The sequence below is a fragment of the Lysinibacillus alkalisoli genome (assembly GCF_014643595.1).
In the GTDB taxonomy this organism is placed as follows: domain Bacteria; phylum Bacillota; class Bacilli; order Bacillales_A; family Planococcaceae; genus Metalysinibacillus; species Metalysinibacillus alkalisoli.
In genome coordinates this window covers 1-115,343 of sequence record NZ_BMJT01000008.1, presented here as the reverse complement: position 1 = coordinate 115,343, position 115,343 = coordinate 1, and the positions used below count along the sequence as shown (strand labels likewise).

The window sequence follows — 115,343 nt, the reverse complement described above, 5'->3', positions numbered from 1 at the left end:
GTAACTAGAGCTTTTTTAGAACCAGGAACATTACCTTTAACTAGTAGTAAGTTACGATCTGCATCAACTTTAACGATCTCTAAGTTTTGGATTGTAACGACTTTACCACCCATTTGACCAGGTAATTTCTTTTGTTTGAATACACGGTTCGGAGCTACAGGGCCCATTGAACCAGGACGACGGTGGTAACGAGAACCGTGAGACATAGGTCCGCGAGATTGTCCGTGGCGTTTAATAACACCTTGGAAACCTTTACCTTTAGTAACACCTGTTACATCGATTACATCGCCTTCTGCGAAAATTTCTACTTTGACTTCTTGACCAACCTCGTACTCATCAACGTTTACATTGCGGAACTCGCGAATGAAGCGCTTAGGAGCCGTGTTTGCTTTAGCTACGTGGCCTTTAGATGGTTTGTTAGCAAGCTTTTCGCGCTTGTCTTCAAAACCTAGTTGTACCGCTGTGTAGCCATCTGTTTCTTCAGTTTTCTTTTGAAGTACTACGTTTGGCGTAGCTTCAATAACTGTTACAGGGATTAAATCGCCGTTTTCAGCAAATACTTGCGTCATGCCGATTTTTCTTCCTAAGATTCCTTTGGTCATGTTGTCACACCTCCTGATTAGTTTAAATAGTTGTTTTATATTTGTTTACCATTAAAGTTTGATTTCAATATCAACGCCAGATGGTAAGTCTAGTTTCATTAACGCATCAACAGTTTGTGGTGTTGGGTTAACGATATCGATTAAACGTTTGTGTGTACGCATTTCGAATTGTTCACGAGAGTCTTTGTACTTATGTACAGCTCGTAAAATTGTGTATACCGATTTTTCCGTCGGAAGTGGAATCGGACCTGACACGCTAGCACCAGAACGTTTTGCAGTTTCCACGATTTTTTCAGCTGATTGATCTAAAATACGGTGATCATAAGCTTTTAAACGGATACGAATTTTTTGTTTTGCCATTATTTTCCCTCCTTCTCGCCTATTTTCTAGACATTCTCCACGAAAATTCTCCAACACAGCGCCATGGCAAAGCGGCCGGGTGTGTCGGCAACCTCTCGCTTCATCGCAGTCAAAGACCAACATTCAACATTATATACAATAAAAAAAGAATAAGCAATACTTTTTGCTAAATTCTTTTCCATGTTGACTACTTTACTTTTAAATAAAATTACCGTTTATTATTTTATAAAATCTCAAGTGAAAAAGCAACTATTTTGCATTGTAAATAAAAAAAAGATACCCCATCACAATGTAATAGAGTATCTTCCTTATTATAATATAAAGGTTACAGCCAACCAACCAAATACAATGAGTGGAATGTTAATAAAAATAAAGGTAGGCACACATGTATCCCAAATATGATTGTGTTGGCCATCTACATTTAAACCAGATGTTGGTCCTAATGTTGTATCAGATGCTGGTGAACCTGCATCACCTAATGCACCCGCTGTGCCTATTAAACAAATAATAGCTAGGGGACTAAGCCCTAACGCTAATGACATAGGAACAAACAAGGTAGCTATAATTGGAATTGTTGCAAATGATGAGCCAATCCCCATTGTAACAATCAAACCTACAATTAACATACCGAATACAGCTAAGCCCACATTGCCATCTACAATCGCTAATGCACTCTCAACTAGGCCATCAACATGCCCTGTCTCTTTAATAACATTTGCAAAACCTGCTGCTGCAATCATTACAAAACCAATAAACGACATCATGCGCATACCGTCTGTTAAAATATGATCTGCTTCACGCCACTTGAGTGCACCTGTAATATACATAGCAAGAATACCAACCATAGCACCTAAAATCATGGATTCTGTCATAATTTGTGCCACTAAAGCTGCTACTAAGGACAATATCGTTGCAACCATTAGCCAGGGCGATACTTTAGCAATCGCTACGTTATCTGCATTGTCACTTGTATCATATGTTCTTGGTTTACGATAAATAAACATGGCTACAAACATGCCCAACACCATACCAACAATAGGTATCAGCATTGCTTTTGGCACATCTTTTAACGCAGCTACCATGCCTGCATTATTGATTTGTTGCGTAATAATATCTTGAAAGATAAAACCAAAGCCGAACGGGATAAAACTATATGTGCCCACTAATCCCACAGCAATAATAATAGCAATAATTCTACGATCTACCTGCAATAAATTCAAAATCTGCAAAATAGGCGGAATAAGGAGTGGGATAAAAGCAATATGGATTGGAATTAAATTTTGCGAAAAGATTGCCATTAAAAAGATGCTAAAGAAAATTAACGCTTTAATAAGTCCTGTCTTTTTACTATCCTCTTTATTGCTTAACAGTTGCGATACTTTTAGGATTAAAACATCTGTAATTCCTGTCTTAGAAATTGCTACCGCAAAGCCACCTAACATAGCGTAGCTTAACGCTATTACCGCACCACCACCAAGTCCTTCTGTAAAAGCTACAGTGATTTCTTGCAGTGTTAATTCGCTAACTAATCCACCTGCAAATGCACCTATGACTAAAGACAACACAACATTTACACGCAATAAACTTAAAATAAGCATTACAGCTACAGCTATAATAACGGCATTCATCTCAAAACCACACTTTCACTCACTAATGTACTAATATGTTAAAATATCTATTTTCATTTGTCAATCATGAGAAATCAATTGATCAAAAAAAGTGGCAAAGAGCGTATATTTTCTCCTTGCCACCTTACAGATGCTAACACATTCCCTTTATCATTGCGAACTTGTATGGTTTATTTTCGCACCTCTTTGATTATAAGCTTTGTTTAATCACTCGCCTGTAATACTGAATTGTGAGCCCTGCAAACAAAATATACAACACTGTGTAAACTGTAATCGTAATAAGTAAAGGTGCGACTAGCTCCGTCCCAAAGAAAAACCAACCAGATTTAACTGCAAAAAAGCTGTGCAATAAACCAATCAACAAGGGAACACCAAAGTTATACAATTGTTTAAGATAAATACCTTTCATCATATCTGTTGTATCAAAACCAATTTTACGAAGTGTGGTATACATCGTTTTTTCATCTTCAGCTTCTGCCATTTGTTTAAAATACAAAATGCTGCCTGTTGTAATCAATAAGGCTAATCCCAGAAAGGCTGTAATGAAAATAATAATACCAAACTCGCCAATTCTCTGCGTAATGATTTGGTGCTGAGATTGTATTTTCAACGTTCGTTTATTATTCTCTCCTACATAATACTCTCGACCTGTTGTAATTGTAGCAAATAAACGTTCAGCCACTGGCTCATCCGTATCATTAATAAGTGTAATGCCTTGCTGTACATGTGCAAGGGGCACATCAAGCTTTTCAAATAATTGGTCTGGTACGACAAGTATAGGCGACTGTGCGACTAACGATTGGCTAATAGCAAAATCATCATTTACTTCTGTAATCGTTAAGGTTGTATTCGCTAACTGAAAAGGAGTGTGCTCATTTACAGTAAGCGCACCTTGTAAAAAGTTTGACATACCAATAAGCATAGATTCATTTGAGGCTAGCTGCTTTTTTGGAGCAAATTGTTGATAGTCGCTTAATGGCAACACGTAAGTACTTGTTGCATCCTCATTCTCTATAACAGAAGTAAGGTCAACATCTACTAGTTTTACATGATACTTGTCATTGCGATATGGTATATTTTGTTTTTCTAACTGCTGTAAAAATATCGTATCATCATTCATCAAAGTATAAGGATAAGGTGATGTATTTTTAGCATTTACCTCTGCTGAGTAATAAGAAATATACGATAAACTTAAAATCCCTACTGATAAACCTGTTAATGTTGTAATGATTGTTAATGACCTTGCATTCTCTTTCATACGGTGCATAACGGGTGTAACAGCCATAACATCTTTTATCGTAAGAAAACCTTTTTTATGTTTGCGTAACATATTCATCACAAGCGATACAGAATAACGAAAGACCAAATACGTACCACCAATTGTTGTAGCTAAAATCACTACCATATTCCTAAATAATGTATCACCTGATTGAGTCCCACTAAATAGGACTGTAGACTTTTGATAGCCATAACCAATTAATAACACACCTACGATACCTAACAACATATGACTTATTTTAAAAGATGTGATTTTCTCATCTGCTTGCTTTGTAGCAGTGAATAAGTGGAGTAATGTTGATCGATAAATAATCCATGCTGTTTGTACAATGACAATCATGAGTAACAACATAAACATTACTAAAGTTTGTTTTAATGCCTCGCCTGAGAAGGTCAATTGTACAACAACGGTTTCTTTCACAATAAACAATAAAATCATGCCAAACAAACGCGATACAAGAAAACCTAAAGCGATGCCTATACTAACAGCGCCTGCAAATAATAAACTGTTTTCAACTGCTATAATACGTACTACTAGTGATTTATGCATACCAATGAGCTGATAAAGCCCTAACTCTTGTGTACGTCTTTTCATAAATAAATGATTAGCATACAACACAAAACAAGTAATAATAAAATATAAAATAACTGTGGCTACTTTAAATCCTGTCACTGCTAAAACACCTGTTAATACACTTTGTGTAGCCTCATTATATTGCATAGTAATAAAAGAAAAGCTCAAGGTCACACTAAAAATCAAAGCAAAGAAATAAAGATAATATTGTGTAATATTCTTCTTCATACTTTTTAAGACAAGTCGATTAAGATTCATAAAGATCACCACTTAACACAGCCTGTGTGTGCATAATATGTTGGAAAAACTGTTGTCTTTCTTGATCTCCACGATATAATTCTGTAAACAACTCGCCATCTTTTAAAAACAATACCCTTGAACAGAAACTAGCAGCTACTGCATCGTGCGTTACCATCATAATTGTCACTTGTTCCTGTTCATTAATTTTCGCTAACTTGCTCAACAAAGCAGTCGCTGTTTTAGAATCTAACGCACCTGTTGGCTCATCTGCAAAGATTAAAGCAGGTTGCGTAATAAGCGCTCGTGCCGCTGATGTACGTTGTTTTTGACCTCCTGATATTTCATTAGGATATTTGTCTACAATATTTGTAATATCAAGTTGCTTCACAATCATTTGAAATCTGTCTTCGATGATGCGCTTATCCATCTTTCGAATGGAGAGTGGTAGTAGAATATTCTCTTTCACTGTTAACGTATCAAGTAAATTATAATCTTGAAAAATAAATCCCAATGTATCTTTTCTAAAGTGTGCTAAGGCACGGTCATTCATCGTATGTAATGCTTGTCCATTAATTTCAATAACACCATCTGTTGGCTTATCAATCGAGCATAATACATTAAGCAAAGTTGTCTTCCCTGAGCCAGAAGCGCCCATGATACCTACAAACTCACCTTTTACAACTTCTATATCAATACCTTTTAATACTTGCTGTATATTGGTTCTTTTTCCGTACGTTTTTTTTATATTGCGTGCTACTAATAATGACATATTTCTTCAACCTCCTCCCTTACTATATTACCGTTTTATCAATGTATCATCCCTCTCTTCACATGACATTATAGCGTCTTATGTGACATTGTTGTCACTAAAAAAAACAATCTCACTATGTAGAAGTGTGAGATTGTTTTTTTATAAGATGATAGTCATTTTCTTGTGGAAATGTAATATAAAATACTGTTCCCTCATTAACAATAGATGTGACATGTAATGTAATACCTAGTTGGTGCGCCGCTTTATTTGCTAAATATAACCCCATGCCCGTAGCTTGCTTTGACTCTCTACCTGTAGTGCCCGTATATGACTTTTGAAAAATACGAGGTAAATCTATACTACTGATACCGATTCCTTCATCTTTGATCGTTAATAGTTGCCCTTGCATATTAATATAAATCTGACTACCATTATGGCTATATTTCACTGCATTTGATAATATTTGCCTAATAATGAATGCAAACCATTTAGCATCTGTAACTTGATCAGGATATTCCCCCTCTAATTCAAATCCAATGTCTTTTTCAAGACACCAAGCTCGTAATGCCTTTATTTCCTGAGAAATGATAGGTTGGATGGCTGTAGGTTTCATTAGACTATCCTTTTCTATCGTATATAATCTTGTTTGATGCAGTTGTTGGTCTAATAATAAATGCATACGCAACCATTCTTTTTCTAACCTATGATTTCCCTCAATCATAATGTGCATGGCCGTCATAGGAGATTTCATTTCATGCACCCATGCTAAAAGACTGTCTTCGATTTCCTTACGTTGTAACTTCTCTTCCTGTAGTACAATTTCTTGTTTATTCAACAATGTGTGAAACATACGTATGTATTGCTGCTCATACCCTGTTGTTTCTTTGATCTCCATAGTATGGTGATATTTGATATAATCTTTTATACACATAATAACTATTGTAACAATGATTATTGATCCCATGATACAATTCACATACCAGATTGACACAGCCAACATGCCCACATCTACAATCATTAAAACATTCATCACTATAAGTAACACTAAATAACTGCTCAACCACATATAATGTTGAATGAAAAATAACTTAAGAAAGTGCCACATAACCTAATCCTTTCTTCGTTTGTATAACGTCATATAAGCCAATCTCCTCTAGCTTTTTACGTAAACGATTTACATTAACTGTTAACGTGTTATCATTAACAAAACGCTCATCATCCCATAACTTCTGCATCAGGGCTTCTCTTGTTATAATTTCATCGACTTGTTCTACTAGTACACGTAAAATAAATAATTCATTTTTCGTGAGTATGGTAGTTTGTTGGTTAAATGTAATAGTAGCTTTCGAATAATGAATAACAGCTTTTTGCCAAACAGCATGATCCATTTGCGTTTCGCCATAATCATATGTTCTTCTCAACAATGCTTGCACTTTAGCTAAAAGTACATCCATATGAAATGGTTTTTGTATAAAATCATCTGCGCCTAATTGCATGGCCATAACCATATCTAGAGGGTGATCTCTAGAAGATAAGAAAATAATAGGCACTTTCGAAATATGTCTAATTTCTCGACACCAATGAAAACCATCATATGCTGGCAACTGAATATCAATAAGCACTAGTTCTGGCTGCCATTGTATAAACTGAGTTAATACATTATGAAAATCCTTCGGCTCCTCAACTTGTAAATCCCATGTAGTAAATCGTTCTCTTACTACCTCTACTATTGATTTGTCATCTTCAATTAATAAAATTTTCATAGTCTATTCACCCTTCTATACCATAGTAAAAAAACCAACTCACAGGCGTCCCTATGAGTTGGTTGAAAGTTAAAAGCTAAAATTATTTAGTGATTGTAGCTACAACGCCAGCGCCTACAGTACGGCCACCCTCACGGATAGAGAATTTAGTACCTTCTTCGATAGCGATTGGAGAAATAAGTTCTACAGTCATTTCGATGTTATCACCAGGCATAACCATTTCTACGCCTTCTGGTAAGTTGATAACGCCAGTTACGTCAGTTGTACGGAAGTAGAACTGTGGACGGTAGTTAGAGAAGAACGGCGTATGACGGCCACCCTCTTCTTTTGATAATACATAAACTTCTGCTTTGAAAGAAGTATGTGGAGTGATTGAACCTGGTTTAGCTAATACTTGACCACGTTGGATATCTTCACGTGAAACACCACGTAATAAAGCACCAATGTTGTCACCAGCTTCAGCATAGTCTAATAATTTACGGAACATCTCAACACCTGTTACAGTTGTTTGTTGAGCTTCTTCAGTAATACCTACGATTTCAACTACGTCTCCAACTTTAACTTGACCACGTTCAACACGGCCAGTTGCTACTGTACCACGACCAGTGATAGAGAATACGTCCTCTACTGGCATCATGAATGGTTTGTCAGTTTGACGTTCTGGAGTTGGGATGTATGAATCTACAGCATCCATTAATTCGATGATTTTTTCTTCCCATTCTGCTTCGCCTTCAAGAGCTTTAAGAGCAGAACCTTTAATTACAGGAATATCGTCACCTGGGAAGTCATATTCAGATAGTAGGTCACGGATTTCCATTTCTACTAATTCTAATAATTCTTCGTCATCAACCATATCACATTTGTTCATGAATACTACTAAGTAAGGAACACCTACTTGACGTGATAAAAGGATGTGCTCACGAGTTTGTGGCATTGGACCATCAGCAGCAGATACTACTAAGATACCGCCGTCCATTTGTGCAGCACCAGTGATCATGTTTTTAACATAGTCAGCGTGTCCTGGGCAGTCTACGTGTGCGTAGTGACGAGTGTCAGTTTCATATTCAACGTGTGAAGTATTGATTGTAATACCACGTTCTTTTTCTTCTGGAGCGTTATCTACGTCAGCGTATGATTTAGCTTCGCCACCCATTTTTTTAGAAAGAACAGTAGCGATAGCAGCTGTTAAAGTAGTTTTACCATGGTCAACGTGTCCGATTGTACCAATGTTAGCATGCGTTTTCGAGCGATCAAATTTTTCTTTAGCCATTAGAGATTGCCTCCTCAAAATTATGTGTTTATATTTTAGTTTAATTTATTGTTATGTCGCGTTGGTAACAAGAGGGCCCTTCTTGTTACCTTTGCAATCATAGCTTACAAATTAGTTATACTTTATGCAAGATGAAATTTCAATTATTCACCTTTATTTTTTTTGATGATATCATCAGAGATCGATTTTGGAACTTCTTCATAGTGATCAAACACCATAGAGAATGTACCGCGACCTTGAGTTGAAGAACGTAATGTAGTTGCGTAACCGAACATTTCAGAAAGTGGAACCATTGCGCGAACTACTTGTGCGTTACCACGAGCTTCCATACCTTCTACGCGACCACGGCGAGAAGTGATGTTACCCATAACGTCACCTAAATATTCTTCAGGCATAACTACTTCTACTTTCATTACAGGTTCTAATAACACAGGGTTACATTTTGAAACTGCATTTTTAAGTGCCATAGAAGCAGCGATTTTGAATGCCATCTCGTTAGAGTCAACATCATGGTATGAACCATCATATAGTTTAGCTTTAACGTCGATTAATGGGTAACCTGCTAATACACCATTGTCAAGCGCGTCACGAAGACCTGCTTCAACAGCTGGAATGTATTCACGAGGAACTACACCACCAACGATAGCGTTTTCGAATTCAAAACCTTTACCTTCTTCGTTTGGTGTAAACTCAATCCAAACGTGACCGAATTGACCACGACCACCTGATTGGCGTACGAATTTACCTTCAACTTGTGCAGAGCTACGGAAAGTCTCACGGTAAGAAACCTGTGGAGCACCTACGTTAGCATCTACTTTAAATTCACGGCGCATACGGTCAACTAAGATATCAAGGTGAAGCTCACCCATACCTGAGATGATTGTTTGACCAGTTTCTTGGTCTGTATGTGCACGGAAAGTTGGGTCTTCTTCTTGTAGTTTAGCTAATGCTTGACCCATTTTATCTTGGTCAGCTTTAGATTTTGGTTCTACAGAAAGTGAGATAACAGGCTCTGGGAATTCCATAGACTCTAAGATTACTAAATCTTTTTCATCACATAGTGTATCACCAGTACTTGTATCTTTAAGACCTACTGCTGCAGCAATATCCCCTGCGAATACTTCTGCAATTTCTTCACGAGAGTTAGCGTGCATTTGTAGGATACGACCTACACGTTCACGTTTACCTTTTGAAGAGTTTTGTACGTATGAACCTGATTGTAAAATACCAGAGTACACACGGAAGAATGTTAACTTACCAACGAATGGGTCTGTCATTACTTTAAACGCAAGAGCTGAGAATGGCTCATCGTCTGAAGAATGGCGAACAACCTCTTCATCAGAATCAGGACGAATACCTTGGATAGCAGGTACATCAGTTGGTGCTGGTAGATAAGCTACTGCCGCATCTAACATTTTACGTACACCTTTATGTTTAAACGCTGTACCACACATTACTGGGTAGAATTCTACTGCAATTGTAGCTTTACGGATAGCCGCTTTAAGCTCATCTGTAGTAATTTCTTCACCAGAGAAGTATTTTTCCATGATTTCTTCGTTTACATCAGCAATACCTTCGATTAATTTCTCGCGGTATTCTTCAGCTTGTGCTTGATATTCTTCAGGAATTTCACCTTCAGTAACTTCTGTACCTAGGTCATTACCGTAGAAAGTAGCATTCATTTCAACTAAGTCAATGATACCGTGGAACTCGTCCTCAGCACCCATTGGTAATTGAATTGGGTGTGCATTTGCTTCTAAACGGTCATGTAGTGTACCTACAGAGTATAAGAAGTTAGCGCCCATTTTATCCATTTTATTAATGAATACGATACGTGGAACGCCATAAGTTGTAGCTTGACGCCAAACTGTTTCAGTTTGTGGCTCAACACCTGATTGAGCATCAAGTACTGTTACAGCACCATCAAGTACACGTAATGAACGTTCAACTTCTACAGTGAAGTCTACGTGTCCAGGAGTATCGATGATGTTAATACGGTGGTTGTCCCATTGAGCTGTTGTCGCAGCAGACGTGATTGTGATACCACGTTCTTGCTCTTGCTCCATCCAGTCCATTTGTGCGCCGCCATCGTGAGTTTCACCGATTTTATGAATTTTACCAGTGTAATAAAGGATACGCTCTGTTGTTGTTGTTTTACCAGCATCAATATGAGCCATGATCCCAATATTACGTGTTTTCTCTAGAGAGAATTCGCGTTTCATAGGATATTTCTCCTTCCGAATAAGTTGGCTTACGCCGATTTAGGATTACCAGCGGTAGTGAGCGAATGCTCTGTTAGCTTCCGCCATTTTGTGCATTTCTTCACGTTTCTTAACAGAAGCACCAGTGTTGTTTGATGCATCGATAATTTCGTTAGCTAAACGCTCTTCCATTGTTTTTTCTCCACGTAGGCGTGAATAGTTAACAATGTAGCGTAAACCTAAAGTTGTACGGCGTTCTGGACGAACTTCAACCGGTACTTGGTAGTTAGAACCACCAACACGACGAGCACGTACTTCTAGAACTGGCATTACATTTTCTAATGCAGCTTCGAATACTTCGATTGGATTTTCACCTGTGCGTTCTTGAACTAATTCAAATGCACCGTATAAAATCTTTTGAGAAGTACCTTTTTTACCGTCAACCATCATTTTATTAATTAAACGAGTAACCAATTTCGAATTATAAATCGGATCTGGTAACACGTCACGTTTGGAAACAGAACCTTTACGAGGCATGTGTTTTCCTCCTTTCAACATGTAGTGAAACTATAGTATGATTATTTTTTTTCTTTTGGCTTTTTAGCACCGTAGTGAGAACGTGATTGCATACGTCCTTGTACAGCTGCTGTATCAAGCGCACCACGTACGATATGGTAACGTACACCAGGTAAGTCTTTTACACGACCGCCACGAATAAGAACAACACTGTGCTCTTGTAAGTTATGGCCTTCACCAGGAATATACGCGTTAACTTCGATTTGGTTAGTTAAACGTACACGTGCATACTTACGTAACGCTGAGTTAGGTTTTTTAGGTGTCATTGTACCAACACGAGTACAAACACCACGTTTTTGTGGAGAGTTTACAGTTGTTGGCGCTTTTTTGAAGCTATTGTAACCTCGGTTTAACGCTGGTGATTTTGATTTCGTGCTTTGTGATTTACGAGGCTTACGTACTAATTGGTTAATTGTAGGCATCGATAGGGCCTCCCTTCCTAAACTTAATACCACACATCCAGGTGGTTCATTTTTGGGTAAAAACAAAGTTTTTGTGATTTATACACAAAAACTACTTTGCAACGAGTGCAATTTTTGCAGTTTAAACAGTTATCCAAAATGTAGGATCAAGCTTTGTACTTAATGAGAATAATAAGTATATCGAATGCTTTCGCGAAAGTAATGGCCATATCAATCACTCATCCATCTACACCAAGCATTTTAAGCTTATTGATTTTACAAATTTGTATTGTTTACTGCTTGCTTTGTACCTATGATAGCTGAATTACACAAATAACTTGCATTAAACTAACTATCAACCTTGAACATTTTATCATTGTAATTATGATATGTCAACTATTTATCTATAGAAAAGGCTTGCTCAAATACTTGAGCAAGCCTTTATTTTACACAGTTATTCTACTGTCAATACTTCCTCTGATGTTACAATGTCTTGTTCGATCTCAATCTGACGATAACGTTGCATACCTGTACCAGCTGGTACTAATTTACCGATAATAACGTTTTCTTTAAGACCTAACAATTCATCACGCTTACCTTTAATTGCTGCATCTGTTAATACACGTGTTGTTTCTTGGAATGAAGCAGCAGATAAGAATGATTCTGTTTCAAGAGAAGCTTTTGTGATACCTAAAATAACAGGGCGACAAGTTGCAGGATTTTTACCCGTCATAATAATTTCTGCATTAGCCTCTGCAAATTGGTGGATATCTAGCAACGAACCTGGTAATAAGTCTGTATCTCCAGCTTCGATCACACGTACTTTGCGCAACATTTGACGCACCATTACCTCAACGTGTTTATCGCCGATTTCTACCCCTTGCATACGGTATACTTTTTGTACTTCTTTTAATAAGTAATCTTGAACAGATGCGACATCTTTAACTTTTAATAATTGTTTAGGATCAATGGAACCTTCTGTTAGGCTTTGGCCACGCTCTACCGTATCACCTACTTGCACTTTTAAACGTGCATTATATGGTGCTTGGTATTTACGCGTTTCAACATCGCCTGTAATCGTTAATTCTTTTAGCCCCTCACGGATTTCATCGATCTCTGTAACAGCACCTGCAATTTCAGAGATGACAGCTTGACCTTTAGGGTTACGTGCTTCAAAGATTTCTTGGATACGAGGAAGACCTTGAGTAATATCGTCTCCGGCTACCCCACCTGTATGGAATGTACGCATGGTTAACTGTGTACCTGGCTCACCAATAGATTGTGCTGCGATAATACCTACCGCCTCGCCGACTTCTACATTTTCGCCTGTTGCTAAGTTAATACCATAACATTTTTTACATACACCATGTTTTGTATTACATGTAAATGCTGAGCGAATCGCCACTTGTTCAATGCCTGCCTCAACAATTTTACGTGCAACATCTTGGGTAATTAAGCCATCTGTTTCTAAAATAACTTCTTCCGTTTCTGGATGGAAGATTGTTTTCTTAGTATGACGTCCCACAATACGTTCTTCTAACGTTTCAATCACTTCTGTGCCTTCCATCAGCGCACCAATTGTTAGGCTGCGGTCTGTGCCACAGTCATCTTCTCGTACAATAACATCTTGAGCCACATCAACAAGACGACGAGTTAGGTAACCTGAATCGGCTGTTTTAAGTGCTGTATCGGCAAGACCTTTACGCGCACCATGGGTAGAAATAAAGTACTCTAATACTGTTAAACCTTCACGGAATGAAGATTTGATTGGTAATTCAATAATTCGACCAGCCGGGTTGGCCATAAGACCACGCATACCTGCTAATTGTGTAAAGTTAGATGCGTTACCACGAGCACCAGAGTCACTCATCATGAAGATTGGATTTGTTTTTTCTAAAGAGTCCATCAGTTTAGCTTGAATCTCGTCTTTAGCTTTACTCCAGCTTGCAATAACACGTTCGTAACGCTCATCTTCCGTAATTAAACCACGGCGGAATTGCATTTGAACTTTATCTACTTTTTCTTGTGCTTCTTGTAAAATCTCACCTTTATCAGGTAATACCACGATGTCTGATACACCTACAGTAATACCTGCTCGCGTCGAATATTTAAAGCCTAAATCTTTCATGCGGTCAAGCATGCGAGATGTTTCAGTAATGTGGAAGCGTTTAAACACTTCAGCAATAATATTTCCTAAAAACTTCTTACGGAATGGGGCTACTGCTGGCACTTCAGCAAAGTATTTTTTAACAATTGCTTGGCGCTGTGCTGTAATTTGTTCTTGCTCTGATAAAGCTTTGTAGTCAGCATCCGCCTCTAACGCTTGTAACATTTCGTCTGTAACTGTTAGATTAACAAAGTATTGTCCTGGCGTTTCGACTTCTAAATTATGATTTGTTGGCTCGTTAATATATGGGAATGTTTCTGGTAAAATTTCATTAAAGATTACTTTACCTACAGAAGTTAATAAGAATTTACTATTTTGTTCTTCTGTAAACGTTTGATTATTTAACGAGTTAGCTTGTAATGCAATACGTGTATGCAAGTGAACATGCCCATTTTGATAAGCAATTAATACTTCATCTGGATCATGGAAAATGCTACCCTCACCACGAGCACCTTCACGTTCTAAAGTTAGGTAGTAGTTACCTAATACCATATCTTGAGATGGTGTTACAACTGGTTTACCATCTTTAGGGTTTAGAATGTTTTGTGCAGCTAGCATTAACAAACGTGCTTCTGCTTGTGCTTCTGCTGATAAAGGCACATGGACAGCCATTTGGTCACCATCAAAGTCAGCATTATATGCTGTACATACTAATGGATGCAAACGAATAGCACGGCCTTCTACTAGAGTTGGCTCAAATGCTTGAATACCTAAACGGTGAAGCGTAGGTGCACGGTTTAATAATACAGGGTGCTCACGAATGACTTCTTCAAGTACATCCCATACATCATTGTGCAAACGTTCAATTTTACGTTTAGCAGATTTAATATTATGTGCTAAACCACGTTCTACTAATTCTTTCATTACAAACGGTTTAAATAATTCAATAGCCATTTCTTTTGGTAAACCACATTGGTACATTTTCAAGTTAGGTCCTACTACGATAACCGAACGACCAGAATAGTCAACACGTTTACCAAGTAAGTTTTGACGGAAACGACCTTGTTTACCTTTTAACATATGTGATAATGATTTTAATGGTCGATTACCTGGTCCAGTTACTGGACGACCACGACGACCGTTGTCAATTAACGCATCTACAGCTTCTTGTAACATACGTTTTTCGTTTTGTACGATAATACTTGGTGCGCCTAAGTCTAATAAACGTTTTAAACGATTATTACGGTTAATCACACGGCGATATAAATCGTTCAAATCACTTGTTGCAAAACGTCCACCGTCTAATTGCACCATTGGGCGTAATTCTGGTGGGATAACAGGTAATACATCTAAAATCATCCACTCAGGCATATTTCCTGAATGACGGAAAGATTCTACTACTTCTAAACGTTTAATAGCACGTGTACGGCGTTGCCCTTGCGCTGTTTTTAACTCTTCCTTCAACACGCGCGTTTCTTCTTCTAAGTCAATTTTGCTTAAAAGCTTTTTAATTGCTTCTGCACCCATACCTGCTTCAAAATCCGAACCGAATTTTTCACGATAAATACGGTATTCTTTTTCAGATAACAATTGTTTATAATCTAAGCCTGTCTTACCTGCATCTGTCACGACATAGGAAGCAAAGTAAATTACTTCTTCTAGTGTACGAGGTGACATGTCTAAAATTAATCCCATACGGCTAGGAATACCTTTAAAGTACCAAATATGTGAAACTGGTGCTGCTAATTCAATATGCCCCATGCGCTCACGACGCACTTTTGCACGTGTTACTTCAACACCACAACGATCACATACTACACCTTTATATCGAACACGTTTATATTTACCACAATGACATTCCCAGTCCTTCGTTGGACCGAAAATACGCTCACAGAATAAACCGTCTTTCTCAGGCTTTAATGTACGATAGTTAATCGTTTCAGGTTTTTTAACTTCACCATATGACCACGAACGGATTTTATCTGGTGATGCTAAACCAATTTTCATATACTCAAATTCATTAACGTCTATCAAGGAGCCTACCTCCCTCTAGTCTAGTCTCATGACTTTTTTTCGTAGCTCAACCATTGTTATATCACATAAAGTGGAGCGTGCCTTACACACGCTCACCTTTTTATTCTACTTCTACAGTTTCTTCTTGCGGTAAGTTCAAGGAATGTGTGGATTGTAAATCTTCTTCCTCATCTAAGTCACGAAGTTCTACTTCTTCATCATTGATCGTTAGCATTTTTACATCCATACCTAAACTTTGCAATTCTTTAATTAATACTTTAAACGATTCAGGAACACCTGGCTCTGGCACACTTTCACCTTTAACAATAGCTTCATATGTTTTAACACGTCCTACAACGTCATCTGATTTCACTGTTAAGATTTCTTGTAATGTGTACGCTGCACCATATGCTTCAAGTGCCCAAACCTCCATCTCACCAAAACGTTGTCCACCAAATTGCGCTTTACCACCTAGTGGTTGTTGCGTAACTAATGAGTATGGTCCTGTTGAACGAGCATGAAGTTTATCGTCAACCATGTGGGCTAACTTGATCATATACATGATCCCAACAGAAACACGACTATCAAATGGCTCACCTGAGCGTCCATCATATAAAATCGTTTTACCGTCACGGTTCATGCCTGCTTCTTCCATTGTTTCCCAAACATCTTCTTCATTTGCACCATCAAATACTGGCGTTGCCATATGAACACCTAAGTAACGTGCTGCCATACCTAAATGCAACTCTAATACTTGACCAATGTTCATACGTGAAGGTACACCAAGTGGGTTTAACATGATGTCTACAGGTGTGCCATCTGGCATAAATGGCATATCTTCTTCTGGTAAAATACGTGAGATAACACCTTTGTTACCATGACGACCAGCCATTTTATCCCCAACACGGATTTTACGTTTTTGTACAATATATACACGTACAAGTTGATTTACGCCTGGTGGTAACTCATCTCCATCTTCACGATTAAAGACTTTAACATCTAAAACTATACCACCTGCACCATGTGGTACTCGCAATGAAGTATCACGCACTTCACGTGCTTTCTCTCCAAAGATGGCATGTAATAAACGTTCTTCAGCTGTTAACTCGGTTACACCTTTAGGCGTTACTTTACCAACAAGAATATCGCCATCACGCACTTCAGCACCGATACGAATAATACCTCGCTCATCTAAATTGCGTAAGGCATCTTCCCCAACGTTTGGAATATCGCGTGTAATTTCTTCTGGCCCTAATTTTGTATCACGTGATTCTGATTCATATTCTTCAATATGAACAGATGTGTATACATCATCTTTTACTAGACGCTCACTCATAATGATGGCATCTTCATAGTTAAAGCCATCCCATGTCATGAAAGCAACGAGTACATTTCGTCCAAGTGCTAATTCACCAAGTTCCATTGATGGCCCATCCGCTAAAATATCAAGCGGTTTTACACGATCCCCAATTTGAACGATTGGACGTTGGTTATAAGATGTACCTTGGTTAGAACGAATAAATTTCTGCAACTTATATGTTGTTAAATCGCCCTTAACTTCTTTGCCATCAATTGTCTCAATACGACGGACTTGAATTTTTCGAGCTTCAACATGTTCTACAATACCATCATATTTTGCAACGACCGCAGCACCTGAATCTCGAGCATCAACATGCTCCATACCTGTACCAACAAATGGTGACTCTGGATTTAATAATGGAACTGCTTGACGTTGCATGTTCGCACCCATTAAAGCACGGTTTGAGTCATCGTTTTCTAAGAACGGAATACACGCTGTTGCCGCTGAAACAACTTGTTTTGGCGATACATCCATGTAATCAATTTGTTCTTTTTTAAATACTGTATTATCGCCTCGGAAACGACCTACTACTTCATCATTAGCAAATGTACCATCTGCATTTAACTCGGAGTTAGCTTGAGCTACATAGTAGTTATCTTCTTCATCAGCTGTTAAATAATCAATTTGTGTTGTCACTTGACCTGTTTCATGGTCAATACGACGATATGGTGTTTCAATAAAGCCAAATTTATTCACTTTAGCAAATGAGGATAATGAGTTAATTAACCCAATGTTTGGTCCCTCAGGTGTTTCAATAGGACACATGCGACCATAGTGAGAATAATGCACGTCACGAACCTCAAAGCCTGCACGCTCACGCGTTAAACCACCAGGCCCTAAAGCAGATAAACGACGTTTATGTGTTAACTCTGCAAGCGGGTTAGTTTGATCCATGAATTGCGATAATTGCGAACTACCAAAGAATTCTTTAATAGATGCAATAACTGGACGAATATTAATTAATTGTTGTGGCACGATAGAAGCGGTATCGTTAATTGACATACGCTCTTTAACTACACGCTCCATACGAGATAAACCAATACGGAATTGATTTTGTAGTAACTCACCTACTGAACGTAGACGACGATTACCTAAGTGATCAATATCATCTGTTGAGCCTACTTTATATAATAAGTTAAAGAAATAACTAATAGATGAAATAATATCAGAAGGCGTAATATTTTTTACTTCTTCTTCTACATAAGCATTGCTAATAATATTAATTTCTTTTTGCACATCATCTTTAGGCGCAAGAATTTTAATCGATTGCACTGTAATATCATCTTCTAAAACGCCGCCAACTTGCTTGATTGTACGAATACCAATGCCTTTTTCAGTATCTTCAAGGAATGGTAAAATACGATCTAACGTACGACGGTCTAGTAATGTGCCTGCTTCTACTAAAATTTCACCCGTTTCAGGATCAACTAATGTTTCAGCAATCGTTTGGTTAAACAAACGATTTTTGATGTGTAATTTTTTATTCATTTTGTAACGCCCAACGTTTGCTAAATCATAACGTTTTGCATCAAAGAAGCGTGAATATAATAAACTTTTAGCACTTTCAACTGTAGGTGGCTCACCTGGACGTAAGCGCTCATAAATTTCTAATAGCGCCTTTTCAGTGCTTTCTGTACTATCTTTTTCTAATGTGTTACGCAAGTACTCATTGTCACCAATAACATCTGTGATTTCTTGGTCGGAGCCTAAACCTAACGCACGTAATAAAACAGTGACTGGCAATTTACGTGTACGATCAATACGTACATATACAACGTCTTTAGCATCTGTTTCGTACTCTAACCATGCACCACGGTTTGGAATAACAGTTGCACCAAACCCACGTTTACCATTTTTATCTGTTTTATCGTGGAAATATACACTTGGTGAACGTACTAATTGAGAAACGATAACACGTTCAGCACCATTAATAATAAATGTGCCTGTTTCTGTCATTAGCGGGAAGTCACCCATGAATACATCTTGTTCTTTCACTTCGTCTGTTTCGCGATTATGAAGTCGAACTTTAACGCGAAGTGGTGCTGCATAAGTTACGTCGCGCTCTTTACTTTCATCAACATCATATTTAGGCTCACCTAATTTGTAGTCAATGAATTCTAATGATAAATTGCCTGTAAAATCTTCGATTGGTGAAATGTCTCTAAACATTTCACGTAAACCTTCTTCAAGGAACCACTCATAAGATGCGGTTTGAATTTCGATTAAATTCGGAAGTTCAAGCACCTCTTTAATACGCGCAAAGCTTCTACGCTGGCGGTGTTGTCCGTATTGAACTAGTTGACCTGTCAACTTATTCACCCCTCAATAAAGCGATAATGGGTCTTTTCAAAACCAGTGATATAGTATATGATTCTGAAAGACAAAAAGAAAACGAGCCTCAATATGAAGACCGCATTTTCGGTTTACTAAACTATGTTACTTGTCGTGCCAATTATAAAAATGGGCATACGACCTCAAAATAATAATTTTGCATTTTATTATGTTATCATATCTAGTTTGTCAAGTCAATAATAACGAAAAAATGTTATTTTTTAGCCTTGACAATCCAGTAACCTTTTTTCTTCGTTACTACTGTCACTTCTTCAAACATTTCCTCTAAATATACAACTGTCGAAGGAGCACCTTGCTTTTTTTGAATAACTATCCAAAGCTCGCCTGATGGCTGTAATACCTCATAAGCACCTTTGTAAAAAGAAAATATTGTCGCCTTCCCTGCTCGAATTGGCGGATTAGTTAACACAGCTGCAATTTTTGCATCATGCGTAACAGCAGTTAGCCCATCACTCTCAAAAATATGCACATTTTGAATTCCGTTTTTCTCTGCATTTAACTGACTCAAGTGAATAGCCCGTTCATTAATATCCATCATTTGTATTGTGCGTTCTGGATGCGTTTTAGCAATGGATAAACCAATCGGTCCATAACCACATCCCACATCTAACACATCACCTGCTAAAGATGGCATCTCAAATGCGTCAATGAGCACGCGGGATCCAAAATCTACTTCGCTTTTACTAAATACACCAGCATCTGTTTCAAACATAAACGAATGTCCTAACAAATTAAACGTGAAACGTTGAGGACGACTTTCCGTTTGTGGTTTGTTTGTGTAGTAATGTTCGGACATCGCTTTACACTCCTTAAGGTAAAAAATGAAGAAAAGCTCGCCAAAAGTTGACGAGCTTTCTGATATCGTAAATTCGTTAGAAATTACTTAAGTTCAGCAGATGCGCCTACTTCTTCAAGTTTAGCTTTCATTTCTTCTGCTTCTTCTTTAGCAATGCCTTCTTTAAGAGCTTTTGGAGCATTGTCTACTAATTCTTTAGCTTCTTTTAAGCCTAAACCAGTGATTTCACGAACCACTTTGATTACTTTAATTTTTTGGTCGCCTGCTGAAGCAAGAACTAAATCGAATTCTGTTTTTTCAGCTGCAGCGTCGCCGCCACCAGCGCCACCCATAACTGCTACAGGTGCAGCAGCTGTTACGCCGAATTCTTCTTCGATTGCTTTTACTAAGTCGTTTAACTCAAGAACTGTCATAGCTTTGATAGCTTCTAAGATTTGATCTTTGTTCATTATAATTTCCTCCTATTTTATATACGGTTTACGTTATATTGCAGTATTATACTGCTTGTTGTATGTCGAAGTTAGACTTATGCGCCTTGTTCTTCTTTTTGTTCTGCAACAGCTTTTGTTGCAAGAGCGAAGTTGCGTACTGGAGCTTGTAGTACAGATAAAAGCATAGATAGTAGACCTTCGCGTGATGGAAGTTCTGCAAGAGCTTTAATATCTTCAGCTGTTGATACGTTACCTTCGATAATACCTGCTTTAATTTCTAATTTGTCGTTTGCTTTAGCAAAATCATTAATGATTTTAGCTGGTGCTACAACGTCTTCATTAGAAAAAGCGATTGCATTAGGGCCTGTTAAGTACTCGTTTAAACCTTCAAGACCTTCAGCTTCTGTAGCGCGGCGAACTAAAGTATTTTTATAAACTTTATATTCAATACCAGCTTCACGAAGTTGTTTACGTAATTCTGTAACTTGAGCTACAGTTAAACCACGGTAATCAACAACTACTACAGATGCAGCGTTTTTGAATTTTTCAGCGATTTCTTGAACTTGACCTTTTTTTGTTTCAATTGCTTGGCTCATCTTGATGACACCTCCTAGTTAGAATGGGTCATTTATACCGAAAAAAGCCTCTATAGTCCATGCAGACATAGAGGCAGAAAGTCATCATCTTAAAAAGAATCTGAATTCCGTTGTCCTCGGTAGGAAATTAAGTGTTATACACACCTACTGTCTACGGTACAAATGGATGATTCACAACAGCGTTAATATTAACAAAAACATTAATGCCTGTCAATCAATTTTATATTATTTAGAAACAACGTTTGCTGCATCGATTTTCACTGCAGGTCCCATTGTAGAAGTTACGTTTACAGATTTCATATAAGTACCTTTAGCAGAAGCTGGCTTCGCTTTTTGTACTACATCAAATACAGTTAAGAAGTTTTCAGCTAATTTTTCTGCATCAAATGATACTTTACCAATCGGTGCATGGATGATACCTGCTTTTTCAGCACGGTATTCAACTTTACCAGCTTTAATTTCTTCGATAGCTTTAGCTACATCAAATGTAACTGTACCTGTTTTAGGGTTTGGCATTAAACCTTTTGGTCCTAATACACGACCTAATTTACCAACTTCACCCATCATGTCTGGAGTCGCAACGATTACGTCGAAATCGAACCAGCCACCTTGGATTTTTTGGATATATTCTGCATCGCCTACGTAGTCAGCACCTGCTGCTTCAGCTTCTTTAAGTTTTTCACCTTTAGCGAATACTAAAACTTTTTGTGTTTTACCAGTACCGTTTGGTAGCACTACTGCACCACGGATTTGTTGGTCGTTTTTACGAGTATCGATCCCTAAACGGAAAGCAACTTCTACTGTAGCATCAAAGTTTACTGTGCTTGTTTTTTTCACTAATTCCATTGCTTCTTCAACAGAATATAGTGCATTACGGTCGATTAATTTAGCTGCATCTTGCAACTTTTTACCTTTTTTAGCCATTTAATATTTCCTCCTTGATTGTGGTTTTAGCGGAATTTTACCTCCCACGAATAAAGGTTGCGCGTTCTCAAGAGAACAATCCGCAACCTCCAAAAAAACAATTACTTCATCAAGTGAATGAGTAAAGATTAGTCTTCAATCGTAATACCCATGCTTCGCGCAGTACCTTCAACCATTAACATTGCTGCTTCAACTGAAGCTGCGTTAAGGTCAGGCATTTTCGTTTCAGCGATTTCGCGAACTTTATCACGTTTAACCGTTGCCACTTTATTACGGTTTGGTTCACCAGATCCTTTTTGGATACCAGCTGCTACTTTAAGTAGAACCGCTGCAGGTGGAGTTTTTGTAATGAAAGTAAATGAACGGTCTTCATATACAGAGATTTCAACCGGAATTACTAAACCAGCTTGGTCAGCAGTACGCGCGTTGAACTCCTTACAGAATCCCATGATGTTAACACCTGCTTGACCTAATGCAGGACCAACCGGTGGAGCTGGATTAGCTTTCCCAGCAGGGATTTGAAGTTTTACAACCTTAGTAACTTTTTTAGCCACGAGACACACCTCCTTAAGTCCGTGATGTGGTAATTGGGTTGCCCCTCCCACTCAAATATCTGTCTGTCAGCTATTGACTGATAACATTAAAATTCTAACATAATCCTACACGAAAAAAAAGTCGTGTCTGACCTATGAAATGATACCACTTTTAATTCCGCTTAGCAAGTCGAAATTACATTAAATTTTGCGAACTTGTGAGAAGTCAAGCTCCATATTTGTTTCGCGTCCAAACATATCTACACTTACAGTGAGCGTATTGTTCTCTGCATCTAGCGTTACGATACGTCCTTGGAAATGTGCAAATGGTCCTTCTAAAATTTCCACTGCCTCATCAATTGATAAGTCAATTTCTACATTTTGTTCGTTCATACCCATTTGATTTAATAAATGTTCAACTTCTTCGGGTAATAACGGCGTTGGTTTAGCACCGCCACCTGATGAACCAATGAAGCCTGTAACTCCTGGTGTATTACGTACAACATACCAAGAATCATCTGTCATGATTAATTCCACTAAAACATACCCTGGGAATACTTTTCTCATATATGTTTTCTTTTTGCCATCTTTTAATTCTGTCTCTTCACGTTCTGGCACAATGACACGGAAAATTTTATCCGTCATTCCCATTGTTTCAACACGTTTCTCCAAATTTTGCTTCACTCGATTTTCATAACCTGAATATGTGTGAACGACGTACCAATTTTTCTCCATATTGTAATAGGACTGCGCGTCCGTCCCTCCTTTATTTTGTTAAACAAACGAAAAAACCCGTGCAGTATAACGGGCTATTTCGTTTAACGATATCCATTTAAAGTAGTGCTAACGCTTATTATTTCAGCGTATAGAACCAATTCATAAATTGTGAAATACCAAAGTCAACAGCCGCAAAGAATAGCGCCATAAAGACTACTGTAGTAATAACGACAACTGTATATTTTGATAGCTCTTTACCCTTAGGCCAGCTTGTTTTACGCATTTCTGAGCCGACTTCACGGAAAAACTGTGTAATTTTACTCATGCTTGCTTACCCTCCGAACAGCTAAATCTTGAAATTTTATATTAAACGGTTTGTTTATGCAATGTGTGTTCATTACAATGCGCACAAAATTTTTTCAACACTAAACGCGATGCATCTGGCTTTTGAGGCATTGTATAATTACGTGAGCCACACTTCTCACAACTGAGAGCGACTTTTTTTGCCATATTTTCACCCAATCTCGGCACTTTGTCTTTTAAAGACTAACACCTTACTTTATTGCTGTCAATAAAGTGTAAAATTGAACTAAAAGATTTCCCTGACCTCAATATGTTGTTCGAGTTTACGTTTCACTCGCTGTAATGCATTATCAATTGACTTCACATGCCGGTCCAATTCTTCTGAGATTTCATGATAACTTTGCCCATCTAAATATAAACTGAGTACACGCTGCTCCAAATCGCTTAACACTTGTTGAATTTTATCGTCAATATAAATCTCTGCTTCTTGTTGTAACATCAGCGACTCTGGCTCATCTTTAGTTGGGCTAACAATGGTTTCTAACAACGTTCTCTCTTTATCCTCATCAAAGATTGGCTTATCTAAAGATACATAAGAGTTTAATGGCATATGCTTTTGTCTTGTTGCTGTTTTAATGGCTGTAATCATTTGCCTTGTAATACATAGCTCAGCAAACACTCTAAACGAAGCTTTTTTATCAGGCTGATAATCTCGTATAGCTTTGTATAAGCCAATCATACCTTCTTGAATTAAGTCTTCTCGGTCACCGCCAATTAAAAAATAAGATTTAGACTTAGCAAGTACGACAATGCGGTATTTTTTGATTAAAAAATCGAGTGCTTCACGATTGCCAGCTTGAATTTGTGTCAACACTTCTTCATCTGTTTGTTGCTCAAATTGTGTAAGTAGTTTTGTTTCCTCTACCAACGACCTCACCTCAGTCACGTTTATTATGTGGCCATTATGAAAGTCCTCGACGCATACGTTCTAATTTTTCCATTACTTCTGGTGATGCTGAAATGCGAGAAAAACGAGAAGTTTCATTTGTGTCTTTCACTTGTTGATCAATCGTACTTTTAGCAATACCCACTTCTATTTCCAATTCTCTAGCAGACTTTCGTAAAGCACCATTGCCAAAAATCACATTTTGTTCTGTCATATCTGATGTCGCTACGTGAATTTGCACATGGCGACCTTTCAGTTCATTAGTTAAACGTTCAATATGTTCATCTGCCGTTTCATTTTTTGCGGTATATATTACTTCTACCCCACTCTTACGATATCGACTCGCATTACCTTGTACAAGATACGCATCAAATACAATAATTACACGATACCCTTCAGCTGCTTGATATTCAGCCATAAGTTCCACTAATTGATCTCTAGCACTTTCAAAGTCTGTATCGCGTAATTGGCGTAAGGCTTGCCAAGCACCAATCATATTGTAGCCGTCAACTAAAAGTATATGTTTCATCTCGCACTACTTTTCTTGACGTTTTCGATACACTTCATACATGAGTAAGGCAGCCGCAACAGAAGCATTTAATGATGTTACATGTCCTACCATAGGCAGATGATAGAGAAAATCACATTTTTCTTTTAAAATACGACTCATACCTTTACCTTCACTACCAATAATAACAGCTAATGGTAAAGTTGCATCCATATGACGATAGTCTATAGATTTTTTAGCATCTGTCCCTGCAATCCAGACACCTCGTTCTTTTAATACATCAACTGTTTGTGATAAATTATTTACGCGAACAACAGGGACATGTTCTATAGCGCCTGTAGATGCTTTTGCTACTACGGCTGTCAATCCAACCGCTCTTCGCTTAGGAATAATAATCCCGTGCACACCACTAGCATCAGCTGTTCTCATAATAGAGCCGAGATTATGTGGGTCTTCTAATTCATCTAAAATTAAAAAGAAAGGATCCTCTGCTTTTTGTTTAGCAACTGCAAACAAATCTTCTAACTCTGCATAATCATAAGCTGCTACACCAGCTACTATTCCTTGATGACTGCTGTTATTAGCAAGTTGGTCCACCTTTTTTTTAGGTACAAACTGAACTAAAACGCCTCGCTCTCTGGCTAAGTCTAGCAACTCATTCACACCTGTCTTTTTTACGCCTTCAGCTATCCAAATTTTATTGATTTCACGTTCAGAGCGAAGTGCTTCCAACACTGGATTCTTGCCACAAATCATTTCACTTTCTTGTGTACTCATTTCCCTTCCCCCTTCAGTTCTTCACAAATATGAATGGCATACGTAATAATTTCATCGACACGTTCATATTGTTCTTGTAAAAACAAACTACCTAGCACTGCCTCATATCCTGAGCTATTACGATACGTTTGCACATCTGTATTTTTTGGCACTGAACCCGATTTTGCATTCCGCCCTCGCTTAAATGTCGCAACTTCTGAGTCTGTTAAATAGTTTTCTTCAAGTAAACGATGTATCACTTTTGCTTGTGCCTTTGCTGACACATAGTAAATAGCTTCTTTTTGTAAAGTATTAGGGCGCGCTTTACCACTATGCAATAAATGTGCACGCACTCGTTGTTCTAAAACAGCATCACCCATATAGGCAAGTGCTAACGCATTTAACTGTTTAACATCACCTGGTTGGAGTTTACTCACTTATCGTACCTCGCTTCCAGCGTGTACCTTGGCGAGTATCCTCTAAAATAATACCTTTATTTTGTAATAGGTCTCTAATCTCATCTGAACGCGCAAAGTTTTTAGATTGGCGTGCTTCAATACGTTCTTGGATTAATTGTTCCACTTCCTCATCCAAAAGTGCTGTATCTTTAATAGTAATGCCTAATACATCTAGTAGATTCTCAAACGTTGTTAAGAACTTTTGTAATACTTGTTGGCTAGTATTCGCTTGAGTTAAGTAAACATTTGCCAAACGTGCTAATTCAAATAATACTGAAATAGCATTTGCAGTATTAAAATCGTCATCCATCGCTACTTCAAACGCTTTAATTTGGTCATCAATTTGAAGTAGCCATGTTTTATCTTCAGTTAAGTCTGTAGTCGTTTGTAAACGGTGCGAAATATTATTATAAGCTGTTTTAATTCGTTCTAAACTTGCTGCTGCTGACTCTACTAATTCTTTGGCAAAATTAATAGGATGACGATAATGAACAGATAACATAAAGAATCGCAATACTTGTGGATCGATTTGCTGTCTTATGTCGTTTACTAATACAAAGTTCCCTAATGACTTCGACATTTTTTCATTATCAATATTAACATAACCGTTATGCATCCAATAACGCGCAAAAGTTTTATCATTGTGTGCTTCTGACTGAGCAATTTCATTCTCATGATGTGGGAATGTTAAATCTTGTCCACCTGCATGAATATCAATCGTATCGCCTAAATGTTCACGTACCATTACTGAACACTCAATATGCCAGCCCGGACGACCTTTCCCCCAGGGGCTATCCCACGAAATCTCTCCGACCTTTGCTGCCTTCCATAAAGCGAAATCTAGCGCATCTTCCTTCTTCTCACCAGCTTCAATACGAGCACCAACTTTTAAATCATCTACAGATTGATGCGACAACTTACCATAACCATCAAATTTACGTGTGCGGTAATACACATCACCTTCTGATTCATAAGCATAACCCTTATCCATTAATACTGCGATAAAAGCAATAATATCATCCATATGCTCCATAACTCGTGGGTGTGCATCCGCTTTTTTGCATCCTAATGCGGTAACATCTTCAAAATAGGCGTGAATAAAACGCTCTGTCAATGTGGAGACATCTTCACCTAATTCATTGGCAGCTTTGATAATTTTATCGTCTACATCTGTGAAATTTGATATAAAAGTTACATCATACCCTTTAAATTGTAAGTAACGACGTACAGTATCATATACAATAACAGGTCGTGCATTCCCAATATGGATGTAGTTATATACGGTTGGACCACACACGTACATTTTAACCTTACCCTCTTCCATAGGAACAAATGGCTCTTTTTCACGTGTTAATGTATTGAAAATTTGAATAGACATATGAACTCTCTCCTTGTATTTATCGTTTTATAATTTACATTTTACTGAACCGTCTACCGTTTTGTCTTCCTGTTACTCCCATAAAAAAAGTCTCTATCACCGCATTGGTGACAGAGACGTGATAAACGTGGTTCCACTCTGATTTAGAGACGCTATGGTCTCTACTCATTTATGTCATGTAACGATGACAAGTCGCTAAAGCCTACTTGATGTTTCAGCTTAGTGCTCAAAGGTGCATTTCCATAATAGGTTCACTCGATTTGCTTTCAGCCTTTGGCAAATCTCTCTTTTAGAGGGCATATTATGTACTTCTCCTCATCAATGCATGATCTTATTGGTAAATTTAGTTTACATTGATTGTTTTAAAAGTCAATGCTATTTTTTATTGTGCGTACTTTGCTACACGCGCCACTGCTTTATCTTTACCTAACAATGTAATAGCATCTGGCAACTCAGGACCATGTGTTTGACCTGTTGTTACCACTCGAATTGGCATGAATAAATTTTTACCTTTATGCCCTGTTTCTTTCTGTACAGCTTTGATTGCTGCTTTAATCGCTACTGGTGTGAATGCTTCTAATTGCTCCAACTGTTGTTGGAATGCTGCCATCACTTCAGGTACTTGCTCGCCTGCTAAAACTTCTTGTGCAGCCTCATCGTAGTGAATCTCGTCTGTGAAGAATAATGATGATAATGTTACAATCTCTGCACCAAAGCTCATTTGTTCATGATAAAGTGCCACTAGCTGTGTCGCCCATTGCTGTTGCTCTTTCGTCATTTCTAATGGTAAAAGCTCTGCTTTTTGTAAGTGTGGGATAGCTAAATCAGCTACCTCATCTAAAGTTAGTTTTTTAATATATTGATTGTTCATCCATGTTAATTTTGTTTTATCAAACATAGATGGTGATTTTGACAGACGTTTTTCATCAAAGATACGAATTAACTCTTCGCGTGAGAAGATTTCTTCCTCACCTTCTGGAGACCAACCTAATAAGGCAAAGAAGTTAAACATCGCCTCAGGTAAATAGCCTAAATCTTTATACTGTGTAACAAATTGAATGATAGATTCATCTCTTTTCGATAACTTTTTGCGATCCTCATTCACAATCAATGTCATATGACCGAACTTAGGGTGTTCCCAACCGAATGCATCAAAAATCATCATTTGCTTTGGTGTATTGGATAAATGTTCTTCTCCACGGAAAATATGAGTCATGTCCATAAAATGATCATCTAACACAACAGCAAAATTATATGTTGGTATGCCATTTGCTTTAACAATAACCCAATCCCCAATATCTTTTGACTCAAAGGTCACATGGCCGCGCACAAGATCATCAATCTCATAAGTTGTATTCTCAGGCACACGCATACGAATTGTATATGTTTCGCCTGCTGCTTCTTTTGCTTTGATCTCTTCATCCGTCAAATGACGACATGTACCATCATACGTTGGTGCAGCAATTCCGTTAGCTTTTTGCTCTTCACGTGATTGCTCCAATTTTTCTGAAGAACAAAAACACTTATAAGCTAATCCTTTGTCTAAAAGCTCTTGAGCGTGTTTTTCATAGATATCTAAACGCTCCGTTTGACGATAAGGGGCATAAGGGCCACCGATATCCACTGATTCATCATATTCAATGCCTAACCAGCGTAAATTATCAAGCTGTGACTCTACACCGCCCTCTACGTTACGTTCGATATCTGTATCCTCGATACGTACAATAAATTTTCCGTTATGGTGTTTTGCATATAAATAGTTGAACAGTGCTGTACGAGCGCCACCAATATGTAAATAGCCTGTTGGGCTTGGTGCATAACGTACACGAACTTCTTTCGTCATGAATAATTGCCTCCTAAAATTTAAAATGAGCTTGTGTATGATGTATATTTTAACACTGCTATTGGGTAATGAAAAGGTTAGCCATTTATGCTTTGATTAATAAGATCGTTGCCATAGTAGCTATGCCTTCTTGTCGCCCAACAAATCCTAATTTCTCAGTTGTTGTGGCTTTCACATTTACTTGAGAAGGCTCAGCATGTAATAACTCCGCAATACGCGTACGCATCGCATGAATATGAGGCGCCATTTTAGGTTGTTGTGCCATAATTGTGCAATCAATATTGCCTAATTTATAACCTCTTTCTTCTACAATACGCCAAATATAGGATAGTAATTTTGCCGAGTCGGCATCTTTAAATTCAGGGTCTGTATCTGGAAAATGACGGCCAATATCACCCTCACCAATTGCACCTAAAGCGGCATCTGTTACAGTATGTAATAACACATCCGCATCAGAATGTCCGATTAGCCCTTTTTCATGCGGGATCGTAATGCCCCCTATAATTAATGGGCGCCCTTCTGCAAATTCATGTACATCAAAACCTTGTCCGATACGAAACATTTTATTGTCCTCCTTGTTGACGTTGGCGAATAATAGCCTCACCAAATACTAAATCTTCTTGTGTTGTCATTTTAACATTTTCATAGGTGCTCTCTACTATAAAAACTTCATGCCCTAATCGCTCAACAAGCATCGCTTCATCTGTACCTAAGAAACCAATCTTCTCAGCTACATCTTCCGCTTCTGCTAGTAAATCAAAACGAAATGCTTGTGGCGTTTGTACCATCCATAAACTATCTCGTTCAATCGTTTCTTTGACGACACCTTGCACTACTTTTTTCATGGTATCCTTAGCACGTACGCCTGCTATAGCTGCACCATTTTCATGCGCCACATTCACTAACTGCTCAATAATCGTATGTGTAATAAAAGGGCGAGCAGCATCATGTACTAACACAATGGAAACATGATTCATTGCCTTAATACAAGCATGAACAGAATGTTGCCGTTCAGCCCCTCCATCTGGCATGCCGCTCACTTTTGTAATGTTATGTTCTTTTAATAAGGTTCTAATAAAATTTCGTTCATCTGGTCGCACAGCTAACCAAATACCCGTACAATTGGGATCTGTTTCAAAAACCTTTAATGTATGAATTAATATAGGTTCATTTTGCAATTGTAAGAACAATTTATTCTTACCTGCGCCCATACGTTTACCACTGCCAGCTGCTGGCAATACTACTTCATAATGCACAATCTCCACGTCCTAATCTTCTGATGGTTTTGCAAATATCATTCGACCAGCTGACGTTTGCAAAACACTTGTTACGGTAACTGTGATGGCTTGACCAATAAAAGCATGACCATCTTCAACTACAATCATTGTGCCATCCTCTAAATAAGCAATTCCTTGATTTTGCTCTTTGCCATCCTTTATCACAACTACTTTCATGTCCTCACCAGGTATCACAACTGGCTTTACAGCATTAGCTAAGTCATTGATATTTAATACCTCTACTTGGTGTAAATCACATACCTTATTTAAATTAAAATCATTCGTTACGACTTGTGCGTTAAACTTTTTAGCATAGCGCACTAATTTCAAATCAACTTCTTGTACCTCTTCAAAGTCTTCTTCGGAAATGACAACATGTGAATTTTTCTCATCTTGTAGACGTTTTAAAATATCTAAACCTCTGCGCCCTCTTGTACGTTTTAAAGTATCAGATGAGTCTGCAATATGTTGAAGCTCTGTTAATACAAATTGTGGTACGACAAGCTCTCCTTCTAAAAAGCCTGTTTCAGCAATATCTGCGATACGGCCATCAATAATCACACTGGTATCTAATACTTTTTGTTGAGCCGATTTTTCATTGCTCTCCGTTTTATTTCGTTTTGCAACTGCTCTACCCGAGAATAATTGTAAAATCTCCTCACGTTGAGTCGCAAACACTCTAAAACCTAAATAACCTAGTGTTAAGGTAAGTAAAATACGTAATACTTGCTGTACTGGTGGAAAGGGGATACTGTCAATTGTAAAGCTTAATAAAAACGCTACTAATAACCCTAGTATCAAGCCAATTGTACCAAATAATAAATCTGCTGGAGGTAGTTTAATCAAGCGTTCCTCAAGCCAATTTAGTAGTTTAACAAAGTAGTCCGAGAACATAAACGATAAAATGAAAAGTAGGCCTGCTCCAATTAGCACAGATACAAAAGCATTATCTAGAAATGGAATACCTGATACATTCATCATTTTGTATAGTGATGGAAGGAATATATAACCTAAAGCCCCACCGATTAATAAAAACATAATTTGTATTGTACGCTTTAACACTTGCATCACACCTCCTAAATACTTATCATTATACCCGTTTTCTTAGGTTTAAGCTGTTATTTCATAGTTGAGGGAAAGCAATACGTAAAGCTTCCGCTATTGTTTCCACACCTTGAATATCAATACCTTTAGGGTACTCCCATCCCCCCATATTAGACTTAGGTACAATCGCTCGTGTAAAACCTAATTTCACAGCTTCTTGTACACGTTGCTCAATACGTGATACCCTGCGAACCTCTCCCGTTAAGCCTACTTCACCAATAAAACAATCTGTAGGTTTTACTGCCTCATCTTTAAAACTCGATACTATACTTGTTAGGACGGCCAAATCAATTGCAGGTTCATCTAACTTTACACCGCCAGCTACTTTAATATAGGCATCTTGTGATTGCAGCATGAAGCCCATGCGTTTTTCTAAGACAGCCATCAGTAATTGCACTCTATTCTGCTCTACACCTGTAGCCATACGTTTAGGATAATTAAAGCTCGTTGGTGTTACTAATGATTGTATCTCAACTAAAATAGGACGCGTTCCTTCCATAGAGGCCACAATACTAGAGCCCGCTGCTCCTTGTGAACGTTCTTGTAAGAACATCTCTGATGGATTTAATACTTCATTTAAACCATTTTGCAACATCTCAAATATCGCAATTTCATTAGTGGAGCCAAAGCGATTTTTTTGGCTGCGCAAAATACGATACGTATGATGGCGCTCACCTTCAAAATACAGTACAGTGTCTACCATATGTTCTAATAGACGAGGCCCTGCTATTTGCCCCTCTTTTGTCACATGACCTACAAGGAAAATGGCAATATTTTTTGTTTTGGCAATACGCATTAACTCTGCTGTGCATTCTCTCACTTGTGATACACTACCTGGGGCACTTGTCACTTCTGGGTGATGTACGGTTTGAATCGAGTCTACAATAACGAACTTTGGATTCACTTCTTCAATTGTCTGATTTAAAAACTCTAAGTTTGTTTCAGCATAAATATAAAGTTCCTTCGAAGTGACACCTAAACGTTCTGCTCGTAACTTTGTTTGACGAATTGACTCTTCACCAGAAATATAAAGAACACGATGACCAGCATTGGACAAAATAGCTGACACTTGAAGAAGTAAGGTCGACTTCCCAATACCAGGGTCACCTCCAATTAACACTAATGACCCCGGTACGATCCCGCCTCCTAAAACACGATTAAACTCATGTAATGTAGTTGGTACCCTTGGCTCTTGCTCTGTTTTTATATCAACAATTGGGGTTGCTTTAGCTGATGTAGAGCTCGAATGTTTGAAAGCACCACGTGGTCCTTTAGCAACCATTTCTACTTCTTCAACCATCGTATTCCAAGCGCCACAACCTGGACATCGCCCCATCCACTTAGCAGACTCATATCCACAACTATTACATACAAATTTTGTCTTTTTCTTCGCCATAATTGCCTCCTTACTTTTACTTTCATTATAACAAAGACTACACAATAACGTTGTCCATAAAATCATTCAAATAGCACTCGTTACTAGACATTTACTGTCTACCTCTTCACCTAAAATAAGAAGTAATATAAGAGAGGATGATTTTATGGAAAATCATAATAATTTACATAACAGAGCTTTTTGGAAACGCATGTTATGGTTTGGATTGCTCAATATAGCCGTTATCACAACTTTATTAGTTTTGACCCAAGGCAACGCCATTAGCATTTTACCTTTTTTACTATTGTACTCATGTACAATGCCATTTATTAGTTTATACTTTTCTATCTTTTTTATTAAAAGAGCTTATCATTTAGAAGTGCTTGAACAAGATGTAATCTATGACGATGAAGTTATCGAATGGTATCGCCAAACGACATATCATTTAGCTCAAAAAGCCAATTTGTCTGTCATGCCTCAAGTTGCCATTTACGACTCATATGACCCAAATGCTTTTGCAACAGGACGCTCTAAAAATCATAGCCTTGTGGCTGTATCTACAGCGCTTTTGTACGAAATGACACCTGATGCGGTAGAAGCTGTCATTGCACACGAAATTGCCCATATCGTGAATGGTGATATGGTCACTCAAACATTATTACAGTCCTTTTTAAATATTATAGTTAGTACGGTTTTATTGCCTATTACTTTGTTCAAATGGTTTGCTTTCTTTTTTGTAGATGCCAAAAGTGCTTGGATTTACTGGCTTGTATGGTTTACTGAATGGTTAGCCTCGCTCTTGTTATTATTTATTGCAGGCTTGGTTTTAAAAAAATATTCGCGTCAGCGTGAATTTGCTGCTGATCACCTAGCTTCTCAATTAACGCATCCCGAGCAAATGATTAGTGCTCTTCAACAATTAGAAGGAGGAGCTATACTAGAGCCACAACAAAAGAAATATGCTGCCCTACAATTCAATGGGCAAAGTCGATTCGCTGATGTATTCTCCACACACCCTTCTATCTATAGACGAGTGAATTATTTGCAACAGACATTTCAGTTATAATGAATAAAAAAATGCATCATTTCCCTACTGAGAAAATGATGCATTTATTCTATTAATTTTACTTCTCTAATGCTATATCTGCATTTTTGACAACAAAGTCACCATCCACATAATCAAAAATTACCGTCTCACCTTTTTTCACAGTGCCTTTTAATAGTTCTTCAGATAAACGGTCTTCAACATGTTTTTGTAACGATCTTCTTAAAGGACGTGCCCCGTATTCTGGGTCATACCCTTCATCTGCAATCTTTTCTAATGCCGCATCTGTCATCTCTAATACAATATCTTGTTCTGCTAAACGGTTTGTTAATGACTTAGCCATTAATTGGACGATTTCTTTCAGATGTTCTTTTTCTAATGAGTGGAATACAATCATTTCATCAATACGGTTTAAAAACTCTGGACGGAATGCCTTTTTCAATTCTTCTAACATGACAGACTTCATATCTTGATGATCTTTTTCAGCACGATCCCCCACGTTAAAGCCAACATTTTTACGGAATTTCAATGCATCCGCTCCTACGTTTGATGTCATAATGACAACGGTATTGCGGAAGTCTACCACACGGCCTTTAGAATCTGTTAGTCGTCCATCATCTAGCACTTGTAATAAGATATTGAACACATCTGGATGCGCCTTCTCGATTTCATCAAGTAATACAACGGAATATGGTTTGCGACGTACTTTTTCTGTTAATTGCCCACCCTCTTCAAAGCCTACATAACCTGGAGGTGAACCGACTAAACGAGAGGTAGAGTGTTTCTCCATATATTCAGACATATCGACACGAATCATCGCATCCTCATCACCAAACATAACTTCTGCTAACGCGCGGGCTAACTCTGTTTTACCTACGCCTGTTGGACCTAAGAAGATAAATGAACCAATTGGACGTTTTGGATCTTTTAATCCTGCTCTTGCACGGCGAATCGCACGTGAAATAGCCTCTACAGCTTCACCTTGCCCTACTACTCGTTTATGCAACTCTTCTTCTAAGTGCAATAACTTGATTGACTCTTCCTCTGCAATCTTCGCTACAGGAATACCTGTCCACATCGCTACAACTTGTGCGATATCATTAACCGTCACTTCAAGTTCAGCTTTATCTTGCTCTTCTTTCCACTTCTTCTTCATTTCATCCACTTGCTTTGTAATTTGCTTCTCACGGTCTCTAAAATTCGCTGCTTTCTCAAACTCTTGCCCTTGAACCGCCGCGTTTTTTTCTGCACGGATATTTTCCAATTCTTCTTCTAACTCTTTTAAATTTGGTGGTAAAACGTAAGAGCGCAAACGCACCTTAGAACCTGCTTCATCAATTAAATCAATTGCTTTGTCTGGTAAGAAGCGATCTGAGATATAACGGTCCCCCATTTGTGCCGCTGCTTCTACAGCTTCATCTGTAATTTTCACACAGTGGTGTGCCTCGTAACGGTCACGTAAACCATAAATGATTTGAATCGCCTCTTCTACAGAAGGCTCATCTACTTGAATCGGTTGGAAACGACGCTCTAAAGCAGCATCTTTTTCAATATATTTACGATACTCATCAAGGGTTGTTGCGCCGATACATTGCAACTCACCTCTTGCAAGTGATGGCTTTAAAATATTTGATGCGTCAATGGCACCTTCTGCACCACCTGCTCCAATTAATGTGTGTAACTCGTCAATAAATAAAATAATATTGCCTGCCTGACGAATTTCTTCCATTACTTTTTTCAAGCGGTCTTCAAACTCACCACGATACTTCGTGCCAGCAACGACTGTGCCCATGTCTAATGTCATAACACGTTTATGCCGTAAAATTTCTGGTACTTCATTGTTTATAATTTGTTGCGCTAATCCTTCTGCTATAGCCGTTTTACCTACACCCGGCTCCCCAATTAGTACAGGGTTATTTTTGGTGCGACGTGATAATACTTCAATCACACGTGTAATCTCTTTACTACGCCCAATAACAGGGTCTAATGTACCTTCACGTGCTACTTGTGTTAAGTCTCTTGCTAGGCTGTCCAGTGTTGGTGTGTTCGCTGCTTGAGACATAGTATTTGGACTTGCATTATTTGGCTGTGTATTTTCACTATTACCTAATAACAATAATACTTGTTGACGTGTTTTGTTTAAACCTACGCCTACATTGTTTAACACTCGTGCTGCTACGCCCTCTTCTTCACGGATTAAACCTAATAAAATATGTTCTGTGCCAATGTAGCTATGATTTAATTTACGTGCCTCATCTGCTGCTAATTCTAAAACGCGTTTTGCACGTGGTGTATGTTGTACAACAGCACTTACCTCTTCTGTACCTCTGCCAACTAATTGTTCAATACCACGTTCAATCATCTCAGGTGTTACATTTGCCGCAGCTAATGCTTTAGCTGCAATGCCCTCACCCTCACGTACAAGCCCTAACAATAAATGCTCTGTGCCAATTTTTGAAGATTTAAAGCGTCTTGCTTCATCTTGTGCATAATTTAAAACTTGATTTGCTCGTTCTGTAAATCGATTAAACATATGGTGTATCCCCCTTTAGTTATATTGCTTGTTGTAGTGTTTCACGCACTAATTTAGCACGTAAAATATCACGATCATTTGCTGGTAACGTTTGGCCATCATAATATTGTAAGAACCCCGGTTGCATGCAACTAATACATTGATTAACAGCTTTAATAGGTAAATCAATTAATTTCATATCGATACCTAAACGCAACCTCGATAAGTTAGTCGCTGCCTCATCACTCGTTAAAATACGTGCATGAGTTAGCACACCCAATGCGCGATAAACTTGGTCTTCCATCATTAATGCAGAATTTTTCACTAAAGCTTGTCGTGCTTGTAATTCGGATTCTATTACTTTCTCTACAACTTCTTGTAATTCCGTTAAGATCGTTACTTCTGACTTACCTAATGTCACTTGGTTAGAAACTTGATAGATATTACCTAAACTGTTACTACCTTCTCCATATATACCTCGCACTACAATGCCTAAACGCAACATAGTCTGTGCAATAATATTCATACGATTAGTCATCGTTAACGCTGGTAGATGTAACATAACAGAAGCTCTCAGCCCCGTCCCTACATTAGTAGGACAACTCGTTAAATAACCTAATTTTTCGTCAAACGCATACGTTACTTGTTGCTCAAGGACTTGATCTACCTTACTTGCACGTTCATATGTTTCTTGTAACTGTAATCCTGTAGCTAGACATTGAATGCGCAGGTGGTCTTCCTCATTCACCATAATACTCATCGTCTCATCTTCTGATACTAATAAATCTCCTGATTTTTGTTTCATAAAATGAGGGCTAATTAAATGTTTTTCTACAAGTACATGCCTTGCTAGAGGCGCAATATCAGAAAGCGCAAAATGATTTAACTCCTGATAGGTGTCCATTAATGCATGACGTACTTGCCTTTCAATCTCTAGTTCTTCTTGTTCTGTTAGCCATTTAGGAAAACGATAATCTGCAACGTTACGCGCTAATCGAATACGTGTACTCATAGCAATACTGTTTGGTGTTGTATCTGCAAGTGTGATATCACGGTCACGTGTGCGTTGCAAAAATTCTTCAATTGACGACATTAGTAGTCACCCCCTAACTGTGACTCTAATTCCCTAGCCTCATCTCGTAATGTAGCTGCATCTTCAAATCTTTCCTCTTGAACAGCGGTTTGCATTTTATTGCGTAATTCTTCTATTTTTTTCTTTATCGAATATTCATTTTTCATAGCGCTTGGCATATGCCCAACATGCTGTAAGTCAGCTTGAATTGGCCGTAATATTTTAGGGAGTTGAGAGGCAAACGTCGCGTAACATTTTGGGCAACCAAAACGCCCGGTATGGGTAAACTGCGCGTATGTCATGCCACATGTTTCACATGTTTTAGGTGATGTACGCTCCTTAGGTGCTTGCCAATTGGTTAACAATTGTTGAATGGAAATGGGCTCTTTTTTTATTTGTGCGGTAAAAGGATATAATTGATTAGCACAAATCTCACAGTAGTGGTGGTCTTGTCCACTTTGATATTTTTGAGAAATTGTAATAACTGCCTCTCTTTGCTGACAGTGTTCACATAACATATTAGTCACCTTCCTTCTCATACTTAATGGTCATTAATATGGCACGCAAAATACGTGCTCTTAATTCATCACGAAGCGGTAAAGGTACGTTTAATGTTGTTCGATTGATGGCGGCTAATACCATCTTAGCTTCCCTCTTTGTCATTACAGCTTCATCAATTAAACGATAAATAAAATCCTCAGCACGTGTTTGAGTAAGTTGATCGGTAGTTTGTTCAATCATGGCTTGTATTAAATCAAATTGAGAATGAGGTTGTACTCTTACAATTCGAATATAGCCACCACCGCCACGTTTGCTTTCTACCATGTAACCACGTTCTTCAGTAAAGCGGGTATTAATAACATAATTAATTTGTGATGGTACACATTTAAATTTATCCGCTATTTCACTACGCTTAATTTCCACATGCCCCTGACCCTCAGCTTCTAAGATGCGCTTTAAGTAGTTTTCAATAATGTCTGAGACATTTCGCATCATATTCACCTCTTTACAACGTTACTGACTTTGACTATCTTTGACTTTATTATAAAAAATGTCATTATATAATGCAAAATAAAAGCATTAGTCATATAAAAAAAGTTAACGAGAACGCGTCTCGCTAACTTTTGTCTCATTAAATAAAGCTACCTACAATTGGATAGCGCCAAGGTTCATTTTGAAGGGCGCGTACAATACCAATAATAGGGGTAATAACGTACATAAGACCAAATACGATTAAGAATGGAATACCAACTAATATGAACGAGAAAATCCCAGAAATCGTGAGTAATATACCCATGATAATTTGGAATAAAACTGCCTGCACAGCTAGTCGCTTCACCTCGTCATCTGGTGAAATAAAGAAAATAATTATCGGCAACGCGAACGGTAAATAATAAGCACTCGAATGTAATAAAACTTTTGTCATTGTATTATCCATAAATATCATCCTTTCTGTTTTCAAATCCTTTATACTTATTTATACGAACGTACCATTCATGAGGTTTCATAAACGAAGGGGGATTTTTCATGGAGTTTGATAAAAATTTAAGCGCTGAGTATGAAAAGGGGATTCGACGTACTTTGCCAAGTTATGATGCTATGTTGCGACTTACAACCGCATTTATGCAGATGCATCTACCTCAAAAAGCCTCACTATTATCTATTGGTGTAGGTAGTGGTAATGAATTAATTCATTTAGCTAATGCTAATAACCAGTGGCATTTTACGGCGCTCGACCCGTCGCAAGCTATGCTAGACATAACTTCACAAAAACTTAATACAGCCAGTTTGGACAAACGTGTAATATTAAAAGAAGGCACAATATTGAATACAACGATGGCTAAACATTTTGATGGTGCTACTTGTTTACTTGTCCTACACTTTATAAAACCTGAGGAACAGTTAGCCACTTTACAAAAGATTGCAGCTTCTCTAACAAAAGGTGCACCTTTTGTTTTAGCCTGTAAATGTGGGCAACAAGGCACTGAGCAAACCGAAGAACAATTTGCATTATGGCGTGCTTATTGGCAACAAAATACGCGATTAACTTATGAACAAATCAATGATATGGAAACAAGCATACGCGCGTTACATTTTCTATCCGAAACAGACGTTATACACTTACTAGAAGAAGCTGGTTTTACAAGGATTTCGCGCTTTTTCTCCACTACATTATTTAGTGGTTGGACTTGTTATAAGTGTTAAGGAGTGATGAGTAGTGTTACACATTGTAGGTTATACAAAAGAAGATACTTTTCTTAAAAAACTTACGATTGATGAATTACAACAGGAACAAATGGCATGGTTTTGGGTAGATTTTGACCAACCTACACCAGAAGAAGAAAAATTACTTGAACAATACTTTCATTTTCACCCATTAGCTATTGAAGACTGCCTCATGCGTTTACAGCGCCCTAAAATGGACAGCTACGACGATTATTACTTTTTCGTTACCCATCGGATCAATAAAGAAACATTAGAACCTGAAGAAGTAAATATTTTTGTCTCTGAACAATTTGTTGTCACATTTCACAAGCAGCACGTACCTGAAATTGAAATCGTACGGCATCGTTTAAATCATATTCCAAAAAAGTGGGACAACACACCGTACTATATTACATATCAAACCATTGATAAGATGGTTGATAGTTACTTTCCGCTCGTTTATCAAATCGAGGACCAATTAAATCATTTAGAAGATGAAATGACCTATCATAATAGCGTGAAGACGATGCAATATGTATTTGATTTTCGAAGTGACTTATTACATTTAAGACGTATTGTTCTTCCTATGAGAGATTTATTATATCGCGTACTGAGTTCTTATCGTTTACCTCTCAAAAAGAGTGAGAGAGCTTATTTTGCTGATATCCATGACCATCTTGTTAAACTGACGGAGATGGTAGAATCTAATCGGGAGTTAACGGCTGATATGCGAGACAGTTACATGGCAATGAATTCAAATCGTATGAATGGTATTATGATGATTTTAACTATTGTCTCCACTATCTTTATCCCATTAACTTTTATTGCAGGCATTTACGGCATGAACTTTGTTAACATGCCTGAATTATCGGGCAAATATAGTTATTTTGTCGTTTTAGGTGTAATGATTTTTATCGCTGTAGCCATGTTAGGCATCTTTAAATTAAAAGGATGGTTTACATTATTTAAATCATAAATAAACGTACACAAAAGAGTGATACAAGGAAAACAACATTTCCCTGTATCACTCTTTTATCTTAGGTGTAAAGATGCACCTGTTATTATGTTTTCATCACTAGCCCTTTTACTATGGGAGCGTTCTACAATTAATCGAGGCTAAGACAGTAATAATTATTGTCCTAGTCTCTTTTCTTTATGCTAAAGTTCATATTACTCTCTTGTATTATCGCGTTTTTTAAAAAACGGGAGTTCTGTTCGATCTGGCCAATAATCATTACGATTCTTTTCACTTGCTTGTGGGAATAAGAAGTAAGAGATGACACCTGCCACAACAGTTGCGCCAATCACAATATATGTTTTGTCTGACTTTGGTACTAATGGATGGAATTCGTTCAACATATACACAGAAGAAACCGCTACAATTACCATCATTGGAATGACGAACTTAAATCTTTGCCAATGCATGTTAAGCTGTACCCCCTCTCATAGATTACTGTTATAGTAGCACATTTTCTTTTAATAAATCAGGGTCCACGTTACAATTATGTGCCAATTATCAATTTCCCCTCTCTTCTTGTTATGTTTTATATTATAATTTAAATGATATGGCGTAACGGTTCTTTCCTTTTTTACATTATAATCTTGCTATTATCAAATGACGATACATAATCATAACTACCTATTTTCTCTATTTTAATACATATTACTATTTTATTTCTTTTATTTAATACAATGATACATATTATTGGATGACCGCAAATTTTTATTAATTCACTATTTTATTTTAAAGGAGAATTTTCATGAATTGGTTCAAATCAAAAACACCACCGACCTACGAGCTTGACCCTTCATCTTATATGGATGATGTTGCCATTAATTTAACGCATTACCCAAATATCCAGCGTCAATTACAGTTACTAGAATTAACCATTGAAGACTTAGCTATTATTAAACAATTGCAACCTGAGTTAACAGAAGTTGTACCTATAATGGTTGATCGCTTTTATGATGGGGTTAGTCAAAATATTGATTTAGTAAATATCATTCAACAACATTCTAAAATTGAGCGTTTAAAAGTAACATTACGCAAACATATTAATGGCATTTTTGATGCCATGATTGATGAAGCATATATTAAAGATCGCCAACGCATTGCCTCTGCCCATGTGCGCATTGGTTTAGAGTCAAAATGGTATTTAGGCTCATTCCAATCGCTGATTACTACATTTATTGACTTAATTGATGAGTTGAATTTATCAAAGGAAGATAGTAATCGTGCCATCAAAGCATTTACTAAAATCATTAATTTAGAACAACAACTTGTTATTGAAGCTTATGAAGAGCAAGAGATTGCAGCTCGCGAACGTGTGAACGAAATTAAGCTCGGTATTGTTTCAACTATTCAAAGCACTGCACAAGAATTAAATGCGATTAGCCAAGAGACAACTGCAGCATTACATGAGATCTCTTCAGACGCTAATGATATCGCGGGCGCTACTCAACAAGGCTTAGAGCTTGTTGATGAGACAGAACAAAAATCACAACACGGACGTGAAGACTTACAACAACAAAATGAATTAATGCAAGTTATCTTAACAAGCGTGAACGACTTAGATGTTACGATGGAAAAGTTACGAGACTCCTCCAATAAAATATCCGAGATCGTTGGTTTAGTAACAAGTATCGCTGACCAAACTAACTTATTAGCATTAAATGCTTCCATTGAAGCAGCTCGTGCTGGCGAACATGGTAAAGGTTTTGCCGTCGTAGCTGATGAGGTACGCAAATTAGCTGAAGAAACAAAGAAGGCTGTGCAAAATGTGTCACACTTAATTACGGATACAGAAATCAATATTGTGTCAATGGCTAAATCGGTCACAACTGTGGATGAACAAATTCATGTCAGCGTAGATACACAACAAAAATTATCGGCTTCATTTAGCGCTATTGCAGAAGCTGTCTCTGGAATCCAAGCCCAATACATTTCAACGTCTGAAGATATTTCTAAAATTTCACATCTCATTCAAGACCTTTCACAAGGCGCTTCTCTCGTATCAACCTCATCTGATGCATTAATTGAGGTCGTAAGTCAACTCGATAAAGACCAATAAAAAAGCACGATTTTACATAAACTTATGTAAAGTCGTGCTTTTATGTTAATGTGCAATCATTCTTTTTTGTTTACGATGCTCACGACGAGCAGGTCCTGTGTTAAATAGACGCTTTTCCCCTTCTGTTTCAGGGTATACACTAGGCACTTCTACAGGCTTCCCTTCCTCATCAACTGCTACCATTGTTACAAAGGACTCTGTTGTTAACTTTTCTTCACCTGTCATAAGATTGCGCGAGACAACACGCACATATACTTCCATAGACGACCGACCTGTCGATGATACAACACTTTCTAATTCAATAATATCACCTTCACGTGCTGGCGATAAAAAATCCACTGAATCAATTGATGCTGTGACTACCTCACTTTTTGCATGTTTCATTGAAGTAATTGCGGCGATTTCATCAATATATGCCAATACTTTACCACCAAAAATAGTTTTATGATGATTGGTATCTGGTGGCAAGATTAAATGACTTTGTATCGTACGGGACTGTCCCATTGGTACTGCATTGGTTTTCATTCCTTACACCCCTTGAAAATTGCTTGGTATGGTGTCAATCTTACCTATAATCAACTAAACAATGCAACTACTATTTATTATTTCATCATAGCAGAAATTCTCTTTAGTCTTTTTTTATTCTAAAGATTAAATAATACATGTAAAAGTATCATTGTTTCTTGTGGAACAATTGTATCATTGTTTCATCATTTATCATATTACGTTAGTATTATGAATGAGTTGTTGAAATAACGGTTGTTGCTGCCGCCTGTTGCATATGAATTAATGCTTGCAGTGCAGTAACGAAAGTAATATATGTTGTGTCGTCTAGGGATTTAGCTTTCATACTTGTAGCAATTTGCACAGCAGCAAAGAAAGCATCGTCTTTATACCACTTGAATAGCTTTAATGCGCCTAATTGTTTTGCCAAATCAATAATGACATCTAATTGTTCTGTTGTCATTTCTGCTAATGTTAATGTGCCATAGATCACATAATGTTTTTCCTGCTTTTTAATCCCTTTACTCCTTAACTCTTCAATAACATTTAACACAGCATCAACTAAACGTGTGTCATAGTCTGTATGTTTAATAGTTAATAATTGTGCCAGCCATAATAAATAATTTCCTTTTTTTAAGCCTTTATGGGCTAGCTCATTATAATAATATGCTACAGCTTCTACTTGAGCATCAATATTTTTAGTATCTTTAGTTAATAACACCGCATATGGTACATCATCATATGAAGTTAAAAATTTATGGTACTTTTTCAAGGCGTCGTAATATTGTTTGGCTCGTTCAGCATGCGCTTCATCTTGTACATACAGAGCTGCTACATACGTGTAATCCATTCTAGAAAACTTCTGACTAAGCAATAAATCATAATTGACTAGCAATTGTTCTACGGCTGATGCGATATTATCTTTTTCTAATAAATGAGGGATTAATATGATATAGGACGACACGCGCAACCCCGAAAATAAACTTGTTTGTTTTTTGATTTCTGCCTTTAACTCATCATAGCGTTGTTCGTCAAATGGTACATCTTTAATAATAAAAGCTGTCGTTAAGGCTAATATCATTTGGCTAGTAGCAGAATAACGTAGCTTTTTAGATAACTTGCGATGTTCTTCTACATATTTTTCTTCGATCAACATAACTTTCGCCTCCTTATGATCATTATAATTGTTTTAGTATCAAAAAGATGGATTGAACAAAAAAGCGTTCAATCCATCTTTAGGCTATATATGATTTAATTCTTTCTGTTCTTCTTGTGAGAAGGCACGTGCTCTTGATAAAAATCGTTTACCTTCCACTCCTTCTAGCGAAAACATACCTCCTCTACCATCAACAACGTCAATAATGATTTGTGTGTGCTTCCAATATTCGTATTGACTGTTATGCATATAAAAAGGGGCACCACCAATCTCGCCAATTAATCGATCTTGTGAGCCGATATGAAAATCACCTTTTGGATAGCACATTGGAGACGAACCATCACAGCAACCACCTGATTGATGAAACATGACAGGGCCATGTTTATCTTCTAAAAAACGAATCAACTCTACTGCGGCATCTGTAGCGATTACACGTTCTACCATATGTGTTCCTCCTTACTGTATTAGAAGAATCCTAATTTATTTTCATCATAGCTAACGAGTAAATTCTTTGTTTGTTGGTAATGATCTAACATCATCTTATGATTTTCGCGGCCAATACCTGACAATTTGTATCCACCGAATGCGGCATGTGCTGGGTATTGGTGATAACAGTTCGTCCAAACTCGCCCTGCTTGTATGCCGCGTCCCATACGATATGCGGTATTCATATCGCGTGTCCATACACCTGAGCCTAAACCATAAAGTGTATCATTAGCGATTGCTAATGCTTCTTCTTCTGTTTTAAAAGTGGTTACAGAGACTACTGGACCAAATATTTCTTCTTGGAAGATACGCATTTTATTATTTCCTTTGAAAATAGTAGGTTTCACGTAATAACCACCCGCTAATTCGCCATCTAATGTATTGCGCTCTCCACCAATTAAACATTCGGCTCCTTCTTGACGTCCGATGTCAATATAAGATAGGATTTTTTCCATTTGTTCAGTAGATGCCTGTGCGCCCATCATTACGTCTGTATCTAATGGATTACCTACTTGAATTTGTTCAACACGTTTCATTACTTTTTCCATAAATTTATCATAAATAGACTCTTGAATTAATGCACGAGATGGACATGTACATACTTCGCCCTGATTTAATGCAAATAATACAAAACCTTCTACAGCCTTATCTAAAAAGGCATCATCTTTTGCCATCACATCTTCAAAGAATACGTTTGGTGACTTCCCACCTAATTCTAACGTTACAGGAATGATATTTTCAGTAGCATATTGCATGATTAGACGACCTGTTGTAGTCTCACCTGTGAAAGCAATTTTACCGATACGAGGGTTTGTTGCTAACGGTTTCCCTGCTTCTAATCCAAAACCATTTACAATATTAACAACACCTGCTGGCAATAAGTCTTCAATTAATTCGATTAATACTAAAATGGAGGCTGGTGTTTGTTCTGCTGGCTTTAACACTACACAGTTACCCGCAGCTAATGCAGGCGCTAATTTCCAAACCGCCATTAATAACGGGAAGTTCCACGGAATAATTTGACCAACTACCCCTATTGGCTCATGAAAGTGATAAGCTACTGTATTATTGTCAATTTGGCTAATTGAGCCTTCTTGTGAACGTAGTGCACTTGCAAAATAACGGAAATGATCGATTGCTAATGGAATATCTGCATTTAAAGTTTCACGCACAGCTTTACCATTATCCCATGTTTCAGCTACAGCTAATTTTTCTACATTTTGTTCCATGCGATCTGCAACACGTAGTAAAATATTAGCTCGGTCTGTAGGAGACATCGTGCCCCATGCATCTTTAGCGGCATGCGCAGCATCTAAGGCTAACTCAACATCTTCTGCTGTTGACCGTGCGACTTGGGTAAATACTTTACCTGTCACTGGTGTCACATTATCAAAATACTGACCTTTAACAGGTGGTGTCCACTTACCACCTATAAAGTTATCGTATCGCTCTTTATAGTTTACTACTGCGCCATCGGTATTCGGGTTTGCATATATCATCATTAATCTCTCCTTTTCCTCATCTTATTTTGAAGTATTTTCTCGTATTCACCACAAAAACACACTTCTTACGCTTATTTTGTCACATCGTTTAAAGTTAATCAATTTTTTCGAACTATTCTGTTAAAATTATTTTTCTTCTTGATCTAATCGATTTGTATCGTGTTCTTGTATCATTTTTGCCACATCTTCTACTTGTCCGAGTAAAGATACAGGGTCTGAGAACTAAAAACGATAAATAGCTTCTTCAAACAAGTTATTTTCTTTATGTGCCAGTAATTCTTCATCATACTTAATAAACCGATCTGCTGATTTATCAACAGCTACAAACACATCGTCACCTGCGTACTCATTTAATACTTCTTTTGAAACAAATTCCTAAGATTTCTCTTTAGTCACTACTGTATCTCCAAATGTTGGCGCTTATAAAGCCACACCTTGATATGCGAGTTATTTTCAAATTACTCACAAAATCTTGTATACTAGAAAAATCAATGAAAATAGGTGATGTACATGAGAATTAATAAATTTTTAAGTGAGACGGGCATGGTATCTCGCCGTGGTGCAGACAAATGGGTGGCGGCTGGTCGCGTCAAAATTAACAATGAACTCGCAACTATTGGTAGCCGAGTGGAAACAACTGATAAAGTTTATGTAGATAATAAACTAGTAGAACGTGAACAACAATTAGTGTATATTGTGTTAAATAAACCTGTAGGGATAACGAGCACTACAGAACAACATATTGAAGGTAACGTTGTTGACTTTGTCAATCATCCTTTACGTATTTTTCATATCGGACGATTGGATAAAGACTCAGAAGGTTTATTATTGCTAACAAATGATGGTGATATTGTAAACGAAATTTTACGTGCTGAAAATCATCATGAAAAAGAATATATTGTACAAGTGGATCATCCTATAACAGATGAATTTTTACAAAAAATGAGCAGTGGTGTGCCTATTTTGGACACAGTTACACTACCTTGTCGGGTTGAAAAAATTTCACGTTATGTGTTCCGTATTATTTTAGAGCAAGGGCTAAATCGTCAAATTCGTCGCATGTGCTCTGCACTCGGATACAATGTGAAGCAATTGCAACGCATTCGCATTATGAATATTAAAATCGGCAATTTAAAAGTTGGGCAATGGCGTGATTTGACAGTGAACGAAAAAGATACTTTATTTAAATTACTGAATTATACACCTTCTCAATAACAATAGAAAACGAGGAATGATTATAATAATCATTCCTCGTTTTACTCTATATTATTTTGTAAAGTCAATTACCATACGGCCTGTGATTTTACCTTCTTCCATTTCTTCAAAGATTTCATTAATATCTTCAAGTGGTCGCAACTCAACTTTTGGTACTACTTTACCTTCAGCTGCAAATTGGAAAGCCTCTTGTAGATCTTGGCGTGTACCCACAAGTGAACCAATCACTTGAATACCATCTAATACAAGACGTGGAATATCTAAATCCATCTTATCCACTGGTAAACCAACCGCGACAACACGAGCACCTGCTTTTACAACATCAATCGCTTGATTAAATGGTGTTTTAGCAACCGCTGTGATCACTGTAGCATCTAGACCTTTACCACCTGTTACTTCTTTAGCCTTCTGTATAGGGTCTTCGTTTAATGAGTTAACAACTACATCCGCCCCTAACTCTTTTGCAAAGGCTAGTTTATCATCACTAATATCGAAAGCAATAACTTTTGCACCAAATACGTTTTTCGCATATTGGACAGCTAAGTTACCTAAGCCACCAATCCCAAAAACACCAATCCATTGACCTGGTCTAATATGAGATTCTTTTACTGCTTTATATGTTGTTACACCTGCACATGTAACCGATGAAGCTGCTGCTGGGTCTAAACCTTCTGGTACTTTCACAGCATAATCAGCTGATACAATAACTTCTTCTGCCATAGCACCGTCAACTGTATAACCTGCATTTTTCACATTACGACATAATGTTTCACGGCCTGTATTACAGTACTCACAGTTGCCACAACTTTCAAACATCCAAGCGATTGATACACGATCGCCCACTTGTAAAGAGGTAACACCTTCGCCTACTTCAATTACTTTACCGATACCTTCATGTCCTAAAATCACACCTGTTACATCACCAAAGTCTGCATTTTTCACGTGTAAATCTGTATGGCATACACCGCAAAACTCTGTTTTTACAAGCGCTTCCCCATGCTTTAACGGACGTAATTGCTTGTCTTCAATATTCACTTTGTGATCTTTCGTAACGATTGCTGCTTTCATTGTTGTAAACCTCCTCTTTTTTAGCTGTATTGAATGCGTTTTCAACACTGCACCATTATCTTATTACACTATTCTCATTTTGTATAGCAAAATGAATAGTGGTATTATTTTATCAAAATAGCTATTTAAATGACTAAAAAGAAATAAAAATGGTACATTAATTATAGAAATATTATATTTTACTTTTAATAATTAGTATTATTATTATAATTATTTTTTAACTCGTATTCTCGTATAAGTATTATTCTAATAAAAAAAGATTAGCTACAATTGCTAATCTTTTATCGATATTCTGTACTTAAAATCGCCATAATAATCTCATCACGATATACACCATCTAAACAAATTGCATCACGCCTCACACCTTCTTTAATAAAGCCTGCTTTTTCGTATACACGAATGGCACGAGGGTTGTGATTATATACTTCTAACTGTACTCGGTGCATCTCCATATCCTCAAAAGCAATGCGCAGCGCCTCTTTCACGGCTACACTACCATAACCTTTACCAAAGTGATTGCTGTCGTGAATGGCGATACGAAAACCAACGGCATGATTTTCTGTATCAATATTCATCAATGTAAAATCACCTATAGCTTCGTCATTTAGGCAAATCGCATAATCGCGACGTGTGTTATCTTCTGTTATTCGATCATAATAGGCTTCTAATTGCGCTAATGTAAATGTTGATTTTGTACCTGTCAAATAGCGAATTTCTTCGTCTTGAGTGGCACGTAAATAACTTTTCATGTGTTTTTTTTGCAGTGGCATAATTGTAAACATGTTCATTTCACCTCGTTCGTATTGTACCTAATAACGTACATGTTCCACAACATATTATGCCTTACCAACAATCCTTAACTGTAATTTTAAGCTACTACCAATTTTATAAACCACCTAAATAAGCTGCACGCACTTCATCACTTTCCTGTAATTCTTTAGCTGTACCTGCTAATACAATTTTGCCTGTCTCTAACACATAGGCACGATTAGCAACAGAGAGTGCCATATGGGCATTTTGTTCCACTAATAAAATGGTTGTTCCTTCTTTATTGATTGTCTCAATAATCGTAAAAATATTTTGTACCATTAGGGGTGCGAGCCCCATAGAAGGCTCATCTAATAATAGTAATTTGGGCTTTGCCATAATAGCTCTACCCATTGCCAACATTTGTTGCTCCCCACCTGACAATGTGCCAGATTGTTGTTTTTTACGTTCGAGTAGTCGAGGGAATAATTCATAAACATGTGCCAAGTCTTTAGCAATGCCTTCTTTATCTTTACGCAAATACGCACCTAAGTCTAAGTTTTCTTCCACCGATAGATTAGCAAAGACACGCCTTCCTTCTGGAACATGTGAAATGCCAGCCTTCACTATTGACTGTGCAGCTTTACCAGCAATGCTCTCACCTAAATACTCCACGCTACCTCTCTTGGGTTTTTGTAAGCCTGATAATGTTTGTAAGAGTGTACTTTTCCCAGCACCATTTGCACCAATTAATGTGACAATTTCACCTTCATTCACTTCTAAAGACAGGCCTTTTAATGCTTGTATGTTGCCATAATATACATCAATATCATCTACTTTAAGCATTTTCAACGACCTCCTCACCTAAATATGCCTCAATGACTTTTGGATTACTGCGAATCTCATTTGGATTTCCCTCTGCTATGAGTTGCCCATGATCGAGTACATAAATTCGCTCACAAATGCCCATCACAAGATGCATATCATGCTCAATTAATAAAATCGTTAAATCAAATTCTTTACGGATAAATGCAATGAGCTCCATTAATTCCCTTGTTTCTTGTGGATTCATTCCTGCAGCTGGCTCATCTAGTAATAATAGTTTGGGCTTTGCCGCTAAAGCACGCGCAATTTCTAAGCGGCGTTGCATACCATAAGGTAAATTTTTAGCGAGCTCATTTTTATAACGATCTAATCCGAAGATTTTTAAAAAAGCTGTCGCATCTTCTGCCATTTTAGCCTCACTCGTAAAATGATTAGGTAAGCGTAAGATCGATGATAGAATGGAATGTTTCGCTAGCCAATGATTTGCTACCTTTACATTATCGAGTACCGATAAATCTTTGAACAAGCGAATATTTTGGAAAGTACGACTAATACCACTTTGTGTTACCTTATAAGGAGGCTTACCATTTAATGTTTGACCAGCAAAGACTATTTTACCTTCAGATGGCTTGTATACACCCGTCAACATATTAAAGCTAGTTGTTTTTCCTGCGCCATTAGGACCAATCAACCCCACTAACTCGCCATTATTTAAATACAAATTAACGCCTTGTACAGCTTTAAGACCACCAAATTGAATACCCATATTCTCCACTTGTAATAATGTATTATTGGTCATGGTCTATCCCTCCCTTTTTCTTTGATTTAAAGAGGTCTGTAATTTCCTTTGTGCCAAGTAAGCCTGTTGGACGATATAACATGACTAAAATTAATACTAAACTATAAATAATCATACGCGTCTCAGGGAAGTTGCCTAAATAGGTGGATACTAGTGTTAATAACACCGCTGATATGATAGCACCTGATAAACTGCCCAAACCACCTAACACAACAAAGATTAAAATATCAAATGACTTTAAAAACCCGAAGGCTGATGGTTGAATAATAAAAACATTGTGTGAGAAAATACCACCTGCAACCCCCGCAAAGAAAGCACCTAATGCAAAGGCTGTTACTTTGTAATACGTGGTATTAATGCCCATCGCATCTGCGGCAATTTCATCTTCTCTTATCGCAATACATGCTCTACCATGACGGGATTTTGTGAAATTGGAAATCACAATGATCGTAATAAGTGCCGCAAAAAAGGCATAGGTCCAATTTGATAATTGCGTAACTTGCATACCTGCTGCACCCCCAACATAATCAATATTGAGGAATGTAATACGTATAATCTCAGCAAAACCTAATGTAGCAATTGCCAAATAGTCACCCTTCAAGCGCAAGGTAGGAATCCCTACAATTAATCCTGCTAATGTAGCAACGATAGCGCCAACTAAAATGGCAACAATAAATGGCATACCTAGCTTCATAGTAAAGATTGCTGACACATAAGCACCAATGGCTAAAAAGCCTGCATGCCCAATTGAAAACTGCCCTGTCACACCAATGACTACATGCAAACTCACAGCTAACATGATATTAATACACATGGTGATTAGCATATTTTTATAATACATATCAATAATATTTAGTGATATTAGCGCTTGACCTACGGCGTAAATAACGAGCGCTAGAATGAGATAACTCCAAAATATTTTCGACTTTTTCATCTTCACTCACCTACACTTTCTCTCGAGTATTTTTACCGAAAATACCCTCTGGTCTAAAGATTAGGATTAAAATTAAGATGATAAAGGCTGCTGCATCACGCCATAATGAGAAGCCTAAAGCACTTACAAAGGTCTCTACTACACCAAGTAACATGCCGCCAACCATAGCACCTGGAATAATGCCAATACCACCTAGTACTGCTGCTACGAACGCTTTTAATCCAGGAATAATCCCCATAAAAGGATCTACTTTTGTGTAATAAACACCAAAAATAACGCCTGCTGCTCCTGCTAATGCAGAGCCAATCGCAAATGTTGCTGAAATAGTGTTATCGACGTTAATGCCCATCAAGCGTGCAGCATCCGCATCATGAGACACAGCACGCATAGCCTTACCAATTTTTGTTTTTTGTACAATGAATTGTAGTAATAACATTAAAACAATCGATACTGCTAAAATTAAAATAGAGGTCTTACTAATTTGCACACCTAATATGGTGATGTTTTTCTCTACAAAAAGATCAGGATACCCTTCTGGTTGAGCTCCTCGGAAAAAGACAACGGTATATTCAATTAATAATGAAACACCAATCGCTGTAATTAAAGCGGCTATTCTTGTAGAATTACGCAACCTTTTATAAGCAACGCGTTCAATAATGACACCAAAAACTGCACAGAGTATCATCGCTAATAATAAAGCTGGAATAAAGCCCATATCCCAACGTACCATGGCATAAAAGCCAATAAAGCCACCTATCATAAAGACATCGCCATGAGCAAAGTTAATTAATTTAATAATGCCGTATACCATCGTGTAACCTAATGCAATTAGGGCATAAATACTCCCCAATGACACGCCATTTATTAGTTGTTGTATCCACTCCATCACTTTCACTCCTTTGACCGCTTCTTTAACAGAAAAAAAGAGGGCGAATTCGCTCGCCCCCATACAAACTCCTACTTACGGATTTACTTTAGAGTTGAACTTTTGTTTACCGTCTACGTATTCGAGAACTGTTGCCGTTTTAACTGGGTTGTGGTTTTTGTCAACTGTGAACTTACCTGTTACAACAGTTAAGTCTTTTGTATCTGCTAATGCTTGTTGGATTTTATCGCCATCTGTTGAGCCTGCTCGTTCAATAGCATCTTTTAAGAAATAAATACTATCATAGCCCAGTGCATTAAAAGCATCTGGTGATTTATCGCTAAACTCTTTTTTAAATGCGGCTACAAATGATTGGATTTTTTCTTCAGGGTCTTCTGCTGAATAGTGATTTGTAATATACGTATTATCTAATGCTTTTGCTCCTGCTAACTCTACTAATTTAGGTGAGTCCCAACCATCAGCTCCCATAAGCGGCACATCAATCCCTAACTCACGTGCTTGCTTAATAATTAGCCCTACTTCCTCATAGTATCCAGGAATAAAAACAAAGTCCGGGTTAGAAGCTTTAATGCGTGTCAATGTTGTCTTAAAGTCCGTATCTTTTGCTACGTATGCCTCTTCACCAACAACCTTTCCACCTTTTTCCTCAATAGTTTCTTTAAAGGCTGCTGCAAGCCCCTTCGCATAATCAGAGGCATTGTCGGCAAAAATAGCAACGTTTTTAGCATCTAATTCATCAACTGCAAAGTTAGCGGCTACAGTCCCTTGGAATGGGTCAATAAAACATGTACGGAAAGCATATTCGTTGATTGAGCCATCTTCATTTACTGTAATATTTGGGGCTGTTGCTGCTGCTCCTACGATTGGTATTTTATTTTCATTAGCAATTTGTACAGTGGCTATTGTGTTACCTGATGTCGCAGGTGACAACATAGCTACAACTTTATCTTGCGTAATTAACTTCATAGCTTGTGAAGCTGATTCGGCATTCTCTGATTTATTATCTACTTTTATTAATTCGATTTTTTTGCCATCAATACCGCCAGCGTCATTAATTTCCTTCACAGCCAATTCTGCCCCTTGACCAATCGAAGAGCCATATGAGGCTACAGGTCCTGATAATTCAAGGTTGGCACCAATTTTAATCGTATCGCTATCTGATTTGCCGCCACTTGATGAATTGCTCTCTTTGCCATCGCCCGTCCCACATCCTGCTAATACACCGGCTAATAAAGAAGTAGCTAGAAATACAGAGCCAACTTTTTTAAACTTATTACTCTCTGCCATAATGATTCCCCCTACACTTGATGTTTTTAGATAAGTTCGATATTTCTGATAAGTATATACAATTTATTCCCTTTGTACAATACTATTTTCTTTATTTTCTGAATATAATAAATAATAAGTCTTTTTATACAGCAAATATTTTACCCTATTTAGGAATCTACATACCCTTTTCTTTATTTTTTTGTTTTTTACAGCGAATCTCCGTTTTTTTACGTTAATCAGAGTTATTCTCTTACATGCTTTCCATACACGTTGAGACACTTCACCATAATAAAAAAGAGCAACTACAATATTACATGTAGTCACTCTTTTGATTATTTGTTGTTATTTTGTGTTGTGTGCTCCGTGCGTGGATTATCTTCTAAGTAGGGTTGTAAGTAGGATTCCCTTAATTCATGACGCATCCATCCCATAATGCCAAGTATCATCACAAACGTAGCAAGAGCTAGTAAAAACGATTTTCCTGAGTCTTGCTCACTTGCCTTATACAAAAGGGCACATAAAATTAAAGTGAACATAATAGAAAGAATTAATAATGTGGTGAGTAAGAGATCTTCACCCATATATAACATACGAATTTCAGGTTTGAATGAGAATAACAGTAAAAAACCTGCCACTAATTGCACCACGGTTACCCAAAAACCTACTTTAGCACCGTTACGTTTTAGTGATACTTCATCTTCTTGTAATACATGCTTTCTCTTTTTAAAACTATAGAAAATAAAGAAATAAAAACCACCTGTTGCTATTGAAGCAAGCATAAAGTGCAAGTAACGTTGCCATATTTGTGGATAATGGAATAAGCTATGGAAAAAACCATTTGCTGTTGCCCATTGCTCCGGATATAGCATAGATACCACATTTACGATAAATATGAGTGGTACAAAGAATAAAATTGCCATTGCGCCTATACCAAAAAATAAATGAAGACCTTTTTTGTGTTGCCAACGCTCCCACGTAAATTTATAAACATATAACATAAGAAATGCTACAATCAATAAAATTAATACACTCAACCACGCTTTACCAATTAAAATCGTAGATGAATAAAAGTATTGTGTATAAATTACGCTAATCATTAACAGAGGCCCTACGCCTAAAACGACAGCAATACTCTTATGAATGGAAGCATGATAGGAAGCGATTTTCGCCATATTATCATATTTTCTATTCTTTTTAATGATACCAAAAGTCTCTAAACCTACTGCTCCAGCTGTTAAAGAAATCGTAAAGTTTACAAATATGATGTGCAATAAGAAGGTTATGACGATTAATACTTCTAATAAACCAATAGGGGCTGGTATTGGTAATACATTATCTGGTGAGATGGAGGCTACTATCATTGTTGACTCACCTCTTTTTTATTTGTTCGCTTACCATTAATTTCTGTGCTTAAATAAGCAGCTAGCGCTTCTAACTCTTCATCCGTCCCCATAAAGGGAGGCATAGCTACACGTACATTATGCATCGTTGGAATGAATGAAGTCATATCATCCTCTGTCCAGCCATCCATGCGATTAGTAAGAGAACGCTTTGAACGCCAGCCATCCACTGTATGACATGTTATGCATTGCCCAATAAATACTTCTCGCCCTGCATCTACCACATTGTCTTCTGTTATCTCACGTTCTTTTGCCCATGTGGCATGTTTTAAAAAGCCTTCTTCGTCGTACTTCTCTCGGTTTTCTTCAAGTAAACCGTTAGCATACATATAATCATAAATAATAAAAGGTTTACGAATAGACTCTCGTACTACCTCAAATTCACCAATAAACGCAACGGAAGAACCCATCACTATTAACGACAAAATCCAAGGTACAGCTTTTGGTTTTACAATCATCCATATTAAATAAATGATGAGAATAGCAAAGGCAATACCATTTAATGTTTTAAACACATTTTCTGGCATACCTGTCGACCATACAATCATGTCATATGCATCTGTTGGGATTGACCATAAATACCATAAACCTAAAACAAATACTGCTGGTAAGGAAATAGCACCCCATAAACCAAATACATGGAACACTTCCTGTCTCAACGCCACGTCTTTTACACGCCATCTAATAAAGAAAGATAATAATGCAATGGCTAATAAGATGGCTAAAAACATGCGGAAACCTAATGAAGGTAAATAAGTAGGATTAATAAAAGCATTCCAAAAAGCATGTGTTTCCACCCATAAACCAGGTGTTAGTTTAGCGGCTAACACACCTGTGATAATCGCCATTGTCATCCAAGAAGCAAAAGCTAATACGATACCTAATTTAATATGACGCGCTTTGGCACGTCCATCTTGCCATTTATCCCATGTGTAATAATAAAGAATTAATAATACAACTTCCGTAATAAATACAATCCATTCTGCTACCCACGCCCAGAAGAAAATACGTAGTAATGCACCAATGGAGTCTGGTTGAATAACCGTTGTGGAAAACCAAATTCCCACTCCTGTCATAGCCCCCATAGTTGTCGTAATAATGAGCACCCATTTGGCAATCTTTTTGGCTAATGCATCCAATGCTAGATTTTTAGTACGATGTGCGCGATACTCCATCGTTACCATTAATGCAATTGTCCCAATGGCTACCCCATGACTAATAACAACATGGATAATAGCAATTAACGCAATCACTGAACCATTACCAAACCAAGAAAAATCTATCGATGGAAAATTCAATCTGTTTCCTCCTTTCTGTTTCTGCATTATCGTACTAAATGAAAGTGAAGGAACGTTGAAATGCTTGTGAAATCAAAGTGTAATCGCAATTGTTACTCATTTTGCCATATAAAATTCACGGCAATTTCGCCTTTGTGAAATAAAAATATCGTTGTTTTACTTAGGTAAGGTATACTTACAGTAAAAGGGGGTTTATGATGTATAAACATATTCTTGTTGCTGTAGATGGTTCTGACAACTCTATACGAGCAGCAAAGGAAGCTCATAAATTAGCTCATGCCACGGCTTTTATTGAACTGGTGTATGTGAGTGAGACAGATGAAGTATTGGCAACTAAAAGTTATAATGGGGCTTCTAACTTAACGGAGATTGAGCGCAGAAGAAAAATCGCAAATATTGAAAATATATTAAAGCAAGACAATATAGCTTGTAAATTGACGATGCTCCAAGGCAAACCTGCTGAAGAGATTACACATTACAGTAAAGAAAAAAATGTAGATATTATCATTGTTGGTAAAAGGGGCTTGCACGCCTTGCAATCACTGTTATTAGGTAGTGTAAGTAGTAAAATCATTAAACATGCTCATTGCCCTGTCTTAGTTGTTATGGACCAACATTAATCCTGTAAAAAGCACCCTACTATTTGATATAGGGCGCTTTTTTTATGAGTTTACTGCTTATCATAGCAAAGAGGCTGTATAAAATTAGGGTGAGGGCTGCAATTGTAATAATACCATGCCACCCTTTACATACCCATACGTGACCAAAAGCCGAGCTACCAATGGCAACACCAATATAATAAGAGACTAGGTATAGGCTTGAAGCGCCACCCTTATGATGTTGTGCTTTCATATTAACGGAGGTTGCCATAGAAGAATGCGCAACAAAAAATCCTAAACAAATTACACACATACCAAGTACAATACCTATAGTTGTAGGCACTAGTGTAAGTAAAATACCGATAATCAAGAATACAATCCCACTTGTACGAATATGCACTAATCCATATTTTGTAGCCAAATATCCTGCCAGAGGAGCACCTACAATCCCAAACCCATATGTTATATACACTAATGAGATATCTTGTAAACGCCAATGATAAGGTGATGACTGTAAATAAAAGGGTAAATATGTCCAGACACTTGTAAAACTAACTTGTAAAATAAGACCAAACATAAATAACAATACTAATCGCGGATTTTTTAGATGTATTAAAAGACCTTTCATATCTTGGGTCATAGTAACCTGACTTGCTCTAAAATTAGTAGATGGCGGAAGCAAACTGATGACGATTATAAAAGTAATCAATCCTAAAATCGCCAACACATATATCGCAAAAATCCAAGAATGATTTTCTGTCAATGTGCCTGTTATAACTCTACCTATCATCCCACCTACACTATTAAATGAAATGTATAAAGCTGTTGCCGTACCTCTAAATTTAGGGTGGATTTCTTCACCAATATAAGCAAGTGCCACTGCTGCCACACCTGCTAACATAAACCCTTGCAAAAATCGTAAAATAACAATCCAAATAAAATCTTGTACGGAAGGCAAAATAAAAAAAGGTAACGCTACAAATAAAATAGAGAATTTTACAAATTTTTCACGTCCATAACGGTCTGATAAAAAGCCAATGACTAATAACCCTAGAATCAAACCTGCTGTCATCGCTGACATACTCAGACTAGCGTATGTAATGGAAATATCAAATTCATTTGTTAAAATCGGCAGTAATGGCTGAAATGCGTACATTACAGAAAAAATATAAGTTGAAGCCATACCTAAACTTACAATAACACCCCAAAATTTTGCATCTCGCATCGTATAACCGTCATGCATCCAATCCCCCCAGTTTGTTATTAGTGTACTACTTCATGAATCAAGAGAAAATTAATAATTTAAGGGCGATTAGCGAATGGAGTGAAAATCTAAACAATAAATGTTATAAAAATACATTTATGGTATACTGCGATCAAGGGGTGAAAAAATCGATTTACTTACATTATTAATGGAACGAGGTCTACTACTTCTTCCTATATATATCATGTTAATTTGTTTCATAATAGTATTCTTCTCTCTTTTTAAAAGTAAGCGTCACCTTTCTAGATTCGCTTTACTAACCATCAGCACATTTTATTTATTGTTCATTATTGCTATTCTAATATTGATCTTTTTTATTATATTCTTTGGATATAATACACATTAAATACTCTTTTATAACAAACAACGATAGCAAAAATAAAAAGGTTGTGAGATTTAAAAAAATCACACCGCCTTTTTTATTTTGTATACTTCTAGTCATTTATGACAAAAAATAATCTACTTTTTTATTCACAACAATTTCCACAAATTTTGTAGATGCTGGTGACAAGGGTACGCTCTTTAAATAACAAATACCAATAGCTCGCTTAGGTATTGGCTCCATTAATTGCACTTCTTGTAAGACACCACTCTCTAAATAGTTTTTTGAAAACTCCTTTGTTACACAGGCAATACCTAAGTTAATTTTTGCAAAGTCTAGTAATAATTCATGAGAGCCTAGTTCAAATTCAGGAGCCATCTCAATTCCTCGTTCTGCCATAAAATCATCCATAAAACGTCGAGAATTTGAGCTTTGTTCAAGGCATATTAAGGGCCACTTAACTAGCTCTTCAAACGTGACAGGTTGTGAAAACATTTTATGGTATTTCTCACCATAAACAAACGTATCTTGTACTTCGTCACACACAATTAATTTTAGTTTAGGGTCATCAATGGGAAAATTACATAATGCAACATCAATTTCGCCTGTCTTTAAAATACGACATAGTTCGGAAGTTGTACCATTAACCAATTTAAATTTAATATCCGGATACAAATTATGAAATGTTTCTAGATAGGGCAACAAGAAATAACGCGATATCGTATCTCCAACACCAATCGCTATTTTGCCCGCACGTAATGTTTTAAACTCTTGCATCTTTTTTTCACCAGAGTCAATTAAATTCAGCGCCGAGTGTACATAATCGTACAAAAGTTTACCCTCTCGTGTTAATGATACGCCTTTTGGTGTACGGTTAAAGAGACGCATTTCAAGTTCTTCTTCCAATTGCATGATGGATTGGCTCACTGCAGGTTGTGTTAAATAAAGCGTTTTAGCTGCTTTAGAAAAGCTTTCACTAACAGCTACTTGACTAAAAATACGATATAAATCTAATTTACTTACCATATAAGCACTCCTTATACCTAATATATCATATATTCATTTTACTTATATCTATAAACCATGTATAGTACAAGAGTAGTTCAATTTTAAATTACGCAAGCGCGTAAAAAGGAGCGAATCTTAGTGGAACGAACAGTTGGTACAGTAACAAGAGGTCTTCGTTGCCCTATCATTAATAAAGGCGACAGCATTGAACAAATCGTTGTAGATAGCGTATTACGTTCATCAAAAGCTGAAGGATTTGAAATTCAAAATAAAGATATCGTAGCAATTACAGAATCAATCGTAGCTCGTGCTCAAGGCAACTATGCTTCAATCGATCAAATCGCTAAAGATATTACGAATAAATTTGGCGACAATACAGTAGGTGTTATTTTCCCTATTTTAAGTCGTAACCGTTTTGCAAACTGCTTACGTGGTATTGCACGTGGCGCAAAAAAAGTAGTTATTATGCTAAGCTACCCATCAGATGAAGTCGGCAATCATCTTGTTTCACTAGATGCTTTAGACGAGAAGGGTGTAAATCCTTGGACGGATACATTAACAGAAGCTCAATTCCGTGAACTATTTGGTTATAACAAACACCGCTTTACAGGTGTCGATTATATTGAATACTATAAAGAGTTAGTGGCTGCTGAAGGCGCTGAATGTGAAGTTGTCTTCTCGCAAAAGCCAAAAACTATTTTACAATATACAAAACATGTCTTAACATGTGACATTCATACACGTTACCGTACAAAACGTATTTTAGAAGACAATGGTGCAGAAAAAGTATTTACTTTAGATGATATTTTATCAACATCTGTGGATGGCAGTGGCTATAATGAACAATATGGTTTATTAGGCTCTAACAAATCAACAGAAGATGGCGTTAAGTTATTCCCACGTGAGTGCCAACCTGTTGTAGACAAAATCCAAGAGATTTTACGTAAAGAAACAGGCAAAGATGTAGAAGTTATGATTTATGGTGACGGCGCATTCAAAGATCCTGTAGGTAAGATTTGGGAACTTGCTGACCCTGTCGTTTCGCCAGCATATACAGATGGCTTAGATGGTACACCTAATGAAGTCAAACTAAAATATTTAGCAGATAATAATTTCTCTGGTTTACGTGGTGCTGAGTTAGAAGAAGCGATTAAAAAACATATTAATGAAAAAGACGAGGACCTTACAGGCGCAATGGAAGCACAAGGTACAACGCCTCGTAAGCTAACAGATTTAATCGGTTCTTTAGCTGACTTAACTTCTGGTAGTGGTGATAAAGGTACACCAATCGTATATATTCAAGGTTACTTTGATAACTTTACAAAATAAAGAAAAGCAGTAGCGCTCATCATCTCGCTACTGCTTTTTCATATTTTATGATAAATACATAAATTTACTTTAAACCAACCATCTTCTATCTTAAAAGTAATCTTACTGTTCTCTTCATAATTAACGAGACGCTTCACGCTAACAAGACCTACACCTTCATGATTTTTCTTTAAAGATACTTGTGGCTCTAATACCTCTTCCATGTTAAGTGGGACATCACCAATAAAATTATTTAATTGTATCTCCATGTAATTATCATATTGAATAATGGACATTTCAATCGCCTTTTGGTGATACATGTCGCAAGCTTCAATTGCATTATCCCATAAAATACCTAGTATGCGGTTTAAAGCTAACTCATCAAATTGTACTTGCTCTAAATCTTCTGAGACATGTAACTTTGGTTGATAGCCTTTTTCAATAGATGTATTGATCTTTTGAAATAATAAACCTTTAATACTTCGAATATGAATGCGTTGTAAATCAATGATAGATGCTGATGTAGCAATACTTTTTTGTTCAATCTTACTAATGTGCATCGTAAAGTACTCTTCTAGTTTGTCCCACTCTTTTGCCATAATATATCCTTGCAAACTAAGCAAAATATTAACATAGTCATGACGAAATAAACGCATATCCTCGTTGGTTTTCTCTAATGTTTCGATATAGGTCATGAAAGCCTCATGTTCACGTTCTTTTAACACAAAGTTCTTTTCATTCAGTGCTAAGTAAATACTTCCTGATGTGATGGCACCTAATAAAATAAATAATAATAAAAACAAAACAAAATTAACGCGTGTTGTTTCTGTTGAATTAATATCAATAACCGCAAAAATATTATAATAAAATCCAAACATAATAACGAGTGACAATACATTTAAGAAAATACTTAATACAATATTTTTCAACGCATTTTTTAAAAATACGCGATACAGCCTAACATATAAATATTCTAATACAAAAACAACGACGACATACGTACTTAAACGGACATAAACATATGAGTCTGCCTTTATATTTAATAAACTTAATAGCGCGCCATTCATATGGTCAGCTAAAATAAGCAAAATAAAGGTTAATGAAATAGTGAACAAAATTACCATCTTGCGATAATAAATACTGACTAAAACATAAATACTTACGATGAAATACATGATACCAACAGTCTTAAGTGTAGAAAATAATATCGTAGCTGGCAATAACACCAACACACCTGCAAGCAAAAACAAACGAATTGAAATACGGTTCTCCATTACATAACTACACACAACAATTAATGTCACAAACTGTATAAGTATACTGATAAAGTCTAATAAACTTATGGCTAGCATAAAAAACCTCCTATTCGTCATTATAATCGAATAAGAGGCAAGTATCTCTATTATTTTTCTTCTTCTTGTAATACTTTAGGCATCTCTACCTCATACGTGAATCCTGTGCATACTTTCTTCGTACCTAAGCCACCAAAATTAACGAATACATTACGTACAATTCCTAAAACTGAATTTAGCATGAATCACACCTCCTATTCTTTAATAATTGAAAGACTAATGTAAATGCTTGAAAGCTAACCCCTAATAGCACATAACTATGATATTGTGGGGGGGTTACCACGTATACTAAAATAATAATGACAATGCGAACTAAAGCTGACTGATGTAACTTTGCTTTATGTTCACTTGTTAATCTATATTGCTTGGTATCAACAGGCCCTAATACGCCAATAATACTCACAGCTACCAAGCCTAATGGAATTAATATATATTCATTTAACTGTGTTAAAGGTAATGAAAAAGGGATAAGTACAAAAATTGTTACGCTAACAAGTGTGCACCCCAAACTGCTAGGATAATGCCAACCATATGTTACTTGCCTAAAAAGATAAAAACTACAATGGGCAATGAGTGTTTCGATACCTATACCTAATAAAATGGCTAAACCATACACTACGATACCCTTGGTCAATGTATCATAAAATAAAGCAACACCATACTGTAACTTCGCTTGATCTTTGTCAGACATTTGCTCTGTTATCAACGTTTGAATCGTTCGCTCTTTAATCATTGAAAGCATATACTATCACCCACAATCATTATTTTTATGAATCATTTTTTTAGATTAAACGTATTATATATTAAATAACACAAAGGAGCGATTAATATGCTAGTAACAACAACACCTCAGGTAGAAGGTCATGAAATCATGGAATATCATGGGATAGTGAGTGGGGAAGCGATCATGGGTGCTAATGTCGTACGTGATATTTTTGCCTCTGTAACGGATATTATTGGAGGACGCAGTAGCGCTTATGAAGACAAACTCGCTGAAGGACGTAAAATTGCTATTCAAGAGATGGAAGAACGTGCTGCAGCTTTAGGTGCTAACGCTGTAGTAGGTGTCGATTTAGATTTTGAGACATTACGTGATGGCATGATGATGTGTGTAGCAGCTGGTACTGCTGTAACCATTCGCTAACAACTAACAAGGAAAAGCTCTTTTATCAGCTTTTCCTTTTTTATTCGTGTATACTACATATCATCTTATGCATGAAGGAGGTTACAGATGAAACTCTACCTAGATACACCTCAAGTCATAGCTGGTGTGACATTAAAGTCTAATCATAATGAATGTAATAATATGGCTTTGCATGTTTGTGAAGACTCAAAAACTATTATTAACAATCGGCAACAGTTAGCTAAAACACTAGATGTTTCTTTAAATCAATTTGTTTGTGCTAATCAAACGCATAGTGCTAATATTCATCGCGTAACAGCAGATGATCTTGGACGAGGTGCTTTTACTAATCAAGATGCTATTCCGAATACAGATGCCTTATATACATGTGAAAAAAATGTTGTGTTGTGTAGCTTTACAGCGGATTGTGTACCTGTACTCTTTTTTGATAATACGCACTCACTCATCGGTGCTATTCATTCTGGTTGGCAAGGCACTGTGAAAGAAATCACTAAAAAAACTATGTACCATCTTATCGCTAATGAAGGCTGTCTACCTGAAAATATCCATGTAATGATAGGCACTGCTTTAAGCCAAAAGAGATTTGAGGTAGATCAAGATGTGTATGATCAATTTTTGTCTTTAGGTTATGCCAATGAATTTATGTACTTTAATGCAGAAACCAATAAATATCATATTGATAATCAACAAGTGGTGAAACAGCAATGCTTATTACATCATATTCCTGAGCATAATATTTATGTCGATACCTCTTGTACATATGATGATGAACAAGGATTTTCTTATCGTCAAGATCGTAGTTGTGGTCGTCATCTCAATTTTATTATGCAAAAATGATACAGAAAGCAGTCCCAATTTCTTACTGACAAGAAATTAGGATTGCTTTCTTTCTTTTTATGCTATACCATTAATTCATAGTAATCTTATAAACATTAAAGGAGTGGACAGTAATGACGGATAAAACAAATGTGGAAAGCTTTGATTTAGATCATACAAAAGTAGTTGCCCCTTACGTTCGTTTAGCTGATATCAAAAAAGGCACGAATGGTGATGAAGTTTATAAGTATGATGTTCGTTTTAAACAACCTAATAAAGCACATATGGCAATGCCTGCATTGCACTCACTAGAACACTTAACAGCTAATAGTATTCGTAATTACAGTGATAAGGTGATTGATTTTTCACCTATGGGTTGCCAAACGGGATTTTACCTCTCGCTCATTAATCATGCCGATTATGAAGATGTCTTACACATCTTAGAACAAACGTTGCAAGAGGTACTACAAGCAACAAGTGTACCCGCTTGTAATGAAGTACAATGTGGTTGGGCGGCAAGCCACGACTTAGCAGGTGCACTGGCATTGGCTAAAGAATTTTTAGCGCAACGTGATGAGTGGCACATCGTATTTTAATATTTAACGCCATAATTAAAACAGGCACTGACGTTATAATAATCGTCAGTGCCTGCTTGATATACGTTACGCATTTATTTCGTCTCTTGTAGCAATGTCATATAAAAGGCTACCGCTTTGATCATGGCATCCTTTGTAATACGCTCATTTGTACCATGCATCTTTTGGAGACCATCTTCTTCCATCATAATAGGTAAAAAACGATACGTATCATCTGCGGCTCTTGCATAATGTTTCGCGTCTGAGCCCGCAATCATAATATAAGGCGCAATAATGGCATCTGGATAAGTATCGCGAGCTGCTTGTTGAATAGCTTGGAATGCTCCATTGCTTGTTGAGGATACTGGTGAGGCTTCGTTACCTTCAACTGTTACGTCAATAGCTTCATCATCAATTATCTTTTCAATATCTTTTTGTAAGCTCTCTAATGTGTCTTGTGGCATCACACGAACATTAATATTCGCTTGTGCCTTCTCCGGTAATACATTCGCCTTCTCACCCGCGTGAAAGATCGTTGGCGCAATTGTTGAACGCATAACAGCTGCAGTAGCTGGTTTACCTAATAAAATCTTTGTGATCACGGGTTGGAAAAGCCAGGTATTTTCAAAGACATATTTGTAACCAAAGCTCATTTCTGGTGCTACAAATTCAAATAACTCTTTTGTTGGGCCATCAAAATGGGCTTTAAATTGTTGTTCTTCTAATTTGGCAATTGCCTTTGAAATACGACCTACATTTGTAATAGTAGCAGGTTGTGAAGAATGCCCACCACTTCCTGTTGTTGTGAGTGTCACGTCTGCCATACCTTTTTCGGCTACACCTATAACGCCTACAGGAGCTTTAATCCCCGGAACCATATTTGTTACGATAGCTCCGCCTTCATCCATAACATACGCTAATTGGATATTTTGTTCGTTCAAATAATCCGTAATTTTAGCAGCACCTTCATCTCCACCAATCTCTTCATCATGCCCAAATAACAAATAAATATCTTGCGGTGGTTGATAGCCTTCTTTGACTAATTGTTCCGCAGCTTCTAAAATACCAATGACACCAACCTTATCATCTAAAGTACCTCTCCCCCAAACAAACTCTTCTGTTATGGTGCCGCTGAATGCTTCTTCTTCCCAATCATTCTCTGTTCCTTTTAATACGGGGACAACATCATAATGTGCCGCCAAACCTATAGGTCGTGCTTTTGGATTAGTACCTTCCCATCGATAAATTAAACTGTATTCATTAATGCGCTCTAGCGATAAATTTTCATGCACTAATGGGTATGTCTCAGCTAAAAAACGAATAAATTTATCAAATTCACTATAGTCAATTTGATCACGATTCTCATAGGATATGGTTTTAATTTTCACAGCGCTGGATAAATTATTAATAATACGATTCTCATCTAATGTGTGTGTTTGTTGTTTAGCAGTAGGCTGTTTTGATTTAGCTAGTAATGTTTTTGTTACCGTAAAGCCAATGAATATCACGAAAATAGCAACGATACTTATTATTATTTTCTTTTTCATTGTAATGCCCCCTTTTCAATAGCATACCTTATACTTGGCATGAAGTGGAAAATATTAACCTTGCAGTAACTCATCAATCCAATGTTGAATTTTAGCACCTTCTGCAAAGGTGACTGTATTTTTTGCATGTATAATGGCATCCAATAATGAGTGATCCGTTGTGGTAGGCTCAATCTGCTGTTGCATGCCATCTCTATTAGTTACATAAATATCTGCCCAGTCTTGAATAGTAACATTTTGTTTTGTTCCATATATGGTATACGTAAGTTTTTCTTTGCCTGCTTGTTGAGTTATCGCATTACATAGTAATGGTATTTTTTGCACCATTCCAATTGCTACAGCAGCTGTCTCACATTGTGTTTCGTCTAGAGGATAATTGGTTTGATGTGCTGTGAATACAATATCTCCAAATAAATGATGGGTCAGTTGCAAATAATGCGGGAAGATTTCACGAATAAAGCCACCTTGTGCTCGTGTAGCAATCCATGGATTTTGTTGCCATGGTCTCGGCCACACAGGAAAATAAGCTTGAAACTCAATACGTAAAATGTCACCCAACTCACCTTGCGTGATTTTTTCTTTAAGCGTTTGCACAGCAGCGCTATACATCATAGGAAAGTGCATAGCTGTTTTCACCTGGTATTTGTCAGCTAACACAACCATTTGCTCGCCTTCCTTAGCATCATGTGCCAATGGTTTTTCACATAAAATATTAGAGCCGCGCTCGGCTACTTGTGCTGCTAACGCATAATGGCTCATAGGCGGCGTACCAATATAAACCCAATCAGCTTGTAAAGCTAATAAATCATGTAATGTAGCCATCTGATTTAATTGATACATACTTGCTACTGTTGTTAATCTTTCCTCATTCTCATCATATACGCCTACAATCTCACAAGTAGGATGTGCTTGTATTTGTTTAATAATACGTTCGCCCACCACGCCTGTACCAATAACGGCAAATGTTGTTTTTTTCATCGCTTTTCACCCTATCTCTTTGTAATACTAAAACATTATCATAACTAGCTGACTCACGTATGATTTTTTTGCGTTATTACACCATAAACCTGTATTAACTAATATTACTGTTACTTAATACAACTATAAATAGTAAAGCAAGCCATAACAAAAAACTAACGTACTAAACGTTGTATCAACAAAAAATTCGTTCTTTAAAACAAAAAAGGGGTAAAGAGAATTGTTACGATTCCCTTTACCACTTCCTCTTCTACTTGCCAAAACGTTGGCGATAGCCACACTTACGGCATAATTCCTCAACGGCTTCTCGGCGAGAAAAACCATCTACAATATTCGTAGCTCGCTCATTCGTAATAATCTCTGAAAAATCTTGTTGATTAATATTGCCGAGGTTAATGACACCTTCTCCGTCTAAACAACAAGGAATCACAGTACCGTCTGCTAAAATACCTGCTTGTGTACGTAAACCATAGCAAAAACCTTTCCCATCGTCTTCTTCCTCATGCAGAGCGGGCCATTTAAATTCATAATCTTGATTAATATAAACGCGATCTGCAATTTTAATCCCTGCTCCTGGTGCTACACGCTCTTCAATAAAATAATCTAAATCAAATGCCTGTTCAATCATCTCAAGCAACTCACGATTGCGCTGACGCTCTGCATTTGTTTTATTATCTTGAGTCAAATTCCATAAACGTAAGGATACGTATAAATTTGATTGGCTTGTGGCTTCTTTAACGAACGAGATAATCTCATTCACATAACCTGCCTTGTCTTTAGAACCAATATGCCCATCAAAGCTGTGCAATGAAAAATTAATTTGACGTAACGCAGGTTTACCTAATAATTTTTCTCTTTTCTTCTTAATGAGCGTACCATTCGTTGTAATATTTACTTTAAAACCTTTTTCATAACTAATATCTAATAAATCACCAATTTTAGGGTGCAGTAATGGTTCACCTTTTACATGTAAATAAATATAATCTGTAAATGGTTTGATTTGATCTAATCGTTTTGAAAAATCCTCTAAAGATAGAAATTGCTTAGCTCGCTCAGTAGGCGGGCAAAATACACAAGCCAAATTACAAACACTGGTCACTTCAATATAAAATTTTTTAAATTTTTTCACAAATATGCCTCGATTCTCTCCATATTCCTTTCTCTATTACATCACACTTTTAAGAAATTAACAGCATTTATCGTATCACTGACCCCTTAAAATTATCGCAAATTGGCACTTTTAAAACAATCAGTACTTTGCTACTGTTAGAAGCAATTCATAACGTAAAGGATGATGCATTGTGTCAACTCAAACAATGAAACCAACTACAGGAAAACGTGTATTAGATTTAACCATTACAGCAATGTGTATTGCCTTAGTCTTTATTGCAACCATGATGCTTAACATTAAATTACCGATTGCTGCAAATGGTGGGCTCGTACATTTGGGTACGGCTATGTTATTTATTTGTGCTATTTTATTTGGCCCTAAAAAAGGAGCTTCGGCTGGGGCTATTGGTATGGGGCTATTCGATATTGTTGCAGGTTGGACGTTGTGGGCGCCATTCACTTTTATCACACGTGGCGTTCAAGGATATATTGTCGGTAAGATCGCTTGGGGTAATGGGCGTGAAGGTAAACACGTTGGGTATAATGTGTTGGCGATGGTCGTCTCTGTGCCACCTATGTTATTAGGCTATTTTATTTGTGAAGGTATACTATTTAATAGTTGGATTATACCTTTAGCTTCTATACCAGGTGACCTTGTACAAAATGCTGCTGGTCTACTCATTGCTATTCCATTATGCACGATTTTAAAGCGCACACCTATTTTTAAATGATTGCCTATAAAAAAGTATCACCGCGTAAGCGCGATGATACTTTTATTTATTATGATAATGGTTGATCTAATTTTAATGTTTTAGCTGTTGCTTCATGTAATTCTTCTAAAAGTTCTGGATGGTCAGCTAGCTTTTTGCCATATGACGGTACCATTTCTTTTAATTTGCTTTCCCATTGTGGCATTTGCTCTGGGAAACATTTTCCGATTACATCAAACATTACTTTCACAGCTGTTGACGCACCTGGTGACGCGCCTAGAAGTGCTGCTACTGAGCCATCTTCTGCTGTTACTACTTCCGTACCAAATTGCAATGTACCTTTGCCGCCTTTGTCTGTGTCTTTAATAACTTGTACACGTTGGCCTGCAACGACTACATCCCAATCTTCTGCCTTAGCTGTTGGCACAAAGTCACGTAACTCTTCAATACGCTGATCTTTTGATAGCATTAATTGTTGTACTAAATACTTTGTTAGAGACATCTCTTTAGCGCCTGCCGCTAACATAGTAAAGACGTTGTTCGGTTTAACAGATGAAATTAAATCCATGTTTGAACCGGTCTTTAAAAACTTAGGTGAGAAACCAGCAAAAGGACCAAATAACAATGCACGTTTGTTATCAATGAAACGTGTATCTAAGTGAGGTACTGACATAGGTGGTGCACCCACTGCTGCCTTACCATACACTTTTGCATAATGTTTATTAACGACTTCTTCTTTATTACATACTAAGAATAAGCCGCTTACTGGGAAGCCACCAATATGTTTACTCTCAGGAATACCTGTTTTTTGTAATAGGTGTAAGCTACCGCCACCAGCACCTAGGAATGTAAAGTCTGCATTATGGTAAGCTAATTTACCATCACCACTCACTACTTTTACTTCCCAACGGCCATCTTCAGCACGTTTTACATCTTTAACTGTGCTATTGTACTGAATTTGAACACCTTGTTTTTCTAGGTTGTCAAATAACATACGTGTTAATGCACCAAAGTTAACATCTGTACCATAATCAATTTTTGTTGCTGCAATTGGCTCTGGTGATGTACGTCCATCCATAATAAGAGGGATCCATTCTTGTAATGTTGCCTCATCTTCAGCAAACTCCATACCTTTAAATAATGGGTGCGCTGACATAGCTGCATGACGACGACGTAAAAATTCTACGTTATCTGCTCCTTGTACCATACTCATATGTGGCAAAGGCATAATAAATTGTTCTGGATGATTTAATAAATTTTTCTCCACTAAATATGACCAGAATTGACGTGAAATTTGGAACTGTTCGTTAACATTTACCGCTTTAGAAATATCAACTGTGCCATCTTCTTTTTCAGATGTATAGTTTAATTCACATAATGCTGCGTGACCTGTACCAGCATTATTCCATTCGTTTGAGCTCTCTTCTCCAGCTTTATCGAGCTTTTCAAATACTTTAATAGTAATCGTTGGATCTAATTCTTTTAGAATTGTGCCTAATGTCGCACTCATGATTCCGGCACCAATCAAAATAACATCTTTTTTAGTTTCTTTGCTACTCATACTAACCTTCCCTTTATTAAGATTTGCAGAAAGGATGTAGGCGCTTTCTATAATCACCTTAAATAAAGCGCGACAAAGTCACACCTTTTCTGTATCAATTATAACCTTATTATAGTGTACCATAATTATTTATCTAGTAAAATATAGACAACATATAGCTTAGTTGTAAGGTATTTTTAGTTTGTAAAAACTTGATAACTTTATTGCCATTGTCATTACACATTTAAAAGTAAAATCAACACTTTTTTGTTGTTCATGTAAACATAAAGAACGCCATCTCCATATTATTGAAAAAACAAGTTATCCTTTTTATTATGTTAATATACTTTTAACATCTTTTACATGCCGTTTACATTTTCTCGCTCATGCACTATAAGCAACTTTTTTCGTTACATTACGCTCGAATATCCTATTAATTCACTATTTTTAAGCTTTTTATGAGAATAAGCCTATTAGTTAAGCGCTTTCATGTTAATTAATCATCAAAAAGAAAAAGAATGCCTACAGTGTAGACATCTCTCTTCGCACTCATTGCCTGACAGGAATATCACGCACTTGTAACAACTCAATAAAGTACTTTAATATGCGTGCTGTTGCTCCCCAAATCGTATAGTGCTCATACTCATAAAACCACTCTTCTACCGTGCGTGTACGCCATTTATATTTCTGTCCATTAGCAATCTTATGAAACGGAAAATCCTCATTCGGTGTTGGGGCAATGTCCACCTCATGCATATATGGTTCATGGGATAATAACCACTCCAACGGCACTGTGAACAATTCCTCTACTTCGTCTTTATTGTAATTAGGTAATGGATAGTCATGCAATATCCCCACGAAAGGATAAATGACAAATGATGGCGATGTAATAAATGGACTTAAATTACCTATAACCTCAACATCATTCATCGCAATGCCCAATTCCTCATGTGCTTCTCTTATAGCTGCTACTTTTGGCGATTCATCTGTATCATCAATATGCCCTCCTGGAAAGCTAATATCTCCTGGTTGCTTTCGCATGCTGAATGCACGCACTTGAAACAATACATGCCATGCTTGATTTATCTTAACAAGTGGGATTAATACTGCTGCACGAAAAGCATTTTCCTCTCCGATAAAATAAGGTTGTGCTTGTGCTAGTTGATGTGTAAAATCCTCCTTCATCATACGACCCCTCATCTCTTTTCTTTTATCGTATCATGTGGAGGAAAAATCACCTATTAATTACTGTTTAACGTACTATCAATTGGCATACTGTTTCACTAGAGAGTTTGCATTTTATAATAAGACTAGCCAATGTCTTTTAGTCAATGAGCTTCACTGCATCATATATTCTTAAATTTGTATGGCCGTTTTATTTGTCGATATTTTTTTCAAAGATAAATACGGACACCGCCATATCTTCTTCTACTTTGGCATCAGTGAAAAGATGTCGCATTTTAGAGCCTACTAACTGCTCCATCCCTTCTGGCACTGCATCTTTATATACATCTTGTATCATTTGTGTGCGTGCATTGTGAATCATTTTTTTGCCATCATCTGATTGCATCATAAATTTTTCCGTCGGTGTCAAAATGCCATACATTGTTGTCACTGCCATATTCTCAATAAAATGTGTATGAATACGTTCAGGCCCTTTGCCATAAATCTCTTTACGCATCTTACGAACAATATCGTTAAATGCCGTTTCTTTTTTACCCATATGACTACCTCCCCTTGTGATTTCGTTGCAACTAGTATACTATTTTGTATAATAAAAATTATATGTATTTATGGAATGGTACATTAGTAGGTATTGCTAATGAATTACTCCACTGCGAGACCTTTGTTTAAGGAGGTTTTGTAGTGGAGTTTTTTTATTGGCTATCGAAAGGAGAATGAGGATTGGCTTGGACGATTTTGCATATGATTGGTCTATTATCTTATGCAGCAACAGGCGCTTTTGTTGCGCTAGAAACGCGTTATTCTTTTGTTGGCGTATATGCCCTTGGTTTTATTACAGCTTTTGGTGGCTCGGTTATTCGCAATATTATTATTGGTATACCAGTGGTGGAAATTTGGGAGGTACATGCTATTTTAACGGTGACTATTACATTAACGATTATTATCATTATTCCACTGTCTTGGATTGATCATTGGCGTCGTTTTGGCTTCTTTTTTGATTCGATTGGGTTAGCCTCTTTTGCCTTACAAGGTGCTATGTTAGCCGATGCTGCCTTCAATCATCATCTAGGCGCTATCCTATTAGCTGCAATGTTTACAGGCGTTGGTGGGGGTATGATGCGTGACGTTATTGCTGGTCGCAAACCACTGGCACTAAAAGAAGAGGTACATGCCATTTTAACGGTATTATGTGCACTCTGTATTTGGCTCGGCTTTCACTCTACGCCAGCATTAATTGGTGTGGTGATTGTAGTGGTGACACTGCGTATGTTGGCTGTCCATTATCAATGGCGTGTACCATTACCTTGTCATCGCGAGGTCGATAAATAAAAAACATTGCACGACATATGCTGCGCAATGTTTTTTAGTACTTACACTTGTCTTTTTGGTTCCACTAACATGACGTGACATTCTTTTTCTGTAAATGGTTTATGTCCTCCAGTGCCTGGTACAATAAACATTTCACCTTGACTAATCTTCACTTGACCATCTGTAAATTCAATAAACATTTCACCTTCAAGCACAATAAACACTTTATCGGCACCTTCATGCTCATGCCATACAAAGTCGCCATTTAATTTGATGAGTTTAAATTCAAAACCGTGAATCTCACCAACTACTTCTGGTGACCACATCGCTGTAATTTGTGCTAAACGTTCATTCATATTAATCGGTGTATATGTTGTCATATTGCACACTCCTTATTTTGTATTCTGTAAAGCTGTGATCATATTGTCTAATGCATATTGAATGGCTAACGGACCTGCTGTTAAAGCGGAGGTATCCATCATATAGACATTGTCTTTTTGTACCGCATTTAAATTATTCCACACTTGACTCTCTTCAATATCTTGAATTAATTTATCCTTTTTTGTAATATCGCCAATCAAAAAGATATGGTCTGCTGTGATGGATGAAATTCCTTCAAACGAAGCAAATTCATCTGAAGTACCTGTAAAGCCATCATCTGGTGTTAACCCTAGGCCGCGTTCCTTATCAAAAGCTAACGTATAGATTGGACTATCTTCACCTAGCACATTAAATGTTTTACCATCCCATGACACAATTAAAGCAATGGACTCCTCTTTAAATTTAGCCAAATCAGTGCGACCAATACTAATATCACTCATCATCTGTTCAATTACTGCTTCGGCTTTATCTTCTTTGCCAATAACTTTAGCTACTTCTCGTAAACCATACTGCCAATCGTTAAAAATATCTGCTGAATTAAGTGTCACAACAGGGGCTACTTTTACAAGGGCATCGTAAATCTTTTGTTGATGTTCTGTCGCCAAAATAATATCCGGTTGCGTACTTAATAATTTTTCAATATCTGGAGCTGTTTTTTCACCAAGTTCTTCTGTGGTATCTAACTTACCTTCTAAATAACTAAGTGTTGATAAAAACTCTTTCTCTGTCGTACCTACTGGTGTCTCATCTAACGCGGCTAAAATCTCTGGATAGAAAAACCACAACGACGCTAAACGCTCAGGCTGCTGTTCAATCACGATCTCTTTACCTAATCCATCCGTATATGTTCTAGGCCACTCTGCTGTTTCAATTGAAGTTGCCGTAGCCTTCTTCTGTTCCGTTGTCTCATTTACTTGCTCTTCTTTATCTTTAACAGCCTCTTTACCGCAGCCTGTCAATACAACCATCAGTAACAACACACACATCAAAAAACCTTTGTGTTTAAACATCCAAAACGCCTCCAACCTTTTATTTCTTAATGATGACACTAGTATAATCAAGCCCGTTAAAGATGAGAATGGATGCCTGTTGAAAAACACATGGATTATTGATGAATCTACAAAAAAGAAAAAAGTGGTAAAGGGAGCTATTGATTATCCCTTTACCACTTTTCATGACTATTTTTGTTCTAGCTCCTGATACGCTCTCATATACGCACCTTCATCTGCCACATGTGAATGATATAACGCTTTTACCGCAAAGTTCTTTTCTAGACCCATTTCCGATTTTAACTTTTTCATTTCATCATGCAATTCTCTATGCTGATTAATCAGCTTCAACATTGTTGCTTTATTGTAGCGCATCTCACTCATCCTTTTCTTTTAATACTATAGGATGATAGGCGATGTTTCAAATGAGAAAATTTAATTTGTGGTATGGTTCTCAGCGATAGAGCTAAACTTGGTTTTTTATATAATCTTTTATCTATTAGTAAAGCTAGACTCCAAGAAACTTGTGAGTGCTGAAACTTTATCTTCTGTACTTTTTTGGTAGTCATTAACTCCACTTTGAGTTAATGGTGCTTTCTCTTTAATTAATTGGATTTTTTTTTGCTAATGTAACAAACATTTTCTTGTAAATGGCTAATACTTCATCTATCAAAAGTTGCACTCACTTATGGTACGGTTCTCCTTTAATAATTCTAAAGCTACGGTAGATTTGCTCGATTAGGACGAGTTTCATGAGTTGGTGAGGGAGTGTCATTTTGCCGAAGGATTGTTGTTCATTAGCTCGTTGTAATACACTATCATGTAAGCCTAGTGAGCCGCCAATCACGAAGGCTATTTTGCTTTTGCCATACGTCATAAGTGCATTGAGGTCGGCTGCCATTTGCTCCGATGTTTTCATCTTGCCATCAATAGCAAGCGCAATGACATGCATGTCTGGTGAGATTTTGGCTAAAATGCGCGTGCCTTCTTGCTGTTTGACTTGTTCCATCTCGGCTTCGCTTAATTGCTCAGGTGCTTTCTCATCTGGTACTTCTACTAATTGGACTTTAGCATAGCTTGATAGCCGTTTAGTATATTCTTCAATGCCCATTTTTAAGTACTTTTCTTTTAGTTTGCCTACCGTTATAATGGTTATGTTCACATGTTATCCACCTTTTTATTCCATTTACAAACAAGTTATCCACAGAAGTTATCCACATATCAACAAAATAAACTATATGTTGTGTAAAGTTATTTACTTGATACTATATATATTGCAAGCGCTTCACAATATTCGCATGTTGTGGATAAGTTTTCTTCCTCATTTATTTTTTCCATAATTGGAAAGTCTTCTTGTTCTGCCACGAAAAGGTCTAAAGCTTGTCCTATATGTGTTTCACAGCTATATTTTTTCATTATTTTCACTCCTTTATTTTCTGAAATTTTCCACAAAGTTATACACTTTTTATCCACAACCATTGTAACAAACAAAAAAAGAGTAGGAAAGATGGGATTTATTCTTTCCTACTTTTGGGATAAAGTTATCCACAAATTATAATGTACGCTCTGCTTCTAACTTCATTTTTACTGTTTCCAGTTTACCTTGACGATACACTTTCATTTCTAACTCATCGCCCACTTTTTTCTCTGTATATAAGTGCTTGCGTAAATCCGCTGCGTTTTGAATTTCTTTACCATCCATCTCAACAATAATATCATATTGTTGCACGCCACCTTTAGCTGCAGATGATTCGCGTACTACATCTGAAACTACTACACCTGTTGTAAGGTCTTCAGGTACCTTTAATGTTTCTTTTTGATAATATGCTGGGATGTTTGTTAAATCAGTAAGTGATACACCTAGCACTGGACGCTCTACTTTGCCGCTTTGTTCTAATTCTTCAATGATTGGAAGTGCTGAATTAATTGGGATAGCAAAACCTAAGCCCTCTACCTTTTCAGTGGCAATTTTCATAGAGTTAATACCAATTAAATCACCTTTAATATTAACTAATGCGCCCCCACTATTACCAGGGTTAATTGCGGCATCTGTTTGTAATACTTCTTGTGTCCAATCTACAACACCGTCGTTATTGAAATCAATTGGCATAGAACGATTAATGCCTGAAACAATACCTTGAGTGACAGAGCCATAGAAATCTAAACCTAATGGGTTACCAATTGCGATAACAGGTTCACCTTGTTTTAACGCGTCTGAGTCACCAAATTCAGCAACTGTAGAAATATCTTTAGCATCTACTGCGATAACAGCTAAGTCGGTCCACATATCTTCACCTAATACCTCGGCTTCTTTTTTTGTACCGTCTTTTAATGTCACTTCAAGACGCTCTGCCCCGTCAATTACATGAAAGTTTGTCACAATAAAAGCTTTACCCTTATCTACTTTATAAATAACGCCAGAGCCTGCACCTGCTTCTTGTTCACCTGCTTGTTGTGACCAGAAGTTTGAGACCTTTTGAATATTAGTAATGCCTACAACGGCATCAGATGCTTTATCAACTGCTGCGGTAACGTCGCTATTAACTGATGTTGAAACTTGCTCTGATTTAATACTTGTTTTATTCGTTGTTGGTATATCGTTGGCATCTGTCATAGCTGGTGTAACGATGAACCACACAAGTAATGCACCTACCATTACACCCATTAAACCTGTAAAGAAGTAGCCCCAAGGTGCTTTTGATTTTTTAGGCTTACGTTTACGTAATTCCTCGTCTTTAGCTAATTGCTCTTGTAAACGAGATTGATATGGTGATGGTGTTTCATGTTCATCACGTCGATTGTCATCATAAGGATTCATAACCATCTTCCTCTCTATTTATTAACTTAACTTTATCTTACCCACTAAACATTAAAATTAGATGAAAATTAGTTAAAAGTAACCAAAATATTATCTTTATATTTTTTCATAAAAAAATGCTTGGAGCGTACATGCCCTCCAAGCATAGATCATAATTATTAGACCGTCACTAATGGCGTAGGTTCATTAGCATCTGTATCATGTAAATGCACATACTCCCCTACAATAACATCACAAGACTTTAGTGTCTGGGTGACGCTCATTCTTGCCAAATCTTTCATGTTATTATCCTTACTTAAATGTGCTAAATAAATTTGCGTTTGCTTTTCAGCAATCACTTCGCTCATAGCAACAGCAGCATCTTCATTCGATACATGCCCTAAATCACTTAATATACGACGTTTCGTTGACCACGGATAACCACACATTTGCAACATGCCAACATCATGATTACTCTCAAAGACATAAGCATCAGAGGCAGCAATCATACCTTTCATGCGGTCACTCACATAGCCCGTGTCCGTAATGACGGTTAACTTACGGCCATCTTCTTGAAAAGTATAAAACATAGGGTCAACGGCGTCATGTGACACCGCAAAAGAACTAATATCGATAGAGCCAAATGTTCGAGTAGTCTCCATATTAAAATGGTAACGTAAATCACTCGGAATCTCGCCGATATGAGGTGACATCGCTTGCCATGTTTTTTCATTTGCGTACACTGGAATCTGATAACGTCTAGCTAAAACACCTACACCTTTAATATGGTCGCTATGCTCATGCGTTACGAGTATTCCATTTAATTGTTTGGCACTACGATCGATTTTAGCAAATAACTCTTCCATTTTTTTGCCGCTTAAGCCGACATCTACAATAAATGATTGTTCATCATTTTCTACATAAATGGCGTTACCAGTACTGCCGCTTGCCAAAACACTAAAACGCATAACCAATCACTCTTCTTTCTGTTCTTTCAAATCTACTACTTTTCCTTCTAAACTATTATTCACAAAGTGCGTTTCAGTTGTGCCATTAGGTAGTTTTAAACGAATCTCCCATGTCGGTACGAGCACTTGTCTTTCTGTAGCAGGAGCAAGTGTTGAGTAGCCTAGTTTCATATGAACAATTTTCATTTCAGGTCGTAAAATTCCTTTATCATATAAAGCACGCACGACTTGAGTTTCAGGCATTACACTATCACTCTGCTCTAAATTTTTAATGCTTTCTAATTTGGTTTGTTCGTATACAACGATCTCATCTTTTTCGTTCCAAAAAACGTCTAATGTACCGTATTTATTATAATAAATGGTGCGATTTTTCACACGTTGAAAAAATTTAGCACGACGCTCTTCACGGTCAATCTCCCACAATACATACTCGGAACCTTTATAAATATTCTCTGTCACAAAATCTTTAAGACTAGTTCCATCCATATTCGTTAATTTAACCGGTTTGTCAAATGTGCTGCGGATTTTGTTATCCCCAATGTTACGCACATCTTGATTTTGTAGCCCTAATGTTTGTTCACGAAAATTCGTCAAGTCTGCTGAAATATAGGCTATCTCAGCAGGTGTATTAGAAAATGGTGGGTGCGTAATCTTATCATCCTTTAATCTAGTCTCGATGGACTTCTCACCAATTTCGACAACATTTTGTGCTTCATTATAACGTTCTGTATAGAGAGAGTATAAGAAGATATTCATCACTAAAAAGACCAGGATAAAGATCGACTTCGTTTTATTCCAATCCAATGAAATCGCCTCCTATACTACTATCCGTTATACGTTGTGCTTCATTATTTGTCACGACATACCATGCAGGTTCTAAAACGAGCAGTTGTTTCTCTTCATCGCGCGTTAAATCATAACCAATCCTTATATCGTCTACTTCTGAAAACACAATATCTTTATATTGCTGTACCTGCTGTACAATCTCAACACCTGATGGTAATGTACGTGCATCATTTGCAGATGTAAAGTCAATGTCTAAAGAATAGTAGGGACGGTCATAACGGAAAATACGCTTTTGTCCCCAAGTTGTGGATATGTCAGTAGCAATCGTATCACTAAATACAGGATAGCCTTGTAAATATAATTGGTAATTCACGCGACTTGTTTCTGGTGAGATAGAGGTTAAACGGTAATCTGCTGTCAACCCGCCATGCTCATTAATAAATTCAAAACTTTTGTCCATTAATTCGGTTGCTGTCATAATCGTACGACTCCCCGCTGCTGGATACACATAATTAATAGCACGACGGTAAGTATCTACTGTCATCAATCCCATACCATCCGTATATTTTTCATTCCCCACGTCATCTACATTACGTTGTACGATGCTTGGTTTTGTAAATAAAATATTTTTAAATGAATTAGGTGAAATATCGTCAGTATAATATTTATACTGTAAGGCTTCTACAGGTTCTTCTGGCACGTATAAAGATGTTGTAGCTGTGCGCTCGATTTCTCTGTAGTCAGCAAAACGATTGGACGGTTCAATTAACTTATCATAAAAGGTTGTAGCATCAATTAATGTCACTTGTGCACGATGCATGACGCTATTACTCGCACTAATAAAAAATAATTGTAATTGATTATCTTTATACGACTTCCAATCAATAATTAGGCTATCAAAAGTTGTTTCAGGCATTTCATTTTCCGAACTTAAAAATGTTTTATTGAAGACTGAGAACGGTACAGGCCCTGAAAAATCCACCGTAATACGCTGGTTATCACGAATTAAATTATTTAATCGCGCTGCAGATAAATTAGGCTCTCTTTCTTCAATACGCATATCCTGCCAATTGCGGAAAGAATCTAATACATCATTCATCATTGATGGGTTGAATGTACCTTTAAACTCATCATTTTGTCGGTAAAGCAATTTCGCAGGTTTAATGACACTTTCAACATTCTTTTTTTTACCAATCTCAGTAATATTATTAGCCGTTTGTTCAATTGATTTATAGTCTGGCGTATACGTCCATATAATAAAAGTAAGCACAATACTTGACGTTACTAATAAAAATAAGAGTAAGGATTTGGCTTGTTCAATATATTTCATCAAACCCAATCACCATCCTCGAAAATTTGTGTCTCATATGGCAATGTGAAGAAAATAGTTGTTCCTTGTCCTTCCTCACTTTCCGCCCAAATTTTACCGCCATGTGCCTCGATCATATCTCGAGCGATCGCAAGCCCTAACCCCGTGCCACCCATAGAGCGTGCACGCGCTCGGTCTACTCGATAAAAACGGTCGAAAATGCGCTCCACATTTTCTTTTGGTATCCCCATACCATCGTCTGAAACCATCACTTTTAACATCGTATCTTGCACTGTCATGCCAAAACGAATATTCCCGCCATCTGGCGAATATTTTAAAGCGTTGGAAATAATATTATCAATCACTTGTGTCAATTTATCGGTATCAACATCTACATAGTATGACTCTTCAGGAATCAGACGTGTAAAGGTAACATTTTGCGATTTTGACATTTCAAAACGATCAATAATACGATTAAAGAATTTATTAAAGACAATACACTCTTTATTCAATTCGTACTCTTGACTATCCATACGTGATAATTGCAATAAATCATTCACTAAACGAATCATGCGCTCTGTTTCTGTTTGTGTGACATCTAAAAAGGCAGGTGCAATATTTTCATCACGCCATGCTCCGTCAGCTAATGCCTCAAGATAACTGCGCATAGTCGTTAATGGCGTACGTAATTCATGCGATACATTGGACACAAACTCTCTGCGTTCCATATCAATTTTCTCTTGTTCAGTAATATCATGAAGTACGGTAATTAACCCATTAACAAAGCCTGTTTCCTTTTGTGTGACAGAAAACATTGCTCGTAAAATATAAGGCTTTTCATCTGTACTAAAGTCTAAATTTAATGGCTCTTTCATATGGATTAAATCTTCAAACGTATAATCATAATTTTGTTCAATACCTAATACCGTTGTAATGGGACGGCCGATTGTTTCCTCATGGCTAGAAGATAATAGTTTAAGAGCAGGCTCATTAATGAGTACAATATAGCCTTTACGATCTGTTGCGATAACGCCATCTGTCATATTACTCATAACAGATGTTAATTTGCGTCGCTCCGACTCCGTTGTCTCTTGTGACTCTTTTAAGCGATTAGTTAAATGGTTAAAAGCAATGGCAAGTTGCCCAATTTCGTCAGAGCCATAGACACGCACTTTACGTGAGAAGTTCCCTCTAGACATGGCTTGAGCTTGTTTTCGCATATCTGAGATAGGTCGTGTAATCGTTCTAGCAATCAATATTCCTAATATGACTGTAATACCGAGCGAAATAGCTGTCCCTATCGCGAATATACTATTAATTTCACTTAATTGTTTAAAAACACGTTCAATATCTGCCTCAATATAAATAGCACCAATGACATCGCCATCTTCACCATTTGGCCCTATCCCTTCACGTATTGGCTTAACAAATACCCACATGCGATTGTTGGTTTGTTTGTCCAGCGAGATGGTGTCAAATTGAGACTCTGTTGAAATAGACCGCCGCACTAAATCAATCGTCGTACGTTGCCCTACTTGGTTTTGACTATTTCCTTCCGATGTAGCAATAATTTGATTATGCGCATCAATGACTTGTACGCGAGAAATATCATCTGTGGCAAACTCTCGCAAAATAGGACTTAATACATTTTCGAGTTTTGGCATGCTCTCGTCACGTTCTTTAAGCATCTCTTCTCGAATATTATATTGTACAAGTTCCGAACGTTGTTTAATGGACTCTTTAAAGTTTTTCTTTAAATTATCTTCCAGTCCTTTAGAAAAATACAATCCAATGATTTGTAATGCTAATAAAATCAGCAAAATATAAATCAAAACGACTTTAACATGTACAGATTTAAAAAAGCTTACTTTATCCATGTAGCTTACTCCTGTTCAGGGTTTCGTAAATAGTAACCAACACCGCGTCTTGTTACAATCCAAGAAGGATGACTAGGGTTATCTTCAATTTTCTCTCGCAAACGACGAATGGTCACATCAACTGTTCTCACATCACCAAAATAATCGTAGCCCCATACAGTTTGCAATAAATGCTCACGTGTCATTACTTGACCAATATGTTTTGATAAATAATGTAATAATTCAAACTCACGATGTGTTAGTTCAATATTTTCATCTCGTTTTTTCACCAAATAAGCTTCAGGTTGAATAACTAATGAGCCTACGACAATATCTGTTGTTGGCGCCTCTTCTTCTGGTGCATTTTGTGTTTGCAAACGACGCATATTTGCTTTGACACGCGCAATCAGTTCACGTGTACTAAATGGTTTTGTTACGTAATCGTCTGCTCCCATCTCTAACCCTAATACTTTGTCAATTTCTGAACCTTTTGCGGTTAACATTATAATAGGAAAGTCGTGCTTCTTACGGATTTCGCGACATACTTCCATACCATCACGTTTTGGTAACATAATATCTAATAACATTAAGTCTGGTTGAACTTCTTCTACCTTCTCTAATGCCTCTTCTCCATCATAGGCACAAATGACATGATAACCTTCTTTTTGTAAGTTAAATTGCAAAATATCTGCAATTGGCTTTTCATCATCTACTACTAAAATTGTCTTTTCCATAGATTTCTCCTCCAAATATTCATAATATCTATAAGAATCAATGATTATTGTATTTTTCCCTACTCTTTACTGTATCATGCTTTATCCGCATTTGCATACTTTCACAATGTGTTATTTCCCGAGAAATAAAGCAAATCTCGTATCTATTAGGATTTTTTGCTTTTTACTTTGTTCATAGTTAGGTAAAATTATAGTGATATGGATTTAAAGGAGAGATGCAATGTGACAGAAACAGCAGTAAATGCCCCCAGAAAGAAAAGTCATAAGACTTCTAGATTAATCTTCATAAAGCGTATTCTTATGGTAATGATTGGTGCCTCCATCATGGCAGTAGGTTTAGAATTATTTTTAGTACCTAACCAAATTATGGATGGTGGTATTGTAGGTATCTCTATTATTTCTTCCCACCTTTTATCACTACCACTCGGTTTATTTATCTTCGTTTTAAATATTCCCTTTATCTTTCTTGGCTACAAACAACTTGGTAAAACCTTCGCAATTTTAACAGGGATTGGGATTACCACGTTATCTTTAGTCACTATCGGCTTACATAACTTAGAACCCTTTACAACAGACCCTTTGTTAGCCACTGCTTTTGGCGGTATTGTATTAGGTCTTGGTGTAGGTACAGTGATTAGGTATGGTGGCTCATTAGATGGCACAGAAATTTTAGCTATCTTATTCAACCGCAAATTACCTTTCTCTGTGGGTGAAATCGTAATGGTGATGAATATTATTATCTTCTCAGCAGCTGGCTTTATCTTCTCATGGCAACAAGCGATGTATTCTATTTTAGCGTATTATATTGCTTCTAAAATGATTGATGTTGTCATTCAAGGTTTAGAGGAGTCAAAATCGGTTTATATCATTAGTGATGAGATTGACGAAATTGGACAAGCTATTATGGACCGCCTTGGACGTGGTGTTACTTATTTACATGGGGAAGGCGCGTATACAGGCGATGACAAGAAAGTAATATTCACCGTCATTACACGTATTGAAGAATCCAAATTAAAAACCATTGTAGAAGAATACGACCCAAATGCCTTCCTAGCCATCGGTAATATTGCTGAGGTGAGCGGTGGGCGCTTTAAAAAGAAAGATATCCATTAATAAAAAGCCATTTTCGTCCTTTTAAACGAAAATGGCTTTTATCATTTCTTATCTGAAACTGTAATTTTACTTTTCTTGTCTGCATACGCAATCTAATGTATGATCATTTACCATACCAACAGCTTGCATAAATGAATAGCAAATCGTGCTCCCAACAAATTTAAAGCCATCTTTCTTCAATTGCTTACTCATTTTATCACTGATTTCTGTCGTAACAGGTACTTCTGCTATTGTTGTGAACTCATTAATAATAGGTTGATGATTCACAAACGACCATATATATTTTGAAAAACTCCCATACTGTTCTTCAATACGCAAGTACGCCTTAGCGTTTGTTACTACACTAGCGATCTTTAATTTATTACGAATAATGCTTTCATCCTCTTTAAGCGAGGCTAATTTTTCATCTGTGTATTGGACAATTTTATTCACATCGAAATTATCAAAAGCAAGACGATAGCCCTCTCTTTTTTGCAGCACTGTCCACCAACTTAATCCAGCCTGTGCTCCTTCTAAACATAACATTTCAAATAATTTTTGATCATCATATAATGGCACTCCCCACTCATGATCATGGTACGCTACATATAATGGCTCATTCAGTTTTACCCAAGCACAACGCTTCATCTCAACACTCCTTACAAACATATATTCGTATTATATACTGGTGATATGAAACTTTACAATAAGCCAATCCATTGCCAATAGGTTGCACTAAATAATAAAATGAGTAAATAACCAATGATCGTAAGGGGCACTCCCGTTTTAACAAAATCTTTTACAGAGAAAGCACCTGTCCCGTAAGCTAACATATTTTGCGGAGCACTTACTGGAAGTAAAAAGCCAAAGCTAATAACAAATTGTTGAATTAACACAAAACCTACGGGATTGACATCTGACTGTAATGTTGTAGCTAATGCTAGCACAATAGGGATCAGCGCTGAAGCTAAACTGGTTGCACTTGCGAAACCTAAATGAATAATAATATTAAATAGAGATAACAAAGCAATAGTTGCTAACAATGGCATACTGTCTAATCCCATCAAACCGAATACTTTACTAGATAACCATTGTGCACTATTTGTGGATAACAATACTGTACCTAATGTAATCCCTACAGCAAACACTATAATTGTCCCCCATGGAATTAACTTCTCCACTTGCTCCCATGTAAACACTCCTATTTTAGGTGTTAACAATATCGCCACGGCTACCAATGTAACAGTTGTTGAATCAAAGGGGTGTACAATCGACTCTGTCGACCAAAAGAATAACAATAACACTGAAATGATAATTAAGCGAATTTCACTTTTATGTAGTGGGCCTAATTCTTTTAAGCTATCATTCACAACCGTAATGCCACTTGTTAAATTGGTGGTCTCTGGTTTAATCACTTTCAACATAACAAAATAAAGTACTACTGACATTAGCACAGCCCAAGGTGCCGCATACATAAACCATTCACCCCATGCTACACTTACCTTAAATTCTTTACTAATAAAATCTAAGGCAACCATGTTTTGCGCTGCTGCTGTTTTGATGCCCACATTCCAAATCGAAATAGATTGTACAGCAGTAATAATTAATAGCGCACCCAACCTACTGTTTACAGGTAATTTAAATGCCGCAATCATACCTAATAAGATGGGCACGATAGCTCCTGCCCTTGCTGTTGCACTTGGCACAAAGAAAGCTAAAATAATGGATACAATAATTGTCCCAAAAACAATAGCTCCTGGTTTTGGGCCTACTTTAGATAAGATATACAACGCCAAGCGCTTATGTAAATTTGTTGCCTGCATAGCTGCTGCTAAAAATAATGCACCTGCTACTAATGCTACGGCAGGGCTTGCAAAGCCACTCAATACCATTTTGAGTGCTCCTTCAGTTGTTAATAACGCATCGGGATTGTCTAGACTTGGGGACAAACCGAGTAAAATCGTTAATATCGCTACGATCATAGCGGAACTTACAGGATAACTGACAGCCTCTGTCATCCATAAAATAATCGCAAAAGCTAGCACAGCTAGTGTACGATGCCCCATAAGAGATAATCCTTCAGGTGTAGGCAATAACAATATGCCAATTAATACAACAAAAGCTAACATAATGAAAAATGGCTTCAAATTTCGTTTTTTTTCTGCCAATAGTATCTCCTCCCTTTTATTACCTTACCTTCTTTTCCAAACAAACATGCATTTTTTACAAAAAATATAAAAAATCTTTGGAAACTCGTCACATATACAAGTAAGAGATTTGTAGAAAAATACTTCGAAACATTTATTTCTATTATCCCCAAGTTATTAACATATGAAGTGACTTATCCTCACAAAAAAATCAGCGAGCTGACTGATGTCAACTTGCTGATTTTCATTTTCTCATTTATGTCTCACTAGCCATCAACCTACATAGGAGGTGCTTCTGCATATTGATCGTAATCTGAGAATTTATTAAATTGTTTATTGAATGATAATGTAACCGTTCCTGTTGGGCCATTACGTTGCTTAGCCAAAATAATTTCGATCAAGTCACTGCTTTCAGATTCTTTGTCATAATAGTCATCACGGTATAAAAACGACACAATATCCGCATCTTGCTCAATACTTCCCGACTCACGTAAATCACTCATCATTGGTCTTTTATCTTGACGTTGCTCAACACCACGTGACAACTGCGATAACGCAATCACAGGCACTTTAAGTTCACGTGCCAACGCTTTCAATGAACGTGAAATCTCAGATACTTCTTGCTGTCTATTTTCGCCTGGTCGCCCACTGCCTTGGATTAATTGTAAATAATCTATTAAAATCATATCTAATCCTTTTTCTTGCGCTAAACGACGACACTTTGCACGAATTTCATTTACCCGAACACCTGGTGAATCATCAATATAAATTCCTGCCCTTGATAAGCTACCCATGGCTAACATTAAACGACGCCAGTCTAAGTCTTCTAATGCCCCTGTCCGTAGTCGCTGGGCATCGATCATACCTTCCGCGCATAACATACGCATTACCAGTTGGTCAGCGCCCATCTCCAAAGAAAAGATGGCGACATTTTGTTCGGCACGTACGGCAACATTTTGTGCAATATTCAATGCGAATGCTGTCTTACCCATCGAGGGACGCGCGGCAACAATAATTAAATCATTGCGCTGAAAGCCTGCTGTCATGCGATCTAAGTCCGCATAACCTGTTGGAATACCTGTCACTTCACCATTATTTTTATTCGTTAATTCAATATTTTTAAATGTCTCATATAATACGTTTTCAATATGTTTAAAGTCACCTGCATTACGACGATTGGCTACTTCCATAATCTTTCGCTCTGCTTCTGCCACTAACGTATCTACTTGGTCTTCATTAGCATAACTATCATCTATTAATTGTGTAGAAACGCGAATTAAACGCCTGAGCAAAGCTTTTTCGCTGACGATTTTAGCGTAGTGCACAACATTAGCTGCTGTAGGTACTGCATTGGCTAACTCCATTAAATAAGGTAGCCCACCTATCTCATCTAACTCTTTACGTGCCGCAAAATCTTCGCTCACTGTAATAACATCTATTGGCTTACCTGCATCACTTAAATCAAGCATCGTCTGAAAAATACGTTTATGTGCACTTTGATAAAAATCATCCGCCACTAAAATCTCAGATGCTGTAATTAAGGACTCAGATAGCAAAAAGACAGCACCTAATACAGATTGTTCTGCTTCTTTATTATGTGGAGGTACTCTTTCCATCATTGGCTCATTCATGTTTCATTACTCCTCAGTAACATGTACTTTTAATGTTGCACTCACATCATTGTGTAATTTAACAGGTACATTCGTAAATCCTAAGGCACGAATACCATCTGGTAACGTCATTTTGCGCTTATCCACTTTAATGCCATGCACTTTTTGTAAAGCTTCAGCAATTTGTTTGGTAGAAACAGAGCCAAATAAACGGCCACCTTCTCCTGATTTAGCTGTTAACTCGATAGTTAGTGCCTCTACACGTTCTTTTAATGCTTGAGCCTCTGCTAATTCCGCTTCTGCATTTTTTTCTTCTAATCGTTTTTGCCCTTGTAACTGCGACATTACTTGTGCGTTTGCCTCAGCTGCATAACCATTTTTGATTAAGAAGTTTTGTGCATAACCATCGGCTACATTTTTCACTTCACCTTTTTTACCTTTACCTTTTACATCTTTTAAAAATACTACTCTCATTGTTCTATACTCCCTTCAACTACATCACTAATTGCTTGTTTTAAACGTTCTTTAGCCTCTTTAATCGAGCCAACATTCATTTGACAGGCTGCATTGGTTAAATGCCCTCCGCCTCCTAGTCTTTCCATTACTAATTGTACATTAATATCACTTAGAGAACGTGCACTTATTCCTATCATACCATCTGCTCTATGTGCAATCACGAAAGAGGCGCTAACATCTTTCATTGTTAATAAAATATCAGCAGTCTGTGCAATTAATACTGAGTTATACACACGCTGTTCCTCACCAGTAGCAATGGCAATCCCTGGTCGATAGAACTCTACACTTTGTACAATTTTAGAACGCTCAATATACGTATCCACATCTTCTTTTAAAAAGCGTTGGACAAGTATCGTATCTGCTCCTTTGGCACGAAGATAAGAAGCTGCGTCAAAGGTACGTGAGCCTGTGCGTAAAGTAAAACTCTTAGTATCCACAATAATACCTGCCAATAAAGCCGTTGCCTCTAACATATTTAAGGGATGATTAGCTGGTTGATATTCTAAAAGTTCAGTTACCAACTCTGCTGTGGAAGATGCATACGGCTCCATGTAAACAAGCACAGGATTTTCAATAAAATCTTCACTGCGTCGATGATGATCAATTACAACCACTTTTTCCGCTTGTTTAACAATTCGTGGATCAATCACCATGCTCGGCTTATGTGTATCAACCACTATAACTAACGATTGGTCTGTCATACGTTCTAATACCGCTTCTGGGGCTAGAAAACTATCGTAAAAGGATGATTTATGCTCAATCTCATCCATGAGACGTGATACACTGCCATTTAACTCGTCAAAATCAAGTACAATGAAGCCTTCAATATTATTCTTCTCAGCCATTTTTCTGACACCAATCGATGCACCAATAGAGTCCATATCAGGATTGGCGTGCCCCATGATGAATACTTGGTCACTCTCTTGAATTAAATCTCTAAGTGCATGTGAAATCACCCTTGCCCTTACACGTGTACGCTTTTCAATCGGATTTGTTTTGCCACCATAAAAACGTAACTTACCACTTGGTCTTTTAATCGCCACTTGGTCTCCGCCTCTACCTAAAGCCAAGTCTAGCCCCGATTGAGCGAGTATACCTAGTTCCATTAACGATGTTGAGCCTTCTCCTATACCTATACTAAGCGTTAAAGACAAACTCTTTTTAGCTGTCCGTTCTCTAATCGTATCTAAAACGGCAAACTTTTTCTGTTCGAGACGGTGTAAAATACGCTCATTTAGCACCGCAATAAAACGATCCGACGAAATACGCTTTACAAAAATATCATGCTCTGCTGCCCAACTATTAATAATAGAAGTGATTAACGTATTTGTTAATCCTCTTTTTTGATCATCCATCGGTTGTGTTAAATCATCGTAATTATCAATTAACAAAATACCGATAACCGTACGATCAGCGTAATATTTCTTTTCATACGCTACACGCTCTGTCACATCAAAAAAGTATAGTAAATGTTCATGAGATTTATACATGACATTATATTTGCGATCATGTAGTGGCAGGGTTAATTCAAACATTTCATCTTCTTTAGTTTGTACCATTGCCAATAAATCTTCTGATAGCATGCTAAGTTCTTCACCTACAAGTGCATCGCGATGAAGAATTTTTAACATATACGGGTTTGCCCACTCAATACGATAGTCTTCACCAATTAATATGATACCTATAGGTAGTTCAAGCAGTACCTCTTCACCAACATTTTCGACACGATAAGACAATGCTTCAATATGTTTTTCTGTATCTATGTAGGTATCGCGCTCGATTTTAAATAAATAAAAAATAACAATGCTAAGGCCTACAGCACATATTATAGCAAGTGATATATGCCACATACTTAATGCAATAACAATGAGTATGCTAAATATTATTAACGCAAAAAGAGGGTAACGGAGCGACCTTTTACGATAATCTCCCATTACATCGCCTCCTATTTTTTCGTATTACTTGTAATATACCCGCGAATATTGAAACCTAAATCTAGTATTCCTAATAAAACAAGTAATGGCAAGAACGGTAGTAAAATAACAAATATTAAGACTCCAACATATTTCGAAATGTTTTTTGCTGCTAAAATATATTGAATAAACGATAAGGCCTGTAAAATAAATAAGGCATTTAAAATCAAATCAATATTAGATACAAAAAGATCTAAACTAGAACCCGCTTCTGGTGTACTAAATAATTTAACAGCTAGTACAGGTAAATAAGCAAATAACACAAACCTAGGTAAACGAAAATCTTTAAATGGCGGAAACTTTGGTACGTCCACGCCTAACTTCTTTAAGAGTGATAAACAAACTGTAGTCATCACAAACGCTATCAAAAATGTAGAAATAATCACCATCATTGGCATTAGTGTTTCAAAGGTTTGCATCGTTTTGTCTAACATTTCAGGGGTTATCGCTTCTTGACCAGCACTTTTCATAAAAATTTCATTCATCTGTTCATATTGCTTACGGGTTGCGCTTAATAGCTCTTTAACTACATTTAAGTTAAATAGCCAGATGGATACCGCATACATGGCAATCGTAGATACGAAGATAATAATACCTGTAGTCACAAAAATCGCAAAACGGCTATATTTTTGTGCAATAAAATCACCCATAAATAACCCAATCAATGCCATAGATAATACTAGGGGAATCGCAAATATCGTACCTAATAAAACGCCTAATAACATACTAACAACAGCTACAAAAATCGCTGATCTTCGGTCAAATTTTGTGCGATACCATGCAATAGGTAAAGGCACTAAAAATAGCGTGATGACCGATACAACCGGTAGAAATAAAGTCATTAAAACGAGTATAACGAATAACACAGCACTCATTGCGCCATAAGCTAACACTCTACTTTGATTATTTTGCATCGCTAACCTTCCTTTTTTAAATCAAACTCACTAGCTTATTGTACCATTTCTATATGTATTTAAACAAAACTACAAAAAAAGAGCCACTCATTTCTGAGTGACTCTTTATTGATATTATTTTTCTTCTGCAACGAATGGTAGTAAAGCCATAATACGTGACATTTTAATAGCAGATGTCAATTTACGTTGGTATTTAGCTGAAGTACCTGTTACGCGACGTGGTAAAATTTTACCGCGCTCAGAGATGAATTTTTTTAATAAATCTACATCTTTGTAGTCGATGTGCGTAATGTTATTCGAAGTGAAGTAGCAAACCTTACGGCGTTTGCGGCCTCCGCGACGTGGTGCCATAGTTGATATCCTCCCTTACAATAGTTTAATTAGAATGGTAAGTCGTCATCTGACATGTCGACTGAACCTTGAGGTGCATTCCCTTGAGAAGGTGCACTGAACGGATCATCGTTCATATTTGTATAATTTTGCTGATTCATAGGTTGATTCTGATAAGATTGTTGTGGCTGTGCATTAAATTGATTAGATTGTCCACCGTAATTTTGCTGTTGTGATGGTTGGTTAAAGTTCCCGCCACCACCAGTCGCATTACGTGGTTCCAAAAATTGAATGTTATCAGCTACAATGTCAGTTGTGTAAACACGTTTGCCATCTTTATCATCATAACTACCTGTTTGGATACGCCCTTGCACACCAACTAAACTTCCTTTACGCATAAAGTTAGCTAAGTTTTCGGCTTGTTTGCGCCATGCCACGCAGTTAATAAAGTCAGCCTCTCTGTCACCTTGTTGATTAGAAAACGTTCGGTTCACAGCTACTGTAAAACGCGCAACAGCTACGCCACCTTGCGTATAACGTAATTCTGGATCCTTTGTTAATCGTCCGACAAGTACAACATTATTAATCATCAGTAGTCGCCCTCCCTTTCAGCATTATTGGTCAATATTATTTATCGTCTTCGCGTACTGCGATATGACGAATGATATCTTCGCTAATGTTAGCTAAACGTGTGTATTCGCTGATTGCTTCTGTAGGAGCGTTTACTTTAACGATTTGGTAGTAACCTTCGCGGAAATCATTGATTTCATAAGCTAAGCGACGTTTGCCCCAGTCTTTTGACTCGACAACTTCTGCGCCGTTTGCTTTAAGCATTTCGTTAAAACGTTCTACTAAAGCTTTTTTCGCTTCATCCTCAATGTTTGGACGTACGATGTACATTAATTCGTATTTTCTCATCTTCTAGACACCTCCTTATGGACTTAGGCTCAATGATTACATTGAGCAAGGAGCAAGCAATATTAATATTACTCACATCAAACAATTTTAACACATATGATACACTTAAACAAGTGACATAAAAGTGAAGGAGAACTTGATGAAAAATATACATGTTGTGGAACTAAATCTTTCTCATGTGATGAAAACCAGTCTTATTATTACTGTAGTTACCTTTTTATTATGTACTTTTCTTTTTATTATACTAACGCCAACAGCGATTCATTTATCTGGCCTTACTATCTTACTTTCCCTACTGCTCATTACCTTGTTATACTTTATTTTTATTGTTATACATGAAGCATGTCATCTTATCGGCTTTATGGTTTTTGGTAGGGCACCACTGTCCTCACTAAAATGGGGTATCGATTTTAAAAAAGGTATTGCCTATGCTACTACTAGCCATACCTTAACAAACCGTGCCATGAAGCGAGCATTATTACTCCCCTTTTGGCTAACAGGGGTGTTGCCATGTTTTATCGGTTTTTATATGGATTCTTATATATTAATTGTTGTGGGGGTATTATTAATCGGAGGAGCTGCTGGCGATTTTGCTATGTATCAAGCATTACGCAAATTCCCTCCACACGTCATTGTGAAAGATGGTCCACAAGCACCTAAATTATACATTGAACTTGATGAAACTACGTTTAGTACAAAATAAAAAAGTGGCAAAGGGAAATAATATTTCCCTTTGCCACTTTTTATAGCTTACTTTTTAAACATTAAAACGGAATAACATCACATCGCCGTCTTGTACGACATACTCTTTACCTTCTAAACGCACTTTACCTGCCTCTTTTGCTGCTGGCATTGAGCCTAATTCAACTAGGTCATCATAGGCTACTGTCTCTGCACGGATAAATCCTCTTTCAAAATCAGTGTGGATAACACCTGCACATTGTGGTGCTTTCATCCCTTTGCGGAAAGTCCATGCGCGTACTTCTTGCACACCTGCTGTGAAATATGTTGCTAAGCCTAATAAATCATAGGCTGCCCGAATCAATTGGTCTAAACCTGATTCTTGAATACCTAACTCCTCTAGGAACATAGCCTTCTCATCGTCATCTAATTCCGAAATTTCTTCTTCAATACGAGCACAAATTGTAATAACTTGTGCGCCTTCCGCTTCTGCATATGTACGAACTTGTTGCACATATTTATTTTGGTCAGCTTCAGCCACTTCATCTTCTGAAACATTAGCTACATATAGCATTGGTTTAATTGTTAATAAGTGAAGCCCTTTTACAACTTTAAGCTCGTCTTCTGTTAATTCAACAGAACGCGCAGGCTTTTCATTTTCTAGCGCTTCTTTAATCTTGCGTAAAATTGGCTCTTCTCCTAGCGCTTCTTTATCTTTTTGACGCGCCATTTTTTCCACACGTTGATAACGTTTTTCCACAGACTCTAAGTCTGCTAAAATCAGCTCTAAATTAATGACTTCGATATCATCAATAGGATTAACAGAGCCTGAAACATGCGTAATATTCTCATCTTCAAAACAACGTACAACCTGACAAATCGCATCAACTTCACGAATATGAGCTAAAAATTTGTTCCCTAAGCCCTCGCCTTTAGAAGCTCCTTTTACAATGCCTGCGATATCTGTAAATTCAAAAGCTGTTGGCACTGTCTTTTTTGGTTCAACTAATTCTGTTAATTTATCTAAACGTGCATCTGGAACTTCTACAATCCCAACATTCGGGTCAATTGTTGCGAATGGGTAGTTTGCTGCAAGTGCTCCCGCTTTTGTAATTGCATTAAATAATGTAGATTTCCCCACATTTGGCAAACCTACGATTCCTGCTGTTAATGCCATGAAAGACACAACCTTCCTCATTTTCTAGTCTATTAATTCTGTCTTATTATAGTGATTAACTGCTTAAAAGTCTAATCGACTTATACTGTACTTGAAATCACTTTTTTCATTTTCTTTTCAAATTCTCGTCTAGGTATCATTACACTATGCTGACAACCTTCACATTTAATGCGAATATCAGCACCCATACGAATAATTTTCCAAGCATTTGTGCCACAAGGATGTGGCTTCTTCATTTCGACAACATCATTTAAGTGAAATACTTTTTCCATTACGCTTCTCCTTTTCTTTTTAACAGCAAATCTTGATCGTAAATTACCATATTCGGATATGGTAAAGGGATGTGATTTTGCTCAAATAATTCAACTAAATCTTGACGAATCATACGTGCAACGCCGTAATGCTGCAAGGGCAATGTTTCTGCTGTAACACGCAAAGTGATTTCGCCACCCACTACATTTTGTACGCCTAAAAAAGCAGGATTGCCTACAATATTTTCATTCTTACTTGGCAATGTTTCTAAATAATCGGTAATAATTTTTTCTACACGTTGTAAATCAGCAGAGGCAATGACATTAAAGTCAATATACGCAACGGAATTGGACAAGGAATAATTGACGACTTCTGCAATTAAACCATTTGGAATAATATGCGTTTCACCATACAATCCCTTTATTTTTGTAGTACGTAAGCCAATTTCTAATACCGTACCTTCTTGACCATTCACTTGTACATAATCGCCTACACCAAACTGATCTTCAAAAATAATAAAGAACCCCGTAATAACGTCTTTAACAAGACTCTGTGCACCAAAACCAATAGCTAAACCTGCAATCCCCGCTCCTGCTAATAAACCGGATATATTTAATCCAATCTCAGATAATATCGCAATAAGTGCTGAGAAATAAACAACATAGGAGATTACACTCTGTAACAAGCGTTCAATCGTTCTTTGGCGACGTTCTGACTGTTGTAAAGGAATATTAACACGTAGCCGAAAAGCCTTTTGAATAATAAAATGCCCTATTTTTACAATAACCCATGAAGCAATAATAATTAAAATAATTTTCATACTGCTTTCTAATACGCCATCCCAAAAAGTTTCAGAGGTGACTTGGTCAAGAAATTTCTTTTTGAATGCTTCAAAAAACTTCATACATTACTCCTTTCTCATTAACAGCGCGACTAACTCGTGCAACTCATCATCCGAATAAAAATCAATGGTCAAACTGCCCTTTTCTTTTTTTCTTTGTAAAACAATTTTTGTGCCTAATTGTTCTCTCAATTGATTTTCTAAATCCTTCAAGTACACGTCACTTACAACAGGCTTCACACCTTGATGATATTTTTGTACAATTTGTTCCATTTGGCGTACACTCAACTGACGTTCCACAGCTATTTTTGCAAACTCCTCAATTTTTACGGCAGATTTAATGCTAGCTAATGCGCGACCATGCCCCATCGTCAATAAGCCATCATCAATTTGTTGTCGTACTTGTAATGGTAACTTTAATAAGCGTAAATGATTCGCAATATGAGGTCTACTTTTACCTACGCGTTCTGCAATTTGCTCTTGTGTCAAATGTAAGTGACGCATTAATAATTCGTAAGCCTGAGCCTCTTCAATAGGTGTTAAGTTTTCACGCTGCAAATTTTCAAGCAAAGCAAGCTCCATCATCTCAGCTTCTGAAAACTCTTTTATAATGACAGGTACTTCTGTCAAACCAGCCTGTTGTGCTGCACGGAATCTACGCTCCCCTGCCAAAATCTCATAACGCTTTCCTTTTTTTCGAACAATAATAGGCTGCAAAATACCATATGTTTCAATCGATTGCGCCAATTCACGTAAAGCGATGTCATCAAACTGTTTTCGTGGTTGGAATGGATTAGGTAATAATAAACGACAATTTATCATAGTTAACTCTTCTCTTGACGCTACTTGTTTGTCATTGAAAAAGGCATTTGCCCCTGTTGTTAGTTTGTCCATTGCATCACCTCCGCAGTCTCTTTATTTTAGCAAATTTAAGAATAACACGAATATAAAAAGCCGATAAAGTCACATTGCGACCTTATCGACTTGCCAAAGAGCAATGCTCTTACTTCTTCTTTTTAGGTATTTTAACCGTGATTTGATAGTATTCCTCTGTATCTTCTTCTTCGGTTTTTACAGTAATTCCGCTATCTTGAACCATCGTTAATGATTGTTTAATCGTATTTAATGCAATCCTAACATCTCGGCTCACTGCCTTGCGTCGCGGTTTCTTCTTTACAACCTTGGGTTCTTCACCACTGTGTAACAAGGTTTGAATATGTTCTTCTAATTGGCGAACATTCCAGCCATTTTCTTTAATTTGCCCTAACAGTACCACTTGCAATGTTTCATCTTTAGCTGTAATAAGCGCTCTTGCATGCCGTTCAGTAATCTCACGTTGTAAAATAGCATCTTGTACAGTTTGAGGTAATTTTAATAAGCGTAATTTATTAGCTACTGTCGATTGTCCTTTACCCAAACGTTGCGCTAATGCCTCCTGTGTTAGACCATGTAACTCTAGCAATTGTTGATAAGCAAGCGCCTCTTCAATTGCTGTTAATTCTTCACGTTGTAAGTTTTCAATTAAGGCTACAGATGCTGTTTCTTTATCATTCATATCTCTAACAATGGCAGGCACTTCTGCCCATGCGAGTTTTTTCATAGCTCTATAACGACGCTCACCAGCAATAATTTCATATCGTTCATTTTCCATACGGCGCACAACAATAGGTTGAATAATACCGTGTGTTTGAATTGTTCTTGCTAATTCTTCGATCTTTTCATCATCAAAAATTGTACGCGGTTGGAAGCGATTTGGCACAATACTATCAATGGCGATATGTAAAACCTTTTCTGCTTCATTCACCGCTTCTTCACTTTTTGTTGGCTCTTCTTTACCGCCTCCAAAAAAACGTGAAAATGGACTCTTCATCCAAATGGCACCACCTTTAAGAAGCTATCTGTCTTCCCTTATTATTTCGGATTCCTTAACAAATGTACATACTTAAGATTTATTGGATTGGTGTTTTATTAGGTGTTCCTGGTTTACGTGGGTATTTCTTCGGTGTTTGTTTTATTTTATCAAAGATATACAATGTTCGTTCACTATTTTCTGTTGGTAACTCAAATTCGTATGCTTGTTTTAGTTCTACACCAAGTACATGTATTGCCTTCTTTGCATCTTGTAATTCTTCTGCTCCTGCTGCAGCTTTTAAAGCCACAAATTGCCCTTTTGGTTTAACTAATGGCACACAAAGCTCTGTTAATACACTTAAGCGTGCTACTGCTCTAGCGGTTACTACATCAAAACTTTCTCGATACGTATTATTTTGACCAAACTCTTCTGCTCGCGCATGTACAAATTGTGTATTTGTTAACGCCAAAGACTCACTTAAATGCTCTAAAAAGGTAATGCGTTTATTTAAAGAGTCCACAATTGTAATGTGTAAATGTGGATAACAAATTTTAATTGGAATACTTGGAAAACCAGCTCCAGCTCCTACATCACAAACAGTTGTCACTTTTGTAAAATCAAAATAAAAAGCCGTGCTGATTGAATCATAAAAATGCTTTAAATAAACACCCTCTAAATCGGTAATCGCTGTTAAATTCATTTTCTCATTCCACTCAACAAGCAATTGCAAATACGTACGAAATTGTTGGATTTGGTTATCTGTTAAATCAATTCCTTTATCGCGAAGCGCTATAATAAATTGTTGTTCGTTCATACCTTTACTCCTTTAATAAAATAGAAGGCGAGCTTAATGGCTCGCCCTATTTATGCACTCATGCTTGAATGCGTGCAATTTTACCTTGTTCTAAATAGACTAATAAAATAGAGATATCAGCAGGATTTACACCGCCTATGCGTGAAGCTTGTGCCAATGTTAGTGGCTGCACTTCTTTCAAGTGTTGTCTTGCTTCTGTAGCTAAACCTGAAATGGCATCATAATCAATATTTTCAGGAATTTTCTTACCTTCCATTTTGCGCAATTTCTCCACTTGATGTAATGCCTTTTCGATATAACCTTCATACTTTAATTGAATTTCAATTTGCTCTTTAACTTCTTCTGAATAGGATTCAGGTGCTTGTTCAGTCATTAGCGCTGCCACCACATCATAGTGCATTTCTGGACGTTTTAATAAGTCAGCCGCCCAAATGCCATCTTTTAATATTGTACCACCTGCTGTTGTGATTGCATCTTGTGTCTTTTGATTAGGTTTAATAATTGTGTGACGTAAACGTTCAATTTCCGCTTCAACTTGGCGTTTCTTCTCTTTAAATGCTGCATAACGCTCTGTGGATAATAAACCTACTTGATAACCGATCTCTGTTAAGCGCATATCGGCATTATCATGACGTAATAATAAACGATACTCTGCTCGCGATGTTAATAAGCGGTATGGTTCACTTGTTCCTTTTGTCACTAAATCATCAATTAACACACCAATATATGCTTCAGAGCGACTTAAAATAACTTCCTCACGATTAAAAATACTTGCCGCTGCATTAATACCAGCCATTAAACCTTGAGCAGCCGCTTCTTCGTAACCTGACGTCCCATTGATTTGACCTGCTGTATATAAACTTTTAATCTTTTTCGTTTCTAATGTTGGCCATAATTGCGTGGATACGATAGCATCATACTCAATCGCATAGCCAGCCCTCATCATCTCTGCCTTTTCTAACCCAGGGACAGAGGCAATTAAACGATGTTGCACATGTTCAGGTAAACTTGTGGATAACCCTTGTACATAAACTTCTCTCGTATTGCGGCCCTCAGGCTCCAAAAAGATTTGATGACGTGGTTTATCATTAAAGCGCACAATTTTATCTTCAATCGATGGACAGTAACGAGGTCCCTTACCTTTAATCATACCCGAATACATAGGCGATAAATGTAAATTCTCTTCAATAATTTCATGTGTTTCTGCACTAGTGTATGTTAACCAACAAGGTAATTGATCCATAATAAAGTCTGTTGTTTCAAAACTGAATGCTCGTGGTACATCGTCACCTGGTTGGATCTCTGTTTTACTATAATCAATCGTGCGATTATTCACTCGGGGTGGTGTACCTGTTTTAAAACGCACCATATCAAAACCTAAATCTTTAATGCTATCTGCCAATTTGATTGATGGCTGTTGATTATTCGGCCCACTTGAATACTTAATATCGCCAATAATAATTTCACCACGTAAAAATGTACCTGTTGTCACAATTACTTTTTTGGCACGGTAAATGGCACCAATTTGCGTAATAACACCTTGCACTTCTTCGTCTTCTACAATTAATTCTTCTACCATTGCTTGATGGATTTTTAAATTCTCTTGTTCTTCTAATATACGTTTTACTTCTTGTTGATATAACACTTTATCTGCCTGAGCACGCAATGCTCTTACAGCTGGACCTTTGCCTGTGTTTAACATACGCATTTGGATATGTGTTTTATCAATAACTTTCGCCATTAGACCGCCCATAGCATCAATTTCACGTACGACAATTCCTTTAGCTGGGCCCCCTATAGAAGGGTTACATGGCATAAATGCAATCATATCTAAGTTAATCGTTAACATTAATGTATTAGCACCCATTTTTGCTGCTGCATAAGCCGCTTCTGCACCTGCATGACCCGCACCTATAACAATGACATCAAACGTGCCTGCCTCGAATTTTGTTGGCATGCTCGTATCTTCCTCTCTGTATTAAGATTATTTCCCTAAACAAAACTGTGAAAACAACTGATTAATTAAACTTTCCTCTACTGTATCTCCAATAATCTCGCCAAGAATTTCCCATGTTCTCGTTACATCAATTTGTATCATGTCAACTGGAACACCTGAATTCGCTGCAAATAATGCATCTTCAATAGTCGCTTTAGCTTGATGTAATAACGCAATATGACGTGCGTTTGAGACGTACGTCATATCGCCTGCTTCTACTTGTCCTTCAAAAAATAAAGACGCAATAGCTTCCTCTAAATCTATCACACCTTGCTCTTCTAATAACGACGTGGCCACGATACGTTGCCCTAATGCTAACTCTTCTACTGTTTGTTTATTTAGTTGCTGTGGTAAATCGGTTTTATTAATGACCACAATATAATTCATATTTTGAATCGTCTCAAACAACAAACGGTCTTCATTTGTTAATGGCTCTGCACCATTCAATACAAATAAAATAAGGTCTGCCTCTTTTAACACTTGTCTTGATCGCTCAACACCAATACGCTCTACAATGTCTTCTGTTTCACGAATACCTGCTGTATCTACTAAGCGCAAGGGGACACCACGTACATTTACATACTCCTCAATAATATCTCGTGTTGTACCTGCAATATCTGTAACTATTGCCTTATTTTCTTGTACTAAACTATTGAGTAAAGATGATTTACCCACATTAGGGCGACCAATAATAACTGTGGATAAACCTTCTCTTAAAATTTTACCCTGTGAAGAAGTTTGTAGCAATTTTTCAATTTCATCTTTTACCCAACCACATTTTTCAAGCAACACAGGTATTGTCATCTCTTCCACATCATCATACTCAGGGTAGTCAATATTAACCTCAACTTGAGCTAACGTCTCAAGTAATGCTTGCCTTAAATTTTGAATTAGCCGTGACAATTTACCATCCATTTGATTTAATGCTACATTCATTGCACGATCTGTCTTTGCTCGAATTAAATCCATCACTGCTTCAGCTTGCGATAAATCTATACGGCCATTTAAAAATGCTCGTTTCGTAAATTCACCTGGTTCTGCTAATCTTGCACCATTTTTCAACACTAGTTGCAACACACGATTAACAGATGTCAAACCACCGTGACAATTAATTTCGACTACATCTTCACGTGTAAATGTTTTAGGCGCCTTCATTAAAGACAGCATAACCTCTTCCACCACTTCATCCGTTGTTGGCTCAATTAAATGCCCGTAATGAATGGTATGAGTAGGTTGTTCCATTAACGTTTTATGATTTGGTGATTGAAATACCTTATTGGCAATTGCTATAGCTTCATCACCACTTAAACGCACAATAGCAATTGCTCCTTCTCCCATTGGTGTGGAGATTGCTGCAATTGTATCAAAGTCCATTTTTATTCCTCCCATCAAGTTATCCACATGTGAGTAACTTTTTCCGCACATCACTATCTAGCATAAAAGAATAGCATAATTTCTTTGAAAGCTAAAGTTTCGCTATTGTATTTTTTATGCACAAAAAAACAGGTGGAAGCGACATAAACATCTTCCACCTGTTTAAGTAATTCATACTTTATTGTACTTTTTCAACAACAAGATAACGATTTGGCTCTCTACCTTCAGAGTGTGTTTCAACATCAATGCGATGTGCTAAAACATTATGCATAATTTTACGTTCATAAGATGGCATAGCTTCAAACGAATGACGATCTCCTGTTACTGTAACGCGATCTGCAATACGATTCGCTAATGCTTCTAACGCTAATTTACGCTTCTCTCGATAGTCTCCAACATTAATATGCGCTACCTTAAATTGTTTTACTTCTTGATTTAACATTAATTGAGCTAATTGTTGTAATGCATTTAATGTTTGCCCTCTCTTACCAATTAATAGGGCTGCCTTAGAGCTCTCTAGTTGAAAATACACTTGTTTTCCGTCTTCTGTCACCGAAATATCAACATCTGACACACCCATCTCTGCCGCAATACTTTTTATGTATTGAATAGTGGCTTTGAACGTTGGTTTTTCATCCGCTACTGGTAAAGTTGTTTGTGTATCCATTTGGTTGCTTTCACTTAGTTCGGGAATCGTGACTTCTTTAACATCCACTTGTTGTTCTTTAATCGTTACAATAATTTCTGCTGGGCGTGTACCAAACCCTAAAAATCCTTTTTTACCTTCTTGCACAATTTCAATATCTACTTGATCACGGGCAACGCCAAGCTTTTGTAACGCTAATGAGATCGCTTCTTCTGTAGTAGCGCCTATTTGCGTAATCTGTTTCACTTACCTCGCTCCTAACAAATTAATTGTTCTCTTTGATCCAAGGTTTATAAATAAATAGGTTTTGTACAAATGTAAATAAGTTACCAATAACCCAATATAATGACAATGCTGCTGGTAGTACCGCACCGAATCCCATAATCATAAATGGCATAATATACATCATCATTTTCATTTGAGGATTCATGTTATTCATAGCTGGACCAGTTCGTAATACAACAAACTGAATAAGACCTGCTGTTACAGCTAAAATAATACTTGGTTCTGCTAATGGGAACATAAAGAAATTCCCTAGTTCATATACATCTGGTGTAGCATTCATACGACTAATGGCATGATAGAAACCAATCAGAATTGGCATCTGTACAAGAATTGGCAAACAACCCGCTAATGGGTTCACACCTGATTCAGACATCAACTTCATCATCTCTTGTTGATACTGTTGTTGTGTTTGCATATCTTTAGAAGCATATTTCTCTTTTAATGCTTGCATTTGAGGCTGCACTTCTTGCATTTTTTTCGAACTTTTCGTTTGTTTAATCATTAGTGGTAAAATCACTAATCGAATAATGATTGTTACAATGATAATACCCCAAGCGTAAGAACCTAATAAATCAGCAAAATATTTAATTACTGATACAAGAGGCCAAACGATGAATTTATTCCAAAATCCATCACTCTCTGCTGAGATGGGTTGATTAAATTCTGTACAACCTGATAACAGAATTGTAGCAGAAATTAGCGTCAACATAATCCAAAGATGTTTCTTCTTCAAACCGCTTCCTCCTACATTCACTCTATTCAATTTTATAGTGTTCGAGCATATTCTACCATGTCTTATAGCAAGTACTCCACTATCTATAATGCTTTATAATGATTAATTTTCATTTTTTGATGCTGGAGGCAATGCTTTCGCAATACGCAAAACGTGGGTTAAGCTTTTTTTAGTTTCATGAAAATCTAATGTGGCCGCCGGATTTCTGGCGATAATAACATAGTCCATATGCGTTTTTAAATCATTACTAAAAGCTATCATACTATGTCGTATATAACGTTTAATTTGATTGCGCTTTACTGCATTTCCAAGCTTTTTGCTAACAGATAATCCGATCCGAAATGTGTCGTTTTCTTGACGCGGCATCATATAGACAACAAATTGACGATTAGCGAAAGACTTCCCCTTTTTAAAAACTAATTGAAAATCCTCATTCTTTTTAATTCGTTGTTTTTTATTCACAAATTTCACCTACATATATGATCACGCTTTTATTTTATCGAAAAAAAAGACCACTGATGTGGCTCAGTGGACTTATGCTGATAATACTTTTCTTCCTTTACGACGACGAGCTGCAAGAACTTTGCGACCGTTTTTTGAACTCATGCGTGCGCGGAAGCCATGTACACGGCTATGCTTACGTGTTTTTGGTTGGTAAGTACGTTTCATTTATAACACCTCCTATTTTCAGAAGTTAATTTCCTACATACAGACCTATGCATTATATAAAATTTTCTACGGTTTTGTCAAATGGTTATCTAAAATACATAAACCCTACTGCTTATAAGGTGGTGGCTATTTCTTTATGAAAAGATAAAAATAATACATCCTATGAGGCATCATTTTAACCTCACGCTTTATCCCCAAATTTATATTACTGTCTTGTGAATAAAAAAATCTTTTTATTCTTTTCTATTTTTTATTCACAACTTTTCCTCATAGTTTTTCACATATCAAAGGGGTGTGGATAACTTTATTCACAGCAACATCTCTATCTGTTAATAACTATAAAATTGTATTGCTATTATTCTATTTTGTTGTTACGATTAATGTGTTTTACTCTGTGGATAATTTTATTCGCTAAAAGTTATACACAGATAGATTGTACCTGTGTATAACTTTATCCACATGGTATGGATAATATTTATCCACAGGTTGTGTGATTGTGTATAAATAGAAAAAATGCTACAATTTTATTCTATATTTTTTTGCGCAAAGGAGATTGTAAAATTGGAGAACTTAGCACAGTTTTGGGATAGTGTCCTTGCTCAAATTGAACAAAAAATTGCTAAACCAAGTTTTGAAACTTGGTTAAAATCAACGAAGCCTTTAAATTTTGATGGTGCTCTAATTACGGTAGAGGCGCCCAATGAATTTGTTTGTGGATGGTTAGAAAATAACTATAAACAATTAATTATTGATGTTTTAAAAGACTTAACAACTAAAGATATTGCCATTCAATTCATTATTAAAGAAGATATTAGTCAGGATGAGACATTTGAGTTACCTCCTCCAATCACTGGGCAACAGAAAAAAATTGCTAATGATGTCCTGAGCATGTTGAATCCAAAATATACATTTGATACTTTCGTAATTGGCTCAGGTAATCGTTTTGCACATGCTGCTTCGCTAGCTGTTGCAGAGGCTCCTGCCAAGGCTTACAATCCTTTTTTCATTTATGGAGGGGTTGGGCTTGGTAAAACACATCTCATGCACGCTATCGGCCATTATGTTTCTGAGCATAATCCCAATGCTAAAGTAGTTTATTTATCTTCTGAAAAATTTATGAATGAGTTTATCAACTCCATCCGAGATAACAAAACAATTGAATTTAGAGATAGATATCGCAGTGTAGATGTACTTTTAATTGATGACATTCAATTTTTAGCTGGTAAAGAATCAACACAAGAGGAGTTTTTCCATACCTTTAATACACTGCATGAAGAAGCAAAACAAATCATCATATCAAGTGACAGGCCACCTAAGGAAATACCTACACTTGAAGATCGTTTGCGTTCAAGATTTGAGTGGGGATTAATAACAGACATTGCACCACCTGATTTGGAAACAAGAATTGCTATTTTACGTAAAAAGGCAACTGCGGATGGTCTAGCTATCCCTGATGAAGTAATTGTTTTTATTGCTAAAGAAATTGATTCTAACATTCGAGAACTTGAAGGGGCGTTAATTCGTGTAGTAGCTTATGCCTCTATGGCTAAAGAAGATATCACACCAGATTTAGCAAGCCGCGCGTTAAAAGATATTATTCCAAATGCGAAACAACGAAAAATTAGCATTATTGATATTAAACATGCCGTGGGAGAACAGTATGACGTACGTTTAGAAGATTTTTCAGCCAAGAAACGAACACAGTCTATTGCATTTCCAAGACAAATTGCTATGTATTTATCGCGCCAACTAACTGATTTTTCTCTTCCTAAAATTGGGGAGGAATTTGGGGGTAGAGACCATACTACTGTACTGCATGCTCATGAAAAAATATCAAAGTTATTAAAAACAGATGAACAATTGAAACAGGATGTTAAACAAATTAAAACGAGTCTTGGTAAATAAACATGTGGATAAATGACAAAGTTATACGCAACTTCTACACAAGTTGTACACAGGTGGATAACTGTGTTATCAATGTATAATTCGAGTTATCCACAAATCCACAGGGCCTACTACTATATTTACTTATATATTATTAATAATAACTATTTATTTAAGTGAGGTATAATTATGAAATTTATTATTGTAAGAGACCGATTATTAGATGCTTTAAATCATGTAATGAAAGCTGTAAGTGGCAAAACTACTATACCGATTTTAACGGGTATTAAAATTGATGTAACAAAAGATGGTGTAACGTTAACAGGTAGTGATACGGATATTACTATCCAAACCTTTATACCAGCTGAAGAAGATGCTAAGCAAAACGTCACAATTGTAGAAAGTGGCTCTATCGTATTACAAGCACGTATGTTTAATGAAATCGTGAGAAAGTTACCAACAAATGAGGTTGAAATTCAAGTGACGAATGAAGTTCAAACACATATCCGTTCTGGTAAATCTATTTTCCATTTAATTGCTTCAGATGCGAATGAATATCCACTACTACCAAATATTAATCAAGATGCTAGTTTCCCTATGCCTGCTGATTTATTAAAATCTATGATCCGTGAAACCGTATTTGCTGTAGCTGTAACAGAAAGTCGTCCAGTATTAACAGGTGTCAATTGGATAATTAAAGATCAATCACTCATTTGTGTGGCAACAGATAGTCATCGTTTAGCGAGACGCAAAGCTAAAATGGAGCAAGTGCAGGAAGATTATGATGTTGTAATACCTGGAAAAAGCTTAAATGAATTAAACAAAATTTTAGAGAATACAAACACACCTGTCGAAATTGTTATCACAGAACAACAAGTATTATTTAAAACAGATAATGTGTTATTTTTCTCACGTTTGTTAGAAGGAAATTATCCTGATACAGATCGTTTAATTCCTAATGAGTTCCAAACGACGATGAAAATAAACGGAAAAGAATTATTACAAGCTATCGATCGTGCTTCGTTACTAGCAAGAGGGAATAGTCATAACGTTGTTCGTTTAGAAACACTATCTGAAGAATCCATTGAAATCTCATCAAACTCACCTGAGATTGGCAAAGTGCAAGAAGAGATTAGCTTAGATTTATGTGAAGGTGAACAATTGAAAATTTCATTTAGTGCGAAATACATGATGGAGGCTTTAAAAGCGATTGGCGAGGATCATGTTATTGTACAATTTACTGGCGCCATGAGACCCTTTATTTTACGCTCACTAGAGGATGATACGATTTTACAATTAATTGTTCCAATTCGTACAAATTAATGTGTTTGAAAAAGAGTTGCTGTTATTGAGCAGCTCTTTTTTTTATAGAAATCATGTTCATTTTCTTAAGAGTACGTAGAAAAATTGAATTATGGTATGATAGTGTAATAAGAATTTGTTGGCTGGAGGCATAAAACGTGGAAGAAATCGTAATTCATGATGAATTTGTAACGTTAGGGCAACTTTTAAAGATGACGGATGCTATTAGTTCTGGAGGAATGGCAAAGTGGTTTTTACAAGAACATATTGTGTATGTGAATGGTGAAGAAGAAAATCGCAGAGGTAAGAAACTCTATCCAGATGATGTGATTAATATTCCGCAAATTGGTCGATTCAAAATCGTAGCGCAAGAGGCGTAACATATGTATATAGAAAAATTGCAATTAAAGAATTATCGCAATTATGAAGAATTAGACTTGGAATTTTCACCACATATTAACGTGTTTATTGGGGAGAATGCACAAGGTAAAACAAATGTTATGGAAGCCATTTATGTTTTAGCTATGGCGAAATCACATCGCACCTCCAACGATAAAGAATTGCTACGTTGGCAAAAAGATTATGCTAAAATAGAAGGTGTGATTAAAAAAAAATACGGTGACTTACCGATGCAATTAGTAATTGCTAAACAAGGCAAAAAGGGCAAGGTAAATCATCTTGCACAAAGTAAATTAAGCGAGTATATCGGGCAAATGAACGTAGTGATGTTTGCGCCAGAAGATTTAAATGTTGTGAAAGGCAGCCCGCAATTTAGACGACGTTTTATTGATATGGAAATCGGGCAAATTTCTCAAACGTATTTGTATGATTTAATGCAATTTTCGAAAATATTAAAACAACGTAATCAGTTTTTAAAACAGCATGTGCACAAACAAGTAGATGCTGTTATGCATGAAGTTTATACAGAGCAATACATTCAATCGGCTGCGCAAATTATACACAGGCGTTTTTTATTTATGGGCTTATTACAAAATTGGGCTGCGCAAATCCATCATGGTATTTCTAGAGGGCAAGAGCAACTAGTGATTAAATATAAAACCGCTAAAGGGTTAACATCGTCATCAACGATTGAAGAGATTAAGCAAGTTTTAACGGTTCGTTTAGATGAAGTATTTCAGCGAGAACGAGAGCGAGGGGTTACTTTAGTTGGTCCGCATCGAGACGATCTGCAGTTCTATGTGAATGATTATGATGTGCAGGTGTATGGTTCGCAAGGTCAACAGCGTACAACAGCACTGTCACTAAAGCTTGCTGAGATTGAATTGATTAAACAGGAAACTAAAGAACCTCCTATTTTATTATTAGACGATGTTCTTTCAGAATTAGACGATTATCGTCAATCCCATTTGTTAAATACAATTAAAAGTGAAGTTCAAACATTTGTTACTACAACAAGTATAGAAGGCATAGAACATGAAACGATAAGAGAGGCAAAGGTGTTTCATGTGAAACAAGGATGTATACAACAATAGATGTTCAAAATAAGGAGTAGGTGAATACGTTGGCTAATGAAGAAAAAGTGTTGCAAAATCAAGCATACGATGCGGATCAAATCCAAGTCTTAGAAGGCTTAGAAGCAGTTCGTAAACGACCAGGCATGTATATTGGTTCTACAAGTTCAAGAGGTCTCCATCATTTAGTGTGGGAAATTGTAGATAACAGTATTGATGAAGCATTGGCAGGTTTTTGTAATAATATTACAGTTACGATTGAAAAAGATAACTGGATTCGCGTTGAAGATGACGGACGAGGCATTCCTGTAAGTACGCAAGAGAAAATGGGTAAACCAGCTGTTGAAGTCATCATGACAGTCTTGCATGCGGGTGGTAAATTTGGCGGCGGCGGTTATAAAGTATCAGGTGGTTTACACGGTGTAGGGGCCTCAGTAGTAAATGCTTTATCAGCACATACAGAAGTACGTGTTATGCGTGATGGAGCAATACACGAGATTAAATTCGAACGAGGACTGACAACACAACCTTTAACCGTAGTTGGTGATATTGATAAAACAGGTACGATTACTCGCTTCAAAGCAGACCATACGATTTTTACTGAAACAACAGAGTATGAATTCAATATTTTAGCGCAACGTGTTCGTGAACTTGCTTATTTAAATCGTGGTATTTATTTAACGATTGCAGATGAACGAGAAGGGCAAGAGCAATCTATTACGTATCACTATGAAGGTGGTATTACTTCATATGTTGAGCATATTAATGAAAATAAAGAGCCTTTACATGACCCTATTGATATTCAAGGTGAAAAGGAAGGCATTACAATTGAAATAGCTATGCAATACAATGCAGGTTATGCTTCTACCATCTTATCTTTTGCGAATAATATTAATACGTATGAAGGCGGTACACATGAATCAGGTTTTAAAACGGCTTTAACACGTGTGATCAATGACTATGGACGGAAAAATAATCTGCTTAAAGAGGCAGATGCTAATTTAACAGGTGATGATGTGCGAGAAGGGCTAGTAGCCATTATTTCTATTAAGCATCCCGACCCACAGTTTGAAGGGCAAACGAAAACAAAATTAGGTAATTCAGAAGTAACACAAATTACAAGTTCATTGTTCGCAAGTGGTTTTGAAAGGTTCCTACTGGAAAATCCGAAAGTAGCTCGTCAAGTAATCGAAAAGGGATTATTAGCAGCGAGAGCACGTGTAGCGGCTAAAAAAGCCCGTGAAACGACAAGACGAAAATCTCCATTAGAAATTTCAAATTTACCTGGTAAATTAGCAGACTGCTCATCCACCAATCCAAGTGAATCAGAAATTTATATTGTAGAAGGTGATTCGGCTGGTGGTTCAGCTAAATCAGGGCGAGATCGTTTCTTCCAAGCGATTTTACCTTTACGAGGAAAGATTTTAAATGTGGAAAAAGCCCGTTTAGATCGCATCCTCTCTAATGCAGAAATTCGTGCAATGATCACGGCTTTTGGTACAGGTATTGGCGAAGAATTTAATTTGGAAAAAGCCCGTTATCATAAAATTGTCATTATGACAGATGCTGACGTTGATGGCGCCCATATTCGCACACTATTATTAACGTTTTTCTTCCGTTTCATGCGTCCTTTAATTGAAGCAGGTTATGTTTACATTGCACAGCCCCCACTATATCAAGTGAAGCAGGGGAAACACGTAGAATATTGTCACAGTGATGAGGAGTTAAAAGAAATTTTAGAAGGCTTATCACAAGTACCAAAACCCAATATTCAACGTTACAAAGGTTTAGGTGAAATGGATGCTGAGCAGTTATGGGAAACAACAATGGATCCTGAGAACCGAATTTTACTACAAGTACATTTAGACGATGCCATTGAAGCAAATGCAGCTTTTGAACGATTGATGGGTGAAGAAGTAGAGCCACGTCGTCAATTTATCGAAGAAAATGCGCTAAATGTGCAAGATCTAGATTTCTAAGAGAGGAGGTTACATAGCTAATGGAAAAGAAAAATGTTAAAGAAATTAATATTACAAAAGAGATAGAAACGTCATTTTTAAGTTATGCTATGAGCGTTATTGTTTCGCGTGCTTTGCCAGATGTACGTGATGGTTTAAAACCAGTGCATCGTCGAATTTTATTTGGTATGAATGAGTTGGGGAACACTTCTGATAAACCGCATAAAAAATCAGCTCGTATTGTTGGGGATGTAATGGGGAAATATCACCCTCATGGTGACTCATCTATTTATGACGCTATGGTACGTATGGCGCAAGATTTTAGTTATCGCTATATGTTAGTAGACGGTCATGGTAACTTTGGTTCTGTAGATGGTGATGGCGCAGCAGCTATGCGTTATACCGAATCACGAATGTCAAAAATTGCAATGGAAATGCTAAGAGATATTAATAAAGATACTATTGACTATACTGATAATTATGATGGTTTAGAGAAAGAGCCCGTTGTATTACCAAGTCGATACCCTAACTTAATTGTGAATGGTACATCTGGTATTGCGGTAGGGATGGCAACAAATATCCCACCCCATAATCTTAATGAAACAATCGATGCAGTTTTAGCTATTGCGGATAATCCATCCATTACAACAGAAGAGTTAATGGATATTATCCCGGGACCAGACTTCCCAACAGGTGGTTTGATTTTAGGGCGTAGCGGTATACGTAGAGCATATGAAACGGGTAGAGGTTCAATTATTACACGCGCCCGCGTGGAGATCGAACAAGCAAAGAATGGAAAAGAAACGATTTTAGTAACAGAGTTACCGTATCAAGTAAATAAAGCAAAGTTAATTGAAAAAATCGCTGAATTAGTACGAGATAAAAAAATTGACGGTATCACAAAGTTACAAGATGAGTCTAGTCGCCAAGGTATGCGTATTGTAATGGACGTACGCCGTGATGCTAATGCGAATGTAATTTTAAATAACTTATACAAGCAAACGGCAATGCAAACAAGTTTTGGTGTTAATATGTTGGCATTGGTTGATGGACAACCTAAAGTATTAGCTTTAAAAGAAGCGTTACAACATTATTTAGCACATCAACAACAAGTCATTCGACGTCGTACAGAATTTGAGCTTCGTAAAGCGCAAGATCGCGCCCATATTTTAGAAGGCTTACGTATTGCGCTAGACCATATTGATGACATTATTGCTATTATTCGCAGTTCACGAAATGGTGAGGAAGCGAAACCAAAACTAATGGAACGTTATGGTTTGAGTGAAAGACAATCACAAGCTATTTTAGATATGCGTCTTGTGCGTTTGAGTGGTTTAGAGCGTGAAAAAATCGAAAATGAGTATCAAGAGTTACAACTCTTAATACAAAGTTTACAAGAGATTTTAAGTGATGAAGCTCGTATTATCCAAATCATTCGTGAAGAGATGGTAGAAATAAAAGAGCGTTTTGGTGATGCAAGACGTTCAGATATAACTTCTGGTGGCGCATTTATGATTGAAGATGAGGACTTAATCCCACAAGAGGACTCTGTCATCACGCTTACGCATAATGGTTATATTAAACGTTTAGCCGCAAATACGTATCGCAGTCAGAGACGTGGTGGTAGAGGTGTTCAAGGTATGGGCACAAATGAAGATGACTTTGTGGAGCATTTACTCTTTACTTCTACCCACGATACTATTTTATTCTTTACAACCAAAGGTAAAGTATATCGTGCTAAAGGATATGAAATTCCAGAATACGGACGTACCGCCAAAGGTTTACCTATTGTAAATCTACTTAACTTAGAAAAAGAAGAAAGTGTCACAGCTATGATTCGAGTGAGTTCATTTGATGAGGATGCTTATTTTATTTTCACTACACGTCTAGGTGTGACAAAACGAACAGAGGTTTCCCACTTTGCTAACATCCGTACAAATGGTCTAATTGCGATTACATTACGTGAAGATGATGAATTAATGGCTGTACGATTAACAGATGGTACTAAACAAATCATTATTGGCACGCGTCAAGGCATGTTAATTCGTTTTGAAGAAACGGATATTAGAGCTATGGGTAGAACCGCCTCAGGTGTAAGAGGAATTCGTCTCCGTGAAGATGATTGTGTTGTAGGTATGGAGATTGTTGAGCCTAACCAAGAGATCTTGGTAGTCAGTGAGAATGGCTATGGTAAGCGCACCTCTGAAGAAGAATACCGCTTACAAACACGCGGTGGTGTAGGTATTAAAACATTGCAAATTACAGACAAAAATGGCCCACTTGTCGCTGTGCGTACTGTTACTGGTGAAGAAGATATTATGTTAATTACAGTTGAAGGTATGTTAATTCGTATGGCAACTGAAGATATTTCCAGTATCGGGCGTAATACACAAGGTGTTCGACTCATTCGTTTAGCTGATGAAGAATATGTAGCAACAGTCGCCAAAGTTAAACGTGAAGAAGAATTAGAAGAAATAGAAGATGATTCTGAAGAAGCTGAGTCATAAAATGGTGCATGAGAGAATAGCGTTTATATGCTATTCTCTTTTCCATTCAAAACCTAAAATCATGGTAAAATAAATAAAATTAGTTAAAGAAAAGGATGATGTCCAAATGGAGACCATGCATTTACCAATTGAACAATTACGTGTAGGCGAACTAATTGCAGAAGATATTTTTGCCAACACTAAATTCCCTATTGTGACAAAAGAAACGACATTAACTTATGAACATTTGCATATTTTTGAAGTATTTAATATTAAAGCAGTTCATGTCTTACGAGAAAGTGAAGAGACAAATGAAGTTGACTCGGCACCTTACATCGATCATGCTGTAACGGAGTCAGTGAAAACAGAGGTTGTATTTAAAAAATTATATGATGAAACCATCCATCAATTTAAAAAAGAATTTAAAAGTTGGGAAGCAGGAGCGAATATCAATATTTCAAAAATTAGGGGTATGATGCTTCCGATAATAGAGTTAGCCTTAAATGATAAAACAATTATATTAAATTTAAATGAATATTCTACAGCGAAAGACTATTTATACCATCATTGTATTGCTACAGGATTAATTACGGCTGTTTTGGCACAAAAATTAGGTTATGATCGTGGTGACACTATACAACTAGCTATTGGTGGTACGTTAGCTGATTGTGGGATGTCAAAAGTATCTTCTACTATTAGAAATAAAAAAGGCGCATTAACAGAAAATGAGTTTAATGAAGTTCGTAAGCATCCGATTTATACATATAAAATGATTAAAGATATACCTGTTCTAAAACCTACAATTAAAGCGGCTGTGTTTCAACATCATGAGCGTTTGAATGGCACAGGGTATCCTTCACAAGATAGGGCAGATAAAATATCAAAAGAATCACAAATTATAGCAATAGCAGATGTATTCCATGCAATGACGAGCGAGCGTATGTATCGTGCTAAAGAACCTTCATTTAAAGTTATTGAAAAAATTAAAGAAGAAGAGTTTGGCAAATTTGATATTACTATTATTGAAGCGCTGTTATCTGTTGTTTCTGATTTAACTATAGGTAGTAAGGTTGTTTTATCTAATCTAGAAAGAGGAGAAGTTTTATATGTACAGCCTAATGCACCTACTAGACCGTTAATTAAATTACAGAAGAATGGCGAGATTATTGATTTACAAAAGTATAGACAAATACATATCAAAAAAATAATTCGATAAACTATTGACAATGTTGTCAGCATCTAGTATCATAATGGGAGTCGCTTAGGAAATATGAAAAAGCGTTCTTAAAAAGATTGATAAAAAGATGTTGACAATATAATAGTAACCATGTTATTATATAGAAGTTGTCGCAAACAACACCATGACCTTTGAAAACTGAACAAGCAAAACGTTAATCAATAAAACGTTTCATGAAAATGA

General features: G+C 36.9%; 114 protein-coding genes, 1 pseudogene and 2 other annotated features (1 of these 117 running past the window's edge). Of the genes and pseudogenes, 22 read left to right on the top strand and 93 right to left on the bottom strand.

The annotated features are described in order from the left end of the window. From rplC to radA, 31 genes are all read right to left on the bottom strand, one after another. On the bottom strand, nucleotides 1-602 hold the 5' portion of the coding sequence (rplC, locus tag IEW44_RS12410; protein WP_188615370.1) for a 50S ribosomal protein L3. It extends 28 nt beyond the left edge of the window; the window shows 602 of its 630 coding nt (coding positions 1-602); it begins with the start codon at nucleotides 600-602; the stop codon falls past the left edge of the window. A gap of 51 nt (nucleotides 603-653) precedes the next feature. Next, nucleotides 654-962 carry a 30S ribosomal protein S10 gene (rpsJ, locus tag IEW44_RS12405; RefSeq protein ID WP_004233624.1) on the bottom strand — a complete coding sequence of 103 codons (309 nt, stop codon included), beginning with the start codon at nucleotides 960-962 and terminating at the stop codon, nucleotides 654-656. A 311-nt stretch (nucleotides 963-1,273) separates the two neighbouring features. Continuing rightward, on the bottom strand, nucleotides 1,274-2,590 hold the full coding sequence (locus IEW44_RS12400) for a Na+/H+ antiporter family protein (protein ID WP_188615369.1): 1,317 nt from the start codon (nucleotides 2,588-2,590) through the stop codon (nucleotides 1,274-1,276). A 190-nt stretch (nucleotides 2,591-2,780) separates the two neighbouring features. Further along, nucleotides 2,781-4,700: an FtsX-like permease family protein gene (locus IEW44_RS12395; protein ID WP_188615368.1), complete on the bottom strand. Its 1,920-nt coding sequence runs from the start codon at nucleotides 4,698-4,700 to the stop codon at nucleotides 2,781-2,783. Beyond that, complete coding sequence (locus IEW44_RS12390; protein ID WP_188615367.1) at nucleotides 4,690-5,451, bottom strand: ABC transporter ATP-binding protein; 762 nt, start codon at nucleotides 5,449-5,451, stop codon at nucleotides 4,690-4,692. The genes IEW44_RS12395 and IEW44_RS12390 overlap by 11 nt, the downstream gene beginning before the upstream one ends. Nucleotides 5,452-5,566: 115 nt before the next feature. Further along, complete coding sequence (locus IEW44_RS12385) at nucleotides 5,567-6,538, bottom strand: sensor histidine kinase (protein ID WP_188615366.1); 972 nt, start codon at nucleotides 6,536-6,538, stop codon at nucleotides 5,567-5,569. Next, complete coding sequence (locus IEW44_RS12380) at nucleotides 6,522-7,196, bottom strand: response regulator transcription factor (protein ID WP_188615365.1); 675 nt, start codon at nucleotides 7,194-7,196, stop codon at nucleotides 6,522-6,524. Before IEW44_RS12380 ends, IEW44_RS12385 begins: the two co-directional genes overlap by 17 nt. Nucleotides 7,197-7,278: 82 nt before the next feature. Then, the gene (gene tuf, locus IEW44_RS12375; RefSeq protein ID WP_188615364.1) at nucleotides 7,279-8,466 is read right to left on the bottom strand and encodes an elongation factor Tu; all 1,188 of its coding nucleotides are present in this window, start codon (nucleotides 8,464-8,466) and stop codon (nucleotides 7,279-7,281) included. A gap of 143 nt (nucleotides 8,467-8,609) precedes the next feature. After that, a complete protein-coding gene (gene fusA / locus IEW44_RS12370) occupies nucleotides 8,610-10,688 on the bottom strand; it encodes an elongation factor G (RefSeq protein ID WP_188615363.1) in 2,079 nt (692 codons plus the stop codon). A 45-nt stretch (nucleotides 10,689-10,733) separates the two neighbouring features. Next, complete coding sequence (gene rpsG, locus IEW44_RS12365) at nucleotides 10,734-11,204, bottom strand: 30S ribosomal protein S7 (RefSeq protein WP_188615362.1); 471 nt, start codon at nucleotides 11,202-11,204, stop codon at nucleotides 10,734-10,736. A 41-nt stretch (nucleotides 11,205-11,245) separates the two neighbouring features. Beyond that, complete coding sequence (rpsL, locus tag IEW44_RS12360; RefSeq protein ID WP_188615361.1) at nucleotides 11,246-11,665, bottom strand: 30S ribosomal protein S12; 420 nt, start codon at nucleotides 11,663-11,665, stop codon at nucleotides 11,246-11,248. A gap of 433 nt (nucleotides 11,666-12,098) precedes the next feature. Next, on the bottom strand, nucleotides 12,099-15,785 hold the full coding sequence (gene rpoC, locus IEW44_RS12355; RefSeq protein WP_188615360.1) for a DNA-directed RNA polymerase subunit beta': 3,687 nt from the start codon (nucleotides 15,783-15,785) through the stop codon (nucleotides 12,099-12,101). Between the two features lie 100 nt (nucleotides 15,786-15,885). Beyond that, entirely contained in the window at nucleotides 15,886-19,443 is a 3,558-nt protein-coding gene (rpoB, locus tag IEW44_RS12350) for a DNA-directed RNA polymerase subunit beta (RefSeq protein ID WP_188615359.1), read from the bottom strand. Between the two features lie 226 nt (nucleotides 19,444-19,669). After that, nucleotides 19,670-20,272, bottom strand: a complete 603-nt coding sequence (locus tag IEW44_RS12345) for a class I SAM-dependent methyltransferase (RefSeq protein WP_188615358.1) — start codon at nucleotides 20,270-20,272, stop codon at nucleotides 19,670-19,672. 83 nt (nucleotides 20,273-20,355) lie between these two features. After that, nucleotides 20,356-20,721 carry a 50S ribosomal protein L7/L12 gene (gene rplL / locus IEW44_RS12340; RefSeq protein WP_188615357.1) on the bottom strand — a complete coding sequence of 122 codons (366 nt, stop codon included), beginning with the start codon at nucleotides 20,719-20,721 and terminating at the stop codon, nucleotides 20,356-20,358. Between the two features lie 77 nt (nucleotides 20,722-20,798). Further along, the gene (rplJ, locus tag IEW44_RS12335) at nucleotides 20,799-21,299 is read right to left on the bottom strand and encodes a 50S ribosomal protein L10 (protein WP_188615356.1); all 501 of its coding nucleotides are present in this window, start codon (nucleotides 21,297-21,299) and stop codon (nucleotides 20,799-20,801) included. A 30-nt stretch (nucleotides 21,300-21,329) separates the two neighbouring features. Then, nucleotides 21,330-21,474: a sequence feature (ribosomal protein L10 leader region), on the bottom strand. A 50-nt stretch (nucleotides 21,475-21,524) separates the two neighbouring features. Continuing rightward, entirely contained in the window at nucleotides 21,525-22,223 is a 699-nt protein-coding gene (gene rplA / locus IEW44_RS12330; protein ID WP_188615355.1) for a 50S ribosomal protein L1, read from the bottom strand. A gap of 128 nt (nucleotides 22,224-22,351) precedes the next feature. Further along, nucleotides 22,352-22,777, bottom strand: a complete 426-nt coding sequence (gene rplK / locus IEW44_RS12325) for a 50S ribosomal protein L11 (protein WP_188615354.1) — start codon at nucleotides 22,775-22,777, stop codon at nucleotides 22,352-22,354. A 180-nt stretch (nucleotides 22,778-22,957) separates the two neighbouring features. Further along, the gene (nusG, locus tag IEW44_RS12320) at nucleotides 22,958-23,491 is read right to left on the bottom strand and encodes a transcription termination/antitermination protein NusG (RefSeq protein WP_188615353.1); all 534 of its coding nucleotides are present in this window, start codon (nucleotides 23,489-23,491) and stop codon (nucleotides 22,958-22,960) included. A gap of 118 nt (nucleotides 23,492-23,609) precedes the next feature. Further along, nucleotides 23,610-23,798: a preprotein translocase subunit SecE gene (gene secE / locus IEW44_RS12315; protein ID WP_188615352.1), complete on the bottom strand. Its 189-nt coding sequence runs from the start codon at nucleotides 23,796-23,798 to the stop codon at nucleotides 23,610-23,612. 41 nt (nucleotides 23,799-23,839) lie between these two features. After that, a complete protein-coding gene (rpmG, locus tag IEW44_RS12310) occupies nucleotides 23,840-23,983 on the bottom strand; it encodes a 50S ribosomal protein L33 (protein ID WP_188615351.1) in 144 nt (47 codons plus the stop codon). Between the two features lie 79 nt (nucleotides 23,984-24,062). After that, nucleotides 24,063-24,704, bottom strand: coding sequence for an RNA polymerase sporulation sigma factor SigH (gene sigH, locus IEW44_RS12305; protein WP_229704234.1), 642 nt, complete (start codon nucleotides 24,702-24,704; stop codon nucleotides 24,063-24,065). Between the two features lie 34 nt (nucleotides 24,705-24,738). Next, a complete protein-coding gene (locus IEW44_RS12300) occupies nucleotides 24,739-25,251 on the bottom strand; it encodes an NYN domain-containing protein (RefSeq protein WP_188615349.1) in 513 nt (170 codons plus the stop codon). A gap of 6 nt (nucleotides 25,252-25,257) precedes the next feature. Next, nucleotides 25,258-26,007 (bottom strand): 23S rRNA (guanosine(2251)-2'-O)-methyltransferase RlmB, encoded by a 750-nt coding sequence (rlmB, locus tag IEW44_RS12295; protein ID WP_188615348.1) that lies wholly within the window; start codon nucleotides 26,005-26,007, stop codon nucleotides 25,258-25,260. After that, on the bottom strand, nucleotides 26,004-26,366 hold the full coding sequence (locus tag IEW44_RS12290) for a Mini-ribonuclease 3 (RefSeq protein ID WP_188615428.1): 363 nt from the start codon (nucleotides 26,364-26,366) through the stop codon (nucleotides 26,004-26,006). The genes rlmB and IEW44_RS12290 overlap by 4 nt, the downstream gene beginning before the upstream one ends. A gap of 49 nt (nucleotides 26,367-26,415) precedes the next feature. Beyond that, entirely contained in the window at nucleotides 26,416-27,822 is a 1,407-nt protein-coding gene (gene cysS / locus IEW44_RS12285) for a cysteine--tRNA ligase (protein ID WP_188615347.1), read from the bottom strand. Between the two features lie 109 nt (nucleotides 27,823-27,931). Continuing rightward, nucleotides 27,932-28,153: a binding site (T-box leader), on the bottom strand. A 51-nt stretch (nucleotides 28,154-28,204) separates the two neighbouring features. Next, entirely contained in the window at nucleotides 28,205-29,665 is a 1,461-nt protein-coding gene (gene gltX, locus IEW44_RS12280) for a glutamate--tRNA ligase (protein ID WP_188615346.1), read from the bottom strand. 85 nt (nucleotides 29,666-29,750) lie between these two features. Then, nucleotides 29,751-30,227, bottom strand: a complete 477-nt coding sequence (gene ispF / locus IEW44_RS12275; protein WP_188615345.1) for a 2-C-methyl-D-erythritol 2,4-cyclodiphosphate synthase — start codon at nucleotides 30,225-30,227, stop codon at nucleotides 29,751-29,753. Nucleotide 30,228: 1 nt separating this feature from the next. Then, nucleotides 30,229-30,921: a 2-C-methyl-D-erythritol 4-phosphate cytidylyltransferase gene (gene ispD / locus IEW44_RS12270; protein ID WP_188615427.1), complete on the bottom strand. Its 693-nt coding sequence runs from the start codon at nucleotides 30,919-30,921 to the stop codon at nucleotides 30,229-30,231. 12 nt (nucleotides 30,922-30,933) lie between these two features. Continuing rightward, nucleotides 30,934-32,004, bottom strand: a complete 1,071-nt coding sequence (locus IEW44_RS12265) for a PIN/TRAM domain-containing protein (RefSeq protein ID WP_188615344.1) — start codon at nucleotides 32,002-32,004, stop codon at nucleotides 30,934-30,936. A gap of 61 nt (nucleotides 32,005-32,065) precedes the next feature. After that, entirely contained in the window at nucleotides 32,066-33,442 is a 1,377-nt protein-coding gene (gene radA / locus IEW44_RS12260) for a DNA repair protein RadA (protein WP_188615343.1), read from the bottom strand. 145 nt (nucleotides 33,443-33,587) lie between these two features. On the opposite strand from radA, the gene IEW44_RS12255 reads away from it, so the two are divergent. After that, nucleotides 33,588-34,487: a zinc metalloprotease HtpX gene (locus IEW44_RS12255; protein ID WP_188615342.1), complete on the top strand. Its 900-nt coding sequence runs from the start codon at nucleotides 33,588-33,590 to the stop codon at nucleotides 34,485-34,487. 58 nt (nucleotides 34,488-34,545) lie between these two features. Here the strand turns inward: IEW44_RS12255 and IEW44_RS12250 are convergent, their stop codons facing one another. The 5 genes from IEW44_RS12250 to IEW44_RS12230 form a co-directional block, all read right to left on the bottom strand. Beyond that, nucleotides 34,546-36,999 carry an ATP-dependent Clp protease ATP-binding subunit gene (locus tag IEW44_RS12250; protein WP_188615341.1) on the bottom strand — a complete coding sequence of 818 codons (2,454 nt, stop codon included), beginning with the start codon at nucleotides 36,997-36,999 and terminating at the stop codon, nucleotides 34,546-34,548. Nucleotides 37,000-37,018: 19 nt separating this feature from the next. Next, nucleotides 37,019-38,071: a protein arginine kinase gene (locus IEW44_RS12245; RefSeq protein ID WP_188615340.1), complete on the bottom strand. Its 1,053-nt coding sequence runs from the start codon at nucleotides 38,069-38,071 to the stop codon at nucleotides 37,019-37,021. Continuing rightward, nucleotides 38,071-38,568, bottom strand: coding sequence for a UvrB/UvrC motif-containing protein (locus IEW44_RS12240; RefSeq protein ID WP_188615339.1), 498 nt, complete (start codon nucleotides 38,566-38,568; stop codon nucleotides 38,071-38,073). Before IEW44_RS12240 ends, IEW44_RS12245 begins: the two co-directional genes overlap by 1 nt. A 1-nt stretch (nucleotide 38,569) precedes the next feature. Continuing rightward, nucleotides 38,570-39,043 carry a CtsR family transcriptional regulator gene (locus IEW44_RS12235; RefSeq protein ID WP_188615426.1) on the bottom strand — a complete coding sequence of 158 codons (474 nt, stop codon included), beginning with the start codon at nucleotides 39,041-39,043 and terminating at the stop codon, nucleotides 38,570-38,572. 139 nt (nucleotides 39,044-39,182) lie between these two features. Next, nucleotides 39,183-39,488: a DUF4870 domain-containing protein gene (locus IEW44_RS12230; RefSeq protein WP_188615338.1), complete on the bottom strand. Its 306-nt coding sequence runs from the start codon at nucleotides 39,486-39,488 to the stop codon at nucleotides 39,183-39,185. 89 nt (nucleotides 39,489-39,577) lie between these two features. Here IEW44_RS12230 and IEW44_RS12225 point away from each other — a divergent pair, with 89 nt between their 5' ends. Next, nucleotides 39,578-40,255, top strand: coding sequence for a class I SAM-dependent methyltransferase (locus IEW44_RS12225; RefSeq protein WP_188615337.1), 678 nt, complete (start codon nucleotides 39,578-39,580; stop codon nucleotides 40,253-40,255). 13 nt (nucleotides 40,256-40,268) lie between these two features. Further along, nucleotides 40,269-41,231: a magnesium/cobalt transporter CorA gene (corA, locus tag IEW44_RS12220; RefSeq protein WP_188615336.1), complete on the top strand. Its 963-nt coding sequence runs from the start codon at nucleotides 40,269-40,271 to the stop codon at nucleotides 41,229-41,231. Between the two features lie 194 nt (nucleotides 41,232-41,425). Here corA and IEW44_RS12215 read toward each other — a convergent pair whose 3' ends face one another. Further along, nucleotides 41,426-41,680, bottom strand: a complete 255-nt coding sequence (locus IEW44_RS12215) for a hypothetical protein (RefSeq protein WP_188615335.1) — start codon at nucleotides 41,678-41,680, stop codon at nucleotides 41,426-41,428. A 335-nt stretch (nucleotides 41,681-42,015) separates the two neighbouring features. Here IEW44_RS12215 and IEW44_RS16145 point away from each other — a divergent pair. Further along, nucleotides 42,016-42,549: pseudogene (locus IEW44_RS16145) on the top strand (protoglobin domain-containing protein); the annotation flags it as partial. Nucleotides 42,550-42,795: 246 nt separating this feature from the next. Beyond that, nucleotides 42,796-43,326, top strand: coding sequence for a methyl-accepting chemotaxis protein (locus IEW44_RS16140; protein WP_373286140.1), 531 nt, complete (start codon nucleotides 42,796-42,798; stop codon nucleotides 43,324-43,326). A gap of 45 nt (nucleotides 43,327-43,371) precedes the next feature. Here IEW44_RS16140 and IEW44_RS12205 read toward each other — a convergent pair whose 3' ends face one another. The 4 genes from IEW44_RS12205 to adh form a co-directional block, all read right to left on the bottom strand. Next, entirely contained in the window at nucleotides 43,372-43,851 is a 480-nt protein-coding gene (locus IEW44_RS12205) for an acyl-CoA thioesterase (RefSeq protein WP_188615333.1), read from the bottom strand. A gap of 208 nt (nucleotides 43,852-44,059) precedes the next feature. Then, on the bottom strand, nucleotides 44,060-44,986 hold the full coding sequence (locus IEW44_RS12200) for a DUF4003 family protein (protein ID WP_188615332.1): 927 nt from the start codon (nucleotides 44,984-44,986) through the stop codon (nucleotides 44,060-44,062). An 84-nt stretch (nucleotides 44,987-45,070) separates the two neighbouring features. After that, nucleotides 45,071-45,430, bottom strand: coding sequence for a DUF779 domain-containing protein (locus tag IEW44_RS12195; RefSeq protein ID WP_188615331.1), 360 nt, complete (start codon nucleotides 45,428-45,430; stop codon nucleotides 45,071-45,073). A 20-nt stretch (nucleotides 45,431-45,450) separates the two neighbouring features. After that, nucleotides 45,451-46,971, bottom strand: a complete 1,521-nt coding sequence (adh, locus tag IEW44_RS12190; RefSeq protein WP_188615425.1) for an aldehyde dehydrogenase — start codon at nucleotides 46,969-46,971, stop codon at nucleotides 45,451-45,453. Nucleotides 46,972-47,484: 513 nt separating this feature from the next. Here adh and rluF point away from each other — a divergent pair. Next, complete coding sequence (rluF, locus tag IEW44_RS12185) at nucleotides 47,485-48,189, top strand: 23S rRNA pseudouridine(2604) synthase RluF (RefSeq protein WP_188615330.1); 705 nt, start codon at nucleotides 47,485-47,487, stop codon at nucleotides 48,187-48,189. 51 nt (nucleotides 48,190-48,240) lie between these two features. On the opposite strand, the gene adhP is transcribed toward rluF, so the two are convergent. The 9 genes from adhP to IEW44_RS12140 all read right to left on the bottom strand — a co-directional run bounded on the left by adhP (nucleotide 48,241) and on the right by IEW44_RS12140 (nucleotide 57,415). After that, nucleotides 48,241-49,257 carry an alcohol dehydrogenase AdhP gene (gene adhP, locus IEW44_RS12180; RefSeq protein WP_188615329.1) on the bottom strand — a complete coding sequence of 339 codons (1,017 nt, stop codon included), beginning with the start codon at nucleotides 49,255-49,257 and terminating at the stop codon, nucleotides 48,241-48,243. A gap of 281 nt (nucleotides 49,258-49,538) precedes the next feature. Further along, the gene (locus IEW44_RS12175; RefSeq protein ID WP_229704233.1) at nucleotides 49,539-50,039 is read right to left on the bottom strand and encodes a GNAT family N-acetyltransferase; all 501 of its coding nucleotides are present in this window, start codon (nucleotides 50,037-50,039) and stop codon (nucleotides 49,539-49,541) included. Nucleotides 50,040-50,142: 103 nt separating this feature from the next. Next, nucleotides 50,143-50,850 carry an ABC transporter ATP-binding protein gene (locus tag IEW44_RS12170; RefSeq protein WP_188615327.1) on the bottom strand — a complete coding sequence of 236 codons (708 nt, stop codon included), beginning with the start codon at nucleotides 50,848-50,850 and terminating at the stop codon, nucleotides 50,143-50,145. After that, nucleotides 50,843-51,628, bottom strand: coding sequence for an ABC transporter ATP-binding protein (locus IEW44_RS12165; RefSeq protein WP_188615326.1), 786 nt, complete (start codon nucleotides 51,626-51,628; stop codon nucleotides 50,843-50,845). Before IEW44_RS12165 ends, IEW44_RS12170 begins: the two co-directional genes overlap by 8 nt. Beyond that, entirely contained in the window at nucleotides 51,618-52,562 is a 945-nt protein-coding gene (locus IEW44_RS12160; RefSeq protein WP_188615325.1) for a branched-chain amino acid ABC transporter permease, read from the bottom strand. Before IEW44_RS12160 ends, IEW44_RS12165 begins: the two co-directional genes overlap by 11 nt. Before the next feature lie 10 nt (nucleotides 52,563-52,572). After that, nucleotides 52,573-53,448, bottom strand: coding sequence for a branched-chain amino acid ABC transporter permease (locus IEW44_RS12155; protein WP_188615324.1), 876 nt, complete (start codon nucleotides 53,446-53,448; stop codon nucleotides 52,573-52,575). Between the two features lie 75 nt (nucleotides 53,449-53,523). Next, complete coding sequence (locus IEW44_RS12150) at nucleotides 53,524-54,735, bottom strand: ABC transporter substrate-binding protein (protein ID WP_188615323.1); 1,212 nt, start codon at nucleotides 54,733-54,735, stop codon at nucleotides 53,524-53,526. 314 nt (nucleotides 54,736-55,049) lie between these two features. Continuing rightward, the gene (locus IEW44_RS12145) at nucleotides 55,050-56,078 is read right to left on the bottom strand and encodes a cytochrome ubiquinol oxidase subunit I (RefSeq protein WP_188615322.1); all 1,029 of its coding nucleotides are present in this window, start codon (nucleotides 56,076-56,078) and stop codon (nucleotides 55,050-55,052) included. Continuing rightward, on the bottom strand, nucleotides 56,075-57,415 hold the full coding sequence (locus IEW44_RS12140) for a c-type cytochrome (RefSeq protein WP_188615321.1): 1,341 nt from the start codon (nucleotides 57,413-57,415) through the stop codon (nucleotides 56,075-56,077). Before IEW44_RS12140 ends, IEW44_RS12145 begins: the two co-directional genes overlap by 4 nt. Nucleotides 57,416-57,612: 197 nt before the next feature. Here IEW44_RS12140 and IEW44_RS12135 point away from each other — a divergent pair, with 197 nt between their 5' ends. Further along, entirely contained in the window at nucleotides 57,613-58,035 is a 423-nt protein-coding gene (locus tag IEW44_RS12135) for a universal stress protein (protein WP_188615320.1), read from the top strand. 19 nt (nucleotides 58,036-58,054) lie between these two features. Here the strand turns inward: IEW44_RS12135 and IEW44_RS12130 are convergent, their stop codons facing one another. Then, complete coding sequence (locus tag IEW44_RS12130; RefSeq protein ID WP_188615319.1) at nucleotides 58,055-59,257, bottom strand: MFS transporter; 1,203 nt, start codon at nucleotides 59,255-59,257, stop codon at nucleotides 58,055-58,057. Nucleotides 59,258-59,720: 463 nt separating this feature from the next. Further along, nucleotides 59,721-60,626 (bottom strand): LysR family transcriptional regulator, encoded by a 906-nt coding sequence (locus IEW44_RS12125; RefSeq protein WP_188615318.1) that lies wholly within the window; start codon nucleotides 60,624-60,626, stop codon nucleotides 59,721-59,723. Nucleotides 60,627-60,746: 120 nt separating this feature from the next. On the opposite strand from IEW44_RS12125, the gene IEW44_RS12120 reads away from it, so the two are divergent. Continuing rightward, nucleotides 60,747-61,937, top strand: a complete 1,191-nt coding sequence (locus IEW44_RS12120) for a coenzyme F420-0:L-glutamate ligase (protein WP_188615317.1) — start codon at nucleotides 60,747-60,749, stop codon at nucleotides 61,935-61,937. A gap of 38 nt (nucleotides 61,938-61,975) precedes the next feature. On the opposite strand, the gene IEW44_RS12115 is transcribed toward IEW44_RS12120, so the two are convergent. The 3 genes from IEW44_RS12115 to IEW44_RS12105 are packed head-to-tail and all read right to left on the bottom strand — an operon-like array spanning nucleotide 61,976 to nucleotide 64,010. Beyond that, nucleotides 61,976-63,268 carry a GHKL domain-containing protein gene (locus tag IEW44_RS12115; RefSeq protein ID WP_188615316.1) on the bottom strand — a complete coding sequence of 431 codons (1,293 nt, stop codon included), beginning with the start codon at nucleotides 63,266-63,268 and terminating at the stop codon, nucleotides 61,976-61,978. Between the two features lie 50 nt (nucleotides 63,269-63,318). Beyond that, entirely contained in the window at nucleotides 63,319-63,450 is a 132-nt protein-coding gene (locus IEW44_RS12110) for an AgrD family cyclic lactone autoinducer peptide (protein WP_188615315.1), read from the bottom strand. Continuing rightward, complete coding sequence (locus IEW44_RS12105) at nucleotides 63,444-64,010, bottom strand: accessory gene regulator B family protein (RefSeq protein ID WP_188615314.1); 567 nt, start codon at nucleotides 64,008-64,010, stop codon at nucleotides 63,444-63,446. The genes IEW44_RS12110 and IEW44_RS12105 overlap by 7 nt, the downstream gene beginning before the upstream one ends. A gap of 87 nt (nucleotides 64,011-64,097) precedes the next feature. Between IEW44_RS12105 and IEW44_RS12100 the strand changes: the two genes are divergently transcribed. The 3 genes from IEW44_RS12100 (at nucleotide 64,098) to IEW44_RS12090 (ending at nucleotide 65,824) form a co-directional block, all read left to right on the top strand. Then, nucleotides 64,098-64,412 (top strand): YbjQ family protein, encoded by a 315-nt coding sequence (locus IEW44_RS12100; RefSeq protein ID WP_188615313.1) that lies wholly within the window; start codon nucleotides 64,098-64,100, stop codon nucleotides 64,410-64,412. Between the two features lie 87 nt (nucleotides 64,413-64,499). After that, complete coding sequence (pgeF, locus tag IEW44_RS12095) at nucleotides 64,500-65,249, top strand: peptidoglycan editing factor PgeF (RefSeq protein WP_188615312.1); 750 nt, start codon at nucleotides 64,500-64,502, stop codon at nucleotides 65,247-65,249. Between the two features lie 113 nt (nucleotides 65,250-65,362). After that, the gene (locus IEW44_RS12090; protein WP_188615311.1) at nucleotides 65,363-65,824 is read left to right on the top strand and encodes an S-ribosylhomocysteine lyase; all 462 of its coding nucleotides are present in this window, start codon (nucleotides 65,363-65,365) and stop codon (nucleotides 65,822-65,824) included. Between the two features lie 74 nt (nucleotides 65,825-65,898). On the opposite strand, the gene IEW44_RS12085 is transcribed toward IEW44_RS12090, so the two are convergent. The 3 genes from IEW44_RS12085 to IEW44_RS12075 form a co-directional block, all read right to left on the bottom strand. Then, nucleotides 65,899-67,350: a M20 family peptidase gene (locus IEW44_RS12085; RefSeq protein WP_188615310.1), complete on the bottom strand. Its 1,452-nt coding sequence runs from the start codon at nucleotides 67,348-67,350 to the stop codon at nucleotides 65,899-65,901. A gap of 54 nt (nucleotides 67,351-67,404) precedes the next feature. Further along, nucleotides 67,405-68,328, bottom strand: coding sequence for a Gfo/Idh/MocA family protein (locus tag IEW44_RS12080; RefSeq protein ID WP_188615309.1), 924 nt, complete (start codon nucleotides 68,326-68,328; stop codon nucleotides 67,405-67,407). Nucleotides 68,329-68,578: 250 nt separating this feature from the next. After that, the gene (locus tag IEW44_RS12075; RefSeq protein WP_188615308.1) at nucleotides 68,579-69,457 is read right to left on the bottom strand and encodes a radical SAM/SPASM domain-containing protein; all 879 of its coding nucleotides are present in this window, start codon (nucleotides 69,455-69,457) and stop codon (nucleotides 68,579-68,581) included. A 187-nt stretch (nucleotides 69,458-69,644) separates the two neighbouring features. Between IEW44_RS12075 and IEW44_RS12070 the strand changes: the two genes are divergently transcribed. After that, the gene (locus IEW44_RS12070) at nucleotides 69,645-70,169 is read left to right on the top strand and encodes an ECF transporter S component (RefSeq protein ID WP_188615424.1); all 525 of its coding nucleotides are present in this window, start codon (nucleotides 69,645-69,647) and stop codon (nucleotides 70,167-70,169) included. A gap of 49 nt (nucleotides 70,170-70,218) precedes the next feature. Here the strand turns inward: IEW44_RS12070 and IEW44_RS12065 are convergent, their stop codons facing one another. The 3 genes from IEW44_RS12065 to IEW44_RS12055 all read right to left on the bottom strand — a co-directional run bounded on the left by IEW44_RS12065 (nucleotide 70,219) and on the right by IEW44_RS12055 (nucleotide 73,411). Beyond that, nucleotides 70,219-71,745 (bottom strand): malate:quinone oxidoreductase, encoded by a 1,527-nt coding sequence (locus IEW44_RS12065; RefSeq protein ID WP_268236380.1) that lies wholly within the window; start codon nucleotides 71,743-71,745, stop codon nucleotides 70,219-70,221. Between the two features lie 492 nt (nucleotides 71,746-72,237). Continuing rightward, nucleotides 72,238-72,876 carry an NUDIX hydrolase gene (locus IEW44_RS12060; RefSeq protein ID WP_188615306.1) on the bottom strand — a complete coding sequence of 213 codons (639 nt, stop codon included), beginning with the start codon at nucleotides 72,874-72,876 and terminating at the stop codon, nucleotides 72,238-72,240. A 187-nt stretch (nucleotides 72,877-73,063) separates the two neighbouring features. Then, on the bottom strand, nucleotides 73,064-73,411 hold the full coding sequence (locus tag IEW44_RS12055) for a Na-translocating system protein MpsC family protein (RefSeq protein ID WP_188615305.1): 348 nt from the start codon (nucleotides 73,409-73,411) through the stop codon (nucleotides 73,064-73,066). Between the two features lie 182 nt (nucleotides 73,412-73,593). On the opposite strand from IEW44_RS12055, the gene IEW44_RS12050 reads away from it, so the two are divergent. Continuing rightward, nucleotides 73,594-74,202 (top strand): trimeric intracellular cation channel family protein, encoded by a 609-nt coding sequence (locus IEW44_RS12050; protein ID WP_188615304.1) that lies wholly within the window; start codon nucleotides 73,594-73,596, stop codon nucleotides 74,200-74,202. 41 nt (nucleotides 74,203-74,243) lie between these two features. On the opposite strand, the gene IEW44_RS12045 is transcribed toward IEW44_RS12050, so the two are convergent. The 11 genes from IEW44_RS12045 to yycF form a co-directional block, all read right to left on the bottom strand. Next, complete coding sequence (locus IEW44_RS12045) at nucleotides 74,244-74,561, bottom strand: cupin domain-containing protein (RefSeq protein ID WP_188615303.1); 318 nt, start codon at nucleotides 74,559-74,561, stop codon at nucleotides 74,244-74,246. A gap of 12 nt (nucleotides 74,562-74,573) precedes the next feature. Then, on the bottom strand, nucleotides 74,574-75,572 hold the full coding sequence (locus tag IEW44_RS12040) for an ABC transporter substrate-binding protein (RefSeq protein ID WP_188615302.1): 999 nt from the start codon (nucleotides 75,570-75,572) through the stop codon (nucleotides 74,574-74,576). Nucleotides 75,573-75,740: 168 nt separating this feature from the next. After that, a complete protein-coding gene (locus tag IEW44_RS12035) occupies nucleotides 75,741-75,926 on the bottom strand; it encodes a hypothetical protein (protein ID WP_188615301.1) in 186 nt (61 codons plus the stop codon). 307 nt (nucleotides 75,927-76,233) lie between these two features. Beyond that, nucleotides 76,234-76,713 carry a 23S rRNA (pseudouridine(1915)-N(3))-methyltransferase RlmH gene (rlmH, locus tag IEW44_RS12030; protein WP_188615300.1) on the bottom strand — a complete coding sequence of 160 codons (480 nt, stop codon included), beginning with the start codon at nucleotides 76,711-76,713 and terminating at the stop codon, nucleotides 76,234-76,236. An 89-nt stretch (nucleotides 76,714-76,802) separates the two neighbouring features. Next, nucleotides 76,803-76,967 carry a CxxH/CxxC protein gene (locus IEW44_RS12025; RefSeq protein ID WP_188615299.1) on the bottom strand — a complete coding sequence of 55 codons (165 nt, stop codon included), beginning with the start codon at nucleotides 76,965-76,967 and terminating at the stop codon, nucleotides 76,803-76,805. A 136-nt stretch (nucleotides 76,968-77,103) separates the two neighbouring features. Further along, nucleotides 77,104-78,375, bottom strand: coding sequence for a S1C family serine protease (locus tag IEW44_RS12020; RefSeq protein ID WP_188615298.1), 1,272 nt, complete (start codon nucleotides 78,373-78,375; stop codon nucleotides 77,104-77,106). A gap of 152 nt (nucleotides 78,376-78,527) precedes the next feature. Next, complete coding sequence (locus IEW44_RS12015) at nucleotides 78,528-79,316, bottom strand: MBL fold metallo-hydrolase (protein WP_188615297.1); 789 nt, start codon at nucleotides 79,314-79,316, stop codon at nucleotides 78,528-78,530. Nucleotides 79,317-79,322: 6 nt separating this feature from the next. Then, a complete protein-coding gene (locus tag IEW44_RS12010) occupies nucleotides 79,323-80,120 on the bottom strand; it encodes a two-component system regulatory protein YycI (RefSeq protein ID WP_188615296.1) in 798 nt (265 codons plus the stop codon). After that, a complete protein-coding gene (locus IEW44_RS12005; RefSeq protein ID WP_229704239.1) occupies nucleotides 80,107-81,432 on the bottom strand; it encodes a YycH family regulatory protein in 1,326 nt (441 codons plus the stop codon). The genes IEW44_RS12010 and IEW44_RS12005 overlap by 14 nt, the downstream gene beginning before the upstream one ends. After that, nucleotides 81,432-83,288, bottom strand: a complete 1,857-nt coding sequence (gene walK, locus IEW44_RS12000; protein WP_188615294.1) for a cell wall metabolism sensor histidine kinase WalK — start codon at nucleotides 83,286-83,288, stop codon at nucleotides 81,432-81,434. The genes IEW44_RS12005 and walK overlap by 1 nt, the downstream gene beginning before the upstream one ends. A 5-nt stretch (nucleotides 83,289-83,293) precedes the next feature. Continuing rightward, the gene (gene yycF, locus IEW44_RS11995) at nucleotides 83,294-84,001 is read right to left on the bottom strand and encodes a response regulator YycF (protein WP_188615293.1); all 708 of its coding nucleotides are present in this window, start codon (nucleotides 83,999-84,001) and stop codon (nucleotides 83,294-83,296) included. Between the two features lie 300 nt (nucleotides 84,002-84,301). On the opposite strand from yycF, the gene IEW44_RS11990 reads away from it, so the two are divergent. After that, nucleotides 84,302-85,114: a YitT family protein gene (locus IEW44_RS11990; RefSeq protein ID WP_229704238.1), complete on the top strand. Its 813-nt coding sequence runs from the start codon at nucleotides 84,302-84,304 to the stop codon at nucleotides 85,112-85,114. A gap of 66 nt (nucleotides 85,115-85,180) precedes the next feature. Here the strand turns inward: IEW44_RS11990 and IEW44_RS11985 are convergent, their stop codons facing one another. The 9 genes from IEW44_RS11985 to rpsF all read right to left on the bottom strand — a co-directional run bounded on the left by IEW44_RS11985 (nucleotide 85,181) and on the right by rpsF (nucleotide 93,501). Continuing rightward, nucleotides 85,181-85,741 carry a DNA-3-methyladenine glycosylase I gene (locus IEW44_RS11985; protein ID WP_188615291.1) on the bottom strand — a complete coding sequence of 187 codons (561 nt, stop codon included), beginning with the start codon at nucleotides 85,739-85,741 and terminating at the stop codon, nucleotides 85,181-85,183. Between the two features lie 53 nt (nucleotides 85,742-85,794). Next, nucleotides 85,795-87,222, bottom strand: coding sequence for a DASS family sodium-coupled anion symporter (locus tag IEW44_RS11980; RefSeq protein ID WP_188615423.1), 1,428 nt, complete (start codon nucleotides 87,220-87,222; stop codon nucleotides 85,795-85,797). 296 nt (nucleotides 87,223-87,518) lie between these two features. Next, nucleotides 87,519-88,871 (bottom strand): replicative DNA helicase, encoded by a 1,353-nt coding sequence (gene dnaB, locus IEW44_RS11975; protein WP_188615290.1) that lies wholly within the window; start codon nucleotides 88,869-88,871, stop codon nucleotides 87,519-87,521. Between the two features lie 6 nt (nucleotides 88,872-88,877). Beyond that, nucleotides 88,878-89,324 (bottom strand): 50S ribosomal protein L9, encoded by a 447-nt coding sequence (gene rplI / locus IEW44_RS11970; protein ID WP_188615289.1) that lies wholly within the window; start codon nucleotides 89,322-89,324, stop codon nucleotides 88,878-88,880. After that, the gene (locus IEW44_RS11965; RefSeq protein ID WP_188615288.1) at nucleotides 89,321-91,300 is read right to left on the bottom strand and encodes a DHH family phosphoesterase; all 1,980 of its coding nucleotides are present in this window, start codon (nucleotides 91,298-91,300) and stop codon (nucleotides 89,321-89,323) included. The genes rplI and IEW44_RS11965 overlap by 4 nt, the downstream gene beginning before the upstream one ends. Before the next feature lie 11 nt (nucleotides 91,301-91,311). After that, nucleotides 91,312-92,253 (bottom strand): YybS family protein, encoded by a 942-nt coding sequence (locus IEW44_RS11960; protein WP_188615287.1) that lies wholly within the window; start codon nucleotides 92,251-92,253, stop codon nucleotides 91,312-91,314. Between the two features lie 114 nt (nucleotides 92,254-92,367). Next, nucleotides 92,368-92,604: a 30S ribosomal protein S18 gene (gene rpsR, locus IEW44_RS11955; RefSeq protein ID WP_188615286.1), complete on the bottom strand. Its 237-nt coding sequence runs from the start codon at nucleotides 92,602-92,604 to the stop codon at nucleotides 92,368-92,370. Nucleotides 92,605-92,633: 29 nt separating this feature from the next. Next, nucleotides 92,634-93,173 (bottom strand): single-stranded DNA-binding protein, encoded by a 540-nt coding sequence (ssb, locus tag IEW44_RS11950; protein ID WP_188615285.1) that lies wholly within the window; start codon nucleotides 93,171-93,173, stop codon nucleotides 92,634-92,636. A 37-nt stretch (nucleotides 93,174-93,210) separates the two neighbouring features. Continuing rightward, nucleotides 93,211-93,501: a 30S ribosomal protein S6 gene (rpsF, locus tag IEW44_RS11945; protein ID WP_188615284.1), complete on the bottom strand. Its 291-nt coding sequence runs from the start codon at nucleotides 93,499-93,501 to the stop codon at nucleotides 93,211-93,213. Nucleotides 93,502-93,640: 139 nt separating this feature from the next. On the opposite strand from rpsF, the gene IEW44_RS11940 reads away from it, so the two are divergent. Further along, nucleotides 93,641-94,204 carry a DUF3267 domain-containing protein gene (locus IEW44_RS11940; protein WP_188615283.1) on the top strand — a complete coding sequence of 188 codons (564 nt, stop codon included), beginning with the start codon at nucleotides 93,641-93,643 and terminating at the stop codon, nucleotides 94,202-94,204. A 54-nt stretch (nucleotides 94,205-94,258) separates the two neighbouring features. Here the strand turns inward: IEW44_RS11940 and ychF are convergent, their stop codons facing one another. From ychF to rpmH, 12 genes are all read right to left on the bottom strand, one after another. Next, complete coding sequence (gene ychF, locus IEW44_RS11935; protein ID WP_188615422.1) at nucleotides 94,259-95,359, bottom strand: redox-regulated ATPase YchF; 1,101 nt, start codon at nucleotides 95,357-95,359, stop codon at nucleotides 94,259-94,261. Nucleotides 95,360-95,439: 80 nt separating this feature from the next. Beyond that, the gene (locus IEW44_RS11930) at nucleotides 95,440-95,631 is read right to left on the bottom strand and encodes a DUF951 domain-containing protein (protein WP_188615282.1); all 192 of its coding nucleotides are present in this window, start codon (nucleotides 95,629-95,631) and stop codon (nucleotides 95,440-95,442) included. Then, nucleotides 95,631-96,515, bottom strand: a complete 885-nt coding sequence (locus IEW44_RS11925; protein ID WP_188615281.1) for a mechanosensitive ion channel family protein — start codon at nucleotides 96,513-96,515, stop codon at nucleotides 95,631-95,633. The genes IEW44_RS11930 and IEW44_RS11925 overlap by 1 nt, the downstream gene beginning before the upstream one ends. Before the next feature lie 3 nt (nucleotides 96,516-96,518). After that, complete coding sequence (locus IEW44_RS11920; RefSeq protein ID WP_188615280.1) at nucleotides 96,519-97,346, bottom strand: ParB/RepB/Spo0J family partition protein; 828 nt, start codon at nucleotides 97,344-97,346, stop codon at nucleotides 96,519-96,521. A gap of 109 nt (nucleotides 97,347-97,455) precedes the next feature. After that, nucleotides 97,456-98,322, bottom strand: coding sequence for a nucleoid occlusion protein (gene noc, locus IEW44_RS11915; protein WP_188615279.1), 867 nt, complete (start codon nucleotides 98,320-98,322; stop codon nucleotides 97,456-97,458). A 79-nt stretch (nucleotides 98,323-98,401) separates the two neighbouring features. Beyond that, nucleotides 98,402-99,118: a 16S rRNA (guanine(527)-N(7))-methyltransferase RsmG gene (gene rsmG, locus IEW44_RS11910; RefSeq protein WP_188615278.1), complete on the bottom strand. Its 717-nt coding sequence runs from the start codon at nucleotides 99,116-99,118 to the stop codon at nucleotides 98,402-98,404. A gap of 58 nt (nucleotides 99,119-99,176) precedes the next feature. Next, entirely contained in the window at nucleotides 99,177-101,075 is a 1,899-nt protein-coding gene (gene mnmG, locus IEW44_RS11905) for a tRNA uridine-5-carboxymethylaminomethyl(34) synthesis enzyme MnmG (protein ID WP_188615277.1), read from the bottom strand. Nucleotides 101,076-101,102: 27 nt separating this feature from the next. Next, nucleotides 101,103-102,488: a tRNA uridine-5-carboxymethylaminomethyl(34) synthesis GTPase MnmE gene (gene mnmE, locus IEW44_RS11900; protein ID WP_188615276.1), complete on the bottom strand. Its 1,386-nt coding sequence runs from the start codon at nucleotides 102,486-102,488 to the stop codon at nucleotides 101,103-101,105. A gap of 178 nt (nucleotides 102,489-102,666) precedes the next feature. Further along, nucleotides 102,667-103,380, bottom strand: a complete 714-nt coding sequence (jag, locus tag IEW44_RS11895) for an RNA-binding cell elongation regulator Jag/EloR (protein WP_188615275.1) — start codon at nucleotides 103,378-103,380, stop codon at nucleotides 102,667-102,669. 19 nt (nucleotides 103,381-103,399) lie between these two features. After that, complete coding sequence (gene yidC, locus IEW44_RS11890; RefSeq protein WP_229704232.1) at nucleotides 103,400-104,152, bottom strand: membrane protein insertase YidC; 753 nt, start codon at nucleotides 104,150-104,152, stop codon at nucleotides 103,400-103,402. 102 nt (nucleotides 104,153-104,254) lie between these two features. Beyond that, on the bottom strand, nucleotides 104,255-104,614 hold the full coding sequence (gene rnpA, locus IEW44_RS11885; RefSeq protein WP_188615274.1) for a ribonuclease P protein component: 360 nt from the start codon (nucleotides 104,612-104,614) through the stop codon (nucleotides 104,255-104,257). A 72-nt stretch (nucleotides 104,615-104,686) separates the two neighbouring features. Beyond that, entirely contained in the window at nucleotides 104,687-104,821 is a 135-nt protein-coding gene (gene rpmH, locus IEW44_RS11880; RefSeq protein ID WP_188615273.1) for a 50S ribosomal protein L34, read from the bottom strand. A 561-nt stretch (nucleotides 104,822-105,382) separates the two neighbouring features. Between rpmH and dnaA the strand changes: the two genes are divergently transcribed. The 7 genes from dnaA to IEW44_RS11845 all read left to right on the top strand — a co-directional run bounded on the left by dnaA (nucleotide 105,383) and on the right by IEW44_RS11845 (nucleotide 115,139). Beyond that, nucleotides 105,383-106,726: a chromosomal replication initiator protein DnaA gene (gene dnaA, locus IEW44_RS11875; protein WP_188615272.1), complete on the top strand. Its 1,344-nt coding sequence runs from the start codon at nucleotides 105,383-105,385 to the stop codon at nucleotides 106,724-106,726. Between the two features lie 168 nt (nucleotides 106,727-106,894). After that, entirely contained in the window at nucleotides 106,895-108,028 is a 1,134-nt protein-coding gene (dnaN, locus tag IEW44_RS11870; protein WP_188615271.1) for a DNA polymerase III subunit beta, read from the top strand. Nucleotides 108,029-108,165: 137 nt separating this feature from the next. Continuing rightward, entirely contained in the window at nucleotides 108,166-108,387 is a 222-nt protein-coding gene (gene yaaA, locus IEW44_RS11865) for a S4 domain-containing protein YaaA (protein WP_188615270.1), read from the top strand. A gap of 3 nt (nucleotides 108,388-108,390) precedes the next feature. Continuing rightward, a complete protein-coding gene (gene recF / locus IEW44_RS11860; protein WP_188615269.1) occupies nucleotides 108,391-109,500 on the top strand; it encodes a DNA replication/repair protein RecF in 1,110 nt (369 codons plus the stop codon). A gap of 29 nt (nucleotides 109,501-109,529) precedes the next feature. Beyond that, nucleotides 109,530-111,458: a DNA topoisomerase (ATP-hydrolyzing) subunit B gene (gyrB, locus tag IEW44_RS11855; RefSeq protein WP_188615268.1), complete on the top strand. Its 1,929-nt coding sequence runs from the start codon at nucleotides 109,530-109,532 to the stop codon at nucleotides 111,456-111,458. 20 nt (nucleotides 111,459-111,478) lie between these two features. Further along, nucleotides 111,479-113,944, top strand: a complete 2,466-nt coding sequence (gene gyrA, locus IEW44_RS11850) for a DNA gyrase subunit A (RefSeq protein WP_188615267.1) — start codon at nucleotides 111,479-111,481, stop codon at nucleotides 113,942-113,944. A 106-nt stretch (nucleotides 113,945-114,050) separates the two neighbouring features. Further along, nucleotides 114,051-115,139, top strand: coding sequence for an HD-GYP domain-containing protein (locus IEW44_RS11845; protein ID WP_188615266.1), 1,089 nt, complete (start codon nucleotides 114,051-114,053; stop codon nucleotides 115,137-115,139). The last annotated feature ends 204 nt before the right edge of the window (nucleotides 115,140-115,343 follow it).

Bases quoted from the DNA above. Each gene is read 5' to 3' on its own strand.
- rpsJ (WP_004233624.1), bottom strand. From the start codon at position 962: ATGGCAAAACAAAAAATTCGTATCCGTTTAAAAGCTTATGATCACCGT.
- IEW44_RS12400 (WP_188615369.1), bottom strand. From the start codon at position 2,590: ATGAATGCCGTTATTATAGCTGTAGCTGTAATGCTTATTTTAAGTTTA.
- IEW44_RS12395 (WP_188615368.1), bottom strand. From the start codon at position 4,700: ATGAATCTTAATCGACTTGTCTTAAAAAGTATGAAGAAGAATATTACA.
- IEW44_RS12390 (WP_188615367.1), bottom strand. From the start codon at position 5,451: ATGTCATTATTAGTAGCACGCAATATAAAAAAAACGTACGGAAAAAGA.
- IEW44_RS12385 (WP_188615366.1), bottom strand. From the start codon at position 6,538: ATGTGGCACTTTCTTAAGTTATTTTTCATTCAACATTATATGTGGTTG.
- IEW44_RS12380 (WP_188615365.1), bottom strand. From the start codon at position 7,196: ATGAAAATTTTATTAATTGAAGATGACAAATCAATAGTAGAGGTAGTA.
- tuf (WP_188615364.1), bottom strand. From the start codon at position 8,466: ATGGCTAAAGAAAAATTTGATCGCTCGAAAACGCATGCTAACATTGGT.
- fusA (WP_188615363.1), bottom strand. From the start codon at position 10,688: ATGAAACGCGAATTCTCTCTAGAGAAAACACGTAATATTGGGATCATG.
- rpsG (WP_188615362.1), bottom strand. From the start codon at position 11,204: ATGCCTCGTAAAGGTTCTGTTTCCAAACGTGACGTGTTACCAGATCCG.
- rpsL (WP_188615361.1), bottom strand. From the start codon at position 11,665: ATGCCTACAATTAACCAATTAGTACGTAAGCCTCGTAAATCACAAAGC.
- IEW44_RS12345 (WP_188615358.1), bottom strand. From the start codon at position 20,272: ATGTCCGAACATTACTACACAAACAAACCACAAACGGAAAGTCGTCCT.
- rplL (WP_188615357.1), bottom strand. From the start codon at position 20,721: ATGAACAAAGATCAAATCTTAGAAGCTATCAAAGCTATGACAGTTCTT.
- rplJ (WP_188615356.1), bottom strand. From the start codon at position 21,299: ATGAGCCAAGCAATTGAAACAAAAAAAGGTCAAGTTCAAGAAATCGCT.
- rplA (WP_188615355.1), bottom strand. From the start codon at position 22,223: ATGGCTAAAAAAGGTAAAAAGTTGCAAGATGCAGCTAAATTAATCGAC.
- nusG (WP_188615353.1), bottom strand. From the start codon at position 23,491: ATGGAGAAAAATTGGTACGTCGTTCACACATATTCAGGTTATGAAAAT.
- secE (WP_188615352.1), bottom strand. From the start codon at position 23,798: ATGAGTAAAATTACACAGTTTTTCCGTGAAGTCGGCTCAGAAATGCGT.
- rpmG (WP_188615351.1), bottom strand. From the start codon at position 23,983: ATGGCAAAAAAAGTCGCTCTCAGTTGTGAGAAGTGTGGCTCACGTAAT.
- IEW44_RS12300 (WP_188615349.1), bottom strand. From the start codon at position 25,251: ATGAAACATATACTTTTAGTTGACGGCTACAATATGATTGGTGCTTGG.
- rlmB (WP_188615348.1), bottom strand. From the start codon at position 26,007: ATGAGTACACAAGAAAGTGAAATGATTTGTGGCAAGAATCCAGTGTTG.
- IEW44_RS12290 (WP_188615428.1), bottom strand. From the start codon at position 26,366: ATGGGTGATGCTGTTTTAGAACAACGAGTGCGTGCACATTTATTGCAT.
- cysS (WP_188615347.1), bottom strand. From the start codon at position 27,822: ATGTCTATTCAAATTTTCAATACATTAACACGTGAAAAAGAGCCATTT.
- gltX (WP_188615346.1), bottom strand. From the start codon at position 29,665: ATGACGAAAGAAGTTCGTGTACGTTATGCACCAAGCCCAACAGGCTAT.
- ispF (WP_188615345.1), bottom strand. From the start codon at position 30,227: ATGTTTCGTATCGGACAAGGTTTTGATGTACATGAATTTGCAGAAGGG.
- radA (WP_188615343.1), bottom strand. From the start codon at position 33,442: ATGGCGAAGAAAAAGACAAAATTTGTATGTAATAGTTGTGGATATGAG.
- IEW44_RS12255 (WP_188615342.1), top strand. From the start codon at position 33,588: ATGGAAAATCATAATAATTTACATAACAGAGCTTTTTGGAAACGCATG.
- IEW44_RS12250 (WP_188615341.1), bottom strand. From the start codon at position 36,999: ATGTTTAATCGATTTACAGAACGAGCAAATCAAGTTTTAAATTATGCA.
- IEW44_RS12245 (WP_188615340.1), bottom strand. From the start codon at position 38,071: ATGTCGTCAATTGAAGAATTTTTGCAACGCACACGTGACCGTGATATC.
- IEW44_RS12240 (WP_188615339.1), bottom strand. From the start codon at position 38,568: ATGTTATGTGAACACTGTCAGCAAAGAGAGGCAGTTATTACAATTTCT.
- IEW44_RS12235 (WP_188615426.1), bottom strand. From the start codon at position 39,043: ATGCGAAATGTCTCAGACATTATTGAAAACTACTTAAAGCGCATCTTA.
- IEW44_RS12230 (WP_188615338.1), bottom strand. From the start codon at position 39,488: ATGGATAATACAATGACAAAAGTTTTATTACATTCGAGTGCTTATTAT.
- IEW44_RS12225 (WP_188615337.1), top strand. From the start codon at position 39,578: ATGGAGTTTGATAAAAATTTAAGCGCTGAGTATGAAAAGGGGATTCGA.
- IEW44_RS12215 (WP_188615335.1), bottom strand. From the start codon at position 41,680: ATGCATTGGCAAAGATTTAAGTTCGTCATTCCAATGATGGTAATTGTA.
- IEW44_RS16140 (WP_373286140.1), top strand. From the start codon at position 42,796: ATGCAAGTTATCTTAACAAGCGTGAACGACTTAGATGTTACGATGGAA.
- IEW44_RS12205 (WP_188615333.1), bottom strand. From the start codon at position 43,851: ATGAAAACCAATGCAGTACCAATGGGACAGTCCCGTACGATACAAAGT.
- IEW44_RS12200 (WP_188615332.1), bottom strand. From the start codon at position 44,986: ATGTTGATCGAAGAAAAATATGTAGAAGAACATCGCAAGTTATCTAAA.
- IEW44_RS12195 (WP_188615331.1), bottom strand. From the start codon at position 45,430: ATGGTAGAACGTGTAATCGCTACAGATGCCGCAGTAGAGTTGATTCGT.
- adh (WP_188615425.1), bottom strand. From the start codon at position 46,971: ATGATATATGCAAACCCGAATACCGATGGCGCAGTAGTAAACTATAAA.
- rluF (WP_188615330.1), top strand. From the start codon at position 47,485: ATGAGAATTAATAAATTTTTAAGTGAGACGGGCATGGTATCTCGCCGT.
- adhP (WP_188615329.1), bottom strand. From the start codon at position 49,257: ATGAAAGCAGCAATCGTTACGAAAGATCACAAAGTGAATATTGAAGAC.
- IEW44_RS12175 (WP_229704233.1), bottom strand. From the start codon at position 50,039: ATGTTTACAATTATGCCACTGCAAAAAAAACACATGAAAAGTTATTTA.
- IEW44_RS12170 (WP_188615327.1), bottom strand. From the start codon at position 50,850: ATGCTTAAAGTAGATGATATTGATGTATATTATGGCAACATACAAGCA.
- IEW44_RS12165 (WP_188615326.1), bottom strand. From the start codon at position 51,628: ATGACCAATAATACATTATTACAAGTGGAGAATATGGGTATTCAATTT.
- IEW44_RS12160 (WP_188615325.1), bottom strand. From the start codon at position 52,562: ATGAAAAAGTCGAAAATATTTTGGAGTTATCTCATTCTAGCGCTCGTT.
- IEW44_RS12155 (WP_188615324.1), bottom strand. From the start codon at position 53,448: ATGGAGTGGATACAACAACTAATAAATGGCGTGTCATTGGGGAGTATT.
- IEW44_RS12150 (WP_188615323.1), bottom strand. From the start codon at position 54,735: ATGGCAGAGAGTAATAAGTTTAAAAAAGTTGGCTCTGTATTTCTAGCT.
- IEW44_RS12145 (WP_188615322.1), bottom strand. From the start codon at position 56,078: ATGATAGTAGCCTCCATCTCACCAGATAATGTATTACCAATACCAGCC.
- IEW44_RS12135 (WP_188615320.1), top strand. From the start codon at position 57,613: ATGTATAAACATATTCTTGTTGCTGTAGATGGTTCTGACAACTCTATA.
- IEW44_RS12130 (WP_188615319.1), bottom strand. From the start codon at position 59,257: ATGCATGACGGTTATACGATGCGAGATGCAAAATTTTGGGGTGTTATT.
- IEW44_RS12125 (WP_188615318.1), bottom strand. From the start codon at position 60,626: ATGGTAAGTAAATTAGATTTATATCGTATTTTTAGTCAAGTAGCTGTT.
- IEW44_RS12115 (WP_188615316.1), bottom strand. From the start codon at position 63,268: ATGCTAGCCATAAGTTTATTAGACTTTATCAGTATACTTATACAGTTT.
- IEW44_RS12110 (WP_188615315.1), bottom strand. From the start codon at position 63,450: ATGCTAAATTCAGTTTTAGGAATTGTACGTAATGTATTCGTTAATTTT.
- IEW44_RS12105 (WP_188615314.1), bottom strand. From the start codon at position 64,010: ATGCTTTCAATGATTAAAGAGCGAACGATTCAAACGTTGATAACAGAG.
- IEW44_RS12100 (WP_188615313.1), top strand. From the start codon at position 64,098: ATGCTAGTAACAACAACACCTCAGGTAGAAGGTCATGAAATCATGGAA.
- pgeF (WP_188615312.1), top strand. From the start codon at position 64,500: ATGAAACTCTACCTAGATACACCTCAAGTCATAGCTGGTGTGACATTA.
- IEW44_RS12090 (WP_188615311.1), top strand. From the start codon at position 65,363: ATGACGGATAAAACAAATGTGGAAAGCTTTGATTTAGATCATACAAAA.
- IEW44_RS12085 (WP_188615310.1), bottom strand. From the start codon at position 67,350: ATGAAAAAGAAAATAATAATAAGTATCGTTGCTATTTTCGTGATATTC.
- IEW44_RS12080 (WP_188615309.1), bottom strand. From the start codon at position 68,328: ATGAAAAAAACAACATTTGCCGTTATTGGTACAGGCGTGGTGGGCGAA.
- IEW44_RS12070 (WP_188615424.1), top strand. From the start codon at position 69,645: ATGAAACCAACTACAGGAAAACGTGTATTAGATTTAACCATTACAGCA.
- IEW44_RS12060 (WP_188615306.1), bottom strand. From the start codon at position 72,876: ATGATGAAGGAGGATTTTACACATCAACTAGCACAAGCACAACCTTAT.
- IEW44_RS12055 (WP_188615305.1), bottom strand. From the start codon at position 73,411: ATGGGTAAAAAAGAAACGGCATTTAACGATATTGTTCGTAAGATGCGT.
- IEW44_RS12045 (WP_188615303.1), bottom strand. From the start codon at position 74,561: ATGACAACATATACACCGATTAATATGAATGAACGTTTAGCACAAATT.
- IEW44_RS12040 (WP_188615302.1), bottom strand. From the start codon at position 75,572: ATGTTTAAACACAAAGGTTTTTTGATGTGTGTGTTGTTACTGATGGTT.
- IEW44_RS12035 (WP_188615301.1), bottom strand. From the start codon at position 75,926: ATGCGCTACAATAAAGCAACAATGTTGAAGCTGATTAATCAGCATAGA.
- IEW44_RS12025 (WP_188615299.1), bottom strand. From the start codon at position 76,967: ATGAAAAAATATAGCTGTGAAACACATATAGGACAAGCTTTAGACCTT.
- IEW44_RS12020 (WP_188615298.1), bottom strand. From the start codon at position 78,375: ATGGTTATGAATCCTTATGATGACAATCGACGTGATGAACATGAAACA.
- IEW44_RS12015 (WP_188615297.1), bottom strand. From the start codon at position 79,316: ATGCGTTTTAGTGTTTTGGCAAGCGGCAGTACTGGTAACGCCATTTAT.
- IEW44_RS12005 (WP_229704239.1), bottom strand. From the start codon at position 81,432: ATGAAATATATTGAACAAGCCAAATCCTTACTCTTATTTTTATTAGTA.
- walK (WP_188615294.1), bottom strand. From the start codon at position 83,288: ATGGATAAAGTAAGCTTTTTTAAATCTGTACATGTTAAAGTCGTTTTG.
- yycF (WP_188615293.1), bottom strand. From the start codon at position 84,001: ATGGAAAAGACAATTTTAGTAGTAGATGATGAAAAGCCAATTGCAGAT.
- IEW44_RS11990 (WP_229704238.1), top strand. From the start codon at position 84,302: ATGGTAATGATTGGTGCCTCCATCATGGCAGTAGGTTTAGAATTATTT.
- IEW44_RS11985 (WP_188615291.1), bottom strand. From the start codon at position 85,741: ATGAAGCGTTGTGCTTGGGTAAAACTGAATGAGCCATTATATGTAGCG.
- IEW44_RS11980 (WP_188615423.1), bottom strand. From the start codon at position 87,222: ATGTTAGCTTTTGTTGTATTAATTGGCATATTGTTATTGCCTACACCT.
- dnaB (WP_188615290.1), bottom strand. From the start codon at position 88,871: ATGAATGAGCCAATGATGGAAAGAGTACCTCCACATAATAAAGAAGCA.
- rplI (WP_188615289.1), bottom strand. From the start codon at position 89,324: ATGAGAGTAGTATTTTTAAAAGATGTAAAAGGTAAAGGTAAAAAAGGT.
- IEW44_RS11965 (WP_188615288.1), bottom strand. From the start codon at position 91,300: ATGGGAGATTATCGTAAAAGGTCGCTCCGTTACCCTCTTTTTGCGTTA.
- IEW44_RS11960 (WP_188615287.1), bottom strand. From the start codon at position 92,253: ATGCAAAATAATCAAAGTAGAGTGTTAGCTTATGGCGCAATGAGTGCT.
- rpsR (WP_188615286.1), bottom strand. From the start codon at position 92,604: ATGGCACCACGTCGCGGAGGCCGCAAACGCCGTAAGGTTTGCTACTTC.
- ssb (WP_188615285.1), bottom strand. From the start codon at position 93,173: ATGATTAATAATGTTGTACTTGTCGGACGATTAACAAAGGATCCAGAA.
- rpsF (WP_188615284.1), bottom strand. From the start codon at position 93,501: ATGAGAAAATACGAATTAATGTACATCGTACGTCCAAACATTGAGGAT.
- IEW44_RS11940 (WP_188615283.1), top strand. From the start codon at position 93,641: ATGAAAAATATACATGTTGTGGAACTAAATCTTTCTCATGTGATGAAA.
- ychF (WP_188615422.1), bottom strand. From the start codon at position 95,359: ATGGCATTAACAGCAGGAATCGTAGGTTTGCCAAATGTGGGGAAATCT.
- IEW44_RS11930 (WP_188615282.1), bottom strand. From the start codon at position 95,631: ATGGAAAAAGTATTTCACTTAAATGATGTTGTCGAAATGAAGAAGCCA.
- IEW44_RS11925 (WP_188615281.1), bottom strand. From the start codon at position 96,515: ATGAAGTTTTTTGAAGCATTCAAAAAGAAATTTCTTGACCAAGTCACC.
- IEW44_RS11920 (WP_188615280.1), bottom strand. From the start codon at position 97,346: ATGGACAAACTAACAACAGGGGCAAATGCCTTTTTCAATGACAAACAA.
- noc (WP_188615279.1), bottom strand. From the start codon at position 98,322: ATGAAGAGTCCATTTTCACGTTTTTTTGGAGGCGGTAAAGAAGAGCCA.
- rsmG (WP_188615278.1), bottom strand. From the start codon at position 99,118: ATGAACGAACAACAATTTATTATAGCGCTTCGCGATAAAGGAATTGAT.
- mnmG (WP_188615277.1), bottom strand. From the start codon at position 101,075: ATGCCAACAAAATTCGAGGCAGGCACGTTTGATGTCATTGTTATAGGT.
- mnmE (WP_188615276.1), bottom strand. From the start codon at position 102,488: ATGGACTTTGATACAATTGCAGCAATCTCCACACCAATGGGAGAAGGA.
- rpmH (WP_188615273.1), bottom strand. From the start codon at position 104,821: ATGAAACGTACTTACCAACCAAAAACACGTAAGCATAGCCGTGTACAT.
- dnaN (WP_188615271.1), top strand. From the start codon at position 106,895: ATGAAATTTATTATTGTAAGAGACCGATTATTAGATGCTTTAAATCAT.
- recF (WP_188615269.1), top strand. From the start codon at position 108,391: ATGTATATAGAAAAATTGCAATTAAAGAATTATCGCAATTATGAAGAA.
- gyrA (WP_188615267.1), top strand. From the start codon at position 111,479: ATGGAAAAGAAAAATGTTAAAGAAATTAATATTACAAAAGAGATAGAA.
- IEW44_RS11845 (WP_188615266.1), top strand. From the start codon at position 114,051: ATGGAGACCATGCATTTACCAATTGAACAATTACGTGTAGGCGAACTA.